The sequence below is a fragment of the Actinoplanes cyaneus genome, from assembly GCF_016862095.1.
In the GTDB taxonomy this organism is placed as follows: Bacteria; Actinomycetota; Actinomycetes; order Mycobacteriales; family Micromonosporaceae; genus Actinoplanes; species Actinoplanes cyaneus.
In genome coordinates this window covers 115,344-212,111 of the sequence record NZ_BOMH01000001.1, presented here as the reverse complement: position 1 = coordinate 212,111, position 96,768 = coordinate 115,344, and the positions used below count along the sequence as shown (strand labels likewise).

The following is a 96,768-nucleotide window of genomic DNA, read 5'->3' as shown; positions in this document are numbered from 1 at the left end:
GGGTGCGGGTGCGGGCGAGGGCGAGGGCGAGGGCGAGGGCGAGGGCGAGGGCGAGGGCGAGGGCGAGGGCGAGGGCGAGGGCGAGGGCGCCGGTGTCGGCGAGGGTGCGGCTAGGGGTTGGGGGCGGCGCAGGAGCAGGGCGGGGATGGCGATGAGGGCCGCGGCGGCAGCGGGCCACCAGAAGGCGTGGCCGAAGGCGGTGGCGAGTGTGTCCGGTGACGGGGTGCCGGGTGCCGTGCGCTGCAGGGAGACGATCAGGACGGTGACTCCGAGCGACGCGCCGACCTGCTGGAACACGCGCGCCGCGGTGGTCGCGTGGGGCACTGCGTCGCGGGGCAGGCCGCCGTAGATGCCGGACTGGGCGGGCACCAGGACGGCGCCGAAGCCGACGCCGCCGAGGGCGATCAGGGGCAGCAGCAGCCACTGGCTGGTGTCGGCGGACAGGCGGGTGAGGGCGAGCGCGACCCCGAGCAGCAGGAGCGAGCCGGTCAGGGCGACCGGGCGGGGGCCGACGCGGGCGATGAGCCGCCCGGCGAGGGTCAGCGACAGGGCCGAGCCGATGCCGTTCGGGGCGAGCAGCAGGCCGGCGTGCAGCGGGGTGAAGCCGTGCACCTGCTGATAGTAGAGCGGGATCAGCAGGATGTTGCCGATCAGCGCCGCCATCGCGAGGAACATCATGATCGCCGAGGCGGTGAAGTGCCGGTCGGCGAAGAGGCGCAGGTCGACGATCGGCTCGGCGGTGCGCAGCGCGTGGGCCACGAAGCACGCGAGCATGGTGACGCCCGCGGCCAGGGCGATGGTGGTACCCGGCCCGAGGCCGCCGTCGTCGCCGATCCGGGACAGGCCCCACACCACGGCGACCAGGGCGGGGGAGAGCAGCACGAGCCCGGTCACGTCGAGCCGCGCGGGGCGTTCGGCCTGCTCGGCGGGCAGGACGCGAGCCGCTGCCCAGCCCGCGGCCGCGCAGATCGGCAGGTTGACCAGGAAGATCCAGCGCCAGCCGAGGCTGTCGACCAGGACGCCGCCGAGGACCGGGCCGAGCACCGGGCCGAGCAGCATCGGCACGCCGATCATCGCCATCACTCGGCCGAGCTCCTGGCCGCGGGCCTGCCGGGCGAGGATCGTCTGGAACAGCGGCAGGAGCATGCCGCCGCCGATGCCCTGCACGACGCGCATCGCGATGAGGCTCTCCGCCGACCAGGCCAGCCCGCACAGCAGCGAGCCGAGGGTGAACAGGCCGAGCGATCCGAGCCAGGCGGCGCGGCTGCCGAAGCGGTCGATCGCCCAGCCGGCGACCGGGATCATCGCGGCCATCGTCAGCAGGTAGGAGGTGCTGACCCACTGCACGGTGCCGAGGCCGGCGCCGAAGTCGCGCCGGAGGCTCTCCAGCGCGATGTTGACCATCGTCGAGTCCATCTGGACCAGGAACACGCCGAGCAGGGTCGCGCCGATCAGCGCGAGCAGGCTCCGCGGGAGTTTCTCTGCCACTGCGATCCAGCCTCTCGTTACGTCGTACGGGTTAGCGATACGGTGTATCGCAGACGGTACACCGTATCGGCATTCCGTACACCGCTAGAATCGCGACATGGCAGAGACTCGTGGTCCGCTGTGGACGCGCCCGGCCGCCGCCAAGCCCGAGCGGCTCACCCGGGAGGCGGTGATCGCGCACGCGGTCGGCCTCGCCGACCGGGAGGGACTGGATGCCGTCTCGGTGCGCCGGCTCGCGGCCGAGTTGAGCGTCCGGCCGATGAGCCTCTACTCGTTCTTCAAGCGCAAGGACGATCTGGTCGACCTGATGATCGACCACGTGCTGGGCGAGATGCTCGTCCCGGAGCTGCCACGGGGTGACTGGCGGGCCGCGCTCACGGCGGTGCTGCACCGGCAGATCGAAATCGGTCGCCGGCACCTGTGGGTGATGGGCGTGTTCGGTTCCCGCGCGCCGATCGGCCCGAACGCGGCCCGGCACGCCGAGCAGTCGTACGAGGCGATCGCCGGGCTGCACCTGGGCGCCGAGCGCTCGATCAAGCTGCTGCGGGCCGTCGACACGTACCTGTGGGGCTACGTGACCCTCAACGGGCAGGAGCTCGCGACCCGGCATCGTGACCAGCTCACCGAGGAGGAGTGGCAGGCGGCCACGGCGGCGTACTTCGACGAGCTGACCGCCGCCGGCGACCTGCCGAACCTGGCCGCGGCCGGCCGTGCCGCCCTGGTCCGGGGCACGGTCGAGGAGTGGATCGCCGACTTCGACGAGGGGTTGACCTGGCTGCTCGACGGGTTCGAGCGCACGCTCGGCCGCTCCTGACGCCGTACGCGCGAAGGCTTTTGATCGATGACGGCAACTTCTTGACAATGTTCTGGAAACGATTCCAGACTGGCTCCACTGATCGATCGACTTCGAATGATCAAGGGGCCGGCCGTGGCGGTGACCATCAAGGACGTCGCGCGGCTCGCCGGGGTGTCGCAGTCCTCGGTGTGCCGGGCGCTCGCCGATCCCGCACGCGTGCGACCGGAGACCCGCGACCGCGTCGAGCGGGCCGCCCATGAGCTCGACTATCACCCCAACCGGGTCGCCCGCAGCCTGATCACCGGGCGCACCCTCAACATCGGCGTGGTCCTGCCGGATCTGGCCAACCCGTTCTTCCCCTCGGTGGTCAAGGCGATCCAGACGCGGGCGCGCGGGTTCGACTACGCGGTCTTCCTCAGCGACACCGACGAGGACCCGGCGCTCGAGGTGCCGGCCATCCGCGCCCTGGCCGAGCAGGTCGACGGGTTCCTGCTCTGCTCGCCGCGGGCGGCCGACGAGGAGCTGCGGTCCAACGCCCGCGAGAAACCGATCGTCGTGCTCAACCGCAGGGTCACGCCGTTCCCGTCGGTCACCGCGGACAGCGCCGACGGCATGCGCCAGGCGGTCGCTCACCTGCACGCTCTGGGACATCGATCAGTGGCGTACGTCGCCGGCCCCCGGACCTCGTGGTCCAACCGCGACCGGCTGCGGGGCCTGCGCGCCGCGACCGCCGCCCGCGGCATGGACCTGGTCGAGGCCGGGAACGTCGCGCCCACCGTCGACGGCGGTGCGGCCGCCGCCGACCTCGTCCTGGCCACGCCCGCCACCGCGGTTCTCGCCTACAACGACCTGACCGCGCTCGGCCTGATCCAGCGGTTCCACGCCCGGGGCGTCGACGTCCCGGGGCGCATCAGCGTCGTCGGCTTCGACGACATCCACCTCGCCGCGCTGGTCGTCCCGCCGCTGACCACCGTCGCGATCGCGAAGGAGCAGATCGGCCGGGCCGGGGTGGACCTGCTGCTCGCATCGATGGCCGGCCGCGACTCCACCGGCACCGCCCGCCGGGTGCTGCCCACCCAGCTCATCGTGCGTGGTTCGACAGGCCCCGCTCCTGTGTAGAAGGGATCCACCATGTCGCCAAGCCGCCGCCAATTCCTCACCCTCACCGCCGCCGCGGTCACCGTGGCCGCCTGCAGCCCGCCGGACAACAACAGCCCGGCCACCAGCGCCAGTGGCCCGGTCCCGGACAAGCCGGCCGAGGCGGTCACCCTGAACGTGCTCGACGTGGCCGGGAACCTGCAGCTCACCCAGCCGATGATCGACGACTTCGTGGCGAAGAACAGTGGCGTGATCGAGCGCGTCACCTACACCAAGGCGACCGCTCCCGAGCTCGTCGGCAAGATCAAGGCCCAGCAGGCGGCCAACCGGGTCGACATCGACCTGGTGCTGACCGGCGTGGACGGGCTGGCCGCCGGCATCGACCAGCAATTGTGGGTCGACCTGCTGCCCGCGTACGCGAGTCGGCTCTCCGGGATGAACAACTATCTCGCGGGCGCGGCGGCCATGCAGAAGCTGGCCGGGAACGCCGGCGTGACGGTGACCTATTACCCCTCCGGGCCGCTGATCGAATACCTGCCGGCCAAGGTGCCCGATCCGCCGAAGAACGCGCAGGACCTTCTCGCGTACGCGAAAGCGAACCCGGGCGCCGTGCAGTACGCCCGCCCGTCCAACTCGGGGCCGGGCCGCACGTTCCTGATGGGCCTGCCCTATCTGCTCGGCGACACCGACCCGAAGGACCCGGTCAACGGCTGGGCGAAGACGTGGGACTACCTCAGGCAGCTCGGCGAGTCGATCACGCTGTATCCGTCGTCGACCAGCGAGACGATGAAGAACCTGGCCAACGGATCGGCGAAGATCATCGCGTCGACCACCGGCTGGGACATCAATCCGCGCGTTCTCGGGACGGTGCCGAAGGAGGCGCAGGTCGGCACGCTCGACGGATTCCACTGGGTCGCCGACGCGCATTACGCGGTCGTCCCGAAAGGCGTCTCGACCGACAAGCAGGCCGCCGTGCTCAACCTGCTCGCCTCGATGCTCACCCCGGAACAGCAGGCCAAGGCGTACGACAAGGGGTACTTCTTCCCGGGCCCGGCGGTCGACGGCGTGACGATCGAGATGGCGCCGCCGGAGAGCCAGCAGGCGATCAAGGACTACGGCCGGCCGGAGTATCCGCAGCTGATCGCGAACAACCCGATCGAGGTGCCGCTCGACGCGTCCGCGCTGGTCAAGGCGTTCGACCGGTGGGATCGTGAGGTCGGCGGATCCAAGGTCAAGAAGTGACGACCTTCGAGACGCTGCGCCTGGACGGGGTGACCCGCCGGTTCGCCGGCGCCGACGCGCTCGCCGGGCTCGACCTGGAGATCCGGCGCGGCGAGTTCATCGCGCTGCTCGGGCCGTCCGGCTGCGGGAAGTCCACCGCCCTGAACTGCCTGGCGGGACTGTTGCCGCTCAGCGACGGCAGCATCTGGCGGGACGGAACCCGATTGGACACGCTGCCTCCGGAACGCCGCGGATTCGGGATGGTGTTCCAGAACTACGCGCTCTTCCCGCACATGTCCGTACGCAAGAACGTCTCTTTCGGTCTGAAGATGCGTGGCGTGGCGCGTGCCGAGATCCGGCGCCGCACCGACGAGGCGATCCGGCTCGTGCACCTCGAGGAACACGCCGCGAAACTGCCCGGGCAGCTCTCCGGCGGGCAGCAGCAGCGCGTCGCGATCGCCCGTGCCGTCGTTGTCGAGCCGTCGCTCGTGCTGATGGACGAGCCGCTGAGCAACCTTGACGCGAAACTGCGCCTGGAGATGCGCACCGAGATCCGCAGACTGCACCAGAACCTCGGTCTGACCACTGTCTATGTGACCCACGACCAGGAGGAGGCGCTGTCCATGGCCGATCGCCTCGTGGTTCTGCGGGCCGGGCGGGTGCAGCAGATCGGCACTCCCGAGGAGGTGCACAACCGGCCCGCGAACCGTCACGTCGCCGACTTCCTCGGCTTCCGCAACCTGCTCCCGGGAATCGCCGGCGGGGGTTCAGTGAAGATCAACAACTGGCAGGTGTCCGGCACCCCCGTCGGCGCTGTCGCCGAGGGCGATCCCGTCGTGGCGGCGATCCGTCCCGAGGATGTCGTGCTCGGCGGCGGCTCCGGGATCGAGGTCACCGTCGAGGTCGTCGAGTACCACGGTCGGGAGATCGCCGCCGAGGCCCGCACCGTCGACGGGCTCCCACTGCATCTGCGCACGTCGGAGCGGCTGGCGCCGGGTGACAAGGTGGCCGTCGCGTTCCCGCCCGAGCGGCTTCTGGTGTTCCCGGCATGACCGCGCCGACGCTGGCGGTCCGGCACCGCCTCGCCGAGCGGGGCATCGACCCGCAACTGCTGCTCCTGGTCCCAGCCACGGTGTTCGTGGTCGCGCTCTTCGTCTACCCGTTCTGCTACGGGATCGCGGTCTCGTTGCAGCCGGCGCAGGGTGGGGCGCTCGCCGCGTACCGCACGTTCTTCAGCGACGCCTACCAACGTGACACGATCACGACGACGCTGGCGATCGCGCTGCCGGCGGCGCTGTTCAACGTCCTCGCGGCGGTGCCGATCGCGTACCGGATGCGCGGTCGATTCCGTGGCAAGCGCCTGCTCACGACGGTGCTGGTCGTGCCGATCACGCTCGGGACGGTGCTCACCGCGGAGGGCCTGCTGAACTTCCTCGGGCCGACCGGATGGTTCAACCGGGTTTTGATCTTTTTAAAAGTGACGGATCAACCGGTGACGCTCACCCACAACTACTGGGGTGTGTTCTTCTCGCTGATCATCACCGGGTTCCCGTTCGCGTTCCTGCTGGTGCTCTCGTACCTGTCCGGCATCGATCCCAGCTTGGAACGCGCCGCGGCGACGCTCGGTGCGGGCTGGGTCCAGCGGTTCTTCCGGATCACCCTGCCGCTGCTCGCGCCCGGGCTGGCGACCACGTTCTGCCTCACGTTCGTGCTCGCGTTCAGCGTCTTCCCGTCCGCGATCCTGGTCGGTGACCCGTCCGGCAGCACCCGGGTCATCAGCATCGCCGCCTACGAGGCCGCCTACGTCCGGTACGACTACGCGGGCGCCTCGGCCGCCGCGATCGTCATGGGCGCTGTCGAACTGCTGGTCATCAGCGTCGTCCTCGGGCTGCGGAGCCTGCTCTACACCGGTTCGACGGCGGGAGGCAAGGGATGAGACGCCGCATCGTGGCCAGCCCCGGCGCGTGGATCGTGTGGGGACTCGTCGCCATCTTCTTCGTCGGGCTGGCCGGCGTGATCGGGTCGGTGGTCGTCAACTCGTTCGGCGTGCGGTGGTTCGACACGTGGCTGCCGGAGGCGTACACCGTGGATTGGTACGGCCAGGCGTGGAAGGACTTCACGCTGCTGCCGGTGCTGACCGTCACGCTCGTGGTCTGCCTGCTCGTGGCCGTGATCTCCGTGCTGGTGGGCGTGCCGGCGGCCTACGTGCTGGCCCGCCGCAAGTTCCCCGGCAGCCGCCTGCTGTACCTGCTCTTCCTGCTGCCGATCCTGATGCCGCCGATCACGTACGGCATCCCGCTCGCCACCGTCCTCTACAAGTACGGCCTCGCCGGTCACCTCTCCGGGGTCGTGCTCGCCAACCTCGTGCCGTCGGTCCCGTTCGTGATCCTCACGATGACCCCGTTCATCGAGCAGATCGACCCGGCCGTGGAACGGGCCGCGCGGATGTGCGGGGCGCGGACCCGGCACGTGTTCACGTCGATTCTGGCGCCGCTGCTCGTACCGGGAATCCTGGCCGCCTCGATCCTCGTGGTGGTCCGCACCGTCGGCATGTTCGAGTTGACGTTCCTGACCGCGGGCCCGGACTCGCAGACGCTGGTCGTGGCGCTCTTCTACTCGATGTCGGCGGCCGGGATCCGGGCGCAGCAGTCCGTCGACGCGATGGCCGTCATCTACTGCGTGATGATGCTGACCCTGCTCGTGGTGGCGTTGCGTTTCGTGAATCCCACCCAACTGGTCGCACGGGTGAAGGAGGACCCGGAGTGAGAATCGTCGAGGCCCGGGTGATCGTGACCTGCCCGGGCCGCAACTTCGTCACCCTCAAGATCATTACCGACACCGGCGCGTACGGCGTGGGGGACGCCACGCTCAACGGCCGCGAACTCGCCGTCGCGGCCTACCTGCGCGACCACGTGGTTCCGGCGCTGATCGGACGGGACCCGGCGCGCATCGAGGACACCTGGCAGTACCTGTACAAGGGCTCCTACTGGCGGCGCGGGCCGGTGACCATGACGGCCATCGCGGCGGTCGACACCGCGCTGTGGGACCTCAAGGGCAAAGTGGCCGGGCTGCCGGTGTACCAGTTGCTCGGCGGGCGATCGCGGGACGGCGTGACCGTTTACGGTCACGCTTCGGGGGACACCGCCGAAGCACTGCTCACGGACGTCTCCCGATTCGTCGCCCAGGGGTATCGGGCCGTCCGGGTGCAGGCCGCCGTGCCGGGGCTGCCCTCGGTCTACGGCGTCGGGAAGCCGGGGGAGACCTACGAACCGGCCTCCTCCGCGGTGCCCTCCGAAGAGGTGTGGGACACCGCGCTCTACCTCGACGTGGTGCCGCGCGTCTTCGCCGACGTGCGCGCCGAGTTCGGTCCCGCCCTGAAACTGCTGCACGACGCCCACCACCGGCTCACCCCGATCGAGGCCGCCCGGCTCGGTCGCAGCCTGGAGCCGTACGCGCTGACCTGGCTGGAGGATCCGGTCCCGGCCGAGCTGCAGGACGGCTTCCGGCTGATCCGGCAGCACACCACGACCCCGCTGGCCGTCGGCGAGGTGTTCACCACCGTCTGGGACTGCCAGCAGCTCATCACCTCCCAGCTCATCGACTACATTCGCACCACGGTCGTGCACGCCGGCGGCATCACCCACCTGCGGCGGATCTTCGACCTGGCGGCGCTCTACCACGTACGCAGCGGCTCGCACGGTGCCACCGACCTGTCCCCGATCTGCCTGGCCGCGGCCCTGCACGTGGACCTCGCCATCCCGAACTTCGGCCTCCAGGAGTACATGCCGCACTCGCCCGAGACGGACGCGGTCTTCCCGCACGGCTACCACTTCGAGGGCGGCTACCTGCACCCGTCCGAAACCCCGGGCCTGGGCGTCGACATCGACGAGGAGTTGGCGGCGCGGTATCCGTACCGCCCGGCCTCCCTACCGGTCAACCGCCTCACCGACGGCACCCTGCACAGCTGGTGAGCCGAGTCCCGCCGGAGGTCCAACCCGGCCATCGACCCGCACACGGCGCTCCTGATCGGCGAGAGGGCATCTCGGGCTGGCTCTCACCGTCGTCATGAGGTCGCGACGACCACCGTGGTGACCAGCCGAGAGCCGGCGCCGGCCCGCGCTTCCGTGCCGGGCCGGGGCGCGGCTCACGCGGTGCGGGCTGGTTGTCACCGTGGTCAGTCGTGCCTGACGACCACGGTGAGAACCAGCCCGCAAGCCCGCGCCGGCGTCGGCGTCGGCGCGACACGCTCCTCTGCCGCGAACAGTGCTCCTACCGGAGGGGCGTGGTGCGCCGGCTCGCCGGCCGGGTGATCATCCCCGGCAGGTGATGTCGCGGCGGGTGCCGTCGGTCAGGAAGCGGGTCACCTCCGCGTCGCCGCAGGCGTTGCCGTTGTCCAGGTAGGAGCCGTGGCCGCCGGCGTCGACGGTGACCATCCGGGCCCGGTCGCCCAGAGCACGCTTCAGGTTCAGGGCCTTCCGGTACGGCGTGGCCGGGTCCCGCAGGTTCTGCACGAGCAGCACGTTCGGCGGCCCGTCCGGAGTGACCCGCACCGGCGGCTCCGCCGGCCCGGGGGAGAACGCGCACGTGTAGACGTTGCGCGGCATGCCGGCCGTGAGCGGGTGGGCCTTGCGGTCGGCGGCCACGTCACGCGCGTACGCCCGGAGGTCGCGCGGCCAGCTCACGTCGTGGCAGATCGTCGCGTTCAGCACCGCGAACGTGTTCTGCAGCGCCGCCTCCGGCGCCGCCGTCGTGGGAGGCAGCGGGCCACCCGCGAGCGCGGCGCTCATCAGGGACGCGAGCTGCGGGAACCGCGCGTCGGAGTAGAGCCCGTTGAGCACGTTCGAGCGCAGCGTGTTGCCGTCCAGGACGGGCGGGTTCGCACCGGGCCAGGGCAGCGGCGCCCGGTCGAGGCGGTCGGCCAGGCGCAGATAGGCGCCGCGGACGTCCGTACCCAGGTGATACTGCTCCTCGTGCTCGGCGGCCCAGGCGGCGAAGTCGGGGAACCGGTCCTCGACGCCGATCGCGTAGCTCGCCGCCCAGCCGCGTTCGACGAGGGCGGGGTCCGGGTCGTCGTTGCTGTCGAGCACCACCCGGTCGGTGCTGCCGGGGAACATCGTGGCGTGGACGGCGCCGACGTAGGTGCCGTACGACACGCCCCAGTACGAGATCTGCCGCTCGCCGAGCGCACGCCGGATCGCGTCCAGGTCCCGGGCCTCGTTGCGGGTGTTGATGCTGTCGTAGACCGGCCCGCCGTTCTTCGCGCAGGCCGCGGCAGCCCGTCGCGACCACGCCACGGTCGGCGAGATGTCACCGCCGGGGCCGGGCCACGGCAGGATCGCGGTCTGCGTGACGTCGGCCGGCGCCAGCTCGCACGAGACCGGAGAGCTCGCCCCGACCCCGCGCGGGTCGAACGAGACGAGGTCGTAGCGATCCAGGACGGACTGCGGAAGCTTCTTCACGTACGTGCTGGGCCGGTTGAGCCCGGAGCCGCCCGGGCCGCCGGGAATGATGACGAGCACGCCACGGCGCAGTTCCGGCTTCGCGGTACGGATGCGGGAGATCGCCAGGTCGAGGCGGTCACCGCGGGGTTCGGCGTAGTCGATCGGGACGGACACGGTGGCGCACTCCTGCGGGAGCCCGCTCGCGCAGGCCGACCAGTGGAGGCCGGGTGGCGCGACCGGGACCGCGGCGCCGGCGCTGACGAGGGCGGCAATCACAACCGTTTTCATACGGTCGAGCCTCGCAAGCTCAGCGCTGTGGATCGATAGCTCTGGCTCCCCGGGGCGGGGTCACGTTAACCCCACCACTGTCACTCGTAGCGGTACTTCAGCATGTCCGCCTCGCGCTGCTCGATGTCGGCGATCGTCAGCTCCGGCATGCGCAGCTGCGCCAGGGTCACCTGGGCCGAGGTGGGCTGGGCGTCGGCGGGCAGCCACTGGTCCGGCTTCCAGGCCGCGCCGCGCAGCAGCGACTTGGGGCAGTGCGGGTAGACCTCCTCGATCCCCACGACCAGCGCGCTGGCCGGAGGCTTGCCCACGGCGGTGAGCTGGGACAACAGGTCGGGGCGGGTGGAGACGCAGGCCCGGCCGTTGATCCGGAGCGTGGTGGTGCGCCCCGGGATGACGAACAGCAGGCCGGCCCGGCCGGTGGCTATCACGTTCGCCAAGGTGTCCAGGCGCTTGTTGCCGGTCGCGTCCGGGATCGCCACGGTCCGGGAGTCGAGGACGCCGACGAACCCGGCGGGACCGCCGCGCGGTGACACGTCGAGGTTGCCTGCGGTGTCGACGCTGGCGACGAAGACCAGCGACGCGCACGCGACCAGCCGGCGGGTCTCCTCGGTCAGCTCGGTCATCTGTTTGCGGACGGCCGATTCGTTGGGCAACTCGTACGTCTGGCGCAGGGTCTTCTCGTCGGGCACGGCGTCGAGGCGCAGCGCGTCGAAGGCGCTGCCGGCAACGGTGGACGTCATGCCGCCGACTCTAATCGACGATTCTGGATGATCATGTCCCGTCAGCATGGCCGCCTTTCATGTGTTTACAGCCGTAAGCTTATCAGTTATGTTTACAGCTGTAAGGCTAATCGGGCCCATGGCCATCGATCGATCACCAGGAGCAGTCATGACTTCCAGCGTCTCCACCACCGAAGTGGTCATGCCCGGGCTGGTGGGACCCGACGGGTTCGAGACCCGCCGGCGTGTCCTGCCCGACCCGGCACCGGGCGAGGTGCTGGTGACCGTGGAGGCCACCGGGATCTCCTTCGCCGAGCACGCGATGCGCCTGGGCCGTTACCCCGGCCAGCCCAGCTTTCCCTTCGTGCCCGGCTACGACCTGGTCGGCGCCGTGACCGCCACCGGCCCCGGGGCGGAGGCCGCCCTGCTCGGCCACCGGGTCGCGGCGATGACGAAGACCGGTGGCTGGGCGACTCATGCCCTGCTCAAGGTTGCCGACGTGGTGCCCGTCCCGGCCGGCCCGGACTCCGCGGAGGTGGAAGCCCTGGTCGTGAACGGCCTGACCGCGTACCAGATGCTGCACCGCCGGGCGAAGGTGCGCGCCGGCCAGACGATCCTGGTCCACGGGGTCAACGGCGGGGTGGGAACCACGCTCAGTCAACTCGCCCTGCACGCCGGCGTCCGGGTCATCGGCACGTCCTCACCCCGTCACCACGAGGCCCTGCGCGAACTCGGCGTGCTGCCCGTCGACTACAACGACCCGGACCTGGCCCGCCGGGTACGGGAACTCGCGCCGACCGGGGTGGACGCCGTGTTCGACCACATCGGCGGCAAGAGCATCACGCGCTCCTGGGGTTTGCTGGCCAGAGGCGGGACCCTCGTCAGCTACGCCATGCTCAAGGACACCGGCCCGATGATCCCGGCCTTCGTCGCCCTGCTCGGCCGGCTCGCCTGGCTCAACGTCCTGCCCAACGGGCGCCGGGCCGGCTTCTTCGACGTGTGGGGCGGCAAGTTGCTGCGCCCGAAGCGCTTTCGGAGCAACCTGCACCAGGACCTGTCCACCGTGTTCTCGCTGCTGGCCGACGGGATCCTGCGCCCGCAGATCGCCGCCCGCCTTCCGCTGACCCGCATTCAGGAGGCGGTCGAGCTGGCCGAGTCGCACACCATCGTCGGCAAGGTCGTGCTTCTCCCGTGACCCGCACCGACGAGATCGAGACCTCCGGTGCCCGTAAGGTGACGATCGTGAGCACGACCACCGACCCGGGCGCCACCGGACCCCGGGCGCGCAACCGACGCGGCGAGGGCGGGCGGTTGCGTGCCGAGATCGTGACGGCGGCCGCCGAGCTGCTCGACGAGTCCGGCAACGAGCAGGCCGTCACCCTGCGGGCCGTGGCCCGGCGGATCGGGATCTCCGCCCCCTCGATCTACGCCCACTTCCCCGATCGGCAGGCGATCCTGCTGGCCGTCGTCCAGGACGCGTTCGCCGAGCTGACCGAGGCCCTCCGCGCCACCACGGGCACCGGAAACGGCACGGACTCCACGGGCGAAGGCGCGGTCGCCGGGCTGCGCGCGGCGTGCACGGCGTACCTGGACTTCGCCGCCACCCGGCCGCAGCGCTACCGCGTGATGTTCGGCGGCCTGTGGAACGGCGGCGTTGCCGTGGACGACGCCGCGGTCTCCGCCGCCGAGGTCACCGAGCTCGGGCAGGAGGCGCTGGCCGTCCTCGTCGACGCCCTGGACGCCTGCGTGGCCGCCGGCGGCTCGGCCAGCACCGACACGCCCGCCGACGCCATCGCCCTGTGGCTGGGGCTGCACGGCCTCGCGCACCAGCGCTCCGTCGCCCCGGCCTTCCCCTGGCCGGCCGACATCGCCGAACGCCTGATCGCCTCGCTGGCCCGTCTCACCCGATAGATCTCGAGGCGGCGGCGCCGCCCCCGGGTTGCCACATCTCGTAGTTCCCGCATTCCGCGGTGGTGGCGGCCGTCGCCCGGGCCGCGGCGAAGAAGTCGTCGACCACCCGCGAGCCGCGCGATGCCGCCACCGCGAGGCACACCTGCTCGGGGGCCAGATCCGGGACGGGGACATAGCTGACTTCCGGATGTGAGTAGAACACGGTGGCGGAACGGGCCAGGAACGAGATCCCCCGGCCGGCCGCGACGTGCTCCAGGGTCTCGTCCACCCCGCGCACCACATATCCGGCGTTGGGGTGCGGGCGCCTGGTGGGCTGCGTGCTCGGGTCCAGGTGCCAGACCAGCGGCTCGCCGTCCAGGGATGGTGGCGATCGCCGCGCCGGGCTCGCGAATTGATCCGGGGGCCTCCGCCCGCCGTACTACCCGGCGGTAGGAAGCAGAAGTTCACGGAAGGACGGTCGCGTTCGTGGCGCCCGCGTACCTGGATCAATCGACGGTGACCGACGGGGTTCCCCGCCCCCGGGTCGCTCATCTGCAGCCGGGCGACGGCCCGGACCAGTGGCTCGGGCAGCGGCCGGACATGTATCAGACGGACTGGGCGCCCCGGCCCCGCCGCCGGCACCGGCGGCGGGGCCGGGGCCGATCCGTGGTGGTCGTGGTGACCGCCGTCGCGGCCGCGGCGGGTGGCATGTTCGCCGTCAGCCGCGCCGACCGGCCGGCCACCGCACCGGTGGCGATCGACGCCGCGTTCTCCTCGGTCCGGCCGGCGGCGACGGCGGCTGACCGGCGGCCGGCGCGTGCCTCGTCGGCGCCGGCCCCTCGGACGAAGATCGGGACCTCGGCGTCCACGCCCCGCCCGTCGTCCACACCCCGCCCACCGCGGCCCGTCTCGGGCCTCAGCCAGGCGCAGATGAACAACGCCGCCACCATCGTGCGGGTCGCCCGGGACCGTAAGCTGCCCCGCCGGGCGATGCTGGTGGCGATGATGACCGGTCTGCAGGAGTCCAGCCTGCGCAATCTGGCCAACCCGAAGGTTCCGGCCTCCCTCGACGAGCCGAATGAGGGCAGCGGCGAGAACTTCGACTCGCTCGGCATCTTCCAGCAGCGGCCGAGCCAGGGATGGGGCACGGCGGCGCAGCTCATGGACCCGCGCTACGCCGCTGGCGCCTTCTACGAACGGCTGCTCCGGGTCGACGACTGGGAGTCCAGAAGCCTCGGCGACGCGGCGCAGGCCGTGCAACGCTCAGCCCTGCCCGGCGCGTACGCCGACCACGAGGACCGGGCCGCCGAGGTCGTCGACGCGCTCCTCTGACCCGAACCCGTCCGCACGGCAGGGGAGGGCCGCGCGCCGCCGTCCAACGCGACTTGCGGATCCCGTCGCCGGGTTTCCAGGGCTGGTGACCAGAGGTGTGTCCGAGCCTCCGACACACCCTTGACCGCCGGCTACGGCAAGTCGGCTGGTGGTCAGAGGTGCATCAAGCGCCCGACACACCCCTGGACGCCAGCCGGCAACAGCGAGATGGGCTCGCGCGGAGTGAACACCCTGGAACGCGGACGCGCGAAACGAGCCAGATCGGCGGATGACGTCCGAATTCACGACGTTCTACGAGAGATCCGCCGTCGCTCGAATGGGGTGTCGGCCGTTCGATTGTGGATGGCGCACGATGTATTGATCGAATACTGACTGCTAAGCCCACCGAAGTGGCCGAATAGCCCACCCATGATGAGCCGTGGTTTCGATTGGATGACCTTGAACGGTGTTGATGATTGTGGACATCGGTCCGGCATCACCCCGAGGTGCACCTCCGTCGTTGAGGAGAATGATGTCCTACCCCGGCCCGTCCTCTGGCGACCAGCCGTTCGACCCCAGCGGGCCAGTCCCGCCGCCGCCCGGCTGGTCGCCGCCGCCCGGCTGGTCGCCACCGCCCGGATATCAGCCGCCGGTTCCTGATCAACCTGTCCCGCCTGGTTACGGCGCGTACCCGCCGCCGGCGGGGTATCAACCGGCCGGGGTTCCCGGCCAGCCCATGCCGCCCGGCTATGGTGGCTACCCGCCACCGCCGGTCGCGCCGCCGAAGAAGAAGGCCGGGAAGATCGTGCTCGCGGTCGCGGGCGGCCTGGTGGGACTCTGCTGCATCGGCGCGGTGGCCTCTGCGGGCGACGACGACACCAAGAAGGACAAGGCCGCTGCGGTGGCCACGGCGACGACCACGACGGCGAGCGCGGTGACCACGACGGCGACCGCGGTGGCGACGACCGCGGCCACGACGCAACCGGCCGCCGTCGCGAAGACCACCGAGCCCGCGGCTCAAGTCACCACCGAGCCTGCCGCGGAGCCGGCCGCCGAACCGACCAAACAGTTGACCGTCTCCCAGGAGAACGCTGTCGAAAAGGCGGCCGACTATCTGGAGTACTCCGCGTTCTCGCGTTCCGGCCTGATAAAGCAGCTCAAGTTCGAGGGCTTTTCCACCAAGGACGCCACCTTCGGCGTGGACGCACAGAAAGCGAACTGGAACGAACAGGCCGCCAAGAAGGCGGAGGACTACCTGGAATTCAGCTCGTTCTCGCGCTCCGGTCTGATCAAGCAGCTCAAGTTCGAGGGCTTCACCACCGCCCAGGCCACCTACGGCGTCAAGAAGGTCGGACTCTGACCGGTGGCTGTGAGCCGCTTGCCGGCCTCGACGTCGACGGAGCGACGCTGGTTCTCGTCGGGGCCGTCGGGTCTGCGCGGCGACGAGCTTCTGGCTCATGCCGAGCAGGAGTCGCGGTGGGCGGTGGGCACGGGCAGCGGGCGGGGCGGGAGCGCTGTCCAGCATCCCCGCCCCGGCCGGCGCGACAGGACCAGCCGGCTCCGTCCAGGCCCCGGAAGCAGTGTCGTTCAGGTCATGCCGGGTTCACGCGCCGCCCGTACGCGCAAACGGGTTTCAGCCTTTGAGGCCGCTGAAGGTCATGGTGGCGATGAAGCGGCGCTGGGCCAGCAGGAACGCCAGGATCAGGGGCATGGTGGCGAGCACGTTGCCGGCCATCAGCTGGGACCATTCGGTGTGGCGGGTGCCCTGGAAGGTGGCGAGGCCGACCTGGAGGGTGAAGCGGCTGTCGTCGGAGATCGCGATCAACGGCCAGAGCAGGTCGTTCCAGCTGGAGAGCAGGGTGAAGACGGCCAGGGTGGCCATGGCGGGGCGGGCCAGCGGGAGGACGATGCTGCGGAACGTGCGCCAGCGCCCGCACCCGTCGATCAGGGCGGCCTCCTCCAGCTCGGCGGGGAGGGACAGGAAGAACTGGCGCATCAGGAAGATCCCGAACGCGGAGGCGAGCCACGGGACGAACGCGGCGGCGAGGGTGTCGACGATGCCGATCCGGGCGAACATCAGGTACGTCGGGATCATCAGCAACTGGATCGGGATCATCACGGTGGCGACGACGACCATGAACGCGACGCCACGGCCGGCGAACTTGAGGCGGGCGAAGCCGTAACCGGCGGTCGAGCAGAGAACCAGGTGGGCGAGAACGGACACCGCCGAGACGAGGATCGAGTTGAGCAGCCAGCGGGGCGCGTTCGTCTCGGAGAGCAGGGCCCGCCAGCCCTCCAGGTGCAGCGCGGTCGGGATCAGCTTCGGCGGGAACTGGTTGATCTCCGCGTTGCTCATGAACGAGGTGAGCAGCATCTGCACCAACGGCAGCACGAAAAGCAGCGCGAGCGGCATCAGCAGGAAATGCCAGGGGCTGAACGGGAGTCGTCTCATTCAGAACACCTCCGAACCGCGCCGGCGGCTGTACCAGACGATGACCAGCGTCAGCAGCAGGGTGACGACGAACAGCAGATAGGCGGCGGCTGCTCCGTATCCGAGTCGCTGGGTCTGGAATGCCAGCTCGTAGATGTAATAGACGACCGTCTGGGTGCTGTTCAGCGGTCCGCCACGGGTCGTGGTGTAGATCAGGTCGAACAACTGGACCGCGGTGATCGTCTGCCAGACCGCGGCGAAGACCGTCACCGGCCGCAGCTCCGGCAGCGTGACGTGCCGGAACACCCGCCACCGCCCGGCGCCGTCCATCGTCGCCGCCTCGACGAGCTCCTTCGGGATGTCCTGCAGCGCGGCCAGATAGATGACGGTGGTGAATCCGACCTCGCCCCAGAGCGCGATCAGCACGATCACGTAGAGCGCCTGCGACGGGCTCTCCAAGAACTGTTGCTGCGGAATGCCCAGGTGGCGCAGCACGTCGTTGGCCGCGCCGAACTGCGGATTGAACACGAACGACGCGAGAATGCCGGTGGCGGCGGCCGAGGCCACGTACGGCACGAAGATGCACGTGCGATAGAAGCCGATCAGCCGGATCCGCTGATTGAGCGCGATCGCCACCACGATGCCGAGCCCGATCGACAACGGCACGAAGAACACCGTCAGCAGCAATGTGTGCCGGGCCGCGGCGAGCATGTCCGGGTCCTGCGCGAGCTGCTGGTAATTGCCCCAGCCGACCGGGACACCGGCCGTGATGCCGTTCCACTTGGCCCGGGAGATGAAGAACGCCCACACCGCCGGGAACAGCGAGAGCCCGACGACGATCAGGGTGGCGGGTCCGACGAAGGCCCAGCCGGTCAGGTGGCGCCGGGCCTTCGGGCGGGGCCGTGCCGGAACCGGCCGGGCCACCGCGAACGTCAGTGCGGCCATCAGTTCACCAGCGCGTTCTTGGACTTCTCGGCGGCGGCGTCCAGCGCCTCTTTCGACGACGATTTCCCCTGCAGTACGGCGGCGATCGCGTCACCGACGTTGCGGGACATCTCCTCGTATCCGGGGACCGTGGGCCGTGCCTGCTTGGCATTGGCGAGATTGGCGAAGAACTTGTCGCCGCCCGGGTACTCCTTGACGTAGGTCGCGAATTCGGGGGTGGTCGACTCGGCGGTCCGCAGGGGCAGGTTACCGAGGGCGAGGTTCCATTTCGCGTCGATCTGCGAGCTGGTCAGCCACTTGATGAAGTCCCGTGCCGCGCCGGCCCGGTTCACGTCCTCGTGGTCGAAGAGCACCCACAGGTCGGGGCCGGAAACGGTTTGGTGGTCGCCGCCGACGCCGGGCAGGACGGCCACGCCGTACGAGCGCTTGGCCTCCTTCAGCTCGATCAGGGACCACGGGCCGGACAGCATCATGCCGATCCGCCCGCTGTTGAACAGGCGCCAGTAGCGTTCGTCGGTCTGGTCGAGATACATCGACTTGTCGTCGACGGCCATCCGGCGCAGCGTTTCCAGGGCCGTCACGCCGGCCTCCGAGTTGAACGCGGGTTTGTTGCCGTCGAGAATCTTCCCGCCGTTCTGCCAGAGCAGCGGCCACAGGTGCCAGGTGGTGTCCTCGCTGCCCGACACCGAATAGGCCGTTCCGTAGGTGTTGGTGCCCGGGTCGGTCAGTTTCCTCGCGGCGGCCCGGAAGTCCTCCCACGACCATTCGTCGGTCGGATAGGCGAGCCCGGCCTTGTCGAACAACGGCTTGTTGTAGATCAGCGCGAGGTTGTCGACCAGGGCCGGGACGCCGATCACCTTGCCGCCGGCGGTGGCGGTCTGCCGGGCGGCTTCCGGGATCTCCGGCCACCCGAACGACGGATCCTGAACGAAGGTGGTCAGATCCTGGGTTTTGCCACTGCCGCCGAGCTCGCCGGCCCAGCTGCCGTAGGCGTACGAGACGTCCGGGTAGTTCCCGCCGGTGAACCCGGCCGACAGCTTGGTGAGCAGGTCGTCGGTGGTCGGTGCGCCCGACGAGGTTTTGACGGTGACGTTCGGGTGGGCGGTGTGGTACTCGGCGGCGAGCGTCTCGGCGACCTTCTCGGCTTCCTCGCTCTGGCCCGTCCACCAGGTGATCTCGACGGTGGCCTTGGGGTCGTACCCGGCGGCGGCGTCCTTGCCGGGTTCGGTGGTTCCGCCCATGCAGGCGGTCAGCAGCAACAGGGCGGCGGCGCCGCCGGTGATCAATCCGGGTCTCATGTCAGGACCTCTCCGCGGCAACAGTGGCGGTTCAGGGGAGGACGACGTAGCTGTGCACAATCAGTCAGCCAGGACAACAGGAATGGGTGAGCAGGCGCGGGCGCCGGCGACCTCGGCGAGCGTGTTATCGATGCCAGTGGATTATGCTCGTTTGTGCTCGCTTCACAAGATGTGCGCAGCAAGTGAGCATTCGCTGTTGCGCGTTCAGCCTCGCAGACTCGCCGGCAGCAGGTCCCCGTGCGCGGCCGTGAGCTCGTCGCACAGGTCCCAGATGGCGTCCACGGTCAGCGTCGCCGCGGTGTTCGGGTCGACCATCGCGGCCTGCCGCACCATGCGCGGATCGCCGTCGAGCGCCGCCCGGACGGTCAACTCGCCGACGCTGACGAACGCCCGGTTCAGCGCGGCGCACTGCGGTGGCAGGTCACCGACCGGCTCCGGGCGCAGGCCCGCGCCGTCGACCAGGCACGGGACCTCCACGGCGTACGCCGGAGGAAGGTTGGTGATGAGACCGGAATTGATCACGTTGGCGTGGATGCGGCGCGGCGTGCCGGTGACCATGCTGTGGATGACCTGCGGGGCGTACTCGGTGGCGTCGCGGGTCAGGTCGAGCGGCTCGCCGGCGAGCAGGCCGCGCCGGGTGGCGTGGTAGTCGTCGACGTTCTGCGCGCTGATCCGCAGGTAATCGCCGACCGGGATGCGAAGCCGGTCGATCTCCGCGTCGTGGTGCAGGTACCACGGGACGTACTCGGAGGAATGCTCGCTGGTCTCCGTCGGGAAGTAGCCGAGCCGCCGGTACATGTCCATCCGGACCCGTCTGCGCAGCTGGAGGTCCTGGTCGAGCAGCGCGTCGAGACGCGGGTAGAGCGACTCGCCCCGATGCTCGAACCGGAGCAGCCAGGCCTGGTGGTTGACCCCGGCGCCGGTGTAGTCGATCTCCTCGTGCGGGATGCCGAGCAGCTCGCCCAGGTCGTGCACCGTCCAGAAGACCGAGTGGCAGAGCCCGGCGACGTTCAGGTCGGGGGCGATCGCGCCGAGGTAGGCGACGTTCATCGCCATCGGATTCGTGTAGTTGAGCAGCCACGCGTCCGGGCAGATCGCGCGCATGTCCGCGGCGATCCCGTCCAGGACGGGGAACGTGCGCAGCGCGCGGAAGATCCCGCCGACGCCGAGCGTGTCCGCGATCGTCTGCCGCAGCCCGTACTTCGCGGGGATCTGGAAGTCACGCACGGTGGCCGGATACATGCCGACCTGGATCGCGTTGATCACGAAGTCGGCGCCCTCCAGGGCCGTGCGCCGGTCCAGGTCGGCGGTGATCGTCGGTGTCGCTCCCAGTTGCGAAGCGGTCTGGCGGGCGATCAGCTCCGCCGTCTCGAGGCGTTCGGGGTCGATGTCGTGCAGGGCCAGGGTGACGCCGCGTAACTCGTCGAAGGAGAGGATGTCGGCCAGCAGCTCGCGGGTGAACACCACGCTTCCGGCGCCCAGGAATGCGATCACGGTCATGGGAGGAGTTTCCGGCCGGGTGCACGTTCGTGCAAGGATCGATCGGAAACGAACTATCATGACTGCGCGTTTGATCAGCAACTGGCCTCAGCTACCGGGTGAAGAGGTTTCCATGTCGTCTCTGCGTCGCGCCGACCGCGTGTCGGCCATCCTCGAACGGGTCACCGCCACCGGGTCGGTCGACGCCGGGGCCCTCGCCGAGGAGTTCGCCGTCTCCCACGCGACCATCCGGCGTGACCTGCAGATCCTCGAGGACCAGCGGCTGCTCTCCCGCACGCACGGCGGCGCGGTCGCCGTCGACGTGGCCTATGAGCTGCCGGTCCGCTATCGCACGGGGCAGCATCGGGAAGAGAAGACAGTCATTGCGCGTACGGTGTCAGCCCTGCTCCCGAAGGGTCCGCTGACTCTCGGCCTCACCGGCGGGACGACGACGCACCTGCTCGCGCGGCTGCTCGCCGAGCGCGTCGACCTGACCGTGGTCACCAACGCGCTGAACATCGCGGCCGAGTTGGCCCTGCGCCCCCGTCTCAAGCTGATCATGACGGGCGGGGTGTCGCGGACCCGGTCGTACGAGCTGGTCGGCCCGATCGCCGACCAGGCGTTGCAGGGGCTGAACATGGCGGTCGCGGTCGTCGGCGTCGACGGCATCAGCGCCCGGGGCGGCCTGACCACGCATGACGAGATCGAGGCGAACACGAACGCCACGATGATCCGCCGGGCCGACCGCGTGATCGTGGTCGCGGACGGCTCCAAGGTCGGCAAGGTCTGCCTGGCCGGCATCTGCCCGGTCACCGACGTCGCCACCCTGGTCACCGACGCCAGCGCCGACGCGGCCGCCCTCGACGCCCTCCGCCGCACCGGCACCGAGGTCGTCATCGCCACCTGACCGCCCCGCGAACCGGCTGACGGACCGGGCCGAGGCGGTCTCGCGTCCTGACGGTCCGCGAGGCTGCCGGTGGTCAGGCTCGGCATGCGGCTCGCGGTCCCGGCTGGTTCTCATGGGCGTAATTCGTCCCTCATTACGCCCATGGGAACCAGCCGCCCTGACCGGTCCCGTCGCGCGTGGGCGCGGCGGGACCGGTCGTGTCATGACGTACCGGGAAAGCTGTTTTACTTTGCGGCTTTCTGGTTGTACCTGCGTTTCGCCCAGATGTAGGAAAGGGCCGAGATGGCGGCGCACCAGCCGAGGGTGATCCAGGCGCTGTTGCCGATTCCGGTGCCCAGCAGCAGGCCTCGGAGCGTTTCGATGACCGGGGTGAAAGGCTGGTACTCCGCGAATTGGCGCAGGCCGGCCGGCATGGTCTCGGTGGGCACGAAACCGCTGCCCAGGAAGGGCAGCAGCGAAAGGAACATCGGGGTGTTGCTGGCCGTCTCGACGCTGTCGGCGGCCATTCCCAGGGCGACCGCGAGCCAGGTCAGCGCGAACGAGGTGGCGAGGAGGACGCCGATCGTCGCGAGCCATTCGAGCGGGGTGGCGTTCGGGCGGAAACCGATCAGCAGGGCGATGCCGAGGACGAAGAACAGCGCGATGAAGATCTGGACCAGGCTGCCGAGCACATGCCCTGTGAGCAGGGACGCGCGGGCGATGGCCATGCTGCGGAAACGGTCGACGATGCCCTCGGTCATGTCCATCGCGATCGAGATGGCGGTGCCCGCGACCGCGCCGGCGATGGTGAACAGCAGAATGCCGGGGGCGAGGTAGTTCACGTATTCGGAACGGCCGCCGCCGAGCCCCGCGCCGAGGGTGCCGCCGAAGACGTACACGAAAAGAAGCAGGAAGATGACCGGCAGGCCGATCAGCATGATGGTCAGCGACGGATAACGCCTCAGGTGCAGCAATTGCCGCTGGAACATGGTCCGGGAATCGGTGATGGTGTTCGCCAGGGTGGTCATCGTTTCTCCTCGAGGCCCGCGCCGGTGAAGGCGAAGAAGACGTCGTCCAGATCCGGGGTGTGAATGGTCAGATCGGCCGGCTCGATGCCGGCCCGTTCGAGTGCGGCCAGCGCGGCGCGCAGCGAGGTGACGCCGCCGTCGCTGGCGACCTGCAGGGTCAGCGCGTCGTCGTCCTTCTGCGTGACGTCGAGAACCGTGGCCGCGGCCCGGTGCGCGGCCGGGTCGGCGAAGCGCAGCAGCAGGTGGCCGCCCGGGATACGGCGCTTCAACTCGTCGGGGGTGCCCTCGACGACGATGCGGCCGTGGTCGAGGACCGCGATCCGGTCGGCGAGCTCGTCCGCCTCGTCGAGGTACTGCGTGGTGAGGAAGACCGTGACGCCGTCGGCGACCAGGCCGCGGACGATCTGCCACATGGTGTGCCGGCTGCGCGGGTCGAGGCCGGTCGTCGGCTCGTCCAGGAAGATCAGCCGCGGGCTGCCGACCAGGGTCATCGCCAGGTCGAGGCGGCGCTGCTGACCGCCGGAGAGCAGCGAGACCGGCTTCTTCGCGGACTCGGCCAGGTCGAAGCGCTCGATCAGTTCGTCGACGCGATGGGCGCCGGCACTCTTGCCGAGGCGGTGCAGGCTCGCCATCAGGCGCAGGTTCTCCTGCACCGTGAGCAGACGGTCGACGGCCGCGAACTGCCCGGTCAGGCCGATCGAGGCCCGCACGCCGTCGGGATCGCGCGCCAGGTCGTGCCCGGCCACCCGCACCGAGCCGCCGTCGGCGGGCAGCAGCGTGGCCAGGATCCGGACCATCGTGGTCTTGCCGGCGCCGTTCGGGCCGAGCAGGGCGAACACGGTCCCCTCGGTGACGGTGAGATCGATGTCGTCGAGGACGGTCTTGGTGCCGAACGTCTTGCGCAGGCCTGCCACCGAGACGGCGGGCCGGGTGGTGACGGTGGTGGTCATCGAGTGCCTCCAGGGCAGGCGTCATCGCGGCCGCTCTCGGGAAAAGCGGCCGTATCCGGCAGAAGGGGTCAGGAGCGGTGGATCAGGATGTCGCCGAACGCCGTCCGGGCGCGGACCTCGGCCCGCTCGTCGGTCTCGGCGGGACCGTCGGAGGCGGTCATCTCGTTGCGGACCTTGCCGTAGTGCGTGTGCACGTCGAGGAGGGCGGCGGTGCCGCGGCGGATGCCGACCTCGATGCGGCCGGCGGCGCTGCGCAGGGTCGCGGCACCACGGACCAGTTCCCGTACGCGAATGTTGCCGTTGGCGGTGTTGGCGGAGATCCCGGCGCCGGCGTGGTCGGCGCCGATGTCCCCGTTCGCGGAGTTGATCCGCAGCTCGCCGCCGGCGTGACCGACCCAGGTCTCGCCGTTGCCGTTCTTCAGCACGGCCAGGCCGGCCACCGAGCGGACCTCCAGCTTGCCGGAGCCGGTGGTCAGGCTGGCGTCGCCGGTGATGTTCTCCGCGGTGACCAGACCCATCCCGGTCGTCACGTTCAGGCTCTCGGCCTGCTCGACCTGCAGGTCACCGGCACCACTGCGCAGCCGGCAGTCGCCCAGCGGCCCGGTGCACCGGGCGCCGCCGACGCCGAGCTTGACGTCCAGGCCGGAGCCGGCGGGCAGCTCGACGAGCACCTCGACGGTGCCGACCTTGCCGAACATGCCGAGGCCGGGCTGCCGAGGGCCGCGCACGGTCAGCGTGCCGGACAGGAAGTCGACGCGGGTCTGCTCGGCGGCCCGGACGTCGCGGTCGTCGGCGCCGAAGCCGGGGCGGACGGTGACGACGGTGTCCGGGCGGTCCGTCGCGACGACAGTCACGTCGCCGGCGACCAGGTCGACGGTGGCGGTGATCGATCCGGGGGTGTCGAACGTGGGCATGAGCTCTCCTCCGAGGGGTTCAGCGGACCCAGCCGCTGTAGCGCTGACCACTGCTGGCCGCGCTCGTGGTCGCGGAACGGGGGCTGTCGCCGTCGGCCGCGGCGGACGCGGCCCGGATCAGCCAGGTGTTGATCGAGACGCCGGCCTTGGCGGCGGCCTGCTCGACCCGGCCCTTGAGGTGCTCCGGGAGGCGCAGACTGATCCGGACCGTCGCTTCGTCCTCACCGGGGGCGGGCGCCGCGGGCACGGGCTCCGGCGGCGCGGATTCCTGAGGGGCCCACGACTCGGCAGGGGCCGGTGCCACCACGAACGAGGGCTCGCGGTTGCGCAGGCGCAGGTCGACCGAGCCCGGTGCCAGATCGCGGGTGATCTCCGTGGCGGCTTCGGAGAGGGCGTCGAGCAGGGCGAGCCGGATCGCCGACTCGAGCGGCGCGGTCAGCCGCTCGGCGAGCTCCCGGGCGTCGTCGCCGCCGGCCGCTGCCGCGAGCGCGAGCTCGTGACGCACGGCGTCGATGTAGGGGCGCAGTTCCATGACGCCATTATGGCATCACTATGATGCCACGCGCAACCCTGTGGCATCACGGTGGCATCAGAGCCAGGGGCGCAGCTTCTCCGGGTTGCGCACCGCCCACATCCGGCTGACCCGCGCGCCGGCGACCTCGAAGGCGACCACCCCGGTGGTGACGCCGCCCCATTGCACGACCAGGCCCGGTTGCCCGTTCACGGTGCGCTCCACCAGTTGAAGGCCCGGCGCGCGCTCGGCGAGGGCCACCGCGTACCGGGCGACCTCGGCGCCGCCCACGATCGGGCGGGGCGCCGCGCTGACCACGCCCCCGCCGTCGGCGATCAGGTGCGCGTCCGGGTCGAGCAGCCCGACCAGCGCGGCGATGTCCTTCGACTCCCAGGCCCGCTTGAAGTCGCGGACCACGCGGGCCTGCTCGGAGACCGGCGGCGCCGGCGCGGCGGACGTCGCGATCCGGCGGCGCGCGGAGGACGCCAGCTGACGGCACGCCGCCGGGGTGCGACCGGCGACCTCGGCCACCTCGGCGAACGAGTAACGAAACACGTCGTGCAGGACGAACGCGACCCGCTCGGCAGGCGTCATCGCGTCCAGGACCACCAGGAACGCCATGCTCACCGACTCGTCCAGGGTGATCCGGTCGGCCGGGTCGTCGCCCGGCAGCGACGGGACCGGCTCCGGGATCCACTCGCCGACGTACCGTTCGCGCCGCACCCGGGCCGACCGCAGGTGATCGAGGCAGATCCGGCTCGCGACCTTGGTCAGCCACGCGCCCGGCACGTCGATCTCCGCCTGCTGCGCAGGAGAGAGGGCAAACCATCGCGCGTACGTCTCCTGGACCACATCCTCGGCGTCGGCGAGCGAGCCGAGCAGGCGATACGCGACGTTGATCAGCTGGCGGCGCTCGTCCTCCGGAGTCCTCATGACACTCCGACGAGACGGCAGGCGCGAATGTGAGGGCCTGACATTCCGTGCGGCCACCTCGTCGAAGCCGGCATGGACATCACCTCACGCCTCCCCGATCCCGCGCGGTTCTTCCCGGAACTGGGCGGCTGGGCGGCCTCGCTGACCAGCGCGCTGCACAACGACAGCATCCCGGCGACCACGATCGGACTCGTGCACCTGCGGGTCGGGCAGATCGTCGGCAGCACTTACCACACCGTCCGGCAGAGCGGGATTCTGCGCAAGGCCGGTGAGACCGAGGAACGGATCACCGCCGTGGCGTCGTGGCGGGACGCGCCGTACTTCCAGGAAGCCGAACGGGTCGCCCTGGAACTGGCCGAGGCCGTGTGCACGGCGAACCCGGCCGGCGAACGCGTCCCCGACGAGCTCTACCAGCGGGCCGCCGCGCACTACGACGAGAAGGCGCTCTGGACGTTGACGCTGGTCATCGCCCAGATTCTGTTCTTCGTGCCGGTGGCCCTGATCGGCAAGCCGATCCCGGGCGCACCGCTCGGCAAGAACTACCGCCCGTAGATCGTGAGCCCGGGCTCGCGTGCCCCGCATTCGCGGCCCGGGCCACACCCCCTCCTCGATGGACCGGCCGGCCCCCGTCACGGCCCGGGCTTCGAGCGTGTCCTCGGGCACGTGTCGCGGCACTCCTGGTCGTGAGCGGAGCGACGCGGGAGAAGATCGGGGGATGAACGCTCCGGTTGTGCTCGACGGCGGTGATCGGCGCTGCGTGGTGCTGCTGATCGAGCTGCGCAAACTGATCGCGACGCTGCCGCCGGGCTCGGTCGTGCACCTGATCGCGACCGACCCCGCGGCGCCGCTGGACCTGCCCGCCTGGTGCCACCTGACCGGGCACGAATACCTCGGGCCGGTGCCGGGGGAGCGGCCGGCCTACGCCATCGGGGTCCTCGCGGGGGCCCGCCCCACCGATGCCGAGCGTCCCTGGCGCCCTGCCGACTCGTGAGCCGCTCCGCCTGATCGATCCTCGCGAAAAGAAATGAGGCCGGAACCGCTGGAGGTCAGCGGCCCGGCCCGGAGTCCGACAGCGACGTCAGCCGGCCTTACGGTCGACGGCGGACGTGGACTCCGTGGAAGCGCCCTCACCGGCGGTGCTCGGCGTGGTGATGCTCGCCTTCACCGCGTCGGTGTCCTGGCAGGCCGTCTGCAGCTTCAGGATCGCGCTGCTGACCTCGGCCTTCAGCACGTCCTCGTCGGGCTCGTCGGCCGCAGCCCTCGCCTTGGCGACCGCGGCGCTGAGCGCGTCGGTCGACGCGGTGACGATCGTGCTCCGCGACGTCTTGCCCTGAGTGATGATCTGGGTGGCGGTGGCCACGTCCAGATCGCGCCCGTTCTGACCATGGGTGGCGTCGTAGGCGATCGTGCACGCCCCGGCGGTCCCCTTGTCGAGCCCGGCCACGTCTGCCGCCCCGGCCGCGGTAGCGGTGTTGGGGGATTCTTCGCTGTTAGCGCAGCCGGTGATCGCCAGTAGGGTGCACGTGACGACAGCTGCGATGGTGGGTCCACGCATGGTGCGGGAGGTTACCGGCCGGCGATCATGATCCGCGGCCTGGGGTAGCGCAGTGTGACGTGCGGAACGTCCGTTCTGCGGGTGTCCGCATAGTTATACGGCCGAAAACTGGTGGGGGCGCCGTAACTCTGCGTGACGTTAACCAGTTGACCGGCACCGATGGACGCTCTGATCCTGTTCGCGATCCGCTACGTCGGTGCCGTGACGCGATCTCGGCCGACGGCCGGGCGAGCCGGACGTGGGTCAGGCGGGGGTCAGGCGGGGGTCAGGCTGACCATGCCGGACACCCTGCGGAACGTCTCCGGCAGAGACGTGCCCGGATTGTCCAGCCAGAACTGAACGCTCGTGCGGAGCGCGGCCAGGAACGTGGCGACCAGCACGCGGGCGCGCAGCTCCGCATCCGGGCCCGGGACCCGGGCGGCGATCTCGACGGCCAGGTCCCGCTCGATCGCGGTGTAGGCGGCGATCTGGTGCGCCAGATGATTCGGGTCGCGGTGCAACGTGCGGAGCTGTGTCAGCCAGGAGGTGTTCGCCTCCGCGAACGCCTCGCCGAGCAGATCGGCCGCCGCGCCGGTCAGGACCGTCCACGGATCGGCGGCCGGCTGCTGGCGGATCGACTCGCACAGCCGGCGCAGCCGATGCGCGTCGCGGTAGTAAAAGACTTCTTCCTTGTTCGCGAAGTAGTTCGTGAACGTTCGCCGCGAAACCCCCGCCGCTTCCGCGATGGCGTCGATCGTGACGTTGTCGGCGCCGCGCTCGGCGGCCAGCCGGACGGCGGCCTCGTGCAGCGCCATCCGGGTGGCCATCTTCTTGCGTTCGCGCAGCCCGAGGTTCTCCTCCACCCCGCAACCCTAATGCGACCCGACCCACTTCTCAAAGTGCAAAGTTGCCTGGAGTGCAAGCAAAGGCGAGGTTGAGAGCGGTGCGCATGTGGGCGGATGCTGCCGGTCGGCGACGTGCGTGGCGATGGCTCACGCGAGTCGTCGTGATCGTGCTTGCCGCGGTCGCCGTCGCGGTCACGGTTCGCGGCCGGCTCCCGGCTCCGGGTGCGATTTGGGCCATTTGGCGTACGGCGGACGTGCGCTGGGTCGCGGCGGCGCTCGCCGCTCAGGTGGTGTCGCAGGCCGCTTTCGGAATGCAGCAGCGCCGCCTGCTCGGCGCGGCCGGGACGCGGGTGTCACGGATCGCGGTGCTCGCCATCACGTACAGCCGGTCGGCGATCAGCCTCGCGCTGCCCGCGGGGTCGGCCATGTCGGCGGCCTACGCCGTGCAGCAGTACCGCCGGCGCGGGGCCTCCGGCGCCACCGCCGCCACGGTGACGGTGCTTTCCATGGTGGCGTCGATGAGCGGGCTGCTCACTGTCTGTGTGCTTGCTTTCGGGCAGGGGCCGCTGCTCGGCTGGTGGCGCTCGGCGTCCTACGAGGCGATTGCCGCCGGGGTCGTGCTCGTCGTCGCGCTGGTCACAGCGGCGCGAGCCCGACCCCGGCCGCCGAGTCCACCCGACTTCGACCGGCCCCGTCCCAGCACTGAGCCCACCGTAGGCGGAGTCTCGCGGTGGCCCTTCACCGAGCGCACCGTCGGTGGAGTCCCGCGCTGGCTCGGCGTCGAACGCGCCGTGGGCGGAGTCCTGCGGCGGCTCGGCGTTCAGCGCACCGTTGGTGGAGTTCCGCGGTGGCTCGGCGGTGAGCGTGCCGGGGGTGGCGCGCTGCGGCGCTTCGGGTTGCGCCTGCATCGGGAGTGGACAGCGGCGGTGACGGCCGCACGGTCCATCCGGCCGTGGGACGGGCTCGCGGCGATCCTGTGGTCCGCGCTGAACTGGGCAGCGGACGCGTTCTGCCTCATCGCCGCGGCTCAAGCGTGTGGGCTGCCGGTCGGCTGGCGAACCGTCGGCGCGGCCTACCTGGTGGCGCAGGTCATCCGCCAGATCCCGCTCAGCCCCGGTGGGCTCGGCTTCGTCGAGGCGAGCCTCGTCACCGCGTTGAGCATGGGCGCCTCACCTGCCGTCGCTGCCGCAGCCGTTCTCCTCTATCGCCTCCTCTCCTTCTGGCTGGTCCTTCCGGTCGGGCTGATCACCTATCTGGGGTTGCGGCGCGTGCCGGCACGGTCGTCGGACTTCCCGGTCACCTCGGCGTTGTCTCATCCAGCGTCCGCAGTGCTTGCCGAGCCGGCCCCCTGACCACCGCCTTGTCGAGGCTCCGTCCCCATTGAGGCCGATCTTCACGCCCAGGACGATCCATCCGCGAGCCGGAACGGGTCGCGGGTCAGTCGAAGTTCAAGCCGCCGGTGCGGGTGCGCTTGAGCTCGAAGAACCCCGGATAGCTCGCCAGCGTGCGAGCGGCGTCGAAGAGACGGGCGGCCTCCTCACCGCGTGGGATCTTGTTGAGGACCGGGCCGAAGAACGCCACACCGTCGATGTGGATCGTCGGGGTGCCGACATCCTCACCGACCGGGTCCATGCCCTCGTGGTGAGACCTGCGCAGCGCCTCGTCCCACTCGGTGCTGCCCGCGGCTGCTGCCAGTGAAGCCGGCAGACCCGCCTCGGCCAGGGCCTCCGGGATCACCACGGCGAAGTCCTTGTTGCCCTGGTTATGGATGCGGGTGCCGAGCGCGGTGTAGAGGTCGCCGAGCACCTCCTCGCCGTGCTGCTGGGCGGCGGCGGTCACCACCCGGGCCATGCCGAGCGAGCTGTCGATCAGCTCCCGATACCACTCCGGGAGGTCACGTCCCTCATTCAGCACATACAGACTCATGGCGCGGAACCGCAGGTCGAAGTCGCGCAACGGGCGCACCTCGAGGATCCAGCGGGACGTGATCCAGGCGAACGGACAGGCGGCGTCGAAATACAGGTCGACGGTGGTCATCAGAAGCTCCTCACTGAATTGCCGTGTTGACGCTAGAGCCCTGATCGGCCGGTGCGGACGCCAATGGTGCCCCAAGTGGATGGGCCAATGCATCAGACCAGGGTGGTATCTCGAAGTTCAGACCCAGGGCTGACGCGGCTCACCGCCACGCGACCTAGCTTTGCCGCCATGGCCCTCGCAACCCTTGCCGCAACCCTTGCCGTAACCCGTCGTGTCGAGACATCCCGTCGTGTCGAGACGGTCCGCCGCATCGAGGCCGCCACCAGGCCCGATCGGGACCGGGCCGTCGACGCTCTCCGCGCGATCGCCATCCTCGGGGTGGTGCTCGGGCACTGGCTGGTGACCGCTCTGGTCTTCGACGACGGGCCGGTCCGAGGGGCCAGCCCGTTGCAGTTCCTGCCGGCGCTCACGCCGGTCTCCTGGATCTTCCAAACCCTGGCGGTCTTCTTCCTGGTGGGTGGCCAGGTCGCGGCCGCCAGCTGGTCCCGGCGGACCATGACGTATGAGGACTGGGCCGCACGACGACTGAGACGCTTGTTCCGACCGGTGCTCCTGGTCCTCGCAGTGTGGACGGTCGTGGGTGGCTTCCTCCTCGCCGCAGGGTCCGAGCCGGCCACCGTGCACACGCTGGTGATGCTCGTCCTGTCCCCGCTGTGGTTCCTGCTCGTGTTCGCGGCGCTGACCGCAGCCACGCCGCTGGTGGTGCGGCTGCATCCGGTGGTGCCGCTCGCCGTGGTGGCGGTCGTCGACCTGCTCCGCATCGAGCTCGGAGCGCCGGCGTGGGTGGGCTGGGTCAACCTGGCCGCCGGCTGGCTGGTGCCGTTCGCTCTCGGGGCTCGGTGGCAGCGGATGTCGCGGGGCTCGTTGTGGGCGCTGGCGATCGGAGGGGCGGCCGCGACCGTCGTGCTGGTGTGCTGGGCGGGCTATCCGGCGTCGATGGTCGGCGTGCCCGGCGCGGGCTTCTCGAACCTCGCACCGCCGAGCCTGGCGGCGGTCACGTTCGGGCTGGCCCAGTGCGGTTTCGCCGGCCTGCTGCGGGAGCCGTTGGGGCGCCTGATGCGGCGTCCGGCGTGGTGGGCGGCGGTCGTGGTCGTGAACCTGTTCGCCATGACGATCTTCCTATGGCACCAGACCGCGATGATCACCACAGCGGTCCTGGCGCGGCTCGCCGTCGGCCCGTTGCCGGGGCTGCACACGAGCCCGGACAGTCCGGTGTGGGTCGTGGAGAGGCTCGGCTGGCTCCCGCTGTTCGCCCTGGTCCTGCTGCTCATCTGCCGCGCGGCGCGCCGAGTCAGGGGGTGACCTGGCAGATGGCGCCGAAGGTGCCGCGACGACGACAGCACGCTCGGCGGCGGCCCGGGTGATCCCGGGGCCGGGCCCGTTCGTCGAATCCGTCCCTGCCGCAGAGCGGCCGCGTCAGCGCACCCTGCCCTGCTGTTCCGGGCCCGGCGTGCGCGTTCAGCGGCCGGACCTGGGCGGGTCGTCGGTGGGTGACGCCGGTAGGCGGCTGGCGAGGGCCTGCACTGCGCCGGCGTAGACGCTCCAGAGGTCGCGGGAGAGGAAGTGCCCGGCGCCGGGCACGATGTGCAGGCGTGCGGCGGGCACAGCTGCGGCGATGTCCCGGGCTGCGGCCACGCGCACCAGCGGGTCCCGTTCACCGTGCAGGACCTGGGTCGGCGCGGTTATCCGGCCCAGTCGGCCACCGGACCACTTCGCGCCGATCTGGCGACTCTGAGCCTTGTCGTCGCGGAAACTGGCGATGTTGTGCTCGGCCTCCTTGGCGACGAATTCGCGTACGTCGTGCTTCGTGATGTCGTGACCGGGCGCGGCGAGGAGGCGGGCGACGGCCACGGCGAGGTCCAGGTCGCCTTCCGGGGTGGCGGGGTAGTGCAGGCGCGCGAACCTGACCAGTGGCGCAAGGTGCAGATAACGCAGGATGCGCAGGCCGTGGGCGTCGCTGGGGACGGCGCCGGAGGTGGTCATGGTGAGGACGCGTTCAGGGTGGCGGAGCGCCGTCCGCTGAGCGATGAGACCGCCCATCGAATGGCCGAAGAGGTGGGCGCGCTGCCAGCCGAGGGTGTCGAGGACGGCGGCCGCGTCATCGGTGAGGTCTTCCGCGGTGTATGCCGGCGTCGAGCGGCGCAGCAGGGCCGCGATCGGCGGGCCGGCATGCCGGGCGGCGGGCAGGTGGGTGGACTGTCCTGAGTCACGCTGGTCGTAGGCGGCGACGTGGAAGCCACGACCGACCAGGTCCGCGACGAGGCCGCCGGGCCACCAGAAGCGTGACGTGCCCAGCCCCATCACCAGGAGCAGTGGAGAGCCTCCAGAGCCACCGAGGTCCTCGACGGCGATCCGGATTTCGCCGTTGTGCGCGTACTGCGTCATCGTTGCCGACCCTTCAGCAGGTTTGCGAACGGTGTACGCGAACAGCGTATGCGAACATGGCACGCAGGGACAGGGCGTGTGGAGGGAGCCGTCACGTGGGCACGAATCGAGAACCGGTGATCTGGCTGCGTCCGGAGCGAGCCTCGGGCGGGAGGCCGGCCGAACGCAGCCGCGCCGAGATCACCATGGTCGCGGTGCGGCTGGCCGATGAGGAGGGCCTGGAGGCGGTCTCGATGCGCCGCGTCGCCGGCCTGCTCGGCACCGGGGCGGCCTCCCTGTACCGCTACGTCGCCACCCGCGACGACCTGCTCGATCTCATGATCGACAGCGCCGCTGCCGAATACCGGCTGGTCGCGCCGAGCGGTGACTGGCGGACCGACCTACCGGCCCTCGCCTGCCAGGCCCGCGACATCATGCGCCGGCACCGATGGCTGCCCGCCCTGGTGATCGACCGCCCAGCGCTCGGACCGCACGGGGCCGGCCTGCTCGAACACGTCCTCGAGATCCTCGACGGCCATCCGGCCCGGCCGGCCCGCAAGATGGAGGCCTTCGCCATCCTCTCCGGACTGACCGCGCTGTTCGTCCAGTCCGAGACGGCCGCCGCGGGCGCCGCACGTCATGGCGCCTACCTCGGCCACGTCGCCGCGGCCGGACACCACCCTCGCATCGCCGCCCTGCTGGCCGCCACCCCGGCCGAGCCACGGCCGGCTGACCCGTTCGCCGCCGTCATCACCGGCGCCCTGGCCGCTGTGCTCGACTGAGAGACCGATCGAGACCGGCCAGGACACTCTCGCTCAGCGGCACGCCGCCTCCACGAGCCCCGGAGGTCCGCCGGGCTCCGATGCCCGCGACGGCAGATCAGCGTGGTGCCGTGAGCGGCGCCGCCCTTACGCCGGGTTGGGGAGGACTTCGGGCTCGTGGATGCCGTAGCGGGCCATGACCGCGGTTCGGCGGGTCCGGTTGACGGTGCGGACCCGGCGGCCGATGAAGAAGACGTCGATCAGCGTCCAGAGGCCGAGACCGCCGAGGGTGAAGAGCATGGCGATGGAACGGGCCGTGTCACCCAGGTAGAAACGGTGGCCGCCGAAGATGCCGGTGGCGCACCAGAGGGCGTACGCGAGTCGGGGGGTCTTCTTGATCGACTCATACTCGGACTCGGCGCGCAGCAGGCGCAGGCGCTCCCACTCCGGGAGGGTGGCCTGGTCCTGCAGTGATCCCATGCGGGGAACGATAGCGGTCAGCGTGGCGACGCCGGTCCTGCAGTGTCCGGTGCGGCGGCGGCGCGTGGCGTGGTGGTGCCGGGTCAGGGCTTACGGGCCACGGCGCCGAACAGGGAGGCTTCGACGGGAGTGGGGTTCTCCTCGGCGGTGGGGTCGGGGCGCCACTCGCTGATGGCGGAGATGCCCGGGGTGATGAGCTCCAGGCCGGTGAAGAACTGCTCGAACTCGGCACGGGTCCGCGGGTGGACGTCGGAGCGGCCGGAACGGAGGGATTCGTCCCAGTTGGCCTTCAGTTCGGGGGTGAGGAAGTCCGTGGTGGCCATGGTCATCGTCAGATAGCTGCCGGAGGGGAGGGCATCCAGCAGGGTGTGCACGATGTCGACCGATCGGGGGTGATCGGGGAGGAAATGGGCGACCGCGACCAGGATCAGTGCTACCGGCCTGGACAGGTCCAGGGTCTCCAGCGAGTCGAGGATCTCGCCCGGGTTGCGGAGGTCCTTCTCCAGGTAACGGGTGTCGCCCTCGGGAGTGCTGGTCAGCAGCGCGCGGGCGTGGACCATGACCATCGGGTCGTTGTCGACGTAGACGATGCGGCTCTCCGGGGCGATCCGCTGCGCGACCTGGTGGGTGTTGTCGGCGGTGGGCAGGCCGGTGCCGATGTCCAGGAACTGGCGGATGCCCGCCTCGCCGGCCAGGAAACTGACGGCACGCCGCAGGAAGGCGCGATTGGCGCGCGCCGCTATGCGGGCGGCGGGGTAGGACTTGGCGAGCAGGTCGCCCGACTCCCGGTCGGCGGCGAAGTTGTCCTTGCCGCCCAGCCAGTAGTTGTAGCGCCGGGCCGGGTGCGGCACCCCGGTGTCGAGCTTGTCGATCGTCACGGGCGAGATCCTAATAGGAAGAGGAGCGCTCGGGAACGTTCGGTTGATGATCACGGAGAGTGGTCGTTCGAGTGCCTAGAGTGTGGCGATTTGTCGAGGGGCCCGGGACGCGGCAGTATGCACGGGTGCAGCGTTACCGAGTTGGAATCCTGGCTGGTGCGGCGGTCGTGGTGCTCGGCGGTGGTGGCCTGATCTATGCGGGCCTCAACGACGACGGGTCCGACGGCGCGAGCGCGCTGCCGAGTTCACTGACCGTGGGCGACAACACGACAGCGGGCGCAGCCGCGGCCGTGTCGCCGTCGCCGACCGGGCCGAGCCCCGAGGAGTTGGCGAAGGCCGAGCACGTCAAGCGGGAGAAGCAGCTCACGGCCGAGCTCAAGAAGCTCACCGCGTCGTCGCCCGAGTTCTCGGTCGCGGTCAAGGACCTCAAGACCGGCCAGACGTACGCCTATCGGGGTGACGAGAAGTACGACACGGCCAGCATCGTGAAGGCTCAGATCCTCGCCTGCATGCTGCTCAAGGACCAGGACGCCGGCCGTGATCCGAGCTCGGGCGAGATGACCCTGGCCAAGCCGATGATCCAGCTCAGTGACAACAACGCCACGACCTCGCTGTTCACGCGGATCGGCGGCAAGAGCGCGGTCGGCAAGTGCAACAAGCGGCTGGGCCTGAGCGACACCGTGGTCAACACGTCGTGGGGCCTGACCCGCACGACGGTCGACGACCAGATCACGCTGCTGAACGAGTTCGTGGACACGAAAGGCCCGCTGGACGCCGACTCGCGCAAGACCGCGTTCAAGCTGATGAACACCGTCGACGCCGCGCAGGACTGGGGCGTCCCGGCGATCGCGAAGAGCGGCGAGACGTTCACCGTGAAGAACGGCTGGGACACGCGCTCGGCGGACGGCGGACTGTGGGCGGTCAACACCATCGGTCGCGTGACCAAGGGCGACGACGTGGACGTGTCCGTGGCGGTCCTGTCGCACAACAACAAGTCCATGCAGAGCGGCATCAACCTGGTCGAGAAGGTCGCCAAGCTGACCCGGCAGTACTTGAAGTACTGACAGGCCCCGGCCCGGCGGGCGACGCCGTGGATTTCGGCCGCTCCGGGCGCGGTGGGACGCGCCCGGGATGATTCTCCGGGCGTGGTGGGGATGCGCGCCTGCGGCGATCGGGGCAGACTCGCCGGGTGGAGATCAGCGACAACGAATATGGGAAGGGCCTCATACTCGATGGGCGTTACCGGCTGACCGAACCGCTGGGCGCCGGCGGCATGGGCGTCGTCTGGCGGGCGCACGACCACGTGCTCGACCGCTCGGTGGCCGTGAAGCTGGTGGCGCCCGAGCACGCCGGTGACCGGCACTCCCGGGAGCGGATCCGGCACGAGGCGCGGGCCGCGGCGGCGCTCGCGCATCCGAACGTCGCCCAGGTGTACGACTACGGCGAGACCGACCAGCACGGGCGCCTCCTGCCGTACGTGGTGATGGAGCTCGTCCCCGGCGGAACGCTGCACCGGCGCATGTCGGCCGGACCGGTCGCCCCGGCGTTCGCGATGCGGGTGTGCGCCGAGATCGCCGCGGCCCTCTCCGCCGCCCACGCGGAGGGGCTGGTGCACCGCGACATCAAGCCGGGAAACGTGATGCTGGCTCCGAGCGGCGCGAAGGTGGTCGATTTCGGCATCGCCGCGGCCGTCGACCCGGCCGGCGCCGAGGAGCCGGACGACGAGCTGCTCGGGACGCCCGCCTATCTTGCCCCGGAACGACTCGTCGGCTCCCCGGTGGTGCCGGCCTCCGACGTGTACGCGCTCGGAGTCGTACTGTATGTGCTGCTCAGCGGCCATTCGCCGTGGACCGCGGAGAACACCCGGCAGATGCTGACCGCGCACGTCTACGTCGAGCCGGCGACGCTGCCGCCCCTGCCCGGCGTGCCGGCGCACGTGGTGGAGCTGTGCAACCGCTGCCTGGCGAAGGACCCGGCGGCCCGGCCCGGCGCGCAACAGGTCGCCGCGGAGCTGGGGGAGGCGGCCGGGCTGCGCGTGGTGACGGACGAGCCGCCGGCGCCTCCTGCCGCCGTGCCGGAAGCGACGACGGCCGTGTTGCGGGTCGTGAGTGAGGAGCCGGGACCCGCGGCGGACCGGCCCGCGGTGGCCCAGCCCGCTTCGCGGCGCACGCCGCTGCTGGTGGTGGCTGGAGCGCTCGGGCTGGCAGTCGTCGCCGGCGGCCTGGTGTGGCTGCGGCTGGGCGACCCCGGTGATCTCTCCGTGGTAGCGGCCGAGTCATTGCCGCCTGTGGCCCGCCCTCCGGCCGGTGTCTCGCCCGGGGGGAGTCGTTCCCCGGAGCCGAAGGGGAGCGCGCGAACCGGCCGTTCCCCGGTGTCGGAGCCGGGTGTGCCCGTGCCGGTCGGCACGACGACACCGGCTGTCACGGTGGGCACCTCGCCGCCACAGGCCGCGCCACGAACGCCGACCACGACGCCGGCGACCCCGACGACGCCACCGGCCACCGCCGCGGTCACCCGCACGCTGTCGTCGGGCGGGGGCACGGTCACCGCGACCTGCCCGTCGGACGCCACGGCGGAGCTGCTGTCGTGGACGCCCGCCAGGACGTACAAAGTCGATGAGGTTGATCCTGGTCCCGGCCCCGCGCCGGCGGTGTCGTTCAAGCACGGCTCATCCGTGATCACCATGACGGTTGCCTGCTCGGACGGGGTGCCGACGGCGTCGACGAGTTAGCGGCACCGAGCCGCCGGCGACGGCGGTATCCCCGCATTGACGGTACTTCGGATTGCACAGTACTGTGCTGTGCGTGGATACCACGCAGCTCCTCAAAGGAGTGCTGGACCTCGCCGTCCTCGCGGCACTGCGCGACGAGGACGGTTACGGCTACGACATCCTGCGCCGGCTGCGCGCCGCCGGCCTGCAGGACGTCGGCGACGCCTCGGTCTACGGCACCCTGCGCCGCCTCTTCACCGGCGGCTTCCTGAACACCTATGTGGTCCCCAGCGACGAGGGTCCGCACCGGAAGTACTACGCGCTCAACGCCGCCGGCCGGGCCGAACTGGACCGCAACGGCAAGACCTGGCGTGAGTTCGCCTCGACCATGAACGACCTGCTCGGTGACCGGGGGATCGTGTGAACGACATCGCAGAGGACGAGATCGCCGGGTATGTCGCCCAGGTGCGCGAGGCGCTCGGCGGCGTGCCCGAAAGCACCCGCGAGGAACTCCTGGAAGACCTGCCCGAGCACCTGGCCGAGGTGCTCGCCGAGGGGAACGGGACCCTGGTCGAGAGGTTGGGAGCGCCCTCGGCGTACGCCGCGGAGCTGCTCGCCGCCGCGGGCCTGCACCTTCCCAGCCGTCGCGACCACGTCAGCGACCTGCGGGAACGTCTGCTCCGCCGGCTGCGGGCGGCCGATCTGCGGGTCGGGCCGGTGCTCGGCTATCCGCGGGCCAGCGAGTTCCTGGTCCTGCTCCGGCCCGCCTGGTGGGTGCTGCGCGGCTATCTGTTCGCGATGGTTGTCGCGCACCTGCTCGACGGTTCCGACCGGGTCGGGCTGCTGCCGCGGGTCGACGGCAGCCTGCTCTTCGCCGTGATCCTGCTCGGGGGGAGCGTCGTGGGCTCGATCTGGCTCGGCAGGCGGGGCACGCCGACGGGACTCTGGCCGCGGTACACGTACTACGCCGCGACCGCCGTGCTGATCCTGTTCGCGCTGATCGGCTTCGGCGCCGCGGACCTCGACACGCGATCGCCCGCCTACGTCGACGCGACGTACAGCGGCAGCTCCGGTTACGAGAACGTGCGCGACGTCTTCGTCTACGACAGCCAGGGGCGCCTCGTCGAGGACGCGCAACTCTACGACCAGAGTGGCAACCCGATCCAACTCGGCAGTCAGTACTGCGGGGACACCGAATCCGGCGAGACGTGGACCAGCTGGCACCGGGGATATCCGCGCTGCCCCGAGAAGAATCCGTTCCGGTCACCGGCCCCGTCCGGCGACCCGCTCCCCAGCCAGTCCCCGTCCCCGGCGCCGTCGCTCTCCGGCCCGGCTCCGGCGCCGTCGGCCTCCGTCTCCGGTCCCGCTCCGGCGCCATCGCCCTCACCCGGCCGCTGAAAAACCTCCCACCGGTTTCCCGTACGGCGGGTCGCCAGGGGTCTACCGCATCGAAAGCCCCTGGCGGCAGCCGCTCCGGCCCGGAATCAGATCAGGGCCGGGCGCTGTTGCACATCACGTGGTTATCAACTTCGCCGTTCTGGGCGACTCGATCGCGTACGGTCAGGGCGCCTCCCGCCCGGCCGACACCGTCACCGCCCGGCTCTCCGTCGACCTGACCGCGGCCGAGCTGCCCCACCGCGCCCGGGTGTTCGCCGTGCCGGGCGCCCGCAGCGCCGACCTGGCCGCGCAGGTCGCCACTGCCCTGCCCTGGTCACCCGACCTCGCGCTGATCATCATCGGCGCCAACGACCTGACCCGTTTCGTGCCCCCGGCGGACGCCGCCGATCAGCTGGGCGCCGCGGTCCGGGCCCTTCGCGCCGCCGGGGCCGAGGTGATCGTCGCGCCCGCGCCCGACCTGTCGGTGGTGCCCTGGGTGCCGGTCGAGATGCGCGGCGCGGTCCGGGCCGCCAGCGCGCTGCTGCACGACGCGCAGTCGCGGGCCGCGGTGGCCGAGGGCGCGCACGTGGCCGACATCGGGATGAGCTCCGCCGCCGGCTTCGCACGCGACCGCAGCCTGTTCAGCGCCGACCGGTTCCATCCGTCGAGCGCGGGTTACGCGGTGATCGCCGGCGCCCTGACCGCCACAGTGCGCGACGTTGCCCGGAACCTGGCCGGCGCGCCGCCGGCAACCTTGACGACGCACCGGCGCACGTCCGGAGCAAGATGATCGGTGTTGTCCCGGAACGCGTTGCGGACCCAGCCGAGGGAGAGCCCGGACGGTCCCGAATGGCGCCGGACCGTTTCGGGCCTCCGCGCGGTGTCGGACCCCGCCACAGCAAGAAGTGATCTTTGCTCTTTGAAGTGCGCGTCGGCCTCATCTGCCGACGACAGGATGCGGCTGCTCGTTCCAGAACCGGCAGGAACGGCAAATGGCGGTTATCGCCCCGTGGCGGCTGGTGTCGGACGGGCTCAAGGCGTGGTCCAGGTCCCGATCGCGGCTATCAGCGTTTCGATGAGTGTCGAGCCGGCGGGACCGTGTTCGATCGTGCTGCGGTAGTAGATCGGGCCGACGAGGAAGGCCGCGGCGTCGCGAACGGGCAGGGTGAGAGTGACTTCCCCTCGGTCGTGGGCCGTGTCGAGAGCGCTGGCAAGGCGGTCGGCCAGGATCGTGGCGAACTGTGCGCGCCGGGCGTCCATCTGATGGTCCCAGAGCGCGGTGCTGGCCAGGGTGGTGGCCACGGCGCGTACGTCGGCCAGCTCGAGCTGCTGGGCGAGCGTGGTCAGCTCACGCGTCAGCCACTGTCGGGTCGGGACGGTCGGGTTGTCGAGCAACGGCATCGGCACGGTCGCCATAGCCTCGGCGAGCAGCTCGTCGGGGCGTGGCCAGTGCCGGTAGACGGTCGCCCGGCCCACCCCGGCCCGTTCCGCCACCTGGGCATGTGTCACCGCGACCGGGCCTTTTTCCAGCAGCAGCTCACGCGCGGCGGACAGGATGGCCTGACGGCTGCGCTGGAAACGCGGATCCGGATCGGTGTTCACCGCCTCATTCTATGAGACACCTTGACTCATAGCGCGCCGCCGCGCACACTTGAGTTATGAGATAGAATGTTTCACAGATGAGGATCGCCGTGATCGGAGCATCCGGAGCAACCGGGCGGCACGTGGTGGCCACAGCTCTCGATCGCGGACACGTCGTGACGGCTTGTGTCCGCCGGAACGCGACGTTCGCCGAGCAGGAACGGCTGATCGAGGCGATCTGGCCGGACGCCCACGACACGCCCGCGCTGACCGACGCCTTGAGCGGCGCCGACGTCGTGATCAGCACTCTCGGTGGCAGCGGCAGCGGGCCGACGACGGTGTGCACCGACGGCATCCGTACGACACTGGCCGCGATGGCCGCGACCGGCGTGACCCGCTTGATCGCCGTCAGCGCCCACGGGGTGCTGGAGACCCACGACCGGTCGCTCTACTCCCTCGCGGCCTGGGCCGGCGTGCCCGACCGGATGCGCGACAAGGAGACGATGGAACCGCTGATCACCGCGTCCGGTCTCGATTGGACGATCGTGCGGCCCTCGAAGCTGTCCCACCGCCCGGCCACCGGGCACAGCCGGGTCGGTACCGATCTACCGATCCGCGCATGGAGTTCCATCGGCCGCGCCGACCTCGCCGCCTTCCTGATCGACGAAGCGGTGACCCCACACTACGTACGGGCTTGTCCCCGGATCACCCGATGACCGCCGCGATCCCCGACCTGAGGCACCACACCGCCGTCGTGACCGGAGCAACCGGCGGTATGGGACAGATCATCGCCGCCACACTCATCAACGCGGGCGTCCACGTCGTCACCGTGGCCCGCGACTCCGCCCGCGCCGACACCCTGCGGGCTCGGATCGGCGTGGACAACGAGCACCGGCTCGACGTCATCGCCGGTGACCTGTCCCGGCGCGAGGACCTTCTCACCGCGGCGCGAATCATCGAGGACCGCTACGAGCAGATCCACATCCTCGTCAACAACGCCGGCGCGCACTTCCCCGACCACCGGATGTCGTCCGACGGCGTCGAAATGCACGTCGCCCTCGACTACCTCGCCGCCTACGGCCTCATGACCCACCTGGACGCCTCTCTCCGGCGCGGCCGGGCACGCATCGTGAACGTCGCCAGCGACACCCTCAACGACACCCGCCGGATCAAGCTCGCCGGAAAACCCCGCCCACCGAGTCTGGACCTCACCCATATCAACGACCTGGCCGACCTCAACCCCCGAACCGGATTCGTACCCTTCGAGGCGTACACGCGGGCGAAACTCATGACGGTCACCGCCGGTTACGCCCTTACCCGCTCGTTCGCCCCCGACGGCGTCACCGTCAACGCCGTACACCCCGGCATCGTCGCCACCGGCATCGTCGACGACCTGATACCGCGCTCACTGCGCCCGTTCGGCACCCTCATCCGCCGCGCCATGCTCACCCCCGCTGACGGCGCGGCAACCGCGCTGCGTATCGCCACCGACCCCCGACTCGCCGGGGTCACCGGCCGCTACTTCAACCAAGGCTCGGTAGCGGTCACACCGCCGATCTCCCATGACGCGGCCGTCCAGCGGAAACTGCTCACCCTCAGCGAGGCCCACTTCGCCCGATGACCACCCGCCACCCAGGCGAATCCACCCGTCGGAATCTCCTCGCGGCCATGCCCCCGTGCCGCCTTGGAGTGCGGTCACGGCATCCGGATCTGCGGCTGTGCGGCGCGCCGGGTCGCCGGACTCGAACCGGCTCAGCCCAGACCGCTCGGATGCTGGCCGGCCAGCACACTTTTCCATTGGCTTTCACCCGACGCGCGTGAGGAAAAGACCAGCCGCGCGGCACTGGACGTTCAGCAGCGCCCTCTTCTGCCGCTGTCCGCGCTCGGGCTGGCCCGCTGTCAACCCGGTTGTCATCCCGACGCGGACAGGGGTCCTGCTGTGCCGAGACGAGAGCTTTCAGGTATAGATAATCAGTCTGCGATATCGGCTGCGCGTAACGCGTCAGCTGTGGAGGCGTCGGTCGGCAGGAAAGCTTCAAGTTTCAGCTCGGTGAGCGTGATGTCCGTCGCTGTAGCGAATGTCGTCACGGTTGTCATCAAACGCAACTCGCCATAGGTCGACTCCAGTTGCAGCGGTACTGCGAACCCGAGCTGTCCGGACGGCGGTTCGAGCTCGGGTACGTATTCTGACAACTCGTCGCGAAGCTCTTCCGCATGCCCGAGCCGAGCGAGGATGTGACGTCCCCATTCGGCGAGGTTGCGGATGCGCGGTGCGATCCCGTTCGGGTGCAGAGCCAAGCGATATACATTGCGACCGGGGCCGATCAAATCAGCCGAGGCCCCCTCGGCGATCAGGCCGAACGCCCGGTTCGCCGCGATCATGGCACCGGTACGGTCGACGATCAGGGCAGGATAAGGCTGGTGTCCGTCGAGGATGTGGCCGAGCGCGTCGCGTACCGGAGCCAAAGCGGCATCGTCGAGCGACGTTTCCGGGTATGCGGGCGCGTACCCGGCGGCCAGCAGCAACTCATTGCGCTCACGCAGCGGAAGGTTCAGCGTCTCGGCCAGGCGCAACACCATGCCGCGTCCCGGAATTGATCGGCCTGATTCGATGAAACTCAGGTGTCGCTGGGTCGTACCGGCCTGCGAGGCCATCTCGAGCTGGCTGATACGCCGCTCGATACGCCGTTCACGCAGCGCCCGAGGGAAGTCCATGGTCCGTTTGTAGCCGCAATCGGGCCTGGCAGGCCATACCCTCCAGGGAATTGCCGGATGGCTACGCAGACAGTGAGCATCATCGGCGTGGACATCGGCGTACTTCTTCCAACCGGCAAAGCTCAGTGGGGCCCCGCCGACGACCCTCGTGACCTGGTCACCTTCGGCCGCGAGGCCGAAAGGCTCGGCTTTTCCTCGCTGTTTGTCAACGACTCCCTGATCAGCCCGCGCATCGAGGCCTTGACGATGCTCGCCGCGCTCGCCTCGAGCACAGCCACCGTGACTCTGGGCACGGGTGCGTTACTTCCGTTCCTGCGCCGACCGCTGCAAGCGGCTCAATCGCTGGCGTCGATAGACCTTCTTGCCGGCGGCCGGTTGGCCGTGGCGGTCGGCGCCGGCTTTCCCGGCCGCTTCGGGCGGCCGTTCTACACACTGTCCGAGGTTCCGTGGTCCCGGCGCTTCGCCCGGTTGGATGAGACCGTAGCGCTGTGGCGCAGAGTGTGGGGCGGCGCCATGAGCTTCCAGGGCGAGTTCTATCACTTCGACAACCTTCCACCCGCGACACGGCCCTTCCGTGAAGGCGGGCCGCCCATCTGGCTCGGTGGTGCCACACCCGCCGCAATGGTCCGCACCGGTCGTCTGTACGACGGATGGCTGCCCTACCCGCCCGACCCTGCCGACTACGCCTCCGGTCTGCTCCGGATACACAAGGCCGCGGCGGACACCGGCCGCGCGACCGACGCGATCACGCCTGCGCTGTTCGTGACCGTACTGATCGACGAAGATGAAGACGGCGGCCGCAGAGCAATGGAAAGGTACGCCACCGCTACCTACGGCATGTCGCTCAACGAACTCGAGAAGATCCAAGCCGTCGTAGCCGGCTCGTTCGATCGAGTGCGCGCGACCATCAATCGTTATATCGACGCTGGCGCCCGCCACATTGTCATCCGCCTCGGAGCGCTCGACCTACGCTCCCAGCACCAGCAGTTGGAACGAGTCGCCGCCCTCGTTCCGGGGTGGGGACACCACGAAGAAACGGCATCGTAAATATCCGCCGGCGAGAACAAGGACGACCCGGACAGCTGACACTCGGCGCCGGCCTCGTCGCCACGAAGCCGCGATTGGCTGTTCACCGACGGCGGAGTGTGCGCTTGGATCGGCGGCATGACTATCGCGAGCGCGGCTCGAAATCTGTGGCAGCTGTACGAGCCGGTGCATGCGGTCACGTACTTCGCACCCCAGGCGCGGATCGCCTTCGAGAACGCCGGGCTGCGCGGATACTGGCGTGGATACTTCGCCGGGCGCGCAGCCCCGCTGGGCGCGGTGACGGCGGCGCCGGTCGCCGCGTTGTTCTTCTCTTTCGCGCCGGCCATGGTGGCCCGTGCCGTGCCGGATGTGTGGCAACGGGCGACGCCGGAACAGGCACTGGCGGCCCGCCTCACCGGCGCGGTCGCGGCGTTGCGAGCGATCATGCCGGACGAGCCCGCGCGGTGGGTGGAGGCCGCGGACTTGCTGGAGGCTGCCGCCGGGGCGGCCGGGACGGAGGGCCGGGCACTGGGCGCCGCCAACGCCGTGCTGCCGCGTCCCAGCGATGCGCTCGCCCGGCTTTGGCAGGCGGCCACGGTGTTGCGGGAGCACCGGGGCGATGGGCACATCGCCGCACTGGTCAACGCCGAGCTGACCGGCTGTCAGGCGCTCGTCCTGCGGCACGGCGTGCACGGCGGCCGCGACCAGCTGCAGCCCAACCGGGGCTGGAGTGACGGCGAGTGGGATGCTGCGGTCGGGGAGCTGGCCGCCCGTGGGCTGGTGGACGGGTCGGGCCGGGCCACCGGCGAGGGGCTGGCGGTGCACCGAGACGTGGAGAACCGGACCGATCGGCTCGCCGCTCAGCCCTGGGCGGCGTTGAGCGTCGCCGAGCAGGAACGGCTGGCGGGCGTACTGGCGCCGTTGGCCACGGCCGCCAACGCGGTCGTCCCGTACCCCAACCCGATGGGCCTGCCTCGGCGCTGAGCCGGTTCCAGCAGCTGACCGAGGGTGCTCCGGAGAGATCTACCCAGAACCGGTCGGACAGCTCTCGGTAAGACGGCCAACACCAGGCCGCGCGGCCCTGATGAGTCGGCCAGCACTCGCTGTAATCGCCGCCAACGGCGCAGCGACGCGGCCTCCAGGCCGGGGCATGCTGGCACCGTGGGAGCCCCATCGTTCGGCATCCGCTGCTGCCGCTGTAAGCGCGATGGGCGGCAGGGGAAGCGGTGGACATCCGTGAGGATGACACCATGGTTCAGTGACACTCGTGGAGATCAACGGTGAGCCGGCGAGCGTCGAAGCAGTCTATCGGGCGGCCACGTGGAACTACGGCCACTACACCTCTATGCAGGTGCGCGGCAGGGCTGTGGCTGGCCTGTCGCTTCACCTGAGTCGTCTGGACGAAGGCTCGGCGATGCTGTTTCCCAACGCCACCCCGCCGTCGCACGAGCAGATCAGGAATCTTCATCGACCATGCGCTGAACACCGAGGTTGATGCTTCCGTCCGGGTGACGGTTCTTCCCAGCCCCACCGACAAGACCCGCACCGATGTGATGATGGCCGTCTCTGATCCGGTCCGGGACACTGGAAGGCCGCCGTTGCGAGTGCGGACCGTTCAGTACGAGCGGGACCTTCCTCGTCTCAAACACATGGCGACGCTGGGACTGACGTTCCATTGCCTGGAGGCGCGCAACGCCGGCTTCGACGACGTGCTTTTCGCGGGGCGGGACGGATCACTGAGCGAAGGGTCGGCATGGAACATCGCTTTCTGGGACGGCACCCAGATCGTCTGGCCTGACGGTCCCCACCTTGCCGGGATCACCATGAAGCTCCTTCGGGATGGTCTTCGGGAGCTTGGCGTTCCGGACACGAGCCGGTGAATGACGCGCGAGTCGTTGAAGGAGATGACAGCTGCTGCCGCGACCTACTCCCATTGCCCGGCACAGCCGATCGCCGCAGTGGACGAGCTGGTCTTTCCAAGCGATCCGGAACTCGTAGCCGCCCTTCAACGGGCCTGGCAGCGAGCCCGCTGGGAGCCGATCCGTGTGGCACCGTAGCGAAGCCAGAAGGCGGATGCTGCCCCGCTTCCGGGACGCCCCCATTTGTCATACGTCGCGCGTCACAGGGTAGGGCCGCCTTCGGTGCGGCGAGCGTCCATAGCCGCGAGGGCAGGCACGGCGAGTACGCCGTGCTCCGCTGTCGGCCGAGTGTGGACGGCTGTGACAGCTCGTGTGGATCAATCAGCGTGTTCAGAAGTGTCAGATGCCGTGGCCGCCGCGCAACAGGGATACGCCGAGTGCCTGAACGCGATATTGCGCGGCTCGCTGGACCGGTTCTACGAAACGCTGCGGTGGCCCGGATGGCAAAGCGACGTTCGAACTCTCGGCCTCGACGAGGGTTTCAGCGTGTGACCGCCCCCGTTCACCAAGGAGGGCATCGACCTGTCCGCCGTCTCCCGTAGGGCCATCCCCATGGCTCAGCTGGTCTCGTTCTACCACGATGCGGCCCGACAACTCGGCGGACCTTCCCGGTAGGCGACAAGCCGCACCGATCGGCTCTGAACACATTCGGCCAGGCCGCGATGCCGTTACCGGGATTGGGTGCACTCACCTGCCGCAGGGGACGCGCGTTCGGTCTCGCCGCTATCGCCGCACCGGCTCGCACCGTAGTGGCCTTCGGGGACGCCGCGAGGTGGTCCGTGGTGACACCAGGCAGTAGTGGAGGCTAGAACGACAAGCTAACGGGAACCTGTGGCGGTGAAGGCGCGCAGGAGGGTCTCGACCGCCGTGGCCAGGTCGTCGCGGCTCGCCGCCGTGCCGGGCTGCGGCGCGGTGCGCGAGCCGGCGCCGGCCAGGCGGTCGAAGAGCAGCCCGTCGATGCAGGCGACGAGGTGGCTCCCGGCCTGCTCCGGGTTCTCGACGCCGGCGCTGGCCAGCATGGCGGTCGCCTGGAGGCGGAAGACGTCACCGTAGGCGAGGATCGTGCGCAGCTCCGGATGGTGGGTCGCTTCGAGCAGGCAGAGGAAGCGGGCGAGGGTACGGGTCCGCCCCGCACTGAGCCAGCGGTCGAGCACCGCGGCGATGCCGGCGGCCACGGCGCCCGGGTCGCCGAGGTCGACAGCCGGTGCGCCCGCTTCGGCGGGGAGCCGGTCCGTCTCCAGGTCGGCCCGGTCCAGCTCGGCCAGGCGGCGTACGACCGCCTCGATGAGGGCCTTGCGGGTGCGGAAGTACGCCGAGGTGGTGCCGAGGGCCAGCTCGGCCCGGGCGTCGACCGCCCGGTGGGTCAGGCCGCGCATGCCGTGCTCGGCCAGCACGTCGATCGCCGCGTCGGTCAGTACGGCGAACCGGTCGGTGGCCACGGTGGCGGCCCCCCTTTCTACAGCTGTAGTATCGATTTCTACACCTGTAGAAGCGGAGGCGGGCCATGACGCGCACGGCAGTGGTGGTAGGTGCCGGGATCGGTGGCCTCGGCGCGGCCGTCGGGCTGCGACAGGCCGGCTGGGAGGTGACGGTGCTCGACCGGGTCGAGGTCTTCCGGCCCGTCGGAGCGGGCCTGGTGCTCCAGGCCAACGGCATGCGCTGCCTCGACGTGCTGGGCCTGGGCGACGCGGTCCGGGCGCACGGCGTTCCCGACCTGCCCGGCGGGACCCGCCTGCCCGACGGCCGGTGGCTGGCTCGCATCCCCGCCGACGAGCTGAGCCGCGCGCTGGGCACCTCCGCCATCGGGGTGCACCGTGCCGAGCTGCACCGCATCCTGCTCGACGCCCTGCCCGCCGGCACGGTGCGCACCGGCGCACGGGTCACCGCCGTCACCGAGGAGGGCGAGGTCACGTACGAGAGCCCGGCCGGCCCGGTCCGGACGCGGGCCGACCTCGTCGTCGCGGCCGACGGCATCCACAGCGCGATCCGCCGGTCACTGTGGCCGCGGGCCGCCTCGCCGAGGCCGATCGGGGTGCGTGCCTGGCGCGGCGTGACACCCGCCTGGGACGGTGACCTGGTCGTCGCGATCACCTGGGGGCGGGGCGCCGAGTTCGGCGTCGTGCCCCTCGTCGACGGCCGGGTCTACTGGTTCGCCGCGATCAACACCGCGGCGCTGGGGGCCACCGGCCAGGACACCGCGGTTCCCGAGCGGTTCCTGCGATGGCACGATCCGATCCCGGCGCTGATCGCCGCCACCGGCACGGTGCTCTGCGACGACCTCGCCTGCCTCGACGAGCCCCTGCCCACGTACGTCCGGGGGCGCGTGGTGCTGCTCGGCGACGCCGCGCACGCGATGACCCCCAACCTCGGACAGGGTGCCAACCAGGCTCTGGAGGACGCCGTGGTGCTGGCCGGCGTCGCCGATCGCCCCGACGGCCTGGTGACCTACGACGCGCTGCGCCGGCCGCGCAGCCAGCAGGTCGCGAGAGCGTCCCGGCTGGTCGGCCGCTTCGGCCAGCAACTGGACAACCCCCTGGCCGTCACCGTGCGCAACACGCTGATGCGCGTCATCCCGCCGCGGCTGGCCCTGCGCTCCATGGCCCGGTACGCCGATTGGCGTCCACCCGCACCGGCCCGCCGGTGACGGCCGGGGCGCCGCTGTCGTTGGCCCTTGCCCGAGTCTGACGGTACGGTGCGGCGGTGACAGGCCGCCCGCTGATCTTCCTGGACGTCGACGGCACGGTGATCCCGCTCCGGGCCCGCGTCGTGCCGGGCGTGCCGCGGGAACCGGCCGGCGGCAATCCACTGCTCGAACGCATCGACCCGGCCGACGGGCCACGCCTGCTCGGGCTCGCCGGGGAGCTGATCTGGGCGACCACCTGGATGGACGAGGCCAACGAGGTCGTCTCGCCCCGGCTGGGACTGCCCGCCCTGCCGGTGGTGGACTGGCCGGACGAGAACCCGGTGCCGGGGCTGCACTGGAAGACGGGCTTCCTGGTGGCGTACGCGGCGGGGCGCCCGTTCGTCTGGCTGGACGACGAGGTGACCGATGTCGATCAGCGGTGGATCACGGCGCACCACCCCGGCCGCGCCCTGTTGCGCCGGGTGCACCCGTTCACCGGGCTCGCCGACGCCGACTTCGCCGCGGTCCGCGCCTGGCTGCTGATCAACGGCTGATCGGCCCGGTGCCCGGCGGCGCCACCCGCCGCGACGGGAGAAAGCCGGAACCGCGTAACCTCCGGAGGTCGTCACCAGTAATAACGGGTGTGTCAGGCCATATTCTCCGCAACGTCGACTTCCCGTTCCCCGACGCCCGTTTCCCCGACCTGCTCGGCGCCGTCGTGCAGCGCACGGTGCTGACCGGCGAGGAGCCGGCCCGCGTCGTCATCCACGACGAGCACAACGACTGGCTGGTCGGCGACGGCGTCAACGATCCGAACCTGCCCGGCGCCACAGTGCTGGCCTGCATCAGCCACCTCGCCGAGGAGGATCCGGCCGTCGCCGAGCTGGCCACCCTGCCGACCGGTCACGCCGCCACGCGCGACGACCCCGCCAAACCGTGGACCGTCACGCCGCACGAGTGGCCGGACGACGACCACTGACCTCAACCGTCCCGAGACGGACCGGCACTGGATCGGCAATCATCGGCGGGGCCGGGTTGCCGACCGTGCTGTCGTGGAAATCGCTGCATACACCTCCGCCTGGTATGTCCGCCATCCGGACGGCTCGCTGAGCGCGGTGCCCGCCCTCGCCGCGCGGCCGGCGCCCGGGTCCGCCGCGACGGCCGTGCCCGCATCGCTGAACGAGCGCACCGGGCACGGCCGCACCCTCGAGGTCCCCGGCGACAAGGTTGTGGCCGAAGGTCCCGAATAGTCCTCACTCATCCCGCCCGAGGGCCGATCATGGGGAAGAGGGGGTGCGCCATGCGCTGGATCATCGCCGCGTCGATGGTGCTCGCCACGGCCGCCGGCTGCAGCGGCAGTGGGGACGAGACGACAGTCGAGCAGCCGGATCGAGGCACCATCGGCATCGCGATGCCGACCACCAAGTCGGCCCGGTGGGTCGGTGACGGCAAGAGCATCGCGCAGCAGTTCGAGCTGCTCGGCTACAAGACCGATCTGCAGTACGCCGAGGACGACGTCGACAAGCAGATCAGCCAGATCAAAGCCATGATCGCCGGCGGGGAGAAGGCGCTGGTCGTCGGCGCGATCGACGGGACCGCGCTCAAGGACGTGCTGGCCAGCGCGGCCACCGCCAAGGTGCCGGTGATCTCCTACGACCGGCTGATCCGCGACACCCCGAACATCACGTACTACGCCACCTTCGACAACTTCAAGGTCGGCGTCCTGCAGGCGGGCGCGATCGTCAAGGCGCTGAAGCTGAGCAGCACCGGTGGAACCGACAACATCGAACTGTTCGCGGGCTCCGCCGACGACAACAACGCCACGTTCTTCTTCAACGGCGCCATGAGCATTCTGACGCCGTACCTCAAATCAGGTCGTTTGAAGGTCGTCTCGGGAGAAACTGCCTTCAAGACGGTCGCCACCCAGCGCTGGGACGGCGCGGTCGCCAAGAAACGCATGCAACGCCTGCTGGCCGGCCCGCTGCGCGGGACGAAGGTCGATGCCATCCTTTCCCCGTATGACGGATTGAGCCGCGCGATCATCGAAGCGCTCCAGGAGAACGGTTACAAGAAACTGCCCGTGGTCACCGGGCAGGACGCCGAGCTGGAGTCCGCGAAACTGATCGCCTCGGGCATTCAGACCGAAACCGTCTACAAGGACACCCGCGAGCTGGCGAAGGTGGCCGTGCAGATGACGAACTCGTTGCTGCTCGGCGGGGTGCCCGAGGTCAACGACGAGAAGCAGTACGACAACGGCGTCAAGGTGGTCCCGACGTTCCTGCTGCAGCCGGTGAACGTGGATCGCACCAACTACGAGCGGGTGCTGGTCGACGGCGGGTACTACACCGCCGACCAGCTGGCGGGATGACCTGATGATCCAGCGCTTTCTCGACCTGTCGGTCCGCACCAAGCTGACCGTCCTGGTCGCCGCGAGTCTCGTCGCCCTGGCCGTCTGCGTCGGCGTGACCCTGGTCAGCGACAGGACCGCCGGCAACACCGCGCGTGACCTGGAGAATCTGAACACGGCCAGCGCCCGGGTCCTGCAGCTGGACCGTGAGGCCAGCGAGATGCGCGCCAACGGCATCCAGGCCATCGTCCGCAGCGACCCGGCCAAGCAGGCCGACCTGCTCAAGGACCGGGTCGCCTCGGCCGAGCAACTGCTCACCGAGCTGGAGGCGATCGATCTGCCCAGCGGCCTGGCGGCGTCGGTGGACCGGATCAAGGCGGTGACCAACGACTACACGGCCACGCTCACCCGGTTCGTCGCCTCGGCCGCTGCGGACCAGGCCGGCGCCCGGCTCGCCTGGGAGCAGGTCGGCGTCGACAACTACCTGATGAGCGCGGTGCTCGCCAACGAGCGGGCGCTGTTCCTGGACACCGTCGCCCGGGCGAACAAGAACGCCGAGAAGAGCCGGGCCACCGCCGAACGCCTCCTGTGGCTCGCCGTCGCGGTCGCCGCGATCGCCGTGATCGTGCTCGCCAACCTGATCGTCCGCTCGATCACCGGGCCGCTGCAGCGGGTCCGGACCGCGCTGCAGGCGATGGCCGGCGGTGACCTGACCGTCGCCGCCGACGTCCGCGGGCAGGACGAGGTCGGCCAGATGGCCCGGGCACTCGACGAGGCGCAGGCCAACACCCGCCGGGTCGTCTCGTCGGTGGCCGGCTCCGCGCAGGCGGTCGCCGCCGCGGCCGAGCAGCTCACCGCCACCGCCAGCACCATGTCGCTCTCCGCCGAGCAGGCCTCCACCCAGGCGCAGACCGCCTCGGCCGCCGCGGCGGGCGTCAACGACAACGTCTCGAACGTCGCCCAGGGCACCGAGCAGATGGGCGTCTCGATCCGCGACATCGCCCACAACGCCACCGAGGCCGCCCGCGTCGCCGAACAGGCCGTGTCGGTCGCCGACGCGACCACCGCCCAGGTCGGCAAGCTCGGCGAGTCCTCCGCCGAGATCGCCGAGGTGATCAAGGTGATCACCAGCATCGCCGAGCAGACGAACCTGCTCGCCCTGAACGCCACCATCGAGGCGGCCCGGGCCGGCGAGCTCGGCAAGGGTTTCGCGGTCGTCGCCGGCGAGGTCAAGGAACTCGCCCAGGAGACGGCCCGCGCCACCGACGACATCTCCCGCCGCGTCCAGGCCATCCAGGCCGACACCGCGGGCGCGGTCACCGCCATCGGCGAGATCACCTCGGTCATCGCCAGCATCAACGAGTTCCAGGCGACGATCGCGGCAGCGGTCGCCGAGCAGACCGCCACCACCGAGCAGATGAGTCACAACGTGGCCCTGGCCGCCTCCGGCGCCGGTGACATCGCCGCCAACATCAACGGCCTGGCGACGGCGACGCAGGTGAGCACGGAGGGCATCGCGCAGTCGCAGCAGGCGGTGACCGAGCTCAGCACGATGGCCAACAACCTGCAGTCCATGGTCAGCCACTTCCGCTACTGACCGAGACCCCCACGGGTTCACCGCGCCCGCCCGACGCCCGCCCGACAAACGCCCTGAGCCCGCCTGACGTCCGACGCCCGGCGTCCGGCGCCTGGCGTCCGGCGCCTGGCGCCCGACGCCCGGCGCCCATCGCATGTCCGATGCCCGGCGCACGCCCACGTCCGAGACCCGGCGCACGCCCGGTGCACGGCACCACTCGATACGGGACGCCAACCTGCTGTGGGCCCGGGCAGCGGCGCGGCTCGCGGTCCCGGCTGGTTCTCATGGGCGTTATCCGGGACGGATAAAGCCCATGAGAACCAGCCGGGACCTGCCGCCGCGGCCGGAGCCGTGCCCGAGAGCCAACCTCGCGGACTGTGTGTCAGCGTCCGTTGAAAGCAGATGCTCTCAGCGGACGCTGACAGCAGTTGTCCCGGCGGGCGCCGGGAGGCGTTGTCCCGGCGGGCGCCGGGAAGTGTTGTGTCAGCGGGCGCCGGGAGGCGTTGTGTCGGCGGGCGTCGGGGTGTGGGGAGCTGTGTCAGCGGGTGCTGAAGGCGGCGTCGAACGCCGCGGCCGGCGGATCGAAGAGGTGGCCGCGGACGAACTCCAGGGCTGAGGGCGCGCCGACGAGACGGTCCATGCCGGCGTCCTCCCACTCGACCGAGATCGGGCCGGAGTAGCCGATCGAGTTCAGCGCCCGGAAACAGCGCTCCCACGGGACGTCGCCGTGACCGGTGGAGACGAAGTCCCAGCCGCGGCGCAGGTCCGACCAGGGCAGGTGCGAGCCCAGGCGGCCGTTGCGCCCGTTGCCGACGGCGAGCTTCACGTCCTTGCAGTCGACGTGGTAGATGCGGTCGGCGAACTCCAGGATGAAATCGGCGGGGTCCAGGTCCTGCCAGACGAAATGGGACGGGTCCCAGTTCAGCCCGAACGCGGGCCGATTGCCGATGGCCTCCAGGGCTCGGCGGGTTGTCCAGTAGTCGTACGCGATCTCCGAAGGATGCACCTCGTGCGCGAAGCGGACGCCGACCTCGTCGAAGACGTCCAGGATCGGGTTCCAGCGGTCGGCGAAGTCCTGGTAGCCGGCGTCGACCATGGCGGCGGTGACCGGCGGGAACATCGCGACGTACTTCCAGATGGACGAGCCGGTGAAACCGACGACGGTGTCGACGCCGAGCCGGGCCGCGGTCCGCGCGGTGTCCATCATCGCGGCGGCCGCGCGCTGCCGGACACCCTCGGGGGAGCCGTCACCCCACACCGCGGGCGACAGGATGTCCTGGTGGCGCTGGTCGATCGGGTCGTCGCAGACCGCCTGCCCGGTCAGGTGGTTGGAGATCGCGTAGACCTTCAGGCCGTACTTCTCCAGGATCGACCGCCGACCATCGATGTACGAGGGGTCGGTGGCGCCGAGCGCGACGTCGAGGTGATCACCCCAGCAGGCGATCTCCAGGCCGTCGTAACCCCAGCCGGAGGCGAGCCGGCACACCTCCTCGAACGGCAGGTCGGCCCACTGACCGGTGAAGAGCGTGATCGGGCGGGTCATGATTCCTCCTCTACGCGGGTCCACGCGGACGTCTCGGCGGACCGGGCCACGGCGTCCAGGACCAACTGGACCTGCAGCGCGTCGGCGAACGACGGGGTGGGATCCGCACCCTCGGCGATCGCCCGGACCAGGTCGTGCGCCTGGTGGGTGAACGTGTGCTCGTAACCGATCAGGTGCCCCGGGGGCCACCACGCCGACATGTACGGATGGGTCGGCTCGGTCACCAGGATCCGGGTGAAACCCTGCTGCTCGGCGGGCGCTTCGAGGGAGTAGAACTGCAGCTCGTTCATCCGCTCGAAGTCGAAGACCAGCGTCCCCAGCGAGCCGTTGATCTCCACGTGCAGGCCGTTCTTGCGCCCGGTGGCGAAGCGGGTCGCCTCGTACGTGCCGACCACCCCGTCCCCGAGCCGGGCCAGGAACAGCACCGCGTCGTCGACGGTGACCGCGCCGAACGCCGACGAGTCACCGGCTGCGGACAGGCCCGCCGACGACGAGGGCAGCGGCCGGGACTTGACGAACGTCTCGGTCAGCGCGCACACCTCGGTGAGGTGCCGGCCCGTGACGAACTGGGTCAAGTCGACGATGTGCGCGCCGATGTCACCCAGCGCCCCGGAACCGGCCACCTCCTTACGCAGGCGCCAGACCAGGGGAAACTCCGGATCCACGATCCAGTCCTGCAGGTAGGACGCCCGGACGTGCCGGATCGTGCCGATCTTCCCGTCCGCGATCATCTGCCGCATCAGCGCGACGGCGGGAACGCGGCGGTAGTTGAAGCCGCACATCGCCCGTACGCCCGAAGCCTGCGCGGCGGAAGCGGCCGCGACCATCGAGCGGGCCTCGGCCACCGAATTGGCCAGGGGCTTCTCGCAGAGCACGTGCTTGCCCGCGGCGAGCGCCGCGATCGCGATCTCGGCGTGCACGTCGCCCGGCGCGCAGATGTCGATCAGGTCGACGTCGTCGCGTTTGAGCAGCGTGCGCCAGTCGTCGGTGTGCTCCGCCCAGCCGAGCCGGCCGGCCGCGGCGGCGACCGCCGTCGCGGACCGGCCGCTGAGCACCTGCATCCGGACCGGCGCCGGCAGGTCGTAGACGTGGTTGACAGTGCGCCACGCCTGCGAGTGCGCGGCCCCCATGAACGCGTAGCCGACCATCGCGACCCGCAGCGGTTCCGACATCAGTGCTCCTAGAAGCCGAGCTTCGCGTACTTCGAAGCGTTGTCCTTGGTGATGGTCTCGGAGGCCAGCGTGATCTCCTTCGGCACCTGCAGCTCGACCAGGTCGGACATGCCCTTGCCCTGGCCGATGAGCCGGGCCAGGCTGATCGCCGACGACGCCATCGACGGGCTGTAGGTGACCGTCGCCTTGAGCACGGTGTCGTCCTTGGTGATCGCGTCGATCGCCGCCTTCGAGCCGGCGCCGCCGACCATGAAGAACTCGCTACGGTTGGCCTGCTTGATCGCGGCGAGCACCCCGATGCCCTGGTCGTCGTCGTGGTTCCAGAGCGCGTCCATCTTCGGCAGCGCCTGCAGCAGCGCGGTCGCGGCGGCCTGCCCGGAGTCGGCGGTGAACTCGGCCGGGCGCCGGTTGGCGACCTTGAAACCGAAGGCGGCGAGCGCGTCGTTGAAGCCCTTCGTGCGCTCCTGGGTCAGCTCCAGGGAGTCGATGCCGGGGATCTCGCCGATGATCGGGCTGCCGACGCCCTTGGCCTTGAGCTGCTCACCGATGTACTGCCCGGCGGCCAGGCCCATGCCGTAGTTGTCGCCCTTGATCTGCAGCCGGTACGCGGCCGCCGACGGGAACGCCCGGTCCAGGTTGACCACCGGGATGCCGGCCTTCATCGCTTCGAGGCCGGTCGCGTTCAGCTCCTTGCCGTCATGCGGGAGCATGACGATGACCTGCGGCTTCTGCGCGATCAGGGTGGACAGGGCCGCGCGCTGAGCCGCCGCGTCCGCGCCCGCCTCGACCGGGCGCAACTCCACGTCGGAGTAGACCGCGGCCTGTGCCTTCGCGTTGTTGGTGATCGCCGCGATCCAGCCGTGGTCGGCTGCCGGCGCGGAGAACCCGATGATCACTTTCTGACCGGCGGCGGCGTTGGCGTCACCGCTCCCGCCGGTCTTCACCTGGGCGTCGTTGCCGGTGTCGTTGCTGGTGCAGGCGGTGAGCGCCAGGCCGGCGCCGGCTGCCGCGCTGCCGAGAAGGATGCGCCTACGGCTTATCGGAGACATTTCTCCTCCTGAGGAGGTTGGTGAGGGAGCGATAGCGGAACTGCTGAAGAAGCACGGCGGCCACGATGATGCCGCCCTTGACCATGTTCTGAACCTCGGTGGCGAGGTTGTTGATGGCGAACAGATTGGTGATCGTGGAGAACACCAGCACCCCGAAGAGGGCGCCGATGATGGTGCCGCGGCCGCCGCTGAGCAGCGTGCCGCCGATGATCGCCGCGGCGATCGCGTCGAGCTCGTAAAGGTTGGCCATCGCCGCCTGCGCGCTGGTGGCCTGCGAGGTCAGCATGATCGCGCCGATCCCGCAGCACAGCCCGGAGAGCACGTAGAGCAGCAGCGAGTGCCGTTTGACGTTGATACCGGCCAGCCGGGCCGCCTCCGGGTTGCCGCCGACCGCGACCGTGCGCCGGCCGAACGTCGTCCGGTTCAGCAGCACCCAGCCCGCGGCGACGACCAGCGCCAGGATCCACACCAGCAGCGGGATCCCGAGGAGTTTCGTGGTGGCGATGCTGTTGATCGTCTCGTTCGCGGAGACCTGCGTCTGCTTGCCGGAGATCTGCGCCGCCAGACCGCGCGCGGAGACGAGCATGGCGAGCGTCGCGATGAAAGGGACCAATTTGCCGTACGCGATGAGCACGCCATTGACCAGCCCCACGGCGACTCCCACGACGAGCGCCGTGAAGATCATGCCGGCCGCGCCGTAGCTCTGCGTCGCCAGCGTGGTCGCCCAGACGCCGGCCAGCGCGATGATCGCACCCACCGACAGATCGATCCCGCCCCCGATGATCACGAACGTCATGCCGACCGTGACCACGCCGATCCCGGACGCCTGTTGCAGGATGATCAGAACGTTGTTCCGCACCCAGGCCGGGTCGGAGTAGAGCTCGGGCCTGGTGACGATCCCGATGATCACCAGAATGACGAGCACGCCGACCAGACCGAGGTTGCGCAAGAGGTTGTCGTCGTATTTCTGTGCCTTGGGAAGCGCCGTCTCGGCGATCACGCGGCCTCTCCCTCCATCAGCGACCCCGCCATCACGAGGTCGAGCACGGTGTCCTCGTCGATCTCGCCGGCGAGCGCCTCGTGGATCAGCCGGCCCTCGCGCATGACCAGCACCCGGTCGGCGAGGCCGAGCACCTCCGGCACCTCGCTGGAGACCAGCAGCACGCCGACGCCGTTCGCGGCCAGGTCGTGGATGACCTGGTAGAGCTCGGCCCGGGCGCCGACGTCGACACCCCGGGTCGGCTCGTCGAGCAGCAACAGCCGGGTCCCGCCCGCGTTGTTCTCCCTGGTGAGGAGCCAGCGGCCGACGACAACCTTCTGCTGGTTGCCGCCGGAGAGGGTGCGCACCGGGCGGTCCACGTCGCGCGGGCGCAGCTCCAGGTTGTCGGCGGTGCGCTGGGCGGCCGCCCGCTCGTCGCGGGCCGCGGTGAACCCGGCCCGGGCGAAGCCGGCGAACGAGGCCAGCGTCATGTTCTTGAAGACCGGCTCGTCGAGGAGCAGGGCCTGGCTCTTGCGCTCCTCGGGGGCCATGCCCATGCCGTGCCGGACGGCGCTGCCGACGCCGGTGATCCGGTGACCGTTCAGGATCACGGTGCCGGTGTCCGGCCGGCGTGCACCGAAGATCGTCTCCAACAGTTCGGAGCGCCCGGAGCCGACCAGACCGGCGATGCCGACGATCTCGCCGGGGCGGACCGTGAGGCTGATGTCGGCGAACTCTCCGGCACGGCTGAGGTTCGTGACCGTCAGCAGCGGCGTGCGCTTCTCCTCCGGGGCGCTGCTCTCCTTGTCCGGGGCGACGCGCGGGGGGAAGGCGTACTCGAAGGATCGTCCGGTCATCTTGCCGACGAGTTCCCTGGTCGGCGTGCGGGCGGACAGGCCGGCGGCGGTCGTGCGGCCGTCCTTGAGGACCGTGACCCGGTCGCCGATCTCGCGGATCTCGGCGAGCCGGTGCGAGATGTAGACGACGGCGATGCCGTGCGCGGTCAGCTCCCGGATGATCCGGAACAGGTTCTCGACCTCGTCGTGGGCCAGGACCGCACTCGGCTCGTCCATCACGATCAGCTTCGCGTTGTGGGACAGCGCGCGGGCCATGCTGACGATCTGCTTGCCGGCGGCCGGGAGGTCCTTGATGAGGCGGCCCGGCGGGATCTCCGGGTGACCGAGTTTGCCCAGGATGAACCGGGTCTGCTCGGCGGCGCTGCGACGCCGCGTGAAGCCGAACCGGGACGGCTCGTGCCCGAGGAACGCGTTCTCCGCCACCGACAGGTCGTCGACCAGGTCCAGCTCCTGGTAGATGGTGGCGATCCCGGCGCGCATCGCGGCCTGCGGACTGGCCGGCGCGAACGGCTCGCCCTGCCAGAGGATCTCGCCCGAGTCGGCGTGATGAACCCCGGCGAGGACCTTGATCAGGGTGGACTTCCCGGCGCCGTTCTGCCCCAGCAGGCAATGAACTTCACCCTCGAGGACTTCCAGGTGTACGCCGTCGAGCGCGCGAACCCCGGGGAACTCCTTCACCACGTCGGTGAGCGTGAGGATCTTCCTGGCCGAGCCCGCCGACTCGCTCATGGGACCTGCTCGAACGCGGTGTCGCTGGCCAGCACCGCCGCGCCGGTGACGCCCGCGCGGCCACTGAGCTCGGAGAGCACGACGGGCAGATTGCCGGTCGCCAGCGGCAGGGACCGGCGGTAGACCACGCTGCGGATCTCGGCCAGTAGTACGTGGCCGAGCTGCGCCAACCCACCCCCGATGACGATCATCGACGGATTGGCGAAACTCACCAGCGCGGCCAGGACCCCGCCGACCCGGCGGCCGCCCTCCCGGATCAGCTTGATGCAGACCACGTCGCCCTCGGCCGCACCCTCGGCGACGTCCCGGGCGTTCAGCCGGTCGCTCTTCGACAGGCGCTCGGCGAGCGCGGGGGAGGCGCCCGACCGGGCCGCGGCCAGGGCGTCCCGGGCCAGCGCCGCACCGCTGAACACCGCCTCCAGGCAGCCGGTGTTGCCGCACGAACAGGTCGGGCCGTTCGCGTCGACCTGGATGTGCCCGATGTCGCCGGCGCACCCGTCGACCCCGCGGTAGACGCCGCCGGACAGATGGATCCCGCACCCGATCCCGGTGCCGATCTTCACGAACAGGAAGTCGTCGACGGACCGGGCGACCCCGCCGTGCCGCTCGCCGACCGCCATGATGTTGACGTCGTTGTCGACCACGACCGGGCAGCCGTGCTCGCGGGCGAGCAGCTCGCGGACGGGATAGCGGTCCCAGCCTGGCATTATCGGCGGGGACACCGGCACGCCGTCACGGAAGCTGACCGGGCCGGGGACGCCGATCCCGACCCCGTCCAGACGGTCGTAGACGCCCTCGGCGCGCGCCTTCGCGAGCAACTCGCCGACGCGGTGCAGGATCGGTTTCGGTCCCTTGCGGACGTCGGCCGGCTCCCGGTACGCGACCAAGGGCTCCAGCCGCCCGTTCACCACCTCGATGTCGATCGACCCGGCGCCCAGGTCCACTGCCGCGAAGCGCAGCCGCGGGTGGATCCCGACCAGCGTCGAGCGCCGTCCACCGCGCGACGCCGCCATTCCGGCCTCGGTGATGTAACCGGCCTTGATCAGCCGTTCTATCTCGCTGGTCAGCCTCGGGCGGGTCAGCCCCAGGCGATCGCCGAGCTCGGCCCGGGACACCGGACCGTCGTCCCGGAGCGCACGCAGAATCGACAACACGACAGCCACCTCACGTTCCGCGCTGTGTTGGCCGTCACGTTAGGACCCTTCCGTCGGCGAGGTCCACACCTTCGTTCTCTGTAGACGGAACTTTTGTCGCTCCGTGCAAAAGTCGGCGCGATCTCTGCCGCGAGACCCGTCCCGCGCTCCCGCTCCCGGCTGGTTCTCACGGTCGTTGTTCGTGCCTCATAACGACCGTGAGAACCAGTGGGAGGGGCGAGCCGCGGGCTGGAGGAAGTGGGCCGGGTCCTGCGCGAGGGGCAGCCGGGATCAGCGCCGGTGTGGATCGGGGCGGCTCATGCCGTACGGGAAAGGGGTCAGCTTCTGTTCTGGTAGCCGGACGTGGTGATGCGCTTCGCGGACAGCTCGTAGGCGCGCGGGTCGTCCGGGGTGCGGGTGCCGAGGCCGTCGACGTAACGGTTGAACATGGCGAAGGCTGCGGCGATCAGGACCGTGTCGTGGATTTCCGGGTCGGTCGCGCCCACGGATCGGGCGTCGGCCACCAGGCTCTCGGTCACGTCACGGCCGTCGCGCCGGACAGCTTCGGCTATCCGCAGCAGCGCACGCAGCTTGGCGGCGACCGGTGCGGACGAGGGGTCCGCGCGGACCTGCTCGACCAGCGCCATGCCCTCCGGGAGCTGCGCGGCGGCGGCCGCGGCGTGCGAGTCGCGGCAGAAGTCGCACTCGTTGAGGGCGGAGACGTGCGCGGCGATCAGCTCGCGCTCGCCGGGGGTGAGGGAGTTCGGTCCGCGCAGAAGGGTCTCCGCGAGAGCCATCAGTGGGGCGGCCGTCTCCGGCCGGTACTTCAGCAGTCCTTGGATGCCGGGCAGCGCCCGCTCGTCGACGCCGAGATCGATGTACGCCATCGCGTCAAGATAGCCATCCCCGGGCAGGCACGCGTGACGGTGCGGGCGCTCGGCCACGTCCCGCGTCAATCGCAGCCGAGGCTGCTCCGGTAGTCCTGGGGGATCCGGCCCTCGGCGGCCTTGTCGGCCAGCTCCCAGAAGCCCTCGGCCCAGTCGCCCTCGTCGACCATGGACTTGAGAACCTTCCAGTTGTGGCTGCTGCGCAACGCCAGCTGGGCCTTGGAGAGGGCGGCCTCGTCGCCGGCGCGGTCGGCCCGCTGGTACTCGGCGATCCAGGCGCAGCCGATCCGTGCGGTGACCTGGGCGCCGAACTGGTACGGGTCGTTGGTGCCGAAGGTGAGCAGCGTGCCGTCGTCGAAGTCCGGCGGCTTCGGCACGTCGGCCAGGATGCGGTTCGCCGCCTCGGCCGCCTTGTCCGGGGTGACGACCTCGGGCGGCATCGCGGCCAGAAACGCCTTCGCGTCGACCCGTTCGATCCTGGGCAGCAGCGCGTCGAACCCGGCCCGCGTCCACGTGCCGCCGGTACGCAACTCGGCGAACATGCCGTCGCGGGGCCTGAGCATCAGCGCGAAGTCCGAGTCGCTGTACGTGAACACGTCGCCCGGCCAGTCACCGATCGCCGACGCCTGCGGCGCGCTGACCGCCAGGCGGTCCCGGTAGTAGCCGTCGTACTCCCGGGCCGGGTACCAGGTGATGTTCATCGAACGGTCGCCGTTCGCGAAGAAGATGTCGCCGCTCGCGCCGGCGAAACCGTAGACACTGGTGATCTTCCAGCCCAGCTCGGTGATGAGCAGGCGCGGGTTCTCCTCGGCCGCCTTGACCACGAGAGCCTCGCTCGGCGCGGCGATCGAGATGTAGGGCGCCGGCGCGGCGTACTGCGTGGTGTCACGCCCCGGCGCGAACAGCGCGGCAGCGCCGACGATGCCGGTGACGGCCGCGGCGGTGGCCAGCGGGACGAGGAAGCGGCGCCTGCGGGGAAGCGCGTCGGGCGTGGACATGATCTCCTCCAGGAGTTCCTGGTCAGCCCCGTCGAGATCGGCGAGACGGTACGGATCGGCGCCGCGGATCATGCGGTCCAGGCGGTCGTCGGTCATCGGCCCTCCTCCGGGGTGGGTGCGGTCAGGACGCTGGAGACATGTCCGGACGGGCGCAGATCGTCACCGACGAGTCGGCGCATCCGCATGCGGGCCCGCGACAGCCGGGTGCGCACGACGGCTGCGCTCACCCCGAGCACCTCGGCGACCTCCCGCGGCTCCAGCCCCTCCCAGACGGTCAGGGTCAGCACCTCACGGTCCAGGTCGCCGAGCCGGGCCAGGGCGTCGCGGACGGCCAGGCGCTCCGGGACGTCGTTGCCCGGATCGGGGACGACGGCCGCGAGCCGCCGTCGCAGTCGCTCACCGAGACGGTCGCGCCGCTCCCCGCCGCGATGATGATTGGCCAGGACGCGACGGGCCACGCCGTAGAGCCAGAGCCGGGTCTCGGCGCCGCCGGGCATCTCGTCCCGGCGCCGCCAGGCGATCAGGAACGTCTCGGCGACGATGTCGGCCGCGTCTGCCGGTTGCTCGACCCGGCGCAGGGCATAGCCGAGCAACGGCGGGAAGTTCGCCGCGTACATCTGCCGGAATCCGTCGTCGTCGGGCACAACCACCTCATGTCCGGATGCGCCCTCATCGTGACAGCCGGAAGCCTAACGTCGGATGCCGAGTCGCGTGCCGGGCCCGGGCGGGGCCGACGGTGAGCTGAGACCCGGGCCACACGGCTGTCACATTTCCCGGGGCTGATCTGTCCTCCTCGTGACAACGACGCGAGAGAGGGTGGTCCGGATGCGGATCGCGGTGGCCGGGGGAACCGGCTGGCTGGGCAGACTGGTGGTCACGGCGGCGAGCGAGGCCGGTCACGACGTGGTGGTGATGTCGCGGGCGCGCGGCGTGGACCTGACCATGGGCCAGGGCCTGGACGAGGCGTTGCACGGCGCCGACGTGGTGATCGACGTGTCGAACATCGAGACGGTGAGCGGGGACCGGGCGACCCGGTTCTTCGAGACGGTGACCCGGAATCTGCAGGCGGCCGGGGTGCGGGCCGGGGTCGGGCACCACGTCCTGGTGTCGATCATCGGTATCGATCGGGTGCCGTGGGGCTACTACCGGGCGAAGCTCAACCAGGAGAGGGTGGCGCTGGCCGGTCCGGTGCCGGTGACGGTGCTGCGGGCGGCGCAGTTCCACGAGTTCGCGCTGCAGTCGCTGACCCGTTTCGGTGGGCCGGTCGCGGTGGTGCCGGCGATGCTGAGCCAGCCGGTCGCCGCCCGCGAGGTGGCCGCCGAACTGGTCCGCCTCGCCGGGGGCGAACCGCGCGGCATGGCTCCGGAGCTCGCCGGCCCCGAGCCGCTGCAGATGGCGGACCTGGTCAGGAAGGTCTCCCGGCGGCACGGCCCGCGCAAGTGGGTTCTCAGCTTCCCGCTGCCGGGCGAGGCGGGGCGCGCGATGAAGTCCGGTGGCGCTCTCCCCGACGGTCCGGGTCTGCGCGGCACCCAGACCTTCGACCAGTGGCTGGCGGAGCTCCCGTGACAGCGAAGACGGTCGCCACGGTGATCCTGGCTCTGAACGCCGCCCTCGTCGGTGTCTGGGCCGGCGCGTTCCCCCTCTCCTTCTACCGCGACTTCCCCTGGCCGGGCGCGCACTGGGTCTCAGCGCTCGGCCCCTACAACGAGCACCTGGTCCGGGATGTGGGCGGCCTCTACCTCGCGCTGCTGGTGCTGTCGGTCGCCGCGCTGCGCCGGCCGGTGCTGCGGACGACCGCCGGCGGCGCGTGGCTGATCTTCAGCGCGGAGCATTTCCTGTGGCACGCCTTCCACCTGGACGTCTTCCCGCGCTTCCATCAGGTCGCGAGCATGGTGGCCCTGTCGCTGCCGCTGCTGCTCGCCGTGCTGCTGGTGCTGCCCGGGCGCGCCGCCGCACCGGAAGCCCGCGGCACCTGACCGCGGAAGGTCGATCCGGGCCGCCCGCGATCATGGCCACCAGCAGCGCGAACAGCCTGGTGGCCAGCACGGCCAGCAGCACGGAGAACAGGAGAGTGAGCGCGTCGTTACTCATGGCCCCATTCTCGGCCAGGGGTACGACAACTTCCCCTGCAGCGGCAGCAGGCTTGCGCCAGGGCCGCGGCACGGCAATGACCTACGGCCGCAGCACCGGCATCGCCTGGGTGAGCATCGAGCGCCAGTCCCGCAGCGGAGCCACCCCGCTCCCGGCCCAGCGGGCATGCGACAGCACGCTGTAGGACGGCCGTCTCGCCGGCCTGACGAAACGGTCACTGGTCGTCGCCCGTACGCGGGAAGGATCCAGTCCTGCCTCGGCGAAGACCGCCCGGGCCAGCCCGCACCACGTGGTCGACCCGGCGGCGGTGCCGTGGTAGATCCCGGGTGCGGCGGACGAGCGGCCCAGCGCCACCAGCTGCTGCGCGAGCGCGTACGACCAGGTCGGCGGCCCTTCCTGGTCGTCCACCACGTCGAGCGTGTCCCGGGTGGCGGCCAGGCGCAGCATGGTGCGGACGAAGTTGGGCCCGTGTTCGCCGTACAACCAGGCGGTTCTGACCACGGACCCGCCCGCCGCCAGCACCGCCTCCTCGCCCACCGCCTTGCCCCGGCCGTAGGCGTTGAGCGGCGCCCGCCGCGCGTCCTCCGGGATCGGCGTCGTCGCGGTCCCGTCGAAGACGTAGTCGGTGGAGACGTGGATGAGGCGCTTGCCGGCGGCGAGGGCGAGGTTCCGCGCGCCGTGCCCGTTGATCGCGGTGGCCGCCTCCTCGGACGTCTCGGCACCGTCCACGTCGGTCCACGCCGCCGCGTTGATCACGACGTCGGCGCCGTCGACCGCGTCGCGGACCGCGTCCGGGTCGCGGACGTCCAGCTCGGCACGGGTGGCCGCGACGACATTCTGACCGTGCAGGACGGTCTGCAGGTCACGGCCGAGCATCCCGCCCGCGCCGGTGATCAGCCAGCGCATCAGAGCCCGGCCCGGGCCTTGAGCGGCTCCCACCAGGCTCGGTTTTCCCGGTACCAGGTGACCGTGTCGGCCAGTCCCCGCTCGAGGGTGACCTGCGGCTCGTACCCCAACTCGTCTCTGATCTTGGTGATGTCGAGCGAGTAGCGCCGGTCGTGGCCCGGGCGGTCCTGGACCGGGGTGACCATGTCCCAGCTCGCGCCGCACGCCCGCAGGAGCAGCCCGGTGAGGTCGCGGTTGGTCAGCTCGGTGCCACCGCCGATGTTGTAGACCTCGCCGGCCCGCCCCTTCTCCAGCGCGAGCTGGATGCCGCGGACGTGGTCGGTGACGTGCAGCCAGTCGCGGATGTTGCCGCCGTCGCCGTAGAGCGGCACCTTCCTGCCGTCGAGCAGGTTCGTCACGAAGAGCGGGATGAGCTTCTCGGGGAACTGGTGCGTGCCGTAGTTGTTCGAGCAGCGGGTGACCACGACGTCCATGCCGTGGGTCCGGTGCGCCGCGAGGGCCAGGAGATCGGACGAGGCTTTCGAGGCCGCGTACGGCGAGTTCGGCGCGAGTGGCCACGTCTCGGTCCACGATCCGGCGTCGATCGACCCGTACACCTCGTCGGTCGAGACGTGCAGGAAACGGCCGATCCCGGTCTCCCGCGCAGCGTCGAGGAGCACCTGCGTGCCGAGCACGTTGGTCGTCACGAACGGCACCGCGCCGCTGATCGACCGGTCCACGTGCGACTCGGCGGCGAAGTGGACGATCACGTCGTGGCCGGGCAGCAGGTCACGCAGCAGCTTCGCGTCGCCGATGTCGCCCTGCACGAAGTCGAGTCGGGAATCCGTCACCGGCAGATTCGCCCGGTTGCCGGAATAGGACAACAGGTCCAGGACGGTCACCGACGCGCCGGCAACCCCCGCGAATTCATCCTTTAGTACCGCCCGGACATAGGCCGAACCGATGAAACCGGCGCCCCCGGTCACGAGAATCTGCACAGCGGCCGAGTGTACTACCGCCTCCACTGTGTTTAGTCTTCGTCAGTGCGCGGAATCCTGCTGGCCGGTGGCACCGGCTCACGACTCTGGCCGATCACGATGGCCATGTCGAAACAGCTGATGCCCATTTTCGACAAACCGATGGTGTACTACCCGCTGACCACGCTGGTCTCCGCCGGAATTCAGGAGATCCTGGTCATCACCACCCCCGAGGATCAACCGCATTTCGAGCGCTTGCTCGGTGACGGCAGCCGATTCGGTCTGTCCCTTTCTTATGCCGAACAACCGAAACCGGATGGGATCGCCCAGGCGTTCCGGATCGGCCGCGATTTCATCGGGAACGAGCCGGTTGCGCTGATCCTCGGCGACAACATCTTCCACGGCGTCGGCCTCGGCCGGCAGCTCGCGCGCTTCCGGGAGCCGGCCGGCGGGCGGATCTTCGCCTACCCGGTCGCCGACCCCGAGCGGTACGGCGTCGTCGAGTTCGACGAGTCCGGCACGGTGCTGTCGATCGAGGAGAAGCCCGGGAAGCCCAAGTCGACGTACGTCGTTCCGGGGCTCTACTTCTACGATGCCGACGTGGTGGGGATCGCCGACGCCCTGGAGCCCAGCGCGCGGGGCGAGCTGGAGATCACCGCCGTGAACGAGGAGTACCTGCGCCGTGGCCGGCTCGACGTCACCGTGCTGGACCGTGGCACGGTGTGGCTGGACACCGGCACGTTCCAGTCGATGGTGCAGGCCTCGGAGTACGTACGGGTGATCGAGGAACGCCAGGGTCTGAAGATCGGCTGCGTCGAGGAGGCCGCGTGGCGGCTCGGCTTCATCTCCGACGATCAGCTGCGTGAGCTGGCCGGGCCGTTGCTGAAGAGCGGTTACGGCACGTACCTGGAACGTCTGCTGGAGACCGGCCCGTTCGGGGGAGCGCTGTGAAGATCCGCCCGTTGAGCATCGAGGGCGCGTGGGAGGTCACTCCCGCGCAGTTCGGCGACGACCGCGGCACCTTCCTCGAGTGGTACCGCTTCGACCACCTGGCCGCCGTCGTGGGGCACCCGCTCGACCTGGCCCAGGCGAACCTCTCCACCTCGGCCGCCGGCGTGGTGCGCGGCGTCCACTTCGCCGACGTCCCGCCCGGCCAGGCCAAGTATGTGACCTGCGTGGCGGGCGCCGTCCTCGACGTGGTCGTCGACGTCCGCGCCGGCTCGCCGACCTTCGGGCAGTGGGAGGCGGTGCGGCTGGACGACGTGGACCGGCGCGCCGTCTATCTCGCCGAGGGGCTGGGGCACGCGTTCTGCTCGCTGACGGAGGGCGCCGTCGTGGCGTATCTCTGCTCGTCGACGTACCGCCCGGGCCACGAGCACGGCGTGCATCCGCTCGACCCGGAGCTGGGCATCACCTGGCCGGTCGGGACGCCGCTGCTGTCGCCGAAGGACGCCGCCGCGCCGACGCTGTCCGAGGCCCTCGCCTCCGGGTTGCTACCGCGGTACGACACGTGTCGTGACTATCGGGAAACCTTGCGTCGAGATGATGACAGTCAATCACTCGTCGCTGACGATTGACCTGCACGGAGCGCCGTAGTATGGCGGCTCGCTCCGAACTGGACGGACATCCCTGAGGCTCGTCCGAACCGCCAATCCCGTCGGACGGAAAGCTGTAGCGCGAACGGGGTGCCGTTCGGGAGTCTGTCTCATGTGTCCGGTGGGTCGCCTGTAAGTTACCGGCTGATCACTCTAAGCTAAGCGCGGGCTTCGGCACCTGACGGATCCGGCTTGTCCGGATTCCCACCTATTATCAACAATGGATTGACCGCAGCCAATGGGGGCAGAGGCGTGCAGACAATCGAGTCGCTGGCCACCGTCGATCTGAGCGAAAGAGCGCTCGGCATCCGGCGGGGCAAACGAGCCGGCGAGACCAGAGCGGGCTGGCAGAACCGGTACGCCCGGATGCTGTACCTGATCGACTACGTCGTCGGCCTCGGCGCCGCGTCCTGGGCCCTGGTCCTGCGCTTCGGCCCGGACGGTGACGAACCCAACCTCAAGGGCTACATCCTGCTCACGGCGGTCCTGCCGATCGCGTGGATTCTCTGTCTCTCGGCGAACCGCGCCTACGAGCCGCGCCACCTGTTCGTCGGCACCGACGAGTACGCCCGCGTGTTCCGGGCCGGCGTCGGCCTCACCGCCATGCTCGCCATCGTCTCGTTCGCCTTCGACCTGCGCCTGGCCCGCGGTTACGTCAGCATCGCGCTGCCGCTGGCCATCGTCGTGGACCTCGGCGCCCGCTACCTCTACCGGCAGCGCCTGCACCGCTCGTGGGGCCGTGGCAACCGCCTGCACCGGGTCCTGCTGGTCGGGCACGAGCAGGCGGTCTCCGACATGACCCGCCGGCTGCGCCGCGAGCGCTACCACGGCCTCGGCGTGATCGGCGCCGTGCTGCCGGCCGCGCCGACCCCGAAGACGTTCGCCGCCGGCATGCCGCCGGTCTACGGCACCTTCGACAAGGTCGACTCGGCGGTGACCCGCGCCGACGCGGACACCGTGATCGTGCTGGCCTGCCCGGAAATCGACGGGCCGGCCCTGCGCCGGCTCGCCTGGCAGCTGGAACGCGAGGAGATCGACCTGATCGTGGCCAGCACGCTGGTCGACGTCGCCGGTGACCGCACCACCATCCGCCCGGTCGACGGCCTGCCGATGCTGCACGTCGAGCACCCGAAGCTGAAGGGCAGCGCGCGGTTCTTCAAGGCCACCTTCGACCGGGTCGGCGCGACCGTGCTGCTCACCCTGCTGTCGCCGATCCTGCTCGTCGTCGCCGGCCTGGTGATGTTCGGCAAGGGCGGGCGCGGCCCGGCGATCTTCAAACAGGAACGCGTCGGCAAGAACGGCCGCACCTTCATGCTCTACAAGTTCCGCACGATGGTCGTCGACGCCGAGGCGCGACTGGCCGAGCTGCAGGCGCTCAACGAGCACGACGGCGAGCTCTTCAAGATCAAGCAGGACCCGCGGATCACCCCGATCGGCAACTGGCTGCGCCGCTTCTCGGTGGACGAGCTGCCGCAGCTGTTCAACGTGCTCAAGGGCGACATGTCCCTGGTCGGCCCGCGCCCGCCGCTGGCCCGCGAGGTCGCCGGCTACCCGTCGGACATGTTGCGCCGGCTCGTCGTCAAGCCCGGCCTGACCGGCCTCTGGCAGGTGTCCGGCCGCTCCGACCTGTCCTGGGAGGAGTCGATCCGGCTCGACCTCAGCTATGTGGAGAACTGGTCGCTTGCCATGGACCTGGCCATTCTGTTCCGTACCGTCAGCGCCGTCGTGCGCAGCTCGGGAGCTTATTGATGACCGCACGTCCCCGTCTCACCGTGATCGGCACCGGATATCTCGGTGCCACCCATGCGATCTGCATGGCCGTCATGGGCTTCGAGGTGCTCGGTGTCGACGTGGACACCAGCAAGATCGAGAAGCTGACCGCGGGCGAGGTCCCGTTCTTCGAGCCCGGCCTGCCCGAGCTGCTGGCCAAGGCCCTGGAATCCGGCCGCCTGCGGTTCACCAGCGACTTCCGCGAGGCCGCCGCCTTCGGCGACGTCCATTTCCTCTGCGTCGGTACGCCCCAGCAGGCTGATTCCGAGGCCGCCGATCTGCGGTACGTCGACGCGGCGGTCACGAGTCTCGCTCCGCACCTGACCCGCCGCACGCTGGTGGTCGGCAAGTCCACCGTCCCGGTGGGTACCGCCGCGCGTCTCGCCGAGCTGCTGCGTACCACCGCGCCGGCCGGTGACCAGGTCGAGCTGGCGTGGAACCCGGAGTTCCTGCGCGAGGGCTTCGCCGTCGACGACACGATGAAACCCGACCGGCTGGTCTTCGGCGTGACCTCCGCGTGGGCGCAGGAGCAGCTGCGCGCCGCGTTCGGGCCGGTGATCGCCCAGGACGTGCCGGTCAAGGTCACCGACCTGCAGACCGCCGAGCTGGTGAAGGTCGCCGCGAACTCGTTCCTGGCCACCAAGATCTCCTACATCAACGCGATGGCCGAGGTCTGCGAGGCCACCGGCGCCGACGTGCACGACCTGGCCGAGGCGCTGGCCTACGACGAGCGGATCGGCGGGAAGTTCCTGCGCCCCGGGCTCGGTTTCGGCGGCGGCTGCCTGCCCAAGGACATCCGGGCGTTCGCGCATCGGGCCGAGGAGTTGGGAGTCGGCCAGGCCGTCGGCTTCCTGCGCGAGATCGACGGGATCAACCGGCGACGCCGCGCCCGTACCGTCGACCTGGTCGTCGAGCTCTGCGCCGGGGACGTCGCCGGCAAACGGGTCGCCGCGCTCGGCGCCGCGTTCAAGCCGAACTCCGACGACATCCGCGACGCGCCGGCCCTCGACGTGGCGGCCACCCTGCACCGGATGGGCGCGGTCGTGACCGTTTTCGATCCGGCCGCGCTGGACAACGCACGGCGGGTGCACCCCGAGTTGGGGTACGCCACCAGCGCCCTCGACGCCGCCCGCGACGCGGACGTGGTCGTGCTGCTCACCGAGTGGAACGAGTTCCGGGAGATCTCCCCGTCGGCGATGGCCGCGGTCGTGCGCCGCACCCGGATCGTCGACGGGCGGCACGCGCTCGTCCCCGCCCACTGGGCCGCCGCGGGCTGGGACTACCGTGCCCTGGGCCGCCCGGCCGTCCACGGATCAGTGCACGGATCGGCGCGCTCGTGAAGATCACCGTCGTACGCCCGGACGAGCTGGGACCCGCCGAGCTGACCGCCTGGCGACAGCTCCGCAAGGACCGGCCCGGCCTGCAGAATCCGTTCCTCGCCCCGGAGTTCACCCTCGCTGTCGCCCGGCAGCGCCCGGCCGCGCGGGTGGCGGTGCTCGAGGAGTCCGACGGGATCGCCGGATTCTTCCCGTTCGAGGTCCGCAACCGGGTGGTCGGCGTCCCGATCGGTTTCGGGATCAGTGACTGCCAGGGTCTCGTACACCGGAATGGCCTTGATCTCGACGCCAAGGGGTTGCTCACAGCATGCCGGCTGCCGGTGTTCGAATTCGATCATCTGATGGCGTCGCAATTCACCGACCATCACACGACGCTTTCCTCGTCGCCGCTGATGAACCTCGAGGACGGCTATCCGGCGTACGTCGAGAATCGCAACAAAGCCGGTGACGTCGTGAAGCAGACGTTGCGCAAGCAGCGGAAGATGGCCCGTGAGGTCGGCGACGAACGATTCGTCTGGGACGACCGTGCCCCCGAGGCGCTCGCCGCACTGCGGGAATGGAAGTCCGCGCAATACCTGCGCACCCAGCAGTACGACCGGTTCTCCACGCCCTGGATTGCCGGGGTGCTCGAGGAATTGCAGGCGTCCGCGTCCGACGACTGCCGCGCGGTGGTCTCCACGATCTACGCCGGTGACCGCCCGGTCGCCGCGCACCTGGGCCTGCGCAGCGAGTCCGTGCTCGCCTACTGGTTCCCCTCCTACGACCAGGACCTGTCGAAGTACTCGGCCGGCATTCTGCTCTGCCTGCGGATGGCCGAGGCCGGCGCCGCCGACGGCATCCGTCAGATCGACCTCGGGAAATCCGAGGCGCTCTACAAGACCCGGCTGATGAACGACGAGACGCCGGTCGCCGCGGGCCGGATCGGCCGTTCCTGGACGATCACCACCGCCCGCCGCACGCAGAACGCGGTGACCCGCTCGCTCAAACAGGGCGCGCTGGGGGAGAAGCTCAAGAGCGGCCGCACCGGAAAGGTGCTCCGCGGACTGAAGGCGAGGATCGCGTCGCGATGACGATTCTGGTGGCGGTCGTCTCCTACAACAGCGAGCGGCTGATTCCCGACCTGATCGCCGGCCTGCGTACCGGGCTGGACGGCCTGAAATGGCACCTCACGGTCGCCGACAACGATTCCCGGGACAACAGTGTCGCGCTCGTTCGCGAGCTGGCGCCGGAGGCGACCGTCGTCGAGATGGGCCGCAACGCGGGCTACGCGGCCGGCATCAACGCCGCGGTCGCCGCGTCCCCGTCCTACGACGCGATCCTGGTCCTGAACCCGGACGTGCGCCTGACGCCCGGCTGCGTCCCGCGCCTTCTGGAGGCGCTGGAGGTGCCCGGCACCGGCATCGCCGTGCCGAACCTCGTCGACGGCGACGGCGTCCTGATCCACACCCAGCGCCGCGAGCCGAGCACCCTGCGAATGCTGGGCGACGCCTTCCTCGGGGCCCGCCGCGCCGGCCGCTCCCGCCTGCTGGGCGAGATCGTCACGACCCCTTCCGCGTACGAGGCGGAGACGTGCGCCGACTGGGCGGAAGGCTCCACGCAGCTGATCAGCGCCGAGTGCTTCGCCCGGATCGGACCGTGGGACGAGCGATACTTCCTCTACTCGGAGGAGACCGATTTCGCCCTGCGCGCGCGGGACGCCGGGCTGCGCACCCGGTACGTCCCGGAGGCGAAAGCGGTCCACCTGGAGGGCGACTCCCGGGTGTCCCCGGGCCTGTGGGCGCTGCTGACGCTGAACAAGGTCCGCCTGCACCGCCGTCGCCACGGCGCGCTGCGGGCGTCCGCGTTCTGGGCCGCCACGGTGCTGCGCGAGTCCAGCCGGGCGGCCCTCGGCAAGAAGCCCAGCCGGGCCGCCACGCGAGACCTGCTCACCCCGTCCCGCCTGCGCGAGAAGCCCGGCCCGGCCAGCGTCGCCCGCTGGGCCCGCTGAGCCGCGTCCCCTGTCTGCCGGCGTTCGCGCCGGGTCATAGCCTTCACTGAGTCGAGGCCTCAAGGGCGGAGCAGGTCCGTCACGAGGCGGCGGGTCCACTCCGGAGTGAGCGGGAAGTTCGTGAAGACGGCTCGGTAGTAGAGCGGGGCGAGCACCGCGTCCATGGTGCGCTCCAGGCTCGGAGCAGGCTTGCCCCGGGCCCGCTCCCGGTCGAGGATCGCCTCGAGCTGGTCCTGCCGCTCGCCACGACACGCGGCGGCGCCCTGCTCCCCGCCCGTGCCGATGGTGGCGCGCACCAGGGCCAGAGTGTCCGGGTCGCCGAGATCCTTGGCCAGGTCGTAGGCATAACGTTCCAGGTCCTCGCGCAGGCTGCCGGTGTCCGGCACCACGATCTCGCCGGAGAATCGGCTGGTCACGACGTCGGCGAGCAGATCGCCGATGGATCCCCAGCGGCGATAGACCGTCGTCGGGTGCACCCCCGCGCGGGCCGCCACGACCGGGATCGTCAACACCTCCGCTTCTTCGCCGACCAGCTCCTGGACGGCTCGGTGAACCGACGCACGGACTCGGGCCGAACGGCCGCCGGGCCGGCTGCCGGCCTGCGGGGTGGACGAGGACGCAACGGGCATGAAGCCATTATGGCACGGATCACTGCGTTTAGTATCGCAGTGATCGTTGCTTTTGATCTACGGTTCGGAGGTCACTAACGCAACGATCACTGCAGGGATGGTTATGAGTGTCGCAGCTTCCCTCCCGCCTCGGAAGGGCGTCTTCTCCTCCGTGGCCGCAATCCTCGTCCTCTTCCTGGCCGCCTCCAGCGCACCGTCCCCGATCTATGTCATCTACCAACAGCAGTGGCACTTCACGGCGTGGGCACTGACGGTCGTCTTCGCGCTGTATGCGATCGGCCTGCTGGGCGCGTTGCTCGTCCTGGGTCCGCTCTCCGACCACCTCGGCCGCCGGCCGGTGCTCGCCGCGGCGATCGCGCTGGAGATCGTCGCGCTGGCGCTCTTCCTGGTCGCCGGCAACGTCTTCGTCCTGTCCGCCGCCCGGGTGTTGCAGGGCATCGCGACCGGGGTCGCGACCACCGCCCTGAGCGCCGCGCTCGTCGATCTCGAACCGTCGCGGGGGCGGGCGGGCGTCGTGACCTCGGTGGCTCCGCTGACCGGACTCGCGCTCGGCGCTCTCGGCAGCGGCCTGCTGGTGGAGTTCGGCCCTGCGCCGACCCGGCTGGTCTACTCCCTGCTGGCCGGCGCGATGGTGCTGGCGATGGTGATCGTCGCCCGCATGCCGGAGACCTCACCGCGCCGGCCGGGCGCGATCGCCTCCCTGCGCCCGCGCGTCGCGATGCCCGCGCACCTGCGCTCCGAGATCGTCCCGGTGGTGCCGGTGATGATCGCGACCTGGGCGCTGGCCGGTATGTACCTCTCGCTCGGCCCGTCCGTCGCGGCGGAACTGCTGGGGTTGCACAACCATCTGATCGGTGGCGTCGTCGTCACCCTCCTGGCCGGCACCGGCGCTGTCGCGATCGCCCTGCTGCGGTCCCGGTCCGCGGCCATGCTGCTGGCTCCCGCGTCCGCGCTGCTCGGACTCGGCACGCTGATCTCGCTGGCCGGAGTGGCAGGGGATGTCGCCTGGCTGGCCGGAGCCGGCACGGTCGTCGCGGGAGCAGGCTTCGGCGCGTCGGCGCTGGCGACGTTCGGCACCTTCGCCCGGATCGCCCGGCCGCACGAGCGCAGCGCGGTCTTCGCCCTCGCCAACACCATCAACTACCTGGGGAACAGCGTTCCCGCCGTGCTCGGCGGCATCGCGGTCACGACGCTCGGACTGATGACCGCCACCAAGATCTATGCCCTCGCCATAGCGGTGATCACGTTCTCCGCCCTCGTCCTGCGATTGAGGCAGACACGGACTCAACCCCGTGCCGCCGTCGCCCCGCGCGTCTGACCTTTCGAGAAAGCAGAGGAAGTTACCGTGACATCCATCGACAAGATCAAGACGGATCACGAGGTTCAGCGCGGTGGTCACACGACCATCCGGTACACGGCCAGCGGTCCCGCCGACGGCCCGGCCCTGGTCCTCATCCACGGCTGGGCGTGCGACCGCCGCGACTTCGACGCGGTGACCGACCACCTGCCCGCCGATCATCGTGTCCTCGCGGTCGACCTCGCCGAGCACGGCGACTCCCGGGCGACGCGAGACGCCTGGACCATGGAAGAGTTCGCCCGCGACGTGATCGCGGTGATCGAAGCCGAATCGGTGACGTCGGCGGTGGTGGCCGGGCACTCGCTCGGCGGAGCGGTCGCCGTCGAGGTCGCCCGGCTGCTTCCCCGCACGGTCACGCGCGTGGCCGCCCTGGACTCGCTGCTCTATCTGTCGCTGTTCCCGGCCCCGAGCGAACACCAAACCGCAGCGATGATGCTCCTGTTCCACGAGGATTTCGCCGGAGCGGTGCGGGGCCTCGTGGAAGGCGGATCACTGCCCGAGACCGACCCGGCCCGCAAGGACGCGTACTTCGCCAAGATGGTGGCCGTCCGGCAGCCGGCCGGCCTGCGGTCCATCGAGGGCCTGATTCGCTGGGACATGGACGCCGCGCTGCGCGAGACGAAACAGCCGATCACCGTGTTCGCCGTTCGTGGCCTGGCGACCCCGGAGGCGATCGAACGATACCGCGACCGCTTCGACATCGAACTCGTCGATCTCGGCAGCCACCACTTCCCGGTCGAGGATCCCGAGGGAACGGCAAAGCTCCTGGCCCACCTCACGGCCTGACCGGAACCCGGCGCCACCCGGAGGGACCCGCGGTTGTGACATAGTCAGATCATCTCTATATTGCGGGTCGTGACCTCATCCATGCGGGAACCGACCGGTCTGCGTGCCCGCCTCGGCCGTCCCGGATCCCGCAGTGTCGTGGTGCTCGCGACCCTGGCCGCGATCGTCGCCGGGTGCTTCGGCGCGGCCGGGATGTCGCTGCTCGGCTGGCAGTTCGCGCCGCCGCTGGCCGGGGTCGTCCGGGCCCAGGGCATCGACCGCGAGGTGTTCCCCGGGCTGACGGTCCGGGGCTGCGAGGACGGCTCGCAGGACGTCTTCTCGCCCGAGGACTACGGGCTGAGCTGCGCCCACGTGCCGCCGTTCGTCCTGAACCCGGACGGCGAGGGCACCCGCTACGGGTTCATGGAGTACCGGGTGGATCCGTCAGCCGCGACGCGCGACAACGTGGCCTTCACGACCGCAGTCCGGGATCGCCTGGTCGACGCCGGTTGGCGGATCGGCTCGGACATCCGCGTCCACGACGGCATCGACGACCTCGACACCAGCGTGCTCGACGGCACGAGCGCCCCGTTTCCCGGCAACGACGTCGAGACGAACGTGCGGGAGGCGACCTTCTGGGCCACCCGCGACGGCCTGGTCCTCGAGTTCTTCAACGCCACCGGCACGGATTCGCCGTACGGCGCGGCGGACCCGGACGTGACGGCCCGGTTCACCGTCGCCCGGTCGGCGCCGTGGTGGCTCTGGGCCATGACGGCCACCGGGGCGCTGCTCGGCGTGGCGGCCGGCTGGCTGCTCACCGGGTGGATCAGCCGCCGCACCGAGGGCGACGGCGCGTCGACCTTCATCGCGGCGCTGCCCGCCTGGCTGTGCGCGATCCCGCTGACCGTGGCCGCGCTGCCACTCAATGAGCAGGTCGGCCGCCCGTGGTCGGAGGGCGTCTTCGTCGGTCTCCACGCGAAACTCGCCCCGTGGCCCGACCTCGGCTTCGACTACGTCAATCCGGTCGCCGGCCTCGCCGTCGCCGCGTTCCTCCCCGCCCTCCTGGTCGCCGCCCTCACAAGGCGAACCCCGGCCGGAGATCGGCTGTGGGGTGACGACAGCGCCGAGGCCCGGTGAGCGCCTGTCCCGCAAGCTGTCTCCGCAACGCACGCCAGCCGACGCCAGGCCCGCTTGCGTGCCGAGCCGCGACGCGGCTCACGCTCGCGGCTGGTTCTCACCGTTGTCATCGCGGTGGACAAGCACGGCGAGAGCCAGCCGGCAAGCTCGCGCCGGCGCGACGCCCTTTTCCGGCCGTCGGGTGGGGGCGGCCGGCCGGGCGCCGGAGCGAGCAGCATGGTCGCGGGGTGGATCGGTCCCTGAGCGGCAGGGCGCGATCGGCGGATGGGCCGCGTGGTCGAATAGCGGGGTGGAACTCACCAAACGATTCACTGACGAGCAGTACGCGCAGGCGCTGAGCTCTTGGGACTGGCTGGACCTGACCGGCAGGACGCCGCGGTTCGCGTCGCTCTTCGGTGATCTGTTCCTGGAGGACGAGCAGGGCGCCTGGTGGCACCTCGACACCTTCGAGGGACGGCTCGACCGGCGGTGGCCGGACGCTGCCACACTCACCGCCGAGCTGAACACCGAGGAGGGTCAGGACCGCTTTCTGCTGGGCGCGCTGGCGATGGCCGCGTTCCACCGGCGCGGCCTGGAGCTGGGGCCCGACGAGGTGTACGCCTGGGCCCCGCCCCCGATGATCACCGGAAGCTTCGCGGTCGACGAGATCCAGGTGTTCACGTTCGTCGCGGTGCTGACCATCATGGGCCAGACGCACCGGCAGCTCGGCTAGCGCCGCGGGAGCGCCGATCCGGGTACAAGAGTTCCGAGAGACTGCCCGGTGGTCAGCGGAGGCGTTTGACGAGGGTCGCGGCGGCGTTGCGCGCGCGGACGGGGAGCTGTCGCGAACGGGCGACCGACTCCCGTACCGAGGCGGGGGTGTCCTGGTGGTAGACGCTGAAGCGCGGCTGCAACCAGGCGCCGGGCGTGGCCGGGCGACGGTCGCTGGTGAAGACCGTCGTGTATCCGAGGCGGCGCAGCGCGGTGAGGGTCGCGCGGTCGTAACGGCCGAGCGGGCACGCCGCGCGCGTCACCGGCTGACCGATGACCGCGGCGATCCGGTCGCGCGCGTCGGCGAGTTCCGTCTGCGTCGTCGCCGGGGACAGGCCGCGCCACGGGTGGTGGTGCATGCCGTGCGTGCCGACGGCCATCCCGTTCTTGCGCAGGGCGCGCAGGTCGGGCTCGCCGAGGCTGCCGGGGGAGTCGAGGCGCCCGGCGAGGACGAAGAACTCCGCGGTGAGACCGCGCTCCAGTAAGTGAGGAAGCGCGATCTCGACGTCCGAGGAGTTGCTGTCGTCGAAGCTGAGGTTGACCGGAAACGACCAGGAGGTGATCTCGTCGAGGATCGCGGTGAAGGCAGAGACGCTCATCCAGTACGCATCCTCGCCCGGCTCCAGCTCACGCTGCGGCTCGCCGATGCCGTGGAACAGGATGTTGATGTGCTCAGGCATGCGCTTCTTCCCGGGAGGAGGCGTCGTGTCCCCAGTCGACGCCGGTGCGCCGCTTCGCCCGGAACGCCGCGTAGACGGTGATGCCGACGTAACAGACGGCGGCGGGTGCGAGCCACGGCCGGCGGAGCACGACGTCCTTGAGCCAGGACGAGCGCCCGGAGGCCCGTACGTCAGCCGTGATCTCTCCCCGGGCCGCGGCCGCGCGCATCGCCGCGTTGCCGGCCCGCACCCGGATCAGGCGGCGGATCAGGTCGCGGGTGCGAAACGGCGTGGCCACCACCGACACCACCGAGGTGACCTGCTGTTTCTCGTCGGCGGTGAAGAGCGAGTCGACGAACAGGTCGTCGGCGACCATGTCCGGGAACCGCTCGAACCGGGACCGGGCGTCCTGCGACAGTGCGATCACGCCGCGCCCGAACAGGCCGGTCCGCAGGGCCGGGAGGTGCCGGTGCACGCTGTAGTACGCCCTGACCGGTAACGGACGCCCGGCGAGATCCACCTCGCGGCGAGCGGTGGCGGCCGGCGACGACGCGCAGGCCGCGACGAGGGCGCGCAGACCGGAAGTGCTCAGGTTGATGTCGGCGTCCAGATAGATCCGCGGGAATCCGGCGGCCACCTCGTCACCAGCGTTCAGCGCGCCGGCCTTCCCGGGATCGGGAAGATCGAGCACGCGTACGCCGTGATCGCGCGCCACCCGCACGGTGTCGTCGGTGCAGCCGTTGGCCACGACCGTCACGTCGAACTCGCCGGGCGCCGCATCCGCGAGCAGGGTGTCCAGGCATCGCCCGATGACCGCGGCCTCGTTGTGCGCGGCGATGACGACGCTGGTCACGGCGCCTCCGCCCGGGACGGCGCGTCGGCCGGCCGGCGCTGCGCGGGGATCCGCGGCGGGTCGGCCGGGACGCGCAGCAGCCGGCGCCAGACCGCGATGTACTCGGTGGCCTGATGCTCCCAGGAGAGGAAGTCCCGGAACCGCTCACGTCCGATCTTGCGCATCCGGTCACGCATCGCCGGATCGTCCAGGAGCGTGTTGATGGCCTGGGCGAATTCGGCCGGGGTGCCGTGGGGAACGTAGAGGCCGGCCTCGCCGACCGTCGCGTGCGTCTCGACCAGGTCGGCGGCAACGACCGGGACGCCGCGCCCCAGGTACTCGACCGTCTTGGCCATCGTGGAGAGCTGGTTCATCCGGGTCGGCAGGTCCGGCTGCAGGGCGACGTCGGCCTCCCGCAGCAGCGCGTCGACCTCGGGGCCGTTCAGCCAGCCGGTGAACTCGACGACGTCGGTCAGGCCGCGCTCCCCGGCGAGGGCGCGCAGCTCCGCGGCGGTCTCGCCGTCTCCGGCGAGGATCATCCGCCAGCCGGTGCGACCGCGCAGCCCGATGAGCTCCTCGGCGGCCAGCACCGCCCCGCCGACGTTGTCCTGAGGTCCGAAAACGCCCAGGTACACGACGCGCAACGGCCCCTCGGCACGCTCGTCGGGGGAGGGGGCGATCTCGGCGAACGCCGGCCCGTTGCGGACCACCGTCACCTTGCTCGCGTCGACGCCCCGCTTGACGGCGTTCTCCTTGAACGACTCGTTCGTGGCGAAGACCGCGGTTGCCGTACGCAGGGTGAGTTTCTCGAAGAGCACCAGCAGCCGGGAGACGAGCGGGTTCGGGTCACCGCCCCGAGAAACGTACACCTCGGGCGACAGGTCGTGGTGGTCGAAGACCCACGGCCGGCCCAGCGCCCGCATGAGCAGCGCGAGCGGGAAGTAGATGTCCGGCGGGTTGCACGCCTGGACCGCCTGCGCCCGGCCGCGGACGATCTCGCCGAGCAGCCGGATCGTGATCCACAGGAACGACCAGAAGAACTCCAGCGCGAACGAGAGCACCCCGCTGCCGTAGACGACGACCGGGTACGGCCGCAGCCGCGTGCGCTCGCTGCCCGGCAGGATCGTGAGGCTCTTGTCGCCGCGCGGGGCGATGACCGTCACGTCGAAACCGGCCGCCTCGAGGCTCAGGCACTCGCGGATGACGCGGCGGTCCTTCTCGGCGGGGAGGTTCGCCACCAGAATCGTGACGCTCGGACGCTTCACAAAGATCACCCCGTATCGGCACCAGCTGACGCGAACAACATTCCAGAAACGCGCTCACGTAGCGATGCCGTGCCGTCCACAGCTAAGGGGCTGAACGGACCAACTCCTCCGTCCAATGCGGTGAGTCTTGCGTGGACAGTGCGGCATTTCCGCGCCTGCGCCGCCGATGCAGCAGCGCGGAGTCTGTCCACAATGTGACAGCCGACGTGACGAGCGCGCCGAGCAGGGCCACCCCGATCAGCGAGCGGATCGGTGAGTGGGTGAGCAGCTGCGAGGTCGGCGGGACGAGCGTGGCCACGGTGATCCGGAGATCCTTCTTCACGTTCCACTCGTCCTGGATGTCCTTGAGCTCCTGCTGGTACGTGCTGCTCAGGATCTGCAGCGACTCCAGCCCGGCCTGCTCGTCGAAGCTGATGTTGGTGATCGACATGGAGCCGATCACGTACCGCGGCTCCTGCCTGGTCCCGGTGTTGCGCGGCTCGAACTTGTACGTCCCGGTGACCCCCTTGGCCCGGAACATCTCCTGCGCGTCGGGGGTGTTCAGCCGGTTCGCGATGGCGGCGCCGGTCATCGCGATCGACGGGTACAGCCCGGTCACCGGGTTCGGTGCGTACGGCGAGACGGGCGGCTGGATCAGCAGCACCTCGCTGGCCAGGAAACGGTCCTCGGTGTGGACGGCGGGACTGGCAGCGGCGGCGGTGAGAATGGCTCCCAGGACAATGAGATACCAGCGTCGTTCCAGCACTCCGGCCATATCGGACAGAAACATAGCTTATCCGTTCCCCTGGGTCTGACCTGCTGCGAGACTCCTTAGCGCGTTACCCCGGATCTCGTCAACTTCGATTCCGGTCGCAGGGCTGATAGTCATCCCCAGGATCCTCGTATAGCTTGGCGCTGGTGTGTCGGGGGCCGCCGTGCGGCGCTCTGATGTGGAACTCCGTGGCGACGAAAGACGTCCTGACGGGAATGTGGAGAGGCGTCCGTGGACCTCGGCGAGATTCTGCGTGTATTGCGCAAACGCTGGTACATCGTCGTGCCGATGCTGCTGCTGGCGGTGGGCCTGGGCATCGGCGTCTTCGTCAAGGTGCCCACCACGTACTCGACCTACACGATGGTCAGCCTGCTGACCTCCCCGGCGGCGACCAAGGCCGCGAGCTCGCAGACCGGCCAGGGTCAGGACAACCCGTTCCTCTACCTCAACGGCTCGCTCATCGCGACCGCCGACTTCCTCGGCCGCCGCCTCCAGTCGACCGACACGGTCCTCCAGCTCAAGAGCCAGGGCCTGACCGAGGAGTACGAGGTCGCCCTGGCCGAGAACGCGCAGGGCCCGTTCCTCACGATCACCCTCAAGGGCACCGACAAGGAGCATCTGCTCACGTCGGCCGCGCAGCTGTCGACGTTCGCCGAGACCACGCTCAACGAGATCCAGCAGCGCAACAACGTGGCCGAGAAGGACCGGATCAAGCTGATCCAGGTCATCCCGCCGCAGACCCCGAAGGTGGAGACCAAGGCGAAGCTCAAGCCGGTGATCGTCATCGCCGGCGGCACCGCGGCGCTGGCGTTCGTGCTGGCCTTCATGGTGGAGAGCATCAGCCGGTCGCGCCGCCGCAAGGCCGCGCTCGCCGAGACGCCGGCCGAGCCGACCGTGGCCGGCTCCGCGTCGGCCATGCCGGACATCGAGGGCACCGTGGTCCTGCAGCTCCCACCCAAGGTGGCAGCCGTGCCACCCGCGCCCGCCCCCGCGCCGGCGCCGGAGAAGTCCTCGGACGTGGAGAAGACCCAGCGGATCCAGGTGCCCCCACGCCCGGCCGCCACCACCACCAGCCAGAAGGAGAGCCCGCAGCCGGCCCGGCCCAAACTCTCCACGACGTACCAGTCGAACGTCGACCGTGGGGGCCAGAATGCCAATCGGGTCAACGGCAGCTGACACCGGACCTCGGGACACCGTCACCACACCCCGGCACGGCCGGCTCTACCGCTCAGGGCAGCGTCTGCGCACGCTCGGGCCGGATTCGCTTCTCGCGGTCTACCTCGTGCTGCTGCTCGTCGTGCCGGCCCGGCTGGTCGTCGGGAGCATCGGCGCGACCGGCACCGTGGCCAACCTCTTCCTGCTCGGGGCCCTGCTCTGGTACGCGCTGAGCTGGCTGATGCGGCGGGTGTCGCCGGCGCCGCACACCCGGGCGCCGCGGATCGCGCTGCTCTTCTACGTCGTGGCGATCCTTCTCGCGTACGTCGCCGTGGGGCGCCGCGACGCCGACGCGTCGGAGTACAGCGCGGCCGACCGGGCGCTGCTGCAGCTCGTCATCCTGCTGCCGGTGGTCCTGCTGACCACGTCCCTGACCGAGTACCGGCAGATCGAGCGGCTGCTGAAACTGTTCGTGAAACTGTGCACCGGGGTCGCCGTCCTGGCCATGGCCGAGTTCGTCCTCAAGCAGAGCCTCACCGCCTGGATCGTCATCCCCGGCCTGTCCTCCAACGCGGCCTCCCAGCTCATCGCCCGGGGTGACTTCGTCAGGCCCACCGCCACCGCGTCGAACACCCTGGAGCTCGCGGCGACCCTGGTCACCGCCCTGCCGTTTGCCATCCAGCAGGCGCTGTACGACACCGAGGGCCGCAAGACGTGGCGCAAGTGGGCGCCGGTCTTCCTGATCTCGCTGGCCTCGGTGATGACCGTGTCCCGTACGTCGGTCATCGGGTTGCTGATCGTGTTCCTGGTGCTGGTGGTGGCCTGGCCGCTCGATCGGGTCGGCCGGGCCCTGCTGGTGATGATCCCGGCCCTGGGCGCCACCCGGGTGCTGGTGCCGGGCCTGGTCGGCACCCTGATCGGCCTGTTCACCGCGATGTTCAACGGTGGTGACGACAGCACCAACTCGCGGACGGCCACGAGCGCCGACGTCAGCGCGTTCATGACCGGCCACACGTGGTTCGGGCGCGGCCCGGGCACGTTCCTGCCCGAGCTCTACCGGTTCACCGACAATCAGTACCTGCTGGCGCTGCTGGAGATCGGTGTCGTGGGTCTGACAGCCATCGTCGTGCTCTACGTGACCATGATCCACTGTGGAGGCGCGGGCCGCCGCCGTTCCACTGATCCGGCACGCCGGGAGACCGGCCAGGCGTTTGTGGCCGTCGGGTTCGTGATGCTCGTCGTAACGGCCACATTCGACACGTTGAGCTTCCCGATCGTGGCCGGATCCACTTTCCTGATGTTGGGCCTGTCGGGTGCGTACCTGAGCGTGGCCCGCCGCGAAGAGGCAGGAACGGGAGACCTTCCACAGTGACAGATTTGAACCGACGGGTGGCCACCGCCGCCCGCTGGAGTCTGGTCAACACCATCGTCCGCCGGGTGGGTACGTTCGCCTCCGGTGTCGTTCTGGCACGCCTCTTCTTCGGCCCCTACGAGTGGGGTCTCTACGCCGTCGGCCTGCTGGTGCTGGCGATGCTCCTGTCGCTCAACGAGATGGGGGTCAGCCTCGCGCTCGTCCGGTGGGAGGGCGACATCCGGCGCTTCGCCCCCACCGTGCTCACACTGTCCACATTGTCCAGTTCAGCGTTTTATGTATTGCTGTACTTCTCCGCGCCGGCCCTGGCGTCGGCGCTCGGCTCGCCCGACGCCACCACGATGCTGCGCGTGCTCTGCATCAGCGTGATCATCGACGGCATCGCGTGTGTTCCGCTGGGCCAGCTCAACCGGGAGTTCCGGCAGTTCGGGCGCACCGTCGTCGACATCCTGAACTTCACGGTCAACACGATCGCGACCATCGCGTTCGCCGCCGCCGGCCTGGGCGCGATGAGCTTCGCCTGGGGATCGCTGATCGGCAACCTGGTCGCCCTGGTCGGCTTCGGGCTCTGCGCGCCCGGCATGCTCCGCTTCGGTTGGAACACCGGCCAGGCCAAACGGCTGATCAGGTACGGGCTCCCGCTCGCGTCCGCCAGCCTGCTGACCCTGGGCATCGTCAACGTCGACTCGGTCGTGGTCGGCTCTCTGCTCGGCCCGGCCGCGCTCGGGATCTACGCGATGGCGTTCAACATGTCGAGCTGGCCGGTCCGGATGGTGTCCGAGACCGCGCGCCGGGTCTCGTTCGCGGGCTTCTCCCGGCTGGCCGACTCCTCGCCGGCCGAGTTCGCGAGCGGGTTCATCCGCGCGTTCACCCTGGTGATCGCGGCCGCCGTCCCGATCTGCGTGGTCCTCGGCGTGCTCGCCACGCCGATCATCGTGTTCGTCTACGGCAAGCAGTGGGAGGCCGCCGGGCTGCCGTTGCAGTTCCTGGTCGCGCTCGGCCTGCTGCGCACCGCGGTCGAGCTGGCCTACGACTGCCTCGCCACCCGGGTCCGCAAGACCCTCATGGTCATGCAGGCCTGGTGGCTGTTCTCGCTCTTCCCGATCCTGATCGTCGGCGCCCACCTGTGGGGCGTCCCGGGTGTCGCGGCCGGGCACGTGGTGGTGGCCGGCCTGCTGGTCGCCCCGGTCTTCGTGGTGGTGCTCGGCCGGCTCGGCATCCCGGCCCGGCAGATCCTGCGCGCCTGCGTGCGCCCGGCCCTCGGCGGTCTGGCCATGGGCGTGGTCGCCTGGCTGGCGCACCGCTGGCTGGGCGGCGGGTTCCTCGGCCTGGCCGTGGCCGGCGTCGCGTCGTTCGCCGCGTACCTCCCGTTCGTCCTCCCGATCCTCACCCGCCTTCGGTCCGGCGCCTCCGCCGGCGCCGAGGAGCCGTCCGCCGCCGAGCCCGCGCTCGCCGCCACGGCCGTCGACCCCTCCTAGGAGCGAGGACAGATGCGTTCGCTGAAGAAGCGGCTGCGTGACCGGTACGGCTGGCTCCCGCTCGAGGAGCTGCGCAACAAGGTGGTGCTCGGGCACACCGCGCTCGGCCTCGGCCGGTTCGAGCGGTCCGAGGTCCGTCGCCTGCTGGCCGGGATGCCCGGGCACGAGCGCCCGCGGGCCAAGGTCGCCGTGATCGTGCTGACCTACCGGCGTCCCGGCGGCCTGGCCCGCGCTGTCGAGTCGGTGCTCGGCCAGACGATGAAGGACCTGGTCCTGATCGTGGTCGACGACGCCGGTGGCCAGGTGCCGGAGTTCCCGCCGGACCCCCGGCTGCACGTGATCTCGCTGCGCCACAACATCAACGTGCCCGGGGTGGGACGCAACGTCGGCATCGGGCTGACCGACTCCGACTACGTAGCGTTCCTCGACGACGACAACACCTGGGAACCGCACCACCTGGAGACGGCGCTGACCCGGCTCGACGTCCCGGATGCCGGCGCGCGACCCGACGCCGTCTACACCGCCATGCGCCGGCTGATGCCCGACGGCACCGAACGTGACGTGCTGTCGGTGCCGTTCGACCGCAGGCTCGCCTGGGAGCGGTGCTACCTCGACAACAACCCGCTGGTGCTGCGGCGCCTGCCCAGCACCCGGTTCAGCCGGCTGCGCCGCACCACGTCGGTCGCGCCCAAGGAGGACTGGGAGCTGGTCTACCGGTTCAGCCGCCGGCACCGCGTCGAACACATCCCGGAGCCGACCGTGAACTACACCGTCAACCCGGACAGCTACTGGACCCCGTGGGAGTTGTCGTGACCATCGCACGCAAGAAGGTCCTCCTGGGCGCCGCGCTCGCGGTGCTGGTCGCCGCGGCGGTGGTGGTCATCGCCCTGGTCCGCTCGTCCGGCAGCCCGTCCGGCGGCACCGACCCGGTCTCCGGCAACGCGGCCCCGACACCCGGCGCGACGGTCGAGGGCATCACGCCGCCGCCCGGCGCCAGCGTGAACCCGTCCGGGCTCGCCGCGCCCTCGGCCAAGGAGCCCACCGGGGCGACCGCCAAGCCCGGGGCGCTGCCGGTCAACAACACCGGCGGCGGCCGTTACCCGGCGCGCTTCTCGGTCGGAGCGCCCGGCGTCAAGCCGTACCAGCAGTCCGACAAGTCCCTGCCGGTCCCGCAGGGGTACAAGGTCGTCAACCCCAGCAACAAGGACAGCAAAGAGTGGGACCTGTACGACTGCAAGGGCACCAAGAACCTCGACCGCATGTACTTCAAGGCGTTCATCTACATCGGCACCAGCTGCCACGGCACGGTGAACATCACCAACTCGATCATCGCGCCGCCGGCCGGCTCGCAGAACCGGGCCGTCCTGGTGAACTCCGACGCCTCCGCGGAACTGAAGCTGAACCTGGTCAACGTCACCATCCGGCCGGAGCCGGTCGGGCTCGGCGAGAAGAGCACCCCGCTCAACGACCACGCCGTCAACGACTGCCAGACGTGCACGATCACGTTCAACCGGGTGGACGTCGCCAACACCGGCGGGATGTGCCTGTGCGGCGCGCGGACGACCATCCGCAACAGCTGGCTGCACGACAACTACATCGCGAACCTGAGCGATCCGGGTGAGGCGCACACCGGGGGCGTCTTCCCGTACGGCGGGACCGGGCCGGTGACGATCGAGAACAGTCGCCTGGAACCGGGGATCGACGCGCACACCGGCAAAGAGGTGAAGAACTACTGGAAGGCGATCACCGCCGTCCTGTTCACCCAGAGTGTCGACGGATCGGTGCTGCGCGACTATTCCGTACGCAACAGCTTCATCTCTCTCGGCGCTTATGGCCTCTATGCCCAAACCGGGTCGGGCCTGCGTGTCACGGACAACGTCTTCGGCCCGACGCATTGGGACGCCGCCGGTGGATGCGACAACAACTGCACGGCGACGTACGGCGAATGGTCGAACAACGTGGTGGGGACGATCGACGGGGTGCCCACGAAGAAACAGGTTCCACAACCTAAATGATGATCATTTTCTGTGGCGGGAAAAGAGCACAAGTTGAGATCCAGACTAATGTCCGGCGTCATCTCGGCGCTGATCGTCGGGGCGGTGATCGCGCTTCCCGGCGCGGTCCTCGCGGCTGACGACCCATGTGGGGTCAACTCCAATCCGATCGTCTGTGAGAACTCGAAGCAGGGCACCCCGCTCGACGACTGGTACGGCGACAGTTCGTGGGGCGACATCGAGGGCTTCACCACCAAGGTCAGCGTGCAGCCCGGCGAGTCGCTCAAGCTGAAGGTGAACTCGCCGACCGCGTTCACGGTCAGCTTCTTCCGCCTGGGCTACTACAACGGCAACGGCGCGCGGAAGATGCCGACGTCGCCGGCCGGCACGTTCCCGGCGAAGGTGCAGGACCCCTGCCTGCACGACACGGCCACCGGCCTGGTCGACTGCGGCAACTGGACGACCAACGTGACCTGGACCGTGCCGTCCGACGCGGTGTCCGGCGTCTACCTCGCCGCGCTCGACCAGGGCAACGGCGAGGGCTACATGCCCTACCCGTTCGTGGTCGCCAACGACAACAGCACCTCCAAGGTGCTGGTGCAGACGTCCGACGAGACCTGGCAGGCGTACAACTCCTGGGGTGGCCAGAATCTGTACGAGGGTGGCGGCCCGGCCCCGGACCGCCGCGCGTACAAGGTCAGTTACAACCGGCCGATGCGCATCGCCGGTGACAACGCGATCCTGGCCAGCGAATACCCGATGATCCAGTGGCTGGAGCGCAACGGGTACGACGTGAGCTACGCGTCGAACCTCGACGTCTCCACCAAGCCGGCGCTGCTGCCCAAACACAAGGTCTACCTGTCGTCGGGTCATGACGAATACTGGGACCAGGGCATCTGGGACAACGTCAAGAACGCCCGCGCGGCCGGGGTCAACCTGGCCTTCTTCAGCGGCAACGAGGCGTTCTGGCGGACCCGCTGGGAACCGTCCATCGCCACCGACGGCGGCGCCAACCGCACCCTGGTCTGCTACAAGATGACCAAGATGAAGCAGAACCCGCCGAACGGCGTCGCCGACCCGAGCGGGCAGTGGACCGGCACCTGGGGTGACCCGGCCGGCGCCGGGACCGGCGGCAACAAGCCGCAGAACCAGATCACCGGCACGCTCTTCTCGGTGAACGGCTACCGCAACGACGCGATCACGGTGACCGCGAAGTTCAAGAACATGCGCCTGTGGCGGGACACCACCATCAGGAACCTCACCGACGGCGAAGTGGCGACCTTCCCGGTCGGCACCCTCGGCTACGAATGGGACTCCGACGTGGAGAACGCGGCCCGGCCGCCCGGCGCCATCGCGTTCTCCTCGACCACCCTGCAGATCACCGACGAGACCATGCTGCTCGACGAGGGCAACAACTACGGCAACGGCGTCGCCACCCACAACATCATGATGTACCGGGACGCGACCTCCGGCGCGCTCGTCTTCGGCTCCGGCACCGTCCAGTGGTCGTGGGGCCTGAGCACCCTGCACACCGGCCCGGCCACCTCCGAGGACAAGCGGATGCAGCAGGCCACCGCCAACGTGCTGGCCGACATGGGCGCCATGCCCAAGACGCTGCAGACGAACCTGACCATGCCGTCCCTGCCGACCGACACGACCGGCCCGGCCGTCACCGTCACCGCGCCGGCCGCCGGCACCACAGTGCCGAAACTGTCGCCGATCACGGTGACCGGCACCGCCGCCGACACCGGCGGCCAGCTCGGCCGGGTCGAGGTGTCCACCGACAACGGGACGACCTGGAACGCGGCCACCGGCCTGGGCACCTGGACGTACACCTGGACGCCGGTCGCCGAGGGCCCGGCCACGCTCAAGGTCCGGGGCATCGACGACAGCCTGAACTTCGGCACGACCAAGACGGTCAACCTGACCGTCGGGCCGCAGCAGTGCCCGTGCACCACGTACAAGGCGACCGACGCGCCCGCCAAGGTCGACTCGTTCGACGGCAACGCGAACGAGCTGGGCGCCAAGTTCCAGGTCGCCGTCCCCGCGTCGGTCACCGGGGTCAGGTTCTACAAGGCGACCGCTAACACCGGCACCCACCTGGGCCGGCTCTGGACGACCAGCGGCAAGCTGCTCGCCTCGGGGACCTTCACCGGGGAGACGGCCAGCGGCTGGCAGACGATGACCTTCACCAAGCCGGTCTCGATCGCGGCGAACACCACCTACGTCGTCTCCTACTACACGCCGACCGGGCACTACTCGTACTCCAGCGGATACTTCAGCACCAAGGGTGCCGGTGACGGCATCGTGAAGCAGCTGCAGTCCGGGGCGTCCACGCCCAACGGCGTTTACAAGTACGGGGTCAACGGCGGATTCCCGAACCTGAGCTTCGGCGACACCAACTACTGGGTGGACGCGGTCGTCGAGACGAGCTCGGCGTCGACCACGCCGCCGACCGTGACGGTGAAAACGCCGGCGGCCGGGGACGCCAGCGTCGCCCGCAACACCAAGGTGACGGCGACGTTCGACCACGACATCGACCCGGCGACGGTCGCCTTCACGCTGAAGGCGGGCAGCATCAACGTCGACGCGAAGGTCTCCTACGACGACACGACCCGCAAGGCGACCCTGACGCCGGACAGCGCCCTGGCCGCCAACACCGAATACACCGCGTCCGTTCAGGCCTCCGACCAGTGGGGCAACGCGATGACCGCGCCGGTGACCTGGCAGTTCACCACCGGGACCGGCGTGGCCTGCCCGTGCACGGTGTTCAGCCCGGCGTCCACGCCCGACGTGGAGAGCGCGGCCGAGGCGGCGTCGCTCGAACTGGGCATGCGGTTCACCTCGTCGGTCGACGGCTACGTGACCGGCGTGAAGTTCTACAAGGGCGACCGGAACACCGGCACGCACACCGGCACCCTGTGGGCCAACGACGGGACGGAACTGGCCAGCGGAACGTTCTCCAACGAGACGTCCAGTGGGTGGCAGACGCTGACGTTCGCCACTCCGGTGGAGATCACGGCCAACACGCCGTACGTCGTGTCCTACCACACGACCGAGGGCTTCTACTCGTACAGCGGGGCCTACTTCGGATCGGCGCACAGCTCGTATCCGCTGACCGCGCTGGCCGACACGGATCCCGCCGGTCACAACGGGTTGTTCAAGGCCAGCACCGGCAAGACGTTCCCGACGTCGAGCTGGAACGCCGGCAACTACTGGGTCGACGCGGTCTTCACCACCGCGCCGTGATTCATCCGGGCCCGGCGCCACTCGGCGCCGGGCCCGCTCTACTGGGGGAGAGTCAGTGGGTTCGGTCAGCGTCGTCATTCCGTGCTACCGATACGGCGAGTATCTGCGCGCCTGCGTCGACAGCGTGCTCGACAACCCGGGCCTCGACATCCGGGTGCTGATCATCGACGACGCGTCTCCGGACGACTCGGCCGAGAAGGCGCACGCGATCGCGGCCGGCGACCCACGCGTCGAGGTCCGGGTGCACCAGGAGAACAAGCGTCACATCGCCACCTACAACGAAGGCCTGCTGGAGTGGGCCGACACGGATTACGTGGCGCTGCTGTCGGCCGACGACATGCTCACCCCGGGCGCCCTGAACCGGGCGGTGGCCCTGCTCGACGCGAACCCGAACGTCGGCTTCGCCTACGGCCACCCGGTCCACTTCCGTCACCCCGGCCCGCCGCCGCCCGCCGACCAGGGCACCGGCGGAACGATCGTCTACCCCGGCCACTGGTGGCTGGAGCGCCGCTTCCGTGAGGGCACCGGCTGCATCACCTCGCCCGAGGTGGTCGTCCGCACCGAACTGCAGCGCAAGGTCGGTGGTTACGACCCCGAACTCCCGCACGCCGCCGACATCGAGATGTGGATGCGCCTCGCCTCCCACGCGGACGTCGGCTACGTGCAGGCCGACCAGGCCTACTACCGCCTGCACGAAAAGAACATGCACGCTGACGCCGGCGCGATCGACGACCTGCGCGAACGCAAGACCGCCTACGAGTCGGTGCTGACCAAGTGCGGTGACCTGCTGCCCGACCGTGACCGCCTGGACGCGATGGTGCACCAGCGGCTGGCCCGCTTCGCCCTCCGCCGCGCGTTCCGCGCCTACGACCGAGGCCGCACGGCGCTGGTCCCGGAGGACGAACTCGTCGCGTTCGCCGCCGACGTCTGGCCGGACTACAAGTCGCTCCCGGAATACCGCGCCCTGGCGATCCGCCGCCGCATCGGTGCCAAGGCCATGCCCTACCTGCAGCCCCTGGTCCTCTCCGCGGTAGTCGCCAAGGGCCGGGAGCGCCTGTGGTGGCGCTCCTGGAGCCGCCGCGGCATCTAGCCACCGCGTCCCGAACCGGGCCACCTCGATTCCGTCGACCGTCATTGCCTGGCCTCGACAGCCGCTGGAATGCGACCGTTGTGGCCTGGCCTCGACAGCCGCTGGAATGCGACCGTTGTGGCCCGGCTCCGACAGCCGCCGGAATCAAGGCAGCCCGGCACCGCGTTGCCGCTGCGCAGCCCCTTGCTTACCGGGTTGCGCCCGCTCTTCGCTGCTCCCGGCGGCGCTCGGGCTGCGCTGCCGCGTGCGGTCTCAGCCGCCGCTATCGGCACGGGGTTCCCGGTCAGGAGCAGAACACCGCGGTGGCCGCCTGGAAGAACGCGGCCTCTGCGTCCGGAACCGGCAGTTGATCCGGGTCGTGCCTCTTGTCGATCTCCAGGTCGAAGACGTTGGCCACCAGGACGAGCTGGCGGGACGTGTCCGCACTGGTCATCGACACACTGCTGAAGCCGGGGCCGCCACCGTCGGTCGACCACACCTCGACGTTGCCGTCGTCGCAAGGAATGGTGATCTGCTGGACCCCCAGCCCGTACCGCTTGACAGGCACGAGGGTCAGCAATTCCCGCTGCTGGGCCGCGGGTAGGAGCCGCCCGCCGAACAGCGCGGCGTCGAAGCGCGCCAGGTCGGCGACCGTGGAGACCATCGCGCCGGCGGTCCACTCGCCGGACGGGTCGAAGCCGGTGACGTCGCGGTAGCTCAAGTCGTACCCATGAAGGTAAGGCTTGGGCATCGCCGAGCCGCGGAGCGGGAAGGACGTCTCGGTGAGCCCCAATGGCTCGATGATGCGCCGCCGGATCTCCTGATCCGCGCGATGGTGGGTGACCGCTTCGAGAACCATCCCGGCCAGCAGATAGTTCGGATTGGAATAGCTCCACCCCTGCCCGGGCGGGAACAACGGCGGGTGGGCCAGCGCGGCGGTGATCACCTCCCGCGGCGCCTGACCGCCCCGGTCGGTCCCGTTGTCCGGATCGTAGATGCCACTGGTGTTGTTCAGCAGCTGCCGGACCGTGATCCGCCGGCCGTCGTTGCCGTTGCCCCGCACCACCCCGGGAAGCCATTTCTCCACGCTGTCGTCGAGGCTCAGCCTGTGCTCGGCGACGAGCTGGAGAAGAGTTGTCGCCACGAACGACTTCGTGTTGCTGAAGATCCGCCAGTGGTCCCCGGGTGTCGCTCTTCGCCCGGTGGCCAAGTCGGCGACTCCGGTGGCGAGTCCCCACCGCTGCCGGCCCTGGCGGACATAGGCGACGACCCCGGGGTTGCCGACCGCGACCGCCTGTTGGAGGGCCGCCCGGACCGTGCCACGTGCCGCTGGCTCGCTCGCACGAGCGACTCCGCCACCCGCAATCGACGTGGTCAGCGCCGCGGCGGCGCAGATCACCCGCATTCTGCTGCTCGACATGTCCCTGTCCTTCGGGTCGGGAATCGTTGACGCCGCAGACTCTGCCGGTTCTGCCACGCCGGCTCGACCAGGTGAGCCCCCGTCTTCGACCCTGGGGACAACCCGGGGGTAAGACGGGGGACCACCGGCTCCCGGGCCGATCCGTCATCGTCCATCCTGGATGCATGCCCGCCCACGCACGCACACTCCGCCAGCTGCTCTACGCCCTGATCGGGATGCCCCTCGGATTGGCCGGCCTGGCCTACACGGCATATGTCGTGGCCGGCGGCGCCCTGCTCTCGCTCACCGTCGTCGGTCTGCCGGTCCTGAGTGCCGGCCTCCGTGGCGCCCGGCTGCTCGGCGGGCTGCACCGCGCGCTCGCCCGGCGCCTTCTCGGTGTGGCGACCACGGCACCGCCTCCACCGCGCGGCGGTGCCGGGCTCACCGGCTGGGTCCGGGCCGGTCTCACCGACCGGGCAGCCTGGCGCGCAGTGGTCTATCTGATCCTGAAAGCGCCGATCGCTGTGCTGTCCATGGCGGTCGTCATCGTCGGCTACGGATATGGATTCGGAGCTCTCACCTATCCAGCCTGGTGGCGGTTGATCCCGTCGCAGGCCGACGCCGTCGGAGTGTTGCGTGCCGGTCTGCCGTTGCCCGGTGGCGTCTACCTGGACACCTGGCCGCGGGCGATCCTGACGGCTGGGATCGGCGCCGTCCTGCTGCTGCTCGCACCGCTCGCCCTGCGGGCCGTGCTGACGCTGGATCGCATGCTCGTCACCGACCTCCTCGATGCGCGCCGGTTGGACGAGCGGGTCCGCGAGCTGGAGGCGAGCCGGAACTTCGCGGTTCAGGAGTCCGCCGCGGCCCTGCGCCGCATCGAGCGCGATCTGCACGACGGCGCTCAGGCTCGGCTGGTGGCCCTGGCGATGAACCTCGGCGCCGCCAAGGAACATCTGGAGCAGAGCGGCGGCGACCCGCAGACCCGCGAGCTTGTCGGCACGGCCCACCGCGACGCGAAGGCCGCCCTGGTGGAGCTGCGTGACCTGGTCCGCGGCATCCACCCGCCGATCCTCGACAGCGGTCTCGACGCGGCGCTGGCGACCCTGGCGGCCCGCAGCCCGGTGGCGGTCGACCTGACCGTCACTATCGCCCGGCGGCCGTCGCCGGCTGTCGAGACCATTGCGTATTTCTGCATTGCCGAGCTGCTCACCAACGTCGCCAAACACAGCGGCGCACCGCGCGCCGTGGTCGGCGTCGAGCAGAACGACGGGCGACTGCGACTACGGGTGGCCGATCAGGGCCGGGGCGGCGCCCAGGCTCGGGGCGGTCTGGCCGGCCTCACCGACCGGGTCCGCACCGTCGACGGGCGCCTCGACATCGACAGTCCCGTCGGAGGCCCGACCGTGGTCACGGTGGAGTTGCCTTGCCCGTCCTGACGATCCCTGAACTGCCGACGTCGTCGGCGATCGTGCGAGTTGCCTTGCGTGTCGTGAGAATCGGGGGCTGCCGGTGTTGTTGGTGAGGGCGGGGGAGGTGCCTTGCGTGTCGCGAGGATCGGAAGCATGCCGGTGTTGTTGTTGACGGCGGGAGAGTTGCCTTGCGCGTCGTGAGGATCGGGGGTCTTCCGGTGTTGTTCGTCATCGGCGGGGAGTTGCCATGCGTGTCGTGATCGCCGAGGACACAGCATTGCTGCGTGACGGTCTGACCCACATCCTGACCAGCCGCGGGCACACCGTGGCCGCCGCGGTGGCCGACGCGGCCGAGTTGCTCGTCGCCGTCGCGGAACACCAGCCGGACGTGGTGATCGCGGACGTCCGGATGCCGCCGACCCACACGGACGAGGGGGTGCGGGCGGCGATCGCCATTCGCCGCGATCATCCGGAGACCGGCGTGCTCGTCTTCTCGCAGTACATCGAGACGAGGTATGCCGCGGATCTGCTGGCCGGCGGTGCGCAGAAAGTCGGGTATCTGCTGAAGGACCGGGTCGCCGACGTCAGCGACTTCATCGATGCGCTGACCAGGGTCGCGGCGGGGGAGACAGTCCTCGACCCCGAGGTGGTCACCCAGATGTTCGCGGCGAGCCGTCAGTCCGGCCACGTGGCCGAGCTGACACCCCGGGAACGCGACGTGCTGGCGCTCATGGCCGAAGGCAGGTCGAACACGGCTATCGCCGAACAGCTGGTGCTCGCCTACGGATCGGTCGAGAAGCACATCACCAGCATCTTCACGAAGCTCGGCCTGCCGTCGTCAGGAAACGATCATCGCCGAGTGCTCGCGGTCCTGCACTACCTGCAGCGCTAGCGCCTGGAACCGCTGAACGGCCGTTGGCTCCTGGCGGTTGCCTGCTCTCGGTGCGTTTGCCGGCGGGGGCTGGTGGGCGGCTGTCGGCTCCTGGAGTGCGGCGGCCGGCGAGCGGCCCTCGGCACCAGGCGTGCGGCGGCCGATGAGTGGCAGCCGGCTCCTGGCGTGCGGGGGCCCGGTGTGCGGCCGTCGGCTCCTGGCGTGCGGGGGGCCGGTGAGCGGCCGTCGGCTCCTGGCGTGTGGGGGGCCGGTGGGCTGTTGCTGCCGACGGAGTGAGAAATCAGGGCTCTGGAATGTATCGGTTCCGATGGTTACCGTCCGGTAACCAGAGCCGAGCCAACTCCACCGGAGGCCGGACATGCCCCTTCGCCTGCGCTTTCTCGCCGTGCTGGCTGCCGTGACGACCGCTGCGGCGGTCGGCGTTTCAGCACCGGCACAAGCCGCCGTCACCATCCCCGCGTTCTACACGCCGCCGGCGACGCTGCCGGCCGCCGACGGTGCGCTGATCCGCAGCGAGCCGCTCCCGCTCGCGCTGTCGCTGCCCGGCATCACCGGAACGCTGCCGGGCACCGCGACCCGGATCATGTACAAGTCAACCGACTCGAACGGGCAACCGGTCGCCGTCACGGGCGCCTACGTCGAACCGGCCGCCCGCTGGGCGGGTGGCGGCGCCCGGCCGCTGGTCGTGCTGGCGCCGGGCACGATGGGCCAGGGCGACCAGTGTTCCACGTCCCTCGCCCTGCAGCGCGGCCTCATCCTCGGGACCGAGAACGATCAGCTGACGGTCTCCATCGGCTACGAGGTGCTGTCCATCTACCGGCTGCTGGCCAAGGGCATCGCCGTCGTCCAGACCGACTATGCGGGCCTCGGAACCACGGATCGCCTGCACACGTACGTGAATCGGGTCGACGAGGGCCACGCGGTGCTGGACGCCGCCCGGGCCGCCCGTGCCCTGCCCGGCACGTCGATCACCGCCAAGTCGCTGATCGGGCTCTACGGCTACAGCCAGGGCGGCGGCGCGGTCGCCTCGGCCGCGGAGCTGCAGGCCACGTATGCCCCGGACGTCAAGGTCACGGCAACCTACGCGGGCGCGCCGCCGGCGAACCTGGCCGCGGTCACGGCCGGCATCGACGGCACCGAGCTGGCGGGCGCGCTCGGCTGGTCCATCAACGGGTTCGCCCAGTCCGATCCGGAGCTGCGGTCGGTGCTCGACCGGTATCTCAGCGACAGCGGACGTACCGTCCTCGGGCGTCTGTCGTCGATGTGTGTCGGCGACGCGATCCTGAACTTCGCGGGCGAGCATAGTTCGTCGTGGACCACGACCGGCCAGTCGGTCACCGAGATCATCGCCGCCGAGCCCCTGCTGAAGTCCTTCATCGACGATCAGCGGATCGGGACCCGCAAGCCGGCCGGGATCGTCCGGGTGGCGACGGGCACCAGCGACAACCTGGTCCCGCATCGGCAGGCCCGCACGATGGCCGCCGACTGGTGTGCCCTGGGTGGCAAGGTCGTCTACGCCCCGGTGGTGCTGGCGCCCACCATCAGCCCGCTGATCAACCACTTCGGTCCGCTGCTGACGGACCAGGGCACGGCCGTCGACTGGCTGGGCCGCCGCCTGGCCGGTGTCCCGGCGGCCTCGGCCTGCGCGTTGCTGCCGCTGCAGCCCTGACCGGCACGCGTGGCGGGACGCGGCAACGTCCCGCCACCTGCCGGGCAGCGGCGGCCAGCAGCACAGCACGATGCCCGTGACGGCCGGCGCGACGACCGCGCTGGCCAGCAGCGCAGCGGGGCAACGGTGGCGGCCAGGGGACGACCGCGCTGGTCAGCGGCGCAGCGGAACGACCGTGGTGGTGACGATCTTCGTCTTGACGGCGTGCTCGGCCGGGACGGAGCTGACGATGACCGCGCCCGACGCGATCGCCGCGTCGTCGCCGACGACCACGTCCGGCTCGATGAAGATGCCGGTGCCGAACCTGATCCGGGAGCCGATCGTCACCTTGCCGGACGTCACGACCGACGGGCCGCTGGCGTTGTCGTCGCCGATCACGCTGTGGTGGTCGAACGAGTTGTACGCCGAGAAGAAGTTGTTGTCACCGACCCGCACCCCGGTCGCGAGGTGGCAGAACGCGCAAACGATGTTGCCCTGTCCGATGGTGACGTCGGTGGCGATCTTCGCTGTCGGGTCGATCGCGTTCGCGAGCGGCACCCCGGCGTCGG

97 protein-coding genes (1 of these 97 cut by a window edge) are annotated in these 96,768 nt (G+C 70.2%); 57 read left to right on the top strand and 40 right to left on the bottom strand.

Annotated features, from left to right (window positions below; genetic code table 11):
- The coding region (locus tag Acy02nite_RS00925) for an MDR family MFS transporter (protein WP_203737546.1) at window positions 1-1,488 on the bottom strand (1,488 nt) is incomplete at its 3' end.
- A gap of 97 nt (window positions 1,489-1,585) precedes the next feature.
- Here Acy02nite_RS00925 and Acy02nite_RS00920 point away from each other — a divergent pair.
- The 7 genes from Acy02nite_RS00920 (at window position 1,586) to manD (ending at window position 8,574) form a co-directional block, all read left to right on the top strand.
- Window positions 1,586-2,302: a TetR/AcrR family transcriptional regulator gene (locus Acy02nite_RS00920; RefSeq protein ID WP_203737544.1), complete on the top strand. Its 717-nt coding sequence runs from the start codon at window positions 1,586-1,588 to the stop codon at window positions 2,300-2,302.
- A gap of 114 nt (window positions 2,303-2,416) precedes the next feature.
- Window positions 2,417-3,403 carry a LacI family DNA-binding transcriptional regulator gene (locus tag Acy02nite_RS00915; protein ID WP_239174012.1) on the top strand — a complete coding sequence of 329 codons (987 nt, stop codon included), beginning with the start codon at window positions 2,417-2,419 and terminating at the stop codon, window positions 3,401-3,403.
- A gap of 12 nt (window positions 3,404-3,415) precedes the next feature.
- Window positions 3,416-4,624, top strand: coding sequence for an ABC transporter substrate-binding protein (locus Acy02nite_RS00910; RefSeq protein ID WP_203737540.1), 1,209 nt, complete (start codon window positions 3,416-3,418; stop codon window positions 4,622-4,624).
- Entirely contained in the window at window positions 4,621-5,655 is a 1,035-nt protein-coding gene (locus Acy02nite_RS00905) for an ABC transporter ATP-binding protein (protein WP_203737538.1), read from the top strand. The genes Acy02nite_RS00910 and Acy02nite_RS00905 overlap by 4 nt, the downstream gene beginning before the upstream one ends.
- Window positions 5,652-6,539 carry an ABC transporter permease gene (locus Acy02nite_RS00900; RefSeq protein ID WP_203737535.1) on the top strand — a complete coding sequence of 296 codons (888 nt, stop codon included), beginning with the start codon at window positions 5,652-5,654 and terminating at the stop codon, window positions 6,537-6,539. Before Acy02nite_RS00905 ends, Acy02nite_RS00900 begins: the two co-directional genes overlap by 4 nt.
- Window positions 6,536-7,369, top strand: a complete 834-nt coding sequence (locus tag Acy02nite_RS00895; RefSeq protein ID WP_203737533.1) for an ABC transporter permease — start codon at window positions 6,536-6,538, stop codon at window positions 7,367-7,369. Before Acy02nite_RS00900 ends, Acy02nite_RS00895 begins: the two co-directional genes overlap by 4 nt.
- Window positions 7,366-8,574 (top strand): D-mannonate dehydratase ManD, encoded by a 1,209-nt coding sequence (manD, locus tag Acy02nite_RS00890; protein ID WP_203737531.1) that lies wholly within the window; start codon window positions 7,366-7,368, stop codon window positions 8,572-8,574. Before Acy02nite_RS00895 ends, manD begins: the two co-directional genes overlap by 4 nt.
- Before the next feature lie 339 nt (window positions 8,575-8,913).
- Here manD and Acy02nite_RS00885 read toward each other — a convergent pair whose 3' ends face one another.
- Both Acy02nite_RS00885 and Acy02nite_RS00880 read right to left on the bottom strand, forming a co-directional pair.
- Complete coding sequence (locus tag Acy02nite_RS00885; RefSeq protein ID WP_203737529.1) at window positions 8,914-10,332, bottom strand: alpha/beta hydrolase; 1,419 nt, start codon at window positions 10,330-10,332, stop codon at window positions 8,914-8,916.
- Between the two features lie 80 nt (window positions 10,333-10,412).
- Window positions 10,413-11,072, bottom strand: a complete 660-nt coding sequence (locus tag Acy02nite_RS00880; protein ID WP_203737528.1) for an MSMEG_1061 family FMN-dependent PPOX-type flavoprotein — start codon at window positions 11,070-11,072, stop codon at window positions 10,413-10,415.
- A 148-nt stretch (window positions 11,073-11,220) separates the two neighbouring features.
- On the opposite strand from Acy02nite_RS00880, the gene Acy02nite_RS00875 reads away from it, so the two are divergent.
- Together Acy02nite_RS00875 and Acy02nite_RS00870 are read left to right on the top strand one after the other, a co-directional pair.
- Window positions 11,221-12,246, top strand: coding sequence for a medium chain dehydrogenase/reductase family protein (locus Acy02nite_RS00875; RefSeq protein ID WP_203737526.1), 1,026 nt, complete (start codon window positions 11,221-11,223; stop codon window positions 12,244-12,246).
- On the top strand, window positions 12,243-12,962 hold the full coding sequence (locus Acy02nite_RS00870; RefSeq protein WP_239174010.1) for a TetR/AcrR family transcriptional regulator: 720 nt from the start codon (window positions 12,243-12,245) through the stop codon (window positions 12,960-12,962). Before Acy02nite_RS00875 ends, Acy02nite_RS00870 begins: the two co-directional genes overlap by 4 nt.
- Here the strand turns inward: Acy02nite_RS00870 and Acy02nite_RS00865 are convergent.
- A complete protein-coding gene (locus tag Acy02nite_RS00865; protein ID WP_264653376.1) occupies window positions 12,952-13,305 on the bottom strand; it encodes a LysR substrate-binding domain-containing protein in 354 nt (117 codons plus the stop codon). The two genes, Acy02nite_RS00870 and Acy02nite_RS00865, sit on opposite strands and share 11 nt — an antisense overlap.
- 122 nt (window positions 13,306-13,427) lie before the next feature.
- On the opposite strand from Acy02nite_RS00865, the gene Acy02nite_RS00860 reads away from it, so the two are divergent.
- Together Acy02nite_RS00860 and Acy02nite_RS00855 are read left to right on the top strand one after the other, a co-directional pair.
- Entirely contained in the window at window positions 13,428-14,273 is an 846-nt protein-coding gene (locus Acy02nite_RS00860; protein WP_203737524.1) for a hypothetical protein, read from the top strand.
- 715 nt (window positions 14,274-14,988) lie between these two features.
- Window positions 14,989-15,612 carry an Ltp family lipoprotein gene (locus Acy02nite_RS00855; RefSeq protein ID WP_203737523.1) on the top strand — a complete coding sequence of 208 codons (624 nt, stop codon included), beginning with the start codon at window positions 14,989-14,991 and terminating at the stop codon, window positions 15,610-15,612.
- 273 nt (window positions 15,613-15,885) lie between these two features.
- On the opposite strand, the gene Acy02nite_RS00850 is transcribed toward Acy02nite_RS00855, so the two are convergent.
- The 4 genes from Acy02nite_RS00850 to Acy02nite_RS00835 all read right to left on the bottom strand — a co-directional run bounded on the left by Acy02nite_RS00850 (window position 15,886) and on the right by Acy02nite_RS00835 (window position 20,426).
- Entirely contained in the window at window positions 15,886-16,704 is an 819-nt protein-coding gene (locus Acy02nite_RS00850; protein ID WP_203737521.1) for a carbohydrate ABC transporter permease, read from the bottom strand.
- Complete coding sequence (locus tag Acy02nite_RS00845) at window positions 16,705-17,628, bottom strand: carbohydrate ABC transporter permease (RefSeq protein WP_203737519.1); 924 nt, start codon at window positions 17,626-17,628, stop codon at window positions 16,705-16,707.
- A complete protein-coding gene (locus Acy02nite_RS00840) occupies window positions 17,628-18,926 on the bottom strand; it encodes an ABC transporter substrate-binding protein (RefSeq protein ID WP_203737517.1) in 1,299 nt (432 codons plus the stop codon). Before Acy02nite_RS00840 ends, Acy02nite_RS00845 begins: the two co-directional genes overlap by 1 nt.
- A 204-nt stretch (window positions 18,927-19,130) precedes the next feature.
- Window positions 19,131-20,426 (bottom strand): alpha-glucosidase/alpha-galactosidase, encoded by a 1,296-nt coding sequence (locus Acy02nite_RS00835; protein ID WP_203737515.1) that lies wholly within the window; start codon window positions 20,424-20,426, stop codon window positions 19,131-19,133.
- 112 nt (window positions 20,427-20,538) lie between these two features.
- On the opposite strand from Acy02nite_RS00835, the gene Acy02nite_RS00830 reads away from it, so the two are divergent.
- Window positions 20,539-21,312, top strand: coding sequence for a DeoR/GlpR family DNA-binding transcription regulator (locus Acy02nite_RS00830; protein ID WP_203737513.1), 774 nt, complete (start codon window positions 20,539-20,541; stop codon window positions 21,310-21,312).
- A 224-nt stretch (window positions 21,313-21,536) separates the two neighbouring features.
- Here Acy02nite_RS00830 and Acy02nite_RS00825 read toward each other — a convergent pair whose 3' ends face one another.
- From Acy02nite_RS00825 to sigJ, 5 genes are all read right to left on the bottom strand, one after another.
- Entirely contained in the window at window positions 21,537-22,319 is a 783-nt protein-coding gene (locus Acy02nite_RS00825; RefSeq protein ID WP_203737511.1) for an ABC transporter permease, read from the bottom strand.
- Window positions 22,316-23,269 (bottom strand): ABC transporter ATP-binding protein, encoded by a 954-nt coding sequence (locus tag Acy02nite_RS00820; protein ID WP_203737509.1) that lies wholly within the window; start codon window positions 23,267-23,269, stop codon window positions 22,316-22,318. Before Acy02nite_RS00820 ends, Acy02nite_RS00825 begins: the two co-directional genes overlap by 4 nt.
- A gap of 68 nt (window positions 23,270-23,337) precedes the next feature.
- Window positions 23,338-24,183 carry a DUF4097 family beta strand repeat-containing protein gene (locus tag Acy02nite_RS00815; protein ID WP_203737502.1) on the bottom strand — a complete coding sequence of 282 codons (846 nt, stop codon included), beginning with the start codon at window positions 24,181-24,183 and terminating at the stop codon, window positions 23,338-23,340.
- 19 nt (window positions 24,184-24,202) lie between these two features.
- Window positions 24,203-24,715, bottom strand: a complete 513-nt coding sequence (locus tag Acy02nite_RS00810) for a toxin-antitoxin system HicB family antitoxin (protein WP_203737501.1) — start codon at window positions 24,713-24,715, stop codon at window positions 24,203-24,205.
- A 57-nt stretch (window positions 24,716-24,772) separates the two neighbouring features.
- Window positions 24,773-25,627: an RNA polymerase sigma factor SigJ gene (gene sigJ / locus Acy02nite_RS00805; RefSeq protein WP_203737499.1), complete on the bottom strand. Its 855-nt coding sequence runs from the start codon at window positions 25,625-25,627 to the stop codon at window positions 24,773-24,775.
- 72 nt (window positions 25,628-25,699) lie between these two features.
- On the opposite strand from sigJ, the gene Acy02nite_RS00800 reads away from it, so the two are divergent.
- Together Acy02nite_RS00800 and Acy02nite_RS00795 are read left to right on the top strand one after the other, a co-directional pair.
- Window positions 25,700-26,179: a carboxymuconolactone decarboxylase family protein gene (locus tag Acy02nite_RS00800; RefSeq protein WP_203737497.1), complete on the top strand. Its 480-nt coding sequence runs from the start codon at window positions 25,700-25,702 to the stop codon at window positions 26,177-26,179.
- 163 nt (window positions 26,180-26,342) lie between these two features.
- On the top strand, window positions 26,343-26,618 hold the full coding sequence (locus Acy02nite_RS00795; protein WP_203737490.1) for a sulfurtransferase TusA family protein: 276 nt from the start codon (window positions 26,343-26,345) through the stop codon (window positions 26,616-26,618).
- An 87-nt stretch (window positions 26,619-26,705) separates the two neighbouring features.
- On the opposite strand, the gene Acy02nite_RS00790 is transcribed toward Acy02nite_RS00795, so the two are convergent.
- A complete protein-coding gene (locus tag Acy02nite_RS00790) occupies window positions 26,706-27,182 on the bottom strand; it encodes a hypothetical protein (RefSeq protein WP_203737488.1) in 477 nt (158 codons plus the stop codon).
- A gap of 254 nt (window positions 27,183-27,436) precedes the next feature.
- On the bottom strand, window positions 27,437-28,024 hold the full coding sequence (locus tag Acy02nite_RS00785; RefSeq protein ID WP_203737486.1) for a TetR/AcrR family transcriptional regulator: 588 nt from the start codon (window positions 28,022-28,024) through the stop codon (window positions 27,437-27,439).
- 143 nt (window positions 28,025-28,167) lie between these two features.
- On the opposite strand from Acy02nite_RS00785, the gene Acy02nite_RS00780 reads away from it, so the two are divergent.
- Entirely contained in the window at window positions 28,168-29,358 is a 1,191-nt protein-coding gene (locus tag Acy02nite_RS00780; RefSeq protein WP_203737484.1) for a lysylphosphatidylglycerol synthase transmembrane domain-containing protein, read from the top strand.
- An 85-nt stretch (window positions 29,359-29,443) separates the two neighbouring features.
- Here the strand turns inward: Acy02nite_RS00780 and Acy02nite_RS00775 are convergent, their stop codons facing one another.
- Window positions 29,444-30,043 carry a mycothiol-dependent nitroreductase Rv2466c family protein gene (locus Acy02nite_RS00775; protein ID WP_203737482.1) on the bottom strand — a complete coding sequence of 200 codons (600 nt, stop codon included), beginning with the start codon at window positions 30,041-30,043 and terminating at the stop codon, window positions 29,444-29,446.
- A gap of 168 nt (window positions 30,044-30,211) precedes the next feature.
- Between Acy02nite_RS00775 and Acy02nite_RS00770 the strand changes: the two genes are divergently transcribed.
- A complete protein-coding gene (locus Acy02nite_RS00770; protein ID WP_203737475.1) occupies window positions 30,212-31,345 on the top strand; it encodes an acyltransferase family protein in 1,134 nt (377 codons plus the stop codon).
- Between the two features lie 156 nt (window positions 31,346-31,501).
- Here Acy02nite_RS00770 and Acy02nite_RS00765 read toward each other — a convergent pair whose 3' ends face one another.
- Window positions 31,502-32,428 (bottom strand): alpha/beta fold hydrolase, encoded by a 927-nt coding sequence (locus tag Acy02nite_RS00765; RefSeq protein ID WP_203737473.1) that lies wholly within the window; start codon window positions 32,426-32,428, stop codon window positions 31,502-31,504.
- 95 nt (window positions 32,429-32,523) lie between these two features.
- Here Acy02nite_RS00765 and Acy02nite_RS00760 point away from each other — a divergent pair, with 95 nt between their 5' ends.
- Window positions 32,524-33,189 carry a TetR/AcrR family transcriptional regulator gene (locus Acy02nite_RS00760; protein ID WP_239174008.1) on the top strand — a complete coding sequence of 222 codons (666 nt, stop codon included), beginning with the start codon at window positions 32,524-32,526 and terminating at the stop codon, window positions 33,187-33,189.
- A gap of 126 nt (window positions 33,190-33,315) precedes the next feature.
- Here the strand turns inward: Acy02nite_RS00760 and Acy02nite_RS00755 are convergent, their stop codons facing one another.
- Both Acy02nite_RS00755 and Acy02nite_RS00750 read right to left on the bottom strand, forming a co-directional pair.
- The gene (locus tag Acy02nite_RS00755) at window positions 33,316-33,648 is read right to left on the bottom strand and encodes a TM2 domain-containing protein (protein WP_203737467.1); all 333 of its coding nucleotides are present in this window, start codon (window positions 33,646-33,648) and stop codon (window positions 33,316-33,318) included.
- An 83-nt stretch (window positions 33,649-33,731) separates the two neighbouring features.
- The gene (locus tag Acy02nite_RS00750) at window positions 33,732-34,526 is read right to left on the bottom strand and encodes an SAM-dependent methyltransferase (RefSeq protein WP_203737466.1); all 795 of its coding nucleotides are present in this window, start codon (window positions 34,524-34,526) and stop codon (window positions 33,732-33,734) included.
- 125 nt (window positions 34,527-34,651) lie between these two features.
- Between Acy02nite_RS00750 and Acy02nite_RS00745 the strand changes: the two genes are divergently transcribed.
- The 5 genes from Acy02nite_RS00745 to Acy02nite_RS00725 all read left to right on the top strand — a co-directional run bounded on the left by Acy02nite_RS00745 (window position 34,652) and on the right by Acy02nite_RS00725 (window position 39,403).
- Window positions 34,652-35,590 (top strand): serine hydrolase, encoded by a 939-nt coding sequence (locus Acy02nite_RS00745; RefSeq protein WP_239174007.1) that lies wholly within the window; start codon window positions 34,652-34,654, stop codon window positions 35,588-35,590.
- Window positions 35,591-35,715: 125 nt separating this feature from the next.
- A complete protein-coding gene (locus Acy02nite_RS00740) occupies window positions 35,716-37,257 on the top strand; it encodes a serine/threonine-protein kinase (RefSeq protein WP_203737465.1) in 1,542 nt (513 codons plus the stop codon).
- A 73-nt stretch (window positions 37,258-37,330) separates the two neighbouring features.
- Window positions 37,331-37,660 (top strand): PadR family transcriptional regulator, encoded by a 330-nt coding sequence (locus Acy02nite_RS00735; RefSeq protein ID WP_203737464.1) that lies wholly within the window; start codon window positions 37,331-37,333, stop codon window positions 37,658-37,660.
- Window positions 37,657-38,634, top strand: a complete 978-nt coding sequence (locus Acy02nite_RS00730) for an HAAS signaling domain-containing protein (protein WP_239174005.1) — start codon at window positions 37,657-37,659, stop codon at window positions 38,632-38,634. Before Acy02nite_RS00735 ends, Acy02nite_RS00730 begins: the two co-directional genes overlap by 4 nt.
- A 118-nt stretch (window positions 38,635-38,752) precedes the next feature.
- Window positions 38,753-39,403 carry an SGNH/GDSL hydrolase family protein gene (locus Acy02nite_RS00725; protein WP_203737462.1) on the top strand — a complete coding sequence of 217 codons (651 nt, stop codon included), beginning with the start codon at window positions 38,753-38,755 and terminating at the stop codon, window positions 39,401-39,403.
- 242 nt (window positions 39,404-39,645) lie between these two features.
- Here Acy02nite_RS00725 and Acy02nite_RS00720 read toward each other — a convergent pair whose 3' ends face one another.
- Window positions 39,646-40,215, bottom strand: a complete 570-nt coding sequence (locus tag Acy02nite_RS00720) for a TetR/AcrR family transcriptional regulator (protein WP_203737461.1) — start codon at window positions 40,213-40,215, stop codon at window positions 39,646-39,648.
- 77 nt (window positions 40,216-40,292) lie between these two features.
- Here Acy02nite_RS00720 and Acy02nite_RS00715 point away from each other — a divergent pair, with 77 nt between their 5' ends.
- The gene (locus tag Acy02nite_RS00715; protein ID WP_203737460.1) at window positions 40,293-40,910 is read left to right on the top strand and encodes an NAD(P)-dependent oxidoreductase; all 618 of its coding nucleotides are present in this window, start codon (window positions 40,293-40,295) and stop codon (window positions 40,908-40,910) included.
- On the top strand, window positions 40,907-41,815 hold the full coding sequence (locus tag Acy02nite_RS00710) for an SDR family NAD(P)-dependent oxidoreductase (protein WP_203737459.1): 909 nt from the start codon (window positions 40,907-40,909) through the stop codon (window positions 41,813-41,815). The genes Acy02nite_RS00715 and Acy02nite_RS00710 overlap by 4 nt, the downstream gene beginning before the upstream one ends.
- A gap of 350 nt (window positions 41,816-42,165) precedes the next feature.
- Here the strand turns inward: Acy02nite_RS00710 and Acy02nite_RS00705 are convergent, their stop codons facing one another.
- Window positions 42,166-42,909: an MmyB family transcriptional regulator gene (locus Acy02nite_RS00705; RefSeq protein WP_203737458.1), complete on the bottom strand. Its 744-nt coding sequence runs from the start codon at window positions 42,907-42,909 to the stop codon at window positions 42,166-42,168.
- A 57-nt stretch (window positions 42,910-42,966) separates the two neighbouring features.
- Here Acy02nite_RS00705 and Acy02nite_RS00700 point away from each other — a divergent pair, with 57 nt between their 5' ends.
- From Acy02nite_RS00700 to Acy02nite_RS00680, 5 genes are all read left to right on the top strand, one after another.
- Window positions 42,967-43,956 (top strand): LLM class flavin-dependent oxidoreductase, encoded by a 990-nt coding sequence (locus Acy02nite_RS00700; protein ID WP_203737457.1) that lies wholly within the window; start codon window positions 42,967-42,969, stop codon window positions 43,954-43,956.
- A gap of 117 nt (window positions 43,957-44,073) precedes the next feature.
- Window positions 44,074-44,919, top strand: a complete 846-nt coding sequence (locus Acy02nite_RS00695) for an SCO6745 family protein (protein WP_203737456.1) — start codon at window positions 44,074-44,076, stop codon at window positions 44,917-44,919.
- A gap of 274 nt (window positions 44,920-45,193) precedes the next feature.
- Window positions 45,194-45,430, top strand: coding sequence for an aminotransferase class IV (locus tag Acy02nite_RS00690; protein ID WP_203737454.1), 237 nt, complete (start codon window positions 45,194-45,196; stop codon window positions 45,428-45,430).
- On the top strand, window positions 45,396-45,815 hold the full coding sequence (locus Acy02nite_RS00685) for an aminotransferase class IV (protein ID WP_438820860.1): 420 nt from the start codon (window positions 45,396-45,398) through the stop codon (window positions 45,813-45,815). Before Acy02nite_RS00690 ends, Acy02nite_RS00685 begins: the two co-directional genes overlap by 35 nt.
- 375 nt (window positions 45,816-46,190) lie before the next feature.
- Window positions 46,191-46,346, top strand: a complete 156-nt coding sequence (locus tag Acy02nite_RS00680; RefSeq protein WP_203737450.1) for a DUF2625 family protein — start codon at window positions 46,191-46,193, stop codon at window positions 46,344-46,346.
- A 326-nt stretch (window positions 46,347-46,672) separates the two neighbouring features.
- On the opposite strand, the gene Acy02nite_RS00675 is transcribed toward Acy02nite_RS00680, so the two are convergent.
- Entirely contained in the window at window positions 46,673-47,293 is a 621-nt protein-coding gene (locus Acy02nite_RS00675; RefSeq protein ID WP_203737448.1) for a TetR/AcrR family transcriptional regulator, read from the bottom strand.
- Between the two features lie 65 nt (window positions 47,294-47,358).
- Between Acy02nite_RS00675 and Acy02nite_RS00670 the strand changes: the two genes are divergently transcribed.
- The 6 genes from Acy02nite_RS00670 to Acy02nite_RS00645 all read left to right on the top strand — a co-directional run bounded on the left by Acy02nite_RS00670 (window position 47,359) and on the right by Acy02nite_RS00645 (window position 52,421).
- The gene (locus Acy02nite_RS00670; RefSeq protein WP_203737446.1) at window positions 47,359-48,498 is read left to right on the top strand and encodes an FAD-dependent monooxygenase; all 1,140 of its coding nucleotides are present in this window, start codon (window positions 47,359-47,361) and stop codon (window positions 48,496-48,498) included.
- A gap of 56 nt (window positions 48,499-48,554) precedes the next feature.
- Window positions 48,555-49,031, top strand: coding sequence for an HAD domain-containing protein (locus tag Acy02nite_RS00665; protein ID WP_203737444.1), 477 nt, complete (start codon window positions 48,555-48,557; stop codon window positions 49,029-49,031).
- A gap of 89 nt (window positions 49,032-49,120) precedes the next feature.
- On the top strand, window positions 49,121-49,456 hold the full coding sequence (locus tag Acy02nite_RS00660; protein ID WP_203737442.1) for a hypothetical protein: 336 nt from the start codon (window positions 49,121-49,123) through the stop codon (window positions 49,454-49,456).
- A 73-nt stretch (window positions 49,457-49,529) separates the two neighbouring features.
- A complete protein-coding gene (locus Acy02nite_RS00655; protein ID WP_203737440.1) occupies window positions 49,530-49,727 on the top strand; it encodes a hypothetical protein in 198 nt (65 codons plus the stop codon).
- 50 nt (window positions 49,728-49,777) lie between these two features.
- A complete protein-coding gene (gene chvE, locus Acy02nite_RS00650) occupies window positions 49,778-50,845 on the top strand; it encodes a multiple monosaccharide ABC transporter substrate-binding protein (protein WP_203737438.1) in 1,068 nt (355 codons plus the stop codon).
- Between the two features lie 4 nt (window positions 50,846-50,849).
- Window positions 50,850-52,421: a methyl-accepting chemotaxis protein gene (locus Acy02nite_RS00645; protein WP_203737436.1), complete on the top strand. Its 1,572-nt coding sequence runs from the start codon at window positions 50,850-50,852 to the stop codon at window positions 52,419-52,421.
- A 517-nt stretch (window positions 52,422-52,938) separates the two neighbouring features.
- Here the strand turns inward: Acy02nite_RS00645 and Acy02nite_RS00640 are convergent.
- The 9 genes from Acy02nite_RS00640 to Acy02nite_RS00600 form a co-directional block, all read right to left on the bottom strand.
- Window positions 52,939-53,943, bottom strand: a complete 1,005-nt coding sequence (locus tag Acy02nite_RS00640) for a sugar phosphate isomerase/epimerase family protein (RefSeq protein ID WP_203737434.1) — start codon at window positions 53,941-53,943, stop codon at window positions 52,939-52,941.
- Entirely contained in the window at window positions 53,940-55,115 is a 1,176-nt protein-coding gene (locus tag Acy02nite_RS00635; RefSeq protein WP_203737432.1) for a Gfo/Idh/MocA family protein, read from the bottom strand. The genes Acy02nite_RS00640 and Acy02nite_RS00635 overlap by 4 nt, the downstream gene beginning before the upstream one ends.
- A gap of 8 nt (window positions 55,116-55,123) precedes the next feature.
- Window positions 55,124-56,164, bottom strand: a complete 1,041-nt coding sequence (locus tag Acy02nite_RS00630; RefSeq protein ID WP_203737426.1) for a substrate-binding domain-containing protein — start codon at window positions 56,162-56,164, stop codon at window positions 55,124-55,126.
- Window positions 56,145-57,164, bottom strand: coding sequence for an ABC transporter permease (locus Acy02nite_RS00625; RefSeq protein ID WP_203737424.1), 1,020 nt, complete (start codon window positions 57,162-57,164; stop codon window positions 56,145-56,147). The genes Acy02nite_RS00630 and Acy02nite_RS00625 overlap by 20 nt, the downstream gene beginning before the upstream one ends.
- The gene (locus Acy02nite_RS00620; RefSeq protein ID WP_203737423.1) at window positions 57,161-58,729 is read right to left on the bottom strand and encodes a sugar ABC transporter ATP-binding protein; all 1,569 of its coding nucleotides are present in this window, start codon (window positions 58,727-58,729) and stop codon (window positions 57,161-57,163) included. Before Acy02nite_RS00620 ends, Acy02nite_RS00625 begins: the two co-directional genes overlap by 4 nt.
- Entirely contained in the window at window positions 58,726-59,883 is a 1,158-nt protein-coding gene (locus Acy02nite_RS00615; protein ID WP_425548083.1) for an ROK family transcriptional regulator, read from the bottom strand. Before Acy02nite_RS00615 ends, Acy02nite_RS00620 begins: the two co-directional genes overlap by 4 nt.
- A gap of 317 nt (window positions 59,884-60,200) precedes the next feature.
- Window positions 60,201-60,749, bottom strand: a complete 549-nt coding sequence (locus tag Acy02nite_RS00610) for a carboxymuconolactone decarboxylase family protein (RefSeq protein ID WP_203737419.1) — start codon at window positions 60,747-60,749, stop codon at window positions 60,201-60,203.
- Window positions 60,750-60,814: 65 nt separating this feature from the next.
- The gene (locus tag Acy02nite_RS00605) at window positions 60,815-61,843 is read right to left on the bottom strand and encodes a hypothetical protein (RefSeq protein WP_203737417.1); all 1,029 of its coding nucleotides are present in this window, start codon (window positions 61,841-61,843) and stop codon (window positions 60,815-60,817) included.
- Complete coding sequence (locus tag Acy02nite_RS00600; protein WP_239174004.1) at window positions 61,840-62,391, bottom strand: RNA polymerase sigma factor; 552 nt, start codon at window positions 62,389-62,391, stop codon at window positions 61,840-61,842. Before Acy02nite_RS00600 ends, Acy02nite_RS00605 begins: the two co-directional genes overlap by 4 nt.
- A gap of 181 nt (window positions 62,392-62,572) precedes the next feature.
- On the opposite strand from Acy02nite_RS00600, the gene Acy02nite_RS00595 reads away from it, so the two are divergent.
- Both Acy02nite_RS00595 and Acy02nite_RS00590 read left to right on the top strand, forming a co-directional pair.
- The gene (locus tag Acy02nite_RS00595; protein WP_203737415.1) at window positions 62,573-63,313 is read left to right on the top strand and encodes an SDR family oxidoreductase; all 741 of its coding nucleotides are present in this window, start codon (window positions 62,573-62,575) and stop codon (window positions 63,311-63,313) included.
- The gene (locus Acy02nite_RS00590; RefSeq protein ID WP_203737408.1) at window positions 63,310-63,723 is read left to right on the top strand and encodes a hypothetical protein; all 414 of its coding nucleotides are present in this window, start codon (window positions 63,310-63,312) and stop codon (window positions 63,721-63,723) included. Before Acy02nite_RS00595 ends, Acy02nite_RS00590 begins: the two co-directional genes overlap by 4 nt.
- A gap of 196 nt (window positions 63,724-63,919) precedes the next feature.
- Here Acy02nite_RS00590 and rfbD read toward each other — a convergent pair whose 3' ends face one another.
- Complete coding sequence (rfbD, locus tag Acy02nite_RS00585; RefSeq protein ID WP_203737407.1) at window positions 63,920-64,744, bottom strand: dTDP-4-dehydrorhamnose reductase; 825 nt, start codon at window positions 64,742-64,744, stop codon at window positions 63,920-63,922.
- Window positions 64,744-65,721 carry a dTDP-glucose 4,6-dehydratase gene (gene rfbB / locus Acy02nite_RS00580; protein WP_203737405.1) on the bottom strand — a complete coding sequence of 326 codons (978 nt, stop codon included), beginning with the start codon at window positions 65,719-65,721 and terminating at the stop codon, window positions 64,744-64,746. The genes rfbD and rfbB overlap by 1 nt, the downstream gene beginning before the upstream one ends.
- Before the next feature lie 45 nt (window positions 65,722-65,766).
- Between rfbB and rfbA the strand changes: the two genes are divergently transcribed.
- The 6 genes from rfbA (at window position 65,767) to Acy02nite_RS00550 (ending at window position 72,389) form a co-directional block, all read left to right on the top strand.
- Window positions 65,767-66,651: a glucose-1-phosphate thymidylyltransferase RfbA gene (gene rfbA, locus Acy02nite_RS00575; protein WP_203737403.1), complete on the top strand. Its 885-nt coding sequence runs from the start codon at window positions 65,767-65,769 to the stop codon at window positions 66,649-66,651.
- Window positions 66,648-67,277, top strand: coding sequence for a dTDP-4-dehydrorhamnose 3,5-epimerase family protein (locus Acy02nite_RS00570; RefSeq protein ID WP_203737401.1), 630 nt, complete (start codon window positions 66,648-66,650; stop codon window positions 67,275-67,277). The genes rfbA and Acy02nite_RS00570 overlap by 4 nt, the downstream gene beginning before the upstream one ends.
- Before the next feature lie 270 nt (window positions 67,278-67,547).
- Entirely contained in the window at window positions 67,548-69,044 is a 1,497-nt protein-coding gene (locus tag Acy02nite_RS00565; RefSeq protein ID WP_203737399.1) for a sugar transferase, read from the top strand.
- The gene (locus Acy02nite_RS00560; protein ID WP_203737397.1) at window positions 69,044-70,405 is read left to right on the top strand and encodes a UDP-glucose dehydrogenase family protein; all 1,362 of its coding nucleotides are present in this window, start codon (window positions 69,044-69,046) and stop codon (window positions 70,403-70,405) included. Before Acy02nite_RS00565 ends, Acy02nite_RS00560 begins: the two co-directional genes overlap by 1 nt.
- Window positions 70,402-71,472, top strand: coding sequence for a GNAT family N-acetyltransferase (locus Acy02nite_RS00555; protein ID WP_203737395.1), 1,071 nt, complete (start codon window positions 70,402-70,404; stop codon window positions 71,470-71,472). The genes Acy02nite_RS00560 and Acy02nite_RS00555 overlap by 4 nt, the downstream gene beginning before the upstream one ends.
- Window positions 71,469-72,389, top strand: coding sequence for a glycosyltransferase (locus tag Acy02nite_RS00550; RefSeq protein ID WP_203737393.1), 921 nt, complete (start codon window positions 71,469-71,471; stop codon window positions 72,387-72,389). The genes Acy02nite_RS00555 and Acy02nite_RS00550 overlap by 4 nt, the downstream gene beginning before the upstream one ends.
- A gap of 59 nt (window positions 72,390-72,448) precedes the next feature.
- Here the strand turns inward: Acy02nite_RS00550 and Acy02nite_RS00545 are convergent, their stop codons facing one another.
- Window positions 72,449-73,018 carry a TetR-like C-terminal domain-containing protein gene (locus tag Acy02nite_RS00545; protein WP_203737391.1) on the bottom strand — a complete coding sequence of 190 codons (570 nt, stop codon included), beginning with the start codon at window positions 73,016-73,018 and terminating at the stop codon, window positions 72,449-72,451.
- A 151-nt stretch (window positions 73,019-73,169) separates the two neighbouring features.
- Between Acy02nite_RS00545 and Acy02nite_RS00540 the strand changes: the two genes are divergently transcribed.
- From Acy02nite_RS00540 to Acy02nite_RS00525, 4 genes are all read left to right on the top strand, one after another.
- Complete coding sequence (locus Acy02nite_RS00540) at window positions 73,170-74,336, top strand: MFS transporter (RefSeq protein ID WP_203737390.1); 1,167 nt, start codon at window positions 73,170-73,172, stop codon at window positions 74,334-74,336.
- A gap of 27 nt (window positions 74,337-74,363) precedes the next feature.
- A complete protein-coding gene (locus Acy02nite_RS00535; protein ID WP_203737388.1) occupies window positions 74,364-75,161 on the top strand; it encodes an alpha/beta fold hydrolase in 798 nt (265 codons plus the stop codon).
- Between the two features lie 69 nt (window positions 75,162-75,230).
- Window positions 75,231-76,277, top strand: a complete 1,047-nt coding sequence (locus Acy02nite_RS00530; RefSeq protein ID WP_203737386.1) for a hypothetical protein — start codon at window positions 75,231-75,233, stop codon at window positions 76,275-76,277.
- A gap of 289 nt (window positions 76,278-76,566) precedes the next feature.
- Window positions 76,567-76,989: a hypothetical protein gene (locus Acy02nite_RS00525; protein ID WP_203737385.1), complete on the top strand. Its 423-nt coding sequence runs from the start codon at window positions 76,567-76,569 to the stop codon at window positions 76,987-76,989.
- A 52-nt stretch (window positions 76,990-77,041) separates the two neighbouring features.
- On the opposite strand, the gene Acy02nite_RS00520 is transcribed toward Acy02nite_RS00525, so the two are convergent.
- The 4 genes from Acy02nite_RS00520 to Acy02nite_RS00505 form a co-directional block, all read right to left on the bottom strand.
- Window positions 77,042-77,707 (bottom strand): polysaccharide deacetylase family protein, encoded by a 666-nt coding sequence (locus Acy02nite_RS00520; protein ID WP_203737383.1) that lies wholly within the window; start codon window positions 77,705-77,707, stop codon window positions 77,042-77,044.
- Window positions 77,700-78,539, bottom strand: coding sequence for a glycosyltransferase (locus Acy02nite_RS00515; RefSeq protein ID WP_203737381.1), 840 nt, complete (start codon window positions 78,537-78,539; stop codon window positions 77,700-77,702). The genes Acy02nite_RS00520 and Acy02nite_RS00515 overlap by 8 nt, the downstream gene beginning before the upstream one ends.
- On the bottom strand, window positions 78,536-79,783 hold the full coding sequence (locus tag Acy02nite_RS00510; protein ID WP_203737380.1) for a glycosyltransferase family 4 protein: 1,248 nt from the start codon (window positions 79,781-79,783) through the stop codon (window positions 78,536-78,538). Before Acy02nite_RS00510 ends, Acy02nite_RS00515 begins: the two co-directional genes overlap by 4 nt.
- Window positions 79,784-79,865: 82 nt before the next feature.
- Complete coding sequence (locus Acy02nite_RS00505; RefSeq protein WP_203737378.1) at window positions 79,866-80,552, bottom strand: hypothetical protein; 687 nt, start codon at window positions 80,550-80,552, stop codon at window positions 79,866-79,868.
- A gap of 213 nt (window positions 80,553-80,765) precedes the next feature.
- On the opposite strand from Acy02nite_RS00505, the gene Acy02nite_RS00500 reads away from it, so the two are divergent.
- Genes Acy02nite_RS00500 through Acy02nite_RS00470 form a run of 7 tightly spaced genes read left to right on the top strand, consistent with a single transcriptional unit; the run spans window position 80,766 to window position 90,872 of the window.
- Window positions 80,766-81,710: a Wzz/FepE/Etk N-terminal domain-containing protein gene (locus tag Acy02nite_RS00500; protein WP_203737376.1), complete on the top strand. Its 945-nt coding sequence runs from the start codon at window positions 80,766-80,768 to the stop codon at window positions 81,708-81,710.
- Entirely contained in the window at window positions 81,685-83,061 is a 1,377-nt protein-coding gene (locus Acy02nite_RS00495; protein WP_203737374.1) for an O-antigen ligase family protein, read from the top strand. Before Acy02nite_RS00500 ends, Acy02nite_RS00495 begins: the two co-directional genes overlap by 26 nt.
- Window positions 83,058-84,539 carry an oligosaccharide flippase family protein gene (locus Acy02nite_RS00490; RefSeq protein ID WP_239174002.1) on the top strand — a complete coding sequence of 494 codons (1,482 nt, stop codon included), beginning with the start codon at window positions 83,058-83,060 and terminating at the stop codon, window positions 84,537-84,539. The genes Acy02nite_RS00495 and Acy02nite_RS00490 overlap by 4 nt, the downstream gene beginning before the upstream one ends.
- Before the next feature lie 12 nt (window positions 84,540-84,551).
- A complete protein-coding gene (locus tag Acy02nite_RS00485; protein ID WP_203737372.1) occupies window positions 84,552-85,352 on the top strand; it encodes a glycosyltransferase family 2 protein in 801 nt (266 codons plus the stop codon).
- Window positions 85,349-86,554, top strand: a complete 1,206-nt coding sequence (locus Acy02nite_RS00480; RefSeq protein WP_203737370.1) for a hypothetical protein — start codon at window positions 85,349-85,351, stop codon at window positions 86,552-86,554. Before Acy02nite_RS00485 ends, Acy02nite_RS00480 begins: the two co-directional genes overlap by 4 nt.
- 33 nt (window positions 86,555-86,587) lie before the next feature.
- Window positions 86,588-89,782, top strand: coding sequence for a DUF4082 domain-containing protein (locus Acy02nite_RS00475; RefSeq protein WP_239174000.1), 3,195 nt, complete (start codon window positions 86,588-86,590; stop codon window positions 89,780-89,782).
- Between the two features lie 55 nt (window positions 89,783-89,837).
- The gene (locus Acy02nite_RS00470) at window positions 89,838-90,872 is read left to right on the top strand and encodes a glycosyltransferase family 2 protein (protein ID WP_203737368.1); all 1,035 of its coding nucleotides are present in this window, start codon (window positions 89,838-89,840) and stop codon (window positions 90,870-90,872) included.
- A 283-nt stretch (window positions 90,873-91,155) separates the two neighbouring features.
- Here Acy02nite_RS00470 and Acy02nite_RS00465 read toward each other — a convergent pair whose 3' ends face one another.
- A complete protein-coding gene (locus Acy02nite_RS00465; RefSeq protein WP_203737366.1) occupies window positions 91,156-92,271 on the bottom strand; it encodes a serine hydrolase domain-containing protein in 1,116 nt (371 codons plus the stop codon).
- A gap of 164 nt (window positions 92,272-92,435) precedes the next feature.
- On the opposite strand from Acy02nite_RS00465, the gene Acy02nite_RS00460 reads away from it, so the two are divergent.
- From Acy02nite_RS00460 to Acy02nite_RS00450, 3 genes are all read left to right on the top strand, one after another.
- Window positions 92,436-93,686: a sensor histidine kinase gene (locus tag Acy02nite_RS00460; protein WP_203737364.1), complete on the top strand. Its 1,251-nt coding sequence runs from the start codon at window positions 92,436-92,438 to the stop codon at window positions 93,684-93,686.
- A gap of 220 nt (window positions 93,687-93,906) precedes the next feature.
- Entirely contained in the window at window positions 93,907-94,551 is a 645-nt protein-coding gene (locus tag Acy02nite_RS00455) for a response regulator (protein WP_203737357.1), read from the top strand.
- A 358-nt stretch (window positions 94,552-94,909) separates the two neighbouring features.
- Entirely contained in the window at window positions 94,910-96,220 is a 1,311-nt protein-coding gene (locus tag Acy02nite_RS00450; RefSeq protein ID WP_203737355.1) for a lipase family protein, read from the top strand.
- A gap of 153 nt (window positions 96,221-96,373) precedes the next feature.
- Here the strand turns inward: Acy02nite_RS00450 and Acy02nite_RS00445 are convergent, their stop codons facing one another.
- Window positions 96,374-96,768, bottom strand: partial view of a biotin/lipoyl-containing protein gene (locus Acy02nite_RS00445; RefSeq protein WP_203737353.1) — the end only. It continues 718 nt past the right edge of the window; 395 of the gene's 1,113 nt are visible here — the last part of the coding sequence; the start codon falls outside the window, past its right edge; its stop codon occupies window positions 96,374-96,376.

Bases quoted from the DNA above. Each gene is read 5' to 3' on its own strand.
- Acy02nite_RS00545 (WP_203737391.1), bottom strand. From the start codon at position 73,018: ATGCCCGTTGCGTCCTCGTCCACCCCGCAGGCCGGCAGCCGGCCCGGC.
- Acy02nite_RS00840 (WP_203737517.1), bottom strand. From the start codon at position 18,926: ATGAGACCCGGATTGATCACCGGCGGCGCCGCCGCCCTGTTGCTGCTG.
- Acy02nite_RS00790 (WP_203737488.1), bottom strand. From the start codon at position 27,182: ATGCGTGGACCCACCATCGCAGCTGTCGTCACGTGCACCCTACTGGCG.
- Acy02nite_RS00505 (WP_203737378.1), bottom strand. From the start codon at position 80,552: ATGTTTCTGTCCGATATGGCCGGAGTGCTGGAACGACGCTGGTATCTC.
- rfbD (WP_203737407.1), bottom strand. From the start codon at position 64,744: ATGCGCTGGCTGATCACCGGCGCGGGCGGGATGCTCGGCCGTGACCTG.
- Acy02nite_RS00460 (WP_203737364.1), top strand. From the start codon at position 92,436: ATGCCCGCCCACGCACGCACACTCCGCCAGCTGCTCTACGCCCTGATC.
- Acy02nite_RS00815 (WP_203737502.1), bottom strand. From the start codon at position 24,183: ATGCCCACGTTCGACACCCCCGGATCGATCACCGCCACCGTCGACCTG.
- Acy02nite_RS00465 (WP_203737366.1), bottom strand. From the start codon at position 92,271: ATGTCGAGCAGCAGAATGCGGGTGATCTGCGCCGCCGCGGCGCTGACC.
- Acy02nite_RS00850 (WP_203737521.1), bottom strand. From the start codon at position 16,704: ATGAGACGACTCCCGTTCAGCCCCTGGCATTTCCTGCTGATGCCGCTC.
- Acy02nite_RS00695 (WP_203737456.1), top strand. From the start codon at position 44,074: ATGACTATCGCGAGCGCGGCTCGAAATCTGTGGCAGCTGTACGAGCCG.
- Acy02nite_RS00845 (WP_203737519.1), bottom strand. From the start codon at position 17,628: ATGGCCGCACTGACGTTCGCGGTGGCCCGGCCGGTTCCGGCACGGCCC.
- Acy02nite_RS00595 (WP_203737415.1), top strand. From the start codon at position 62,573: ATGCGGATCGCGGTGGCCGGGGGAACCGGCTGGCTGGGCAGACTGGTG.
- Acy02nite_RS00830 (WP_203737513.1), top strand. From the start codon at position 20,539: ATGTCGTCTCTGCGTCGCGCCGACCGCGTGTCGGCCATCCTCGAACGG.
- Acy02nite_RS00560 (WP_203737397.1), top strand. From the start codon at position 69,044: ATGACCGCACGTCCCCGTCTCACCGTGATCGGCACCGGATATCTCGGT.
- Acy02nite_RS00520 (WP_203737383.1), bottom strand. From the start codon at position 77,707: ATGCCTGAGCACATCAACATCCTGTTCCACGGCATCGGCGAGCCGCAG.
- Acy02nite_RS00605 (WP_203737417.1), bottom strand. From the start codon at position 61,843: ATGACCGACGACCGCCTGGACCGCATGATCCGCGGCGCCGATCCGTAC.
- Acy02nite_RS00640 (WP_203737434.1), bottom strand. From the start codon at position 53,943: ATGACCCGCCCGATCACGCTCTTCACCGGTCAGTGGGCCGACCTGCCG.
- Acy02nite_RS00910 (WP_203737540.1), top strand. From the start codon at position 3,416: ATGTCGCCAAGCCGCCGCCAATTCCTCACCCTCACCGCCGCCGCGGTC.
- Acy02nite_RS00810 (WP_203737501.1), bottom strand. From the start codon at position 24,715: ATGGAACTGCGCCCCTACATCGACGCCGTGCGTCACGAGCTCGCGCTC.
- Acy02nite_RS00765 (WP_203737473.1), bottom strand. From the start codon at position 32,428: ATGACGCAGTACGCGCACAACGGCGAAATCCGGATCGCCGTCGAGGAC.
- Acy02nite_RS00825 (WP_203737511.1), bottom strand. From the start codon at position 22,319: ATGACCACCCTGGCGAACACCATCACCGATTCCCGGACCATGTTCCAG.
- Acy02nite_RS00800 (WP_203737497.1), top strand. From the start codon at position 25,700: ATGGACATCACCTCACGCCTCCCCGATCCCGCGCGGTTCTTCCCGGAA.
- Acy02nite_RS00820 (WP_203737509.1), bottom strand. From the start codon at position 23,269: ATGACCACCACCGTCACCACCCGGCCCGCCGTCTCGGTGGCAGGCCTG.
- Acy02nite_RS00495 (WP_203737374.1), top strand. From the start codon at position 81,685: ATGCCAATCGGGTCAACGGCAGCTGACACCGGACCTCGGGACACCGTC.
- Acy02nite_RS00900 (WP_203737535.1), top strand. From the start codon at position 5,652: ATGACCGCGCCGACGCTGGCGGTCCGGCACCGCCTCGCCGAGCGGGGC.
- Acy02nite_RS00770 (WP_203737475.1), top strand. From the start codon at position 30,212: ATGGCCCTCGCAACCCTTGCCGCAACCCTTGCCGTAACCCGTCGTGTC.
- Acy02nite_RS00550 (WP_203737393.1), top strand. From the start codon at position 71,469: ATGACGATTCTGGTGGCGGTCGTCTCCTACAACAGCGAGCGGCTGATT.
- Acy02nite_RS00755 (WP_203737467.1), bottom strand. From the start codon at position 33,648: ATGGGATCACTGCAGGACCAGGCCACCCTCCCGGAGTGGGAGCGCCTG.
- Acy02nite_RS00670 (WP_203737446.1), top strand. From the start codon at position 47,359: ATGACGCGCACGGCAGTGGTGGTAGGTGCCGGGATCGGTGGCCTCGGC.
- Acy02nite_RS00880 (WP_203737528.1), bottom strand. From the start codon at position 11,072: ATGACGTCCACCGTTGCCGGCAGCGCCTTCGACGCGCTGCGCCTCGAC.
- chvE (WP_203737438.1), top strand. From the start codon at position 49,778: ATGCGCTGGATCATCGCCGCGTCGATGGTGCTCGCCACGGCCGCCGGC.
- Acy02nite_RS00610 (WP_203737419.1), bottom strand. From the start codon at position 60,749: ATGGCGTACATCGATCTCGGCGTCGACGAGCGGGCGCTGCCCGGCATC.
- Acy02nite_RS00635 (WP_203737432.1), bottom strand. From the start codon at position 55,115: ATGTCGGAACCGCTGCGGGTCGCGATGGTCGGCTACGCGTTCATGGGG.
- Acy02nite_RS00455 (WP_203737357.1), top strand. From the start codon at position 93,907: ATGCGTGTCGTGATCGCCGAGGACACAGCATTGCTGCGTGACGGTCTG.
- Acy02nite_RS00710 (WP_203737459.1), top strand. From the start codon at position 40,907: ATGACCGCCGCGATCCCCGACCTGAGGCACCACACCGCCGTCGTGACC.
- Acy02nite_RS00485 (WP_203737372.1), top strand. From the start codon at position 84,552: ATGCGTTCGCTGAAGAAGCGGCTGCGTGACCGGTACGGCTGGCTCCCG.
- Acy02nite_RS00645 (WP_203737436.1), top strand. From the start codon at position 50,850: ATGATCCAGCGCTTTCTCGACCTGTCGGTCCGCACCAAGCTGACCGTC.
- Acy02nite_RS00855 (WP_203737523.1), top strand. From the start codon at position 14,989: ATGCCGCCCGGCTATGGTGGCTACCCGCCACCGCCGGTCGCGCCGCCG.
- Acy02nite_RS00920 (WP_203737544.1), top strand. From the start codon at position 1,586: ATGGCAGAGACTCGTGGTCCGCTGTGGACGCGCCCGGCCGCCGCCAAG.
- Acy02nite_RS00620 (WP_203737423.1), bottom strand. From the start codon at position 58,729: ATGAGCGAGTCGGCGGGCTCGGCCAGGAAGATCCTCACGCTCACCGAC.
- Acy02nite_RS00885 (WP_203737529.1), bottom strand. From the start codon at position 10,332: ATGAAAACGGTTGTGATTGCCGCCCTCGTCAGCGCCGGCGCCGCGGTC.
- Acy02nite_RS00715 (WP_203737460.1), top strand. From the start codon at position 40,293: ATGAGGATCGCCGTGATCGGAGCATCCGGAGCAACCGGGCGGCACGTG.
- Acy02nite_RS00700 (WP_203737457.1), top strand. From the start codon at position 42,967: ATGGCTACGCAGACAGTGAGCATCATCGGCGTGGACATCGGCGTACTT.
- Acy02nite_RS00630 (WP_203737426.1), bottom strand. From the start codon at position 56,164: ATGTCTCCGATAAGCCGTAGGCGCATCCTTCTCGGCAGCGCGGCAGCC.
- Acy02nite_RS00450 (WP_203737355.1), top strand. From the start codon at position 94,910: ATGCCCCTTCGCCTGCGCTTTCTCGCCGTGCTGGCTGCCGTGACGACC.
- Acy02nite_RS00895 (WP_203737533.1), top strand. From the start codon at position 6,536: ATGAGACGCCGCATCGTGGCCAGCCCCGGCGCGTGGATCGTGTGGGGA.
- sigJ (WP_203737499.1), bottom strand. From the start codon at position 25,627: ATGAGGACTCCGGAGGACGAGCGCCGCCAGCTGATCAACGTCGCGTAT.
- Acy02nite_RS00705 (WP_203737458.1), bottom strand. From the start codon at position 42,909: ATGGACTTCCCTCGGGCGCTGCGTGAACGGCGTATCGAGCGGCGTATC.
- Acy02nite_RS00835 (WP_203737515.1), bottom strand. From the start codon at position 20,426: ATGACCGTGATCGCATTCCTGGGCGCCGGAAGCGTGGTGTTCACCCGC.
- Acy02nite_RS00875 (WP_203737526.1), top strand. From the start codon at position 11,221: ATGACTTCCAGCGTCTCCACCACCGAAGTGGTCATGCCCGGGCTGGTG.
- Acy02nite_RS00795 (WP_203737490.1), top strand. From the start codon at position 26,343: ATGAACGCTCCGGTTGTGCTCGACGGCGGTGATCGGCGCTGCGTGGTG.
- Acy02nite_RS00775 (WP_203737482.1), bottom strand. From the start codon at position 30,043: ATGACCACCGTCGACCTGTATTTCGACGCCGCCTGTCCGTTCGCCTGG.